110 protein-coding genes, 15 pseudogenes and 1 other annotated feature (1 of these 126 only partly in view) are annotated in these 112,200 nt (G+C 60.1%); of the genes and pseudogenes, 67 read left to right on the top strand and 58 right to left on the bottom strand.

The annotated features are described in order from the left end of the window. Positions 1–437 carry the 3' end of an L-fuconate dehydratase gene (locus tag AC0L7P_RS02415; RefSeq protein ID WP_473434326.1) on the top strand. 832 nt of this gene lie to the left of the window's left edge, so 437 of the gene's 1,269 nt are visible here — the last part of the coding sequence; its start codon lies off the left edge, out of view; the stop codon is at positions 435–437. Here the strand turns inward: AC0L7P_RS02415 and AC0L7P_RS02410 are convergent. After that, on the bottom strand, positions 434–1,807 hold the full coding sequence (locus tag AC0L7P_RS02410) for a FliI/YscN family ATPase (protein WP_473434325.1): 1,374 nt from the start codon (positions 1,805–1,807) through the stop codon (positions 434–436). The genes AC0L7P_RS02415 and AC0L7P_RS02410 overlap by 4 nt on opposite strands. 85 nt (positions 1,808–1,892) lie before the next feature. Between AC0L7P_RS02410 and AC0L7P_RS02405 the strand changes: the two genes are divergently transcribed. The 9 genes from AC0L7P_RS02405 to AC0L7P_RS02365 all read left to right on the top strand — a co-directional run bounded on the left by AC0L7P_RS02405 (position 1,893) and on the right by AC0L7P_RS02365 (position 6,489). After that, positions 1,893–2,285, top strand: a complete 393-nt coding sequence (locus AC0L7P_RS02405; protein WP_473434324.1) for a FlgB family protein — start codon at positions 1,893–1,895, stop codon at positions 2,283–2,285. Positions 2,286–2,295: 10 nt separating this feature from the next. Continuing rightward, positions 2,296–2,685, top strand: coding sequence for a flagellar basal body rod protein FlgC (flgC, locus tag AC0L7P_RS02400; RefSeq protein WP_473434323.1), 390 nt, complete (start codon positions 2,296–2,298; stop codon positions 2,683–2,685). Positions 2,686–2,724: 39 nt separating this feature from the next. Beyond that, positions 2,725–3,012, top strand: coding sequence for a flagellar hook-basal body complex protein FliE (fliE, locus tag AC0L7P_RS02395; RefSeq protein WP_473434322.1), 288 nt, complete (start codon positions 2,725–2,727; stop codon positions 3,010–3,012). 6 nt (positions 3,013–3,018) lie between these two features. Continuing rightward, positions 3,019–3,285, top strand: coding sequence for a flagellar biosynthetic protein FliQ (locus tag AC0L7P_RS02390; RefSeq protein ID WP_473434321.1), 267 nt, complete (start codon positions 3,019–3,021; stop codon positions 3,283–3,285). A 1-nt stretch (position 3,286) separates the two neighbouring features. Next, positions 3,287–4,003 (top strand): flagellar hook-basal body complex protein, encoded by a 717-nt coding sequence (locus AC0L7P_RS02385; RefSeq protein WP_473434320.1) that lies wholly within the window; start codon positions 3,287–3,289, stop codon positions 4,001–4,003. A 25-nt stretch (positions 4,004–4,028) separates the two neighbouring features. Next, positions 4,029–4,814, top strand: a complete 786-nt coding sequence (gene flgG / locus AC0L7P_RS02380) for a flagellar basal-body rod protein FlgG (RefSeq protein ID WP_473434319.1) — start codon at positions 4,029–4,031, stop codon at positions 4,812–4,814. After that, a complete protein-coding gene (gene flgA, locus AC0L7P_RS02375) occupies positions 4,811–5,239 on the top strand; it encodes a flagellar basal body P-ring formation chaperone FlgA (protein ID WP_473434318.1) in 429 nt (142 codons plus the stop codon). The genes flgG and flgA overlap by 4 nt, the downstream gene beginning before the upstream one ends. A 9-nt stretch (positions 5,240–5,248) precedes the next feature. After that, positions 5,249–5,968: a flagellar basal body L-ring protein FlgH gene (gene flgH, locus AC0L7P_RS02370; RefSeq protein ID WP_473434317.1), complete on the top strand. Its 720-nt coding sequence runs from the start codon at positions 5,249–5,251 to the stop codon at positions 5,966–5,968. A gap of 140 nt (positions 5,969–6,108) precedes the next feature. Next, positions 6,109–6,489, top strand: a complete 381-nt coding sequence (locus tag AC0L7P_RS02365) for a flagellar basal body-associated FliL family protein (RefSeq protein ID WP_473434316.1) — start codon at positions 6,109–6,111, stop codon at positions 6,487–6,489. Between the two features lie 41 nt (positions 6,490–6,530). Here AC0L7P_RS02365 and AC0L7P_RS02360 read toward each other — a convergent pair whose 3' ends face one another. The 9 genes from AC0L7P_RS02360 to AC0L7P_RS02320 all read right to left on the bottom strand — a co-directional run bounded on the left by AC0L7P_RS02360 (position 6,531) and on the right by AC0L7P_RS02320 (position 15,694). Next, positions 6,531–6,890 carry a hypothetical protein gene (locus tag AC0L7P_RS02360; protein ID WP_473434315.1) on the bottom strand — a complete coding sequence of 120 codons (360 nt, stop codon included), beginning with the start codon at positions 6,888–6,890 and terminating at the stop codon, positions 6,531–6,533. Further along, positions 6,887–7,972 (bottom strand): EscU/YscU/HrcU family type III secretion system export apparatus switch protein, encoded by a 1,086-nt coding sequence (locus tag AC0L7P_RS02355; protein ID WP_473434314.1) that lies wholly within the window; start codon positions 7,970–7,972, stop codon positions 6,887–6,889. Before AC0L7P_RS02355 ends, AC0L7P_RS02360 begins: the two co-directional genes overlap by 4 nt. After that, complete coding sequence (locus AC0L7P_RS02350; protein WP_473434313.1) at positions 7,969–8,745, bottom strand: flagellar biosynthetic protein FliR; 777 nt, start codon at positions 8,743–8,745, stop codon at positions 7,969–7,971. Before AC0L7P_RS02350 ends, AC0L7P_RS02355 begins: the two co-directional genes overlap by 4 nt. Next, positions 8,742–10,829: a flagellar biosynthesis protein FlhA gene (flhA, locus tag AC0L7P_RS02345; RefSeq protein WP_473434312.1), complete on the bottom strand. Its 2,088-nt coding sequence runs from the start codon at positions 10,827–10,829 to the stop codon at positions 8,742–8,744. Before flhA ends, AC0L7P_RS02350 begins: the two co-directional genes overlap by 4 nt. 294 nt (positions 10,830–11,123) lie before the next feature. Further along, a complete protein-coding gene (locus AC0L7P_RS02340; protein WP_473434311.1) occupies positions 11,124–13,298 on the bottom strand; it encodes a hypothetical protein in 2,175 nt (724 codons plus the stop codon). Beyond that, positions 13,295–14,158, bottom strand: coding sequence for a flagellar motor stator protein MotA (gene motA / locus AC0L7P_RS02335; RefSeq protein ID WP_473434310.1), 864 nt, complete (start codon positions 14,156–14,158; stop codon positions 13,295–13,297). The genes AC0L7P_RS02340 and motA overlap by 4 nt, the downstream gene beginning before the upstream one ends. A gap of 91 nt (positions 14,159–14,249) precedes the next feature. Next, positions 14,250–14,771, bottom strand: coding sequence for a MotE family protein (locus tag AC0L7P_RS02330; RefSeq protein ID WP_473434309.1), 522 nt, complete (start codon positions 14,769–14,771; stop codon positions 14,250–14,252). A 59-nt stretch (positions 14,772–14,830) separates the two neighbouring features. After that, on the bottom strand, positions 14,831–15,271 hold the full coding sequence (locus AC0L7P_RS02325) for a hypothetical protein (protein WP_473434308.1): 441 nt from the start codon (positions 15,269–15,271) through the stop codon (positions 14,831–14,833). 9 nt (positions 15,272–15,280) lie between these two features. Then, positions 15,281–15,694 (bottom strand): flagellar basal body-associated FliL family protein, encoded by a 414-nt coding sequence (locus AC0L7P_RS02320; RefSeq protein ID WP_473434307.1) that lies wholly within the window; start codon positions 15,692–15,694, stop codon positions 15,281–15,283. A gap of 194 nt (positions 15,695–15,888) precedes the next feature. Here AC0L7P_RS02320 and fliF point away from each other — a divergent pair, with 194 nt between their 5' ends. The 9 genes and pseudogenes from fliF to AC0L7P_RS02275 all read left to right on the top strand — a co-directional run bounded on the left by fliF (position 15,889) and on the right by AC0L7P_RS02275 (position 23,860). Next, positions 15,889–17,496, top strand: coding sequence for a flagellar basal-body MS-ring/collar protein FliF (gene fliF, locus AC0L7P_RS02315; RefSeq protein ID WP_473434306.1), 1,608 nt, complete (start codon positions 15,889–15,891; stop codon positions 17,494–17,496). A 603-nt stretch (positions 17,497–18,099) separates the two neighbouring features. Next, positions 18,100–18,393 (top strand): FliM/FliN family flagellar motor switch protein, encoded by a 294-nt coding sequence (locus AC0L7P_RS02310; protein WP_473435527.1) that lies wholly within the window; start codon positions 18,100–18,102, stop codon positions 18,391–18,393. Between the two features lie 2 nt (positions 18,394–18,395). Further along, positions 18,396–19,124 (top strand): flagellar type III secretion system pore protein FliP, encoded by a 729-nt coding sequence (gene fliP, locus AC0L7P_RS02305; RefSeq protein ID WP_473434305.1) that lies wholly within the window; start codon positions 18,396–18,398, stop codon positions 19,122–19,124. 190 nt (positions 19,125–19,314) lie between these two features. Then, positions 19,315–19,733, top strand: a pseudogene (gene tnpB, locus AC0L7P_RS02300) (IS66 family insertion sequence element accessory protein TnpB). 334 nt (positions 19,734–20,067) lie between these two features. Continuing rightward, positions 20,068–20,373: an IS66 family transposase zinc-finger binding domain-containing protein gene (locus AC0L7P_RS02295; protein ID WP_473434304.1), complete on the top strand. Its 306-nt coding sequence runs from the start codon at positions 20,068–20,070 to the stop codon at positions 20,371–20,373. Positions 20,374–20,737: 364 nt separating this feature from the next. Beyond that, positions 20,738–20,992: pseudogene (locus tag AC0L7P_RS02290) on the top strand (transposase domain-containing protein); the annotation flags it as partial. Between the two features lie 88 nt (positions 20,993–21,080). Beyond that, positions 21,081–21,247 (top strand): annotated as a pseudogene (locus AC0L7P_RS02285) (IS5/IS1182 family transposase); the annotation flags it as partial. A gap of 132 nt (positions 21,248–21,379) precedes the next feature. Next, positions 21,380–21,437, top strand: a sequence feature (sul1 is cis-regulatory element that is thought to sense ions involved in sulfur or methionine metabolism; They are found in Alphaproteobacteria). A gap of 63 nt (positions 21,438–21,500) precedes the next feature. Continuing rightward, positions 21,501–22,991: a SulP family inorganic anion transporter gene (locus AC0L7P_RS02280; protein ID WP_473434303.1), complete on the top strand. Its 1,491-nt coding sequence runs from the start codon at positions 21,501–21,503 to the stop codon at positions 22,989–22,991. Between the two features lie 11 nt (positions 22,992–23,002). Next, a complete protein-coding gene (locus tag AC0L7P_RS02275; protein WP_473434302.1) occupies positions 23,003–23,860 on the top strand; it encodes a universal stress protein in 858 nt (285 codons plus the stop codon). An 86-nt stretch (positions 23,861–23,946) separates the two neighbouring features. On the opposite strand, the gene AC0L7P_RS02270 is transcribed toward AC0L7P_RS02275, so the two are convergent. The 6 genes and pseudogenes from AC0L7P_RS02270 to AC0L7P_RS02245 all read right to left on the bottom strand — a co-directional run bounded on the left by AC0L7P_RS02270 (position 23,947) and on the right by AC0L7P_RS02245 (position 27,836). Beyond that, positions 23,947–24,747: a DUF1217 domain-containing protein gene (locus AC0L7P_RS02270; RefSeq protein WP_473434301.1), complete on the bottom strand. Its 801-nt coding sequence runs from the start codon at positions 24,745–24,747 to the stop codon at positions 23,947–23,949. Beyond that, positions 24,744–25,149 (bottom strand): annotated as a pseudogene (gene flbT, locus AC0L7P_RS02265) (flagellar biosynthesis repressor FlbT). Before flbT ends, AC0L7P_RS02270 begins: the two are co-directional and overlap by 4 nt. Next, positions 25,146–25,508 carry a flagellar biosynthesis regulator FlaF gene (flaF, locus tag AC0L7P_RS02260; RefSeq protein ID WP_473434300.1) on the bottom strand — a complete coding sequence of 121 codons (363 nt, stop codon included), beginning with the start codon at positions 25,506–25,508 and terminating at the stop codon, positions 25,146–25,148. Before flaF ends, flbT begins: the two are co-directional and overlap by 4 nt. A gap of 92 nt (positions 25,509–25,600) precedes the next feature. Next, positions 25,601–26,917 (bottom strand): flagellin N-terminal helical domain-containing protein, encoded by a 1,317-nt coding sequence (locus tag AC0L7P_RS02255; RefSeq protein WP_473434299.1) that lies wholly within the window; start codon positions 26,915–26,917, stop codon positions 25,601–25,603. A gap of 216 nt (positions 26,918–27,133) precedes the next feature. Then, the gene (locus AC0L7P_RS02250; RefSeq protein ID WP_473434298.1) at positions 27,134–27,475 is read right to left on the bottom strand and encodes a hypothetical protein; all 342 of its coding nucleotides are present in this window, start codon (positions 27,473–27,475) and stop codon (positions 27,134–27,136) included. Then, complete coding sequence (locus AC0L7P_RS02245) at positions 27,465–27,836, bottom strand: rod-binding protein (RefSeq protein ID WP_473434297.1); 372 nt, start codon at positions 27,834–27,836, stop codon at positions 27,465–27,467. The genes AC0L7P_RS02250 and AC0L7P_RS02245 overlap by 11 nt, the downstream gene beginning before the upstream one ends. A 15-nt stretch (positions 27,837–27,851) precedes the next feature. On the opposite strand from AC0L7P_RS02245, the gene AC0L7P_RS02240 reads away from it, so the two are divergent. The 3 genes from AC0L7P_RS02240 (at position 27,852) to AC0L7P_RS02230 (ending at position 31,715) form a co-directional block, all read left to right on the top strand. Further along, the gene (locus AC0L7P_RS02240; RefSeq protein ID WP_473434296.1) at positions 27,852–30,068 is read left to right on the top strand and encodes a flagellar hook-length control protein FliK; all 2,217 of its coding nucleotides are present in this window, start codon (positions 27,852–27,854) and stop codon (positions 30,066–30,068) included. A 10-nt stretch (positions 30,069–30,078) separates the two neighbouring features. Beyond that, positions 30,079–30,747: a flagellar hook capping FlgD N-terminal domain-containing protein gene (locus tag AC0L7P_RS02235; protein ID WP_473434295.1), complete on the top strand. Its 669-nt coding sequence runs from the start codon at positions 30,079–30,081 to the stop codon at positions 30,745–30,747. An 80-nt stretch (positions 30,748–30,827) separates the two neighbouring features. Continuing rightward, on the top strand, positions 30,828–31,715 hold the full coding sequence (locus AC0L7P_RS02230) for a phosphotransferase (protein WP_473434294.1): 888 nt from the start codon (positions 30,828–30,830) through the stop codon (positions 31,713–31,715). Here the strand turns inward: AC0L7P_RS02230 and ubiB are convergent. Together ubiB and ubiE are read right to left on the bottom strand one after the other, a co-directional pair. After that, positions 31,689–33,227 carry a 2-polyprenylphenol 6-hydroxylase gene (ubiB, locus tag AC0L7P_RS02225; RefSeq protein ID WP_473434293.1) on the bottom strand — a complete coding sequence of 513 codons (1,539 nt, stop codon included), beginning with the start codon at positions 33,225–33,227 and terminating at the stop codon, positions 31,689–31,691. The genes AC0L7P_RS02230 and ubiB overlap by 27 nt on opposite strands. A gap of 1 nt (position 33,228) precedes the next feature. Beyond that, on the bottom strand, positions 33,229–33,984 hold the full coding sequence (ubiE, locus tag AC0L7P_RS02220) for a bifunctional demethylmenaquinone methyltransferase/2-methoxy-6-polyprenyl-1,4-benzoquinol methylase UbiE (RefSeq protein WP_473434292.1): 756 nt from the start codon (positions 33,982–33,984) through the stop codon (positions 33,229–33,231). A 75-nt stretch (positions 33,985–34,059) separates the two neighbouring features. Here ubiE and mutM point away from each other — a divergent pair. From mutM to AC0L7P_RS02155, 13 genes and pseudogenes are all read left to right on the top strand, one after another. Next, a pseudogene (gene mutM / locus AC0L7P_RS02215) lies at positions 34,060–34,909 on the top strand (bifunctional DNA-formamidopyrimidine glycosylase/DNA-(apurinic or apyrimidinic site) lyase). A gap of 65 nt (positions 34,910–34,974) precedes the next feature. Continuing rightward, positions 34,975–35,751: an enoyl-CoA hydratase gene (locus tag AC0L7P_RS02210; protein ID WP_473434291.1), complete on the top strand. Its 777-nt coding sequence runs from the start codon at positions 34,975–34,977 to the stop codon at positions 35,749–35,751. A gap of 153 nt (positions 35,752–35,904) precedes the next feature. Beyond that, a complete protein-coding gene (rpsT, locus tag AC0L7P_RS02205) occupies positions 35,905–36,171 on the top strand; it encodes a 30S ribosomal protein S20 (RefSeq protein ID WP_473434290.1) in 267 nt (88 codons plus the stop codon). Positions 36,172–36,830: 659 nt separating this feature from the next. Then, positions 36,831–38,183, top strand: coding sequence for a chromosomal replication initiator protein DnaA (gene dnaA / locus AC0L7P_RS02200; RefSeq protein WP_473434289.1), 1,353 nt, complete (start codon positions 36,831–36,833; stop codon positions 38,181–38,183). Positions 38,184–38,344: 161 nt separating this feature from the next. After that, positions 38,345–39,463: pseudogene (dnaN, locus tag AC0L7P_RS02195) on the top strand (DNA polymerase III subunit beta). 57 nt (positions 39,464–39,520) lie between these two features. After that, positions 39,521–40,613, top strand: a pseudogene (gene recF, locus AC0L7P_RS02190) (DNA replication/repair protein RecF). Beyond that, positions 40,610–41,230, top strand: a complete 621-nt coding sequence (locus AC0L7P_RS02185) for a LysE family translocator (RefSeq protein WP_473434288.1) — start codon at positions 40,610–40,612, stop codon at positions 41,228–41,230. Before recF ends, AC0L7P_RS02185 begins: the two are co-directional and overlap by 4 nt. A 140-nt stretch (positions 41,231–41,370) precedes the next feature. Continuing rightward, positions 41,371–43,788: a DNA topoisomerase (ATP-hydrolyzing) subunit B gene (gene gyrB / locus AC0L7P_RS02180; protein ID WP_473434287.1), complete on the top strand. Its 2,418-nt coding sequence runs from the start codon at positions 41,371–41,373 to the stop codon at positions 43,786–43,788. 371 nt (positions 43,789–44,159) lie between these two features. Continuing rightward, entirely contained in the window at positions 44,160–45,053 is an 894-nt protein-coding gene (gene galU / locus AC0L7P_RS02175; protein ID WP_473434286.1) for a UTP--glucose-1-phosphate uridylyltransferase GalU, read from the top strand. A gap of 3 nt (positions 45,054–45,056) precedes the next feature. Then, positions 45,057–46,157: a glycosyltransferase family 2 protein gene (locus AC0L7P_RS02170; protein ID WP_473434285.1), complete on the top strand. Its 1,101-nt coding sequence runs from the start codon at positions 45,057–45,059 to the stop codon at positions 46,155–46,157. A 111-nt stretch (positions 46,158–46,268) separates the two neighbouring features. Further along, positions 46,269–47,237: a glycosyltransferase family 2 protein gene (locus tag AC0L7P_RS02165; RefSeq protein WP_473435526.1), complete on the top strand. Its 969-nt coding sequence runs from the start codon at positions 46,269–46,271 to the stop codon at positions 47,235–47,237. Continuing rightward, the gene (locus AC0L7P_RS02160; protein ID WP_473434284.1) at positions 47,234–48,931 is read left to right on the top strand and encodes a DUF5927 domain-containing protein; all 1,698 of its coding nucleotides are present in this window, start codon (positions 47,234–47,236) and stop codon (positions 48,929–48,931) included. Before AC0L7P_RS02165 ends, AC0L7P_RS02160 begins: the two co-directional genes overlap by 4 nt. Before the next feature lie 3 nt (positions 48,932–48,934). Further along, positions 48,935–50,335, top strand: coding sequence for a nodulation protein NodH (locus tag AC0L7P_RS02155; RefSeq protein WP_473434283.1), 1,401 nt, complete (start codon positions 48,935–48,937; stop codon positions 50,333–50,335). A gap of 9 nt (positions 50,336–50,344) precedes the next feature. Here the strand turns inward: AC0L7P_RS02155 and AC0L7P_RS02150 are convergent, their stop codons facing one another. The 6 genes from AC0L7P_RS02150 to AC0L7P_RS02125 all read right to left on the bottom strand — a co-directional run bounded on the left by AC0L7P_RS02150 (position 50,345) and on the right by AC0L7P_RS02125 (position 54,226). Next, positions 50,345–50,809, bottom strand: coding sequence for a PTS sugar transporter subunit IIA (locus AC0L7P_RS02150; protein ID WP_473434282.1), 465 nt, complete (start codon positions 50,807–50,809; stop codon positions 50,345–50,347). A 43-nt stretch (positions 50,810–50,852) separates the two neighbouring features. After that, on the bottom strand, positions 50,853–51,431 hold the full coding sequence (gene hpf / locus AC0L7P_RS02145; protein ID WP_473434281.1) for a ribosome hibernation-promoting factor, HPF/YfiA family: 579 nt from the start codon (positions 51,429–51,431) through the stop codon (positions 50,853–50,855). A 223-nt stretch (positions 51,432–51,654) separates the two neighbouring features. Further along, positions 51,655–52,425 (bottom strand): LPS export ABC transporter ATP-binding protein, encoded by a 771-nt coding sequence (gene lptB / locus AC0L7P_RS02140; RefSeq protein ID WP_473434280.1) that lies wholly within the window; start codon positions 52,423–52,425, stop codon positions 51,655–51,657. Next, the gene (locus AC0L7P_RS02135) at positions 52,425–52,913 is read right to left on the bottom strand and encodes an LptA/OstA family protein (protein WP_473434279.1); all 489 of its coding nucleotides are present in this window, start codon (positions 52,911–52,913) and stop codon (positions 52,425–52,427) included. Before AC0L7P_RS02135 ends, lptB begins: the two co-directional genes overlap by 1 nt. After that, positions 52,910–53,533, bottom strand: coding sequence for an LPS export ABC transporter periplasmic protein LptC (lptC, locus tag AC0L7P_RS02130; RefSeq protein ID WP_473434278.1), 624 nt, complete (start codon positions 53,531–53,533; stop codon positions 52,910–52,912). The genes AC0L7P_RS02135 and lptC overlap by 4 nt, the downstream gene beginning before the upstream one ends. Before the next feature lie 81 nt (positions 53,534–53,614). Then, on the bottom strand, positions 53,615–54,226 hold the full coding sequence (locus tag AC0L7P_RS02125; RefSeq protein ID WP_473434277.1) for a ribonuclease D: 612 nt from the start codon (positions 54,224–54,226) through the stop codon (positions 53,615–53,617). A 259-nt stretch (positions 54,227–54,485) separates the two neighbouring features. On the opposite strand from AC0L7P_RS02125, the gene AC0L7P_RS02120 reads away from it, so the two are divergent. Continuing rightward, positions 54,486–55,508 (top strand): aspartate-semialdehyde dehydrogenase, encoded by a 1,023-nt coding sequence (locus AC0L7P_RS02120; protein WP_473434276.1) that lies wholly within the window; start codon positions 54,486–54,488, stop codon positions 55,506–55,508. Positions 55,509–55,997: 489 nt separating this feature from the next. After that, positions 55,998–56,192: a hypothetical protein gene (locus AC0L7P_RS02115; RefSeq protein WP_473434275.1), complete on the top strand. Its 195-nt coding sequence runs from the start codon at positions 55,998–56,000 to the stop codon at positions 56,190–56,192. 3 nt (positions 56,193–56,195) lie between these two features. Here the strand turns inward: AC0L7P_RS02115 and AC0L7P_RS02110 are convergent, their stop codons facing one another. Then, entirely contained in the window at positions 56,196–56,843 is a 648-nt protein-coding gene (locus AC0L7P_RS02110) for a carbonic anhydrase (RefSeq protein WP_473434274.1), read from the bottom strand. 141 nt (positions 56,844–56,984) lie between these two features. Between AC0L7P_RS02110 and AC0L7P_RS02105 the strand changes: the two genes are divergently transcribed. The 3 genes from AC0L7P_RS02105 to AC0L7P_RS02095 all read left to right on the top strand — a co-directional run bounded on the left by AC0L7P_RS02105 (position 56,985) and on the right by AC0L7P_RS02095 (position 59,679). After that, positions 56,985–57,374 carry a hypothetical protein gene (locus AC0L7P_RS02105; protein WP_473434273.1) on the top strand — a complete coding sequence of 130 codons (390 nt, stop codon included), beginning with the start codon at positions 56,985–56,987 and terminating at the stop codon, positions 57,372–57,374. 80 nt (positions 57,375–57,454) lie between these two features. Then, positions 57,455–58,840 (top strand): leucyl aminopeptidase family protein, encoded by a 1,386-nt coding sequence (locus AC0L7P_RS02100; RefSeq protein ID WP_473434272.1) that lies wholly within the window; start codon positions 57,455–57,457, stop codon positions 58,838–58,840. Then, positions 58,837–59,679 (top strand): C40 family peptidase, encoded by an 843-nt coding sequence (locus AC0L7P_RS02095; protein WP_473434271.1) that lies wholly within the window; start codon positions 58,837–58,839, stop codon positions 59,677–59,679. The genes AC0L7P_RS02100 and AC0L7P_RS02095 overlap by 4 nt, the downstream gene beginning before the upstream one ends. A gap of 14 nt (positions 59,680–59,693) precedes the next feature. Here the strand turns inward: AC0L7P_RS02095 and AC0L7P_RS02090 are convergent, their stop codons facing one another. Then, on the bottom strand, positions 59,694–60,083 hold the full coding sequence (locus AC0L7P_RS02090) for a DUF2794 domain-containing protein (protein ID WP_473434270.1): 390 nt from the start codon (positions 60,081–60,083) through the stop codon (positions 59,694–59,696). 284 nt (positions 60,084–60,367) lie between these two features. Between AC0L7P_RS02090 and AC0L7P_RS02085 the strand changes: the two genes are divergently transcribed. From AC0L7P_RS02085 to AC0L7P_RS02075, 3 genes are all read left to right on the top strand, one after another. Next, positions 60,368–60,826: a c-type cytochrome gene (locus AC0L7P_RS02085; protein WP_473434269.1), complete on the top strand. Its 459-nt coding sequence runs from the start codon at positions 60,368–60,370 to the stop codon at positions 60,824–60,826. A 114-nt stretch (positions 60,827–60,940) separates the two neighbouring features. After that, the gene (locus AC0L7P_RS02080) at positions 60,941–62,053 is read left to right on the top strand and encodes an S-(hydroxymethyl)glutathione dehydrogenase/class III alcohol dehydrogenase (protein WP_473434268.1); all 1,113 of its coding nucleotides are present in this window, start codon (positions 60,941–60,943) and stop codon (positions 62,051–62,053) included. Between the two features lie 82 nt (positions 62,054–62,135). Then, complete coding sequence (locus tag AC0L7P_RS02075) at positions 62,136–62,855, top strand: NYN domain-containing protein (protein ID WP_473434267.1); 720 nt, start codon at positions 62,136–62,138, stop codon at positions 62,853–62,855. Positions 62,856–62,858: 3 nt separating this feature from the next. On the opposite strand, the gene AC0L7P_RS02070 is transcribed toward AC0L7P_RS02075, so the two are convergent. Both AC0L7P_RS02070 and AC0L7P_RS02065 read right to left on the bottom strand, forming a co-directional pair. Further along, entirely contained in the window at positions 62,859–63,479 is a 621-nt protein-coding gene (locus AC0L7P_RS02070) for a TetR/AcrR family transcriptional regulator (RefSeq protein WP_473434266.1), read from the bottom strand. A gap of 87 nt (positions 63,480–63,566) precedes the next feature. Beyond that, complete coding sequence (locus AC0L7P_RS02065) at positions 63,567–63,725, bottom strand: hypothetical protein (protein WP_473434265.1); 159 nt, start codon at positions 63,723–63,725, stop codon at positions 63,567–63,569. Between the two features lie 122 nt (positions 63,726–63,847). On the opposite strand from AC0L7P_RS02065, the gene mbfA reads away from it, so the two are divergent. Together mbfA and argC are read left to right on the top strand one after the other, a co-directional pair. Beyond that, on the top strand, positions 63,848–64,825 hold the full coding sequence (gene mbfA / locus AC0L7P_RS02060) for an iron exporter MbfA (protein ID WP_473434264.1): 978 nt from the start codon (positions 63,848–63,850) through the stop codon (positions 64,823–64,825). A gap of 69 nt (positions 64,826–64,894) precedes the next feature. After that, positions 64,895–65,815: an N-acetyl-gamma-glutamyl-phosphate reductase gene (argC, locus tag AC0L7P_RS02055; RefSeq protein ID WP_473434263.1), complete on the top strand. Its 921-nt coding sequence runs from the start codon at positions 64,895–64,897 to the stop codon at positions 65,813–65,815. A 5-nt stretch (positions 65,816–65,820) separates the two neighbouring features. On the opposite strand, the pseudogene pncA reads toward argC, so the two are convergent. Next, positions 65,821–66,421, bottom strand: a pseudogene (gene pncA / locus AC0L7P_RS02050) (bifunctional nicotinamidase/pyrazinamidase). A 73-nt stretch (positions 66,422–66,494) separates the two neighbouring features. Here pncA and trhO point away from each other — a divergent pair. Then, a complete protein-coding gene (gene trhO, locus AC0L7P_RS02045) occupies positions 66,495–67,403 on the top strand; it encodes an oxygen-dependent tRNA uridine(34) hydroxylase TrhO (protein WP_473434262.1) in 909 nt (302 codons plus the stop codon). Positions 67,404–67,407: 4 nt separating this feature from the next. Here trhO and AC0L7P_RS02040 read toward each other — a convergent pair whose 3' ends face one another. From AC0L7P_RS02040 to AC0L7P_RS02005, 8 genes and pseudogenes are all read right to left on the bottom strand, one after another. Next, positions 67,408–68,142 (bottom strand): metallophosphoesterase, encoded by a 735-nt coding sequence (locus AC0L7P_RS02040; RefSeq protein ID WP_473434261.1) that lies wholly within the window; start codon positions 68,140–68,142, stop codon positions 67,408–67,410. Continuing rightward, on the bottom strand, positions 68,139–69,059 hold the full coding sequence (locus AC0L7P_RS02035) for an alpha/beta fold hydrolase (protein WP_473434260.1): 921 nt from the start codon (positions 69,057–69,059) through the stop codon (positions 68,139–68,141). Before AC0L7P_RS02035 ends, AC0L7P_RS02040 begins: the two co-directional genes overlap by 4 nt. 2 nt (positions 69,060–69,061) lie before the next feature. Further along, positions 69,062–69,860: pseudogene (locus tag AC0L7P_RS02030) on the bottom strand (phytanoyl-CoA dioxygenase family protein). After that, a complete protein-coding gene (locus AC0L7P_RS02025) occupies positions 69,857–70,777 on the bottom strand; it encodes an ornithine cyclodeaminase family protein (RefSeq protein WP_473434259.1) in 921 nt (306 codons plus the stop codon). Before AC0L7P_RS02025 ends, AC0L7P_RS02030 begins: the two are co-directional and overlap by 4 nt. Beyond that, positions 70,774–71,397, bottom strand: a complete 624-nt coding sequence (locus AC0L7P_RS02020; protein ID WP_473434258.1) for an HAD family hydrolase — start codon at positions 71,395–71,397, stop codon at positions 70,774–70,776. The genes AC0L7P_RS02025 and AC0L7P_RS02020 overlap by 4 nt, the downstream gene beginning before the upstream one ends. Then, on the bottom strand, positions 71,394–71,846 hold the full coding sequence (locus tag AC0L7P_RS02015) for a YaiI/YqxD family protein (RefSeq protein ID WP_473434257.1): 453 nt from the start codon (positions 71,844–71,846) through the stop codon (positions 71,394–71,396). The genes AC0L7P_RS02020 and AC0L7P_RS02015 overlap by 4 nt, the downstream gene beginning before the upstream one ends. Next, positions 71,843–72,669 (bottom strand): annotated as a pseudogene (fghA, locus tag AC0L7P_RS02010) (S-formylglutathione hydrolase). The gene AC0L7P_RS02015 and the pseudogene fghA overlap by 4 nt, the downstream one beginning before the upstream one ends. Positions 72,670–72,700: 31 nt before the next feature. Then, the gene (locus AC0L7P_RS02005; RefSeq protein ID WP_473434256.1) at positions 72,701–73,660 is read right to left on the bottom strand and encodes an AEC family transporter; all 960 of its coding nucleotides are present in this window, start codon (positions 73,658–73,660) and stop codon (positions 72,701–72,703) included. Positions 73,661–73,793: 133 nt separating this feature from the next. Between AC0L7P_RS02005 and pncB the strand changes: the two genes are divergently transcribed. Next, positions 73,794–75,086, top strand: a complete 1,293-nt coding sequence (gene pncB, locus AC0L7P_RS02000; protein WP_473434255.1) for a nicotinate phosphoribosyltransferase — start codon at positions 73,794–73,796, stop codon at positions 75,084–75,086. Here the strand turns inward: pncB and AC0L7P_RS01995 are convergent. The 4 genes and pseudogenes from AC0L7P_RS01995 to arfB form a co-directional block, all read right to left on the bottom strand. Then, entirely contained in the window at positions 75,083–76,024 is a 942-nt protein-coding gene (locus AC0L7P_RS01995; RefSeq protein WP_473434254.1) for a phosphotransferase enzyme family protein, read from the bottom strand. The genes pncB and AC0L7P_RS01995 overlap by 4 nt on opposite strands. Further along, positions 76,021–76,578, bottom strand: coding sequence for an aminotransferase class III-fold pyridoxal phosphate-dependent enzyme (locus AC0L7P_RS01990; RefSeq protein ID WP_473434253.1), 558 nt, complete (start codon positions 76,576–76,578; stop codon positions 76,021–76,023). Before AC0L7P_RS01990 ends, AC0L7P_RS01995 begins: the two co-directional genes overlap by 4 nt. Continuing rightward, positions 76,575–77,246, bottom strand: a complete 672-nt coding sequence (locus AC0L7P_RS01985; RefSeq protein WP_473434252.1) for an aminotransferase class III-fold pyridoxal phosphate-dependent enzyme — start codon at positions 77,244–77,246, stop codon at positions 76,575–76,577. Before AC0L7P_RS01985 ends, AC0L7P_RS01990 begins: the two co-directional genes overlap by 4 nt. A 31-nt stretch (positions 77,247–77,277) precedes the next feature. Then, positions 77,278–77,698 (bottom strand): annotated as a pseudogene (gene arfB / locus AC0L7P_RS01980) (alternative ribosome rescue aminoacyl-tRNA hydrolase ArfB). 184 nt (positions 77,699–77,882) lie between these two features. Here arfB and AC0L7P_RS01975 point away from each other — a divergent pair. Next, positions 77,883–78,641, top strand: a complete 759-nt coding sequence (locus AC0L7P_RS01975; RefSeq protein WP_473434251.1) for a hydroxypyruvate isomerase family protein — start codon at positions 77,883–77,885, stop codon at positions 78,639–78,641. Here AC0L7P_RS01975 and dapA read toward each other — a convergent pair. After that, positions 78,633–79,508, bottom strand: a complete 876-nt coding sequence (gene dapA, locus AC0L7P_RS01970; RefSeq protein WP_473434250.1) for a 4-hydroxy-tetrahydrodipicolinate synthase — start codon at positions 79,506–79,508, stop codon at positions 78,633–78,635. The two genes, AC0L7P_RS01975 and dapA, sit on opposite strands and share 9 nt — an antisense overlap. 124 nt (positions 79,509–79,632) lie before the next feature. On the opposite strand from dapA, the gene AC0L7P_RS01965 reads away from it, so the two are divergent. Then, positions 79,633–81,612 (top strand): lytic transglycosylase domain-containing protein, encoded by a 1,980-nt coding sequence (locus tag AC0L7P_RS01965; protein WP_473434249.1) that lies wholly within the window; start codon positions 79,633–79,635, stop codon positions 81,610–81,612. A gap of 3 nt (positions 81,613–81,615) precedes the next feature. On the opposite strand, the pseudogene lpxK reads toward AC0L7P_RS01965, so the two are convergent. The 7 genes and pseudogenes from lpxK to AC0L7P_RS01930 all read right to left on the bottom strand — a co-directional run bounded on the left by lpxK (position 81,616) and on the right by AC0L7P_RS01930 (position 87,936). Next, positions 81,616–82,607 (bottom strand): annotated as a pseudogene (lpxK, locus tag AC0L7P_RS01960) (tetraacyldisaccharide 4'-kinase). Beyond that, entirely contained in the window at positions 82,607–83,389 is a 783-nt protein-coding gene (locus AC0L7P_RS01955; protein WP_473434248.1) for a 3-deoxy-D-manno-octulosonic acid transferase, read from the bottom strand. Before AC0L7P_RS01955 ends, lpxK begins: the two are co-directional and overlap by 1 nt. Then, positions 83,386–83,859, bottom strand: coding sequence for a glycosyltransferase N-terminal domain-containing protein (locus tag AC0L7P_RS01950; RefSeq protein ID WP_473434247.1), 474 nt, complete (start codon positions 83,857–83,859; stop codon positions 83,386–83,388). Before AC0L7P_RS01950 ends, AC0L7P_RS01955 begins: the two co-directional genes overlap by 4 nt. A gap of 3 nt (positions 83,860–83,862) precedes the next feature. After that, positions 83,863–84,108: a DUF4170 domain-containing protein gene (locus AC0L7P_RS01945; protein WP_473434246.1), complete on the bottom strand. Its 246-nt coding sequence runs from the start codon at positions 84,106–84,108 to the stop codon at positions 83,863–83,865. A gap of 93 nt (positions 84,109–84,201) precedes the next feature. Continuing rightward, positions 84,202–84,977: pseudogene (locus AC0L7P_RS01940) on the bottom strand (3'(2'),5'-bisphosphate nucleotidase CysQ). Next, the gene (locus AC0L7P_RS01935) at positions 84,970–86,316 is read right to left on the bottom strand and encodes a TldD/PmbA family protein (protein ID WP_473434245.1); all 1,347 of its coding nucleotides are present in this window, start codon (positions 86,314–86,316) and stop codon (positions 84,970–84,972) included. The pseudogene AC0L7P_RS01940 and the gene AC0L7P_RS01935 overlap by 8 nt, the downstream one beginning before the upstream one ends. 114 nt (positions 86,317–86,430) lie before the next feature. After that, positions 86,431–87,936, bottom strand: a complete 1,506-nt coding sequence (locus AC0L7P_RS01930) for a DUF2125 domain-containing protein (RefSeq protein WP_473434244.1) — start codon at positions 87,934–87,936, stop codon at positions 86,431–86,433. 163 nt (positions 87,937–88,099) lie between these two features. Here AC0L7P_RS01930 and AC0L7P_RS01925 point away from each other — a divergent pair, with 163 nt between their 5' ends. The 4 genes and pseudogenes from AC0L7P_RS01925 (at position 88,100) to serA (ending at position 92,388) form a co-directional block, all read left to right on the top strand. Beyond that, the gene (locus tag AC0L7P_RS01925) at positions 88,100–88,855 is read left to right on the top strand and encodes an SDR family oxidoreductase (protein ID WP_473435525.1); all 756 of its coding nucleotides are present in this window, start codon (positions 88,100–88,102) and stop codon (positions 88,853–88,855) included. Further along, positions 88,852–89,451: an enoyl-CoA hydratase/isomerase family protein gene (locus AC0L7P_RS01920; protein ID WP_473434243.1), complete on the top strand. Its 600-nt coding sequence runs from the start codon at positions 88,852–88,854 to the stop codon at positions 89,449–89,451. The genes AC0L7P_RS01925 and AC0L7P_RS01920 overlap by 4 nt, the downstream gene beginning before the upstream one ends. Before the next feature lie 164 nt (positions 89,452–89,615). Then, positions 89,616–90,754: pseudogene (locus tag AC0L7P_RS01915) on the top strand (phosphoserine transaminase). 41 nt (positions 90,755–90,795) lie between these two features. Beyond that, positions 90,796–92,388: a phosphoglycerate dehydrogenase gene (serA, locus tag AC0L7P_RS01910; protein WP_473434242.1), complete on the top strand. Its 1,593-nt coding sequence runs from the start codon at positions 90,796–90,798 to the stop codon at positions 92,386–92,388. A gap of 116 nt (positions 92,389–92,504) precedes the next feature. Here serA and AC0L7P_RS01905 read toward each other — a convergent pair. The 3 genes and pseudogenes from AC0L7P_RS01905 to leuS all read right to left on the bottom strand — a co-directional run bounded on the left by AC0L7P_RS01905 (position 92,505) and on the right by leuS (position 96,552). Then, positions 92,505–93,490: pseudogene (locus AC0L7P_RS01905) on the bottom strand (DNA polymerase III subunit delta). Then, positions 93,487–93,852 (bottom strand): LPS assembly lipoprotein LptE, encoded by a 366-nt coding sequence (gene lptE, locus AC0L7P_RS01900; RefSeq protein WP_473434241.1) that lies wholly within the window; start codon positions 93,850–93,852, stop codon positions 93,487–93,489. The pseudogene AC0L7P_RS01905 and the gene lptE overlap by 4 nt, the downstream one beginning before the upstream one ends. A 138-nt stretch (positions 93,853–93,990) precedes the next feature. Then, a complete protein-coding gene (gene leuS / locus AC0L7P_RS01895) occupies positions 93,991–96,552 on the bottom strand; it encodes a leucine--tRNA ligase (RefSeq protein ID WP_473434240.1) in 2,562 nt (853 codons plus the stop codon). A gap of 155 nt (positions 96,553–96,707) precedes the next feature. On the opposite strand from leuS, the gene AC0L7P_RS01890 reads away from it, so the two are divergent. Genes AC0L7P_RS01890 through AC0L7P_RS01880 form a run of 3 tightly spaced genes read left to right on the top strand, consistent with a single transcriptional unit; the run spans position 96,708 to position 97,942 of the window. Then, positions 96,708–97,268: a glycosyltransferase gene (locus AC0L7P_RS01890; RefSeq protein ID WP_473434239.1), complete on the top strand. Its 561-nt coding sequence runs from the start codon at positions 96,708–96,710 to the stop codon at positions 97,266–97,268. Then, entirely contained in the window at positions 97,261–97,827 is a 567-nt protein-coding gene (locus AC0L7P_RS01885) for a glycosyltransferase (protein ID WP_473434238.1), read from the top strand. Before AC0L7P_RS01890 ends, AC0L7P_RS01885 begins: the two co-directional genes overlap by 8 nt. After that, on the top strand, positions 97,790–97,942 hold the full coding sequence (locus AC0L7P_RS01880) for a hypothetical protein (protein WP_473435547.1): 153 nt from the start codon (positions 97,790–97,792) through the stop codon (positions 97,940–97,942). Before AC0L7P_RS01885 ends, AC0L7P_RS01880 begins: the two co-directional genes overlap by 38 nt. Here the strand turns inward: AC0L7P_RS01880 and AC0L7P_RS01875 are convergent. Then, entirely contained in the window at positions 97,939–98,445 is a 507-nt protein-coding gene (locus AC0L7P_RS01875) for a DUF3576 domain-containing protein (RefSeq protein ID WP_473435524.1), read from the bottom strand. The genes AC0L7P_RS01880 and AC0L7P_RS01875 overlap by 4 nt on opposite strands. Before the next feature lie 286 nt (positions 98,446–98,731). Between AC0L7P_RS01875 and AC0L7P_RS01870 the strand changes: the two genes are divergently transcribed. Together AC0L7P_RS01870 and AC0L7P_RS01865 are read left to right on the top strand one after the other, a co-directional pair. Continuing rightward, positions 98,732–99,619, top strand: a complete 888-nt coding sequence (locus AC0L7P_RS01870; protein WP_473434237.1) for a porin — start codon at positions 98,732–98,734, stop codon at positions 99,617–99,619. Between the two features lie 100 nt (positions 99,620–99,719). Further along, entirely contained in the window at positions 99,720–100,373 is a 654-nt protein-coding gene (locus AC0L7P_RS01865; protein WP_473434236.1) for a YggS family pyridoxal phosphate-dependent enzyme, read from the top strand. Here AC0L7P_RS01865 and AC0L7P_RS01860 read toward each other — a convergent pair. Next, positions 100,365–100,862, bottom strand: coding sequence for a L,D-transpeptidase family protein (locus tag AC0L7P_RS01860; protein WP_473434235.1), 498 nt, complete (start codon positions 100,860–100,862; stop codon positions 100,365–100,367). The genes AC0L7P_RS01865 and AC0L7P_RS01860 overlap by 9 nt on opposite strands. After that, positions 100,859–101,929, bottom strand: a complete 1,071-nt coding sequence (gene ribA, locus AC0L7P_RS01855) for a GTP cyclohydrolase II (protein ID WP_473434234.1) — start codon at positions 101,927–101,929, stop codon at positions 100,859–100,861. The genes AC0L7P_RS01860 and ribA overlap by 4 nt, the downstream gene beginning before the upstream one ends. 153 nt (positions 101,930–102,082) lie before the next feature. Here ribA and AC0L7P_RS01850 point away from each other — a divergent pair, with 153 nt between their 5' ends. The 6 genes from AC0L7P_RS01850 to AC0L7P_RS01825 all read left to right on the top strand — a co-directional run bounded on the left by AC0L7P_RS01850 (position 102,083) and on the right by AC0L7P_RS01825 (position 106,509). After that, complete coding sequence (locus tag AC0L7P_RS01850) at positions 102,083–102,769, top strand: response regulator transcription factor (protein ID WP_473434233.1); 687 nt, start codon at positions 102,083–102,085, stop codon at positions 102,767–102,769. Between the two features lie 184 nt (positions 102,770–102,953). After that, complete coding sequence (locus tag AC0L7P_RS01845) at positions 102,954–103,445, top strand: papain-like cysteine protease family protein (RefSeq protein WP_473434232.1); 492 nt, start codon at positions 102,954–102,956, stop codon at positions 103,443–103,445. Positions 103,446–103,487: 42 nt separating this feature from the next. Beyond that, positions 103,488–104,108, top strand: a complete 621-nt coding sequence (locus AC0L7P_RS01840) for a ribonuclease HII (RefSeq protein WP_473434231.1) — start codon at positions 103,488–103,490, stop codon at positions 104,106–104,108. 159 nt (positions 104,109–104,267) lie between these two features. Continuing rightward, on the top strand, positions 104,268–105,341 hold the full coding sequence (locus AC0L7P_RS01835; RefSeq protein ID WP_473435523.1) for a DNA methyltransferase: 1,074 nt from the start codon (positions 104,268–104,270) through the stop codon (positions 105,339–105,341). Positions 105,342–105,491: 150 nt separating this feature from the next. Continuing rightward, positions 105,492–105,935: a hypothetical protein gene (locus AC0L7P_RS01830; protein WP_473434230.1), complete on the top strand. Its 444-nt coding sequence runs from the start codon at positions 105,492–105,494 to the stop codon at positions 105,933–105,935. Beyond that, the gene (locus tag AC0L7P_RS01825) at positions 105,886–106,509 is read left to right on the top strand and encodes a zinc-binding dehydrogenase (RefSeq protein ID WP_473434229.1); all 624 of its coding nucleotides are present in this window, start codon (positions 105,886–105,888) and stop codon (positions 106,507–106,509) included. Before AC0L7P_RS01830 ends, AC0L7P_RS01825 begins: the two co-directional genes overlap by 50 nt. A 125-nt stretch (positions 106,510–106,634) precedes the next feature. Here the strand turns inward: AC0L7P_RS01825 and AC0L7P_RS01820 are convergent, their stop codons facing one another. Together AC0L7P_RS01820 and AC0L7P_RS01815 are read right to left on the bottom strand one after the other, a co-directional pair. Further along, positions 106,635–107,300 carry a DsbA family protein gene (locus tag AC0L7P_RS01820; protein WP_473434228.1) on the bottom strand — a complete coding sequence of 222 codons (666 nt, stop codon included), beginning with the start codon at positions 107,298–107,300 and terminating at the stop codon, positions 106,635–106,637. A 9-nt stretch (positions 107,301–107,309) separates the two neighbouring features. Further along, positions 107,310–107,834 (bottom strand): DUF721 domain-containing protein, encoded by a 525-nt coding sequence (locus AC0L7P_RS01815; RefSeq protein WP_473434227.1) that lies wholly within the window; start codon positions 107,832–107,834, stop codon positions 107,310–107,312. An 84-nt stretch (positions 107,835–107,918) separates the two neighbouring features. Here AC0L7P_RS01815 and mutY point away from each other — a divergent pair, with 84 nt between their 5' ends. The 3 genes from mutY (at position 107,919) to serB (ending at position 111,110) form a co-directional block, all read left to right on the top strand. Further along, entirely contained in the window at positions 107,919–108,974 is a 1,056-nt protein-coding gene (gene mutY, locus AC0L7P_RS01810) for an A/G-specific adenine glycosylase (protein ID WP_473434226.1), read from the top strand. A 60-nt stretch (positions 108,975–109,034) separates the two neighbouring features. Then, on the top strand, positions 109,035–110,159 hold the full coding sequence (locus AC0L7P_RS01805) for an alkane 1-monooxygenase (protein ID WP_473435522.1): 1,125 nt from the start codon (positions 109,035–109,037) through the stop codon (positions 110,157–110,159). Between the two features lie 63 nt (positions 110,160–110,222). After that, the gene (gene serB / locus AC0L7P_RS01800; RefSeq protein ID WP_473434225.1) at positions 110,223–111,110 is read left to right on the top strand and encodes a phosphoserine phosphatase SerB; all 888 of its coding nucleotides are present in this window, start codon (positions 110,223–110,225) and stop codon (positions 111,108–111,110) included. 20 nt (positions 111,111–111,130) lie between these two features. Here the strand turns inward: serB and AC0L7P_RS01795 are convergent, their stop codons facing one another. After that, entirely contained in the window at positions 111,131–112,141 is a 1,011-nt protein-coding gene (locus AC0L7P_RS01795; protein ID WP_473434224.1) for an asparaginase, read from the bottom strand. Positions 112,142–112,200: the final 59 nt, after the last annotated feature.

Genomic DNA, 112,200 nt, shown 5'->3' with positions numbered 1-112,200 from the left:
ACGATGTTCTGGGCCACGGCAAAATTCGTGATGCCGTCGCCCCGATCAAGGTTGCAACCGGCGAAATGTGCCAGAACCGGATCATGTTCAAACAATTCATCGCCCATGGGGCCATCGACATCGTGCAGATCGACAGTTGCCGTCTGGGCGGGCTGAACGAGGTGCTGGCGGTGCAGCTTATGGCGGCAAAGTTCGACCTTCCGGTTTGGCCCCATGCGGGGGGTGTGGGCCTGTGTGAATATGTGCAGCACCTGTCGATGATCGATTATGTTGCGATCACCGGCGAAAAAGACAGCAAACGGATCGAGTTTGTCGATCATCTGCATGAACATTTCCTGAATCCCTGCGTTGTGACCGACGGCGCCTATCAGGCCCCCGATGCGCCCGGGTTTTCAATCGAAATGCTGCCCGGCACGCTCAGAGATTTTCGCCATTAAGGTGGGGTGGGGGCGGGCATTTTTACCCCCTGAGCGGCCCCGGGATGCGGTTTGTTCCGCGTCCCGAAACACCCGGCCAGTTTGGTGAAACTGGCGCCGATGCTTTCGGTTTCCCGCAGTGATACGAATTTGTCCAACTCGGGCCAGGCCAGGATTGCCGCATCAATGGCCGGGTCCGAACCGCTGGCGTAAAGGCCCGACTGGATCATCAGTTCCGCCCGCTCATAAGCGCCCAACAGGCGACGCGCCTCGCCAATCAGCGCATTTTCATCCTCGTTGGCGGCCAGTGGCAGGGCGCGGGATACCGAGCGCAGCACATCAATCGCCGGAAAGCGCCCGCGTTCGGCGATGGCGCGATCCAGCACCACGTGGCCATCAAGAACACCGCGCAGGATGTCCGCGACGGGTTCATCCATATCCGACCCTGCCACCAGAACCGTAAAGATGGCGGTAATATCCCCCATGGCGCCCGCACCCGGCCCCGCCCTTTCGCACAGCGTGGTGATCATCGAGGCCGTTGTGGGCGGATAGCCACGCAAACTTGCCGCCTCACCGCCCGATACGGCGATTTCACGATGGGCGTCGGCCAGCCGGGTGATTGAATCGGCCAGCAACAGCACCTGTTTGCCCTGATCGCGAAAATGCTCGGCCACGGTCATTGCCGCCAGCGCGCAACGACGGCGAAGAGCGGCGGACCGGTCAGAGGTGGCGGCGACAATGACGGTGCGTGCCATTCCGCCCGGCCCCAGCACCCGTTCGACAAACTCACGAACCTCGCGCCCGCGTTCGCCGATCATGCCGATAACGATGACATCCGCCGTGATCCGTTGCGCCAGCATGGCAAGGACCGTGGATTTCCCCACGCCTGACCCGGCAAACAGCCCGATCCGCTGACCGCGAACAATGGGCAGGATCGTGTTGAACACACACAGCCCGGTTTCAAGCCGCGCGCCCAGCCCGCGCCGTTCCGTCGGGTTGATCGGGCGCCCGGTCAACCGCCGCGTGGTTACTCCGGGCAGCAGCGGGCGATTGTCCAGCGGCTCTCCATAAGGGTCGATCACCCGACCGATCCAGGTGTCGTCGGGTGCCAGAACCGCTGGCCCCAACAGCCCGACCCGCAGCCCGATGCCAAGCCCGTCTAGGGGCGAATCGGGCAGAACTGTCATGCGGTCGCCGTCGATGCGAACAACCTCGCCCCGGGCGATGCCTGCGGGTGTTTTCAACCGTACCAGATCGCCCATGGTGGCATGTTGCGACAACCCGCTAACGATGATTCGCCCGTCTTCCAACGCGGCGATGCGCCCGACGGGACGTGATATTGTGGCCGTTTCCACCACGCTCAGCAGATTTTCGAAACCGATCTGGGCCATTTTGGCGCCTCCTTTTACCGTGCGAACCCTTTGTAAAGGAATCAGGGTTAAACCTTCGTGTAGTTTGATCGAGGGAGAAGCCCCGATGTTCGACAACATCGAAATGATGCAGCGGGCGCAGGCCATGGCCCGCCACGCAAGCCAAAGACAGACGTTGGTGGCGCGCAATGTCGCCAATGCCGACACCCCCGGCTATCGCGCGCAGGATATGCCGGGTTTTGCCGAAACGCTGGCGTCGCCCACGCCGGGCGTTGCCCTGCGCGCCACACGCCCCGCCCACATCCACGAAGCTGACGATGCCGCCGCGCGTTTGGGGGCGAAGGACGCGGGTGGCGAACCCTCGCCCAACGGCAACACCGTGTCTTTGGAAAACGAAATGATCCGCGCCGCCGATATCCGCCAACAGCATGACATGGCCATGGCGATCTATGCCAAGGCCCGTGACATCCTGCGCGCCAGCCTTGGCCGTGGACGATAGGACAAATACCATGAACACACTTCTGCAATCACTCGGACTCTCGGCCAGCGGCATGAATGCCCAGGCCGCCCGCCTGCGCCACGCGTCCGAGAATATCGCCAACGCTGACACCCCCGGATATCACCGCAAAACCGTCAGTTTTGACACGGATATGCGGGATGACGTGACTGGCGCGGTCAAGGTCGGGCCGGTCCAATTGGACAAATCCGAACTGAGTGAAATCTACGATCCCGGTCATCCGCTCGCCGGGGCAGACGGCACTTATGAGGGGTCCAACGTCGATCTGATGATCGAAATCGCCGACGCCCGTGAGGCACAGCGCAGCTATGAGGCGAATCTCAAGGTTTTCGATCAGGCACGACAAATGTCGCAGGGCCTGATCGAGCTTCTCCGCCGCTAATTTCCGCCGGATCTCCGGCCCACCGAAAGGACATCCAGAATGGATATCAACGCAATCAGCGCCGCCCGGAATTACGCTGCGGCGCGCCCGCTTACCGCCCCCGATCCCGGCGCAGAAGGCGACGGTTCATTCGCCCGGCTGGCGCAGGATTTCCTGAGCACGATGCAAAGGGGTGAAACGACGGCAAACGCTGCCATGACCGGTGCCGCCGATCCTCATTCCCTGGTACAGGCCCTGGCGCAAACCGAACTCGCTATCGAAACGGCGGTGACCGTGCGCGACAAGGTTGTCGAGGCCTATCAGGAAATTCTGCGGATGCCGGTGTAATCCGCGATGAACGAGGCGCTGTTTTACGACATCCTGCGACAGGGCATGTGGATCGCTGTAATGATTTCCACGCCTATTCTTGCGGTTGCCTTGGTCGCCGGCCTGACGGTCGGGCTGTTTCAGGCGCTTACCTCGATTCAGGAAATGACCCTCACCTTCGTGCCAAAGCTGATCGCGATCATCGTCGTGTTCTGGGCCACCATGGGGTTCATGACCGAAACGCTGGTGTCGTTTTTCGACACCACCATCATCCCCACCATCGCCGGAGGCTGACATGGACAATACCGTTTACACCACCCTGAGCCGCCAATCGGGCCTGATGCGCGAAATGCAACTGGTCGCCAACAACATCGCGAATATTTCGACCACGGGTTTTCGCAAGGAAGGGATGGTGTTTTCCGAATTCATTGACAAACTTGAGGGCGACAATCCTTCGCTGTCGATGGCCGGTGCGCGGGGGCGAGTCACGGATCAGGCCCAGGGCGTGCTGACACAGACCGGCGGCACGTTCGATTTCGGAATCGAAGGTCAGGGTTATTTCCTGATAGAAACCCCTGATGGGCAGGCCCTGACCCGCGCCGGGAGCTTTACCCCCTCCGCAGAGGGCGAACTGGTCACACCCGATGGGTTCCGGTTGCTTGACGGCGGCGCGGCGCCGGTTTTTGTCCCCGCCAACGCCCGCTCTGTCACCCTGGCCGCCGATGGCACCCTGTCTGCCGACGGTCAACCACTGGCGCAGATCGGGCTGTGGCAGGCGACAGATCCCAGCGATACCAAGCGCCGCGATGGTGTCATGTTTGCCCTTTCCAATCCACCCGAACCCGTCCCCGATGGAAAAATTCTGCAAGGGTTTCTCGAAGGGTCCAACGTCAGCCCGGTGTCTGAAATCGCCCGGATGATTCAGGTGCAGCGGGCCTATGAAATGGGTCAGGGGTTTCTCGACAAGGAAGATCAACGCATCCGCAACGTCCTGAGCACGCTCGGACGTTAACCTTATAACAACAAAGGAGTTCGCCATGCGCGCCCTGCAAATTGCCGCCACCGGGATGAGTGCCCAACAGATGCGGGTCGAAGTGATTTCAAACAACCTCGCGAATATGAGCACGACGGGATACAATGCCCGCCGCGCCGAATTTGCGGACCTGCACTATCAGCAGCTTTCGCGGGCCGGCACGATCAACGCCGCCAACGGCGCGCAACTGCCCACCGGTGTACAATTGGGCCTTGGTGTGCGCCCCGCCGCGATCACCATGAATGTCGAACAGGGGTCTTTGTCACAAACGGGTGGCGATCTGGATATCGCCATCGAAGGCAGTGGATTTCTGGAGGTGACCTTGCCTTCGGGCACGTCCGGATTTACCCGCGATGGCGCCCTGAAACGGTCCGGCGACGGTCTGATCGTGACCTCCGATGGGCATCCGGTTGTGCCCGAAATCACCATTCCCAGCGATGCGCGCGCGATCTCGGTCAACGGCGAAGGTGAGGTCTATGCCTATTTCAACGATCAGGTTGCACCGCAGCTTCTGGGCCAATTTTCACTGGCCAGTTTCACCAATGTAAAAGGGTTGGAGGCGATGGGATCGAACGTATTTCTCGAAACACCGGCGTCCGGCCCGGCTCTTGTGGGGGCGCCGGGTCAGGACGGGCTTGGCACCTTGCGCCAAGGGTATCTTGAAAGCAGCTCGGTGGATGCAGTGCGCGAAGTGACGCAGTTGATCGAGGCGCAGCGCGGCTATGAATTGAATGCCAAGGTGATCACCGCCGCCGATCAGATGCTGGGCGCAACGACGCAGATCCGATGATCCGCCTGTTAACCTTCCTCGCGCTCGTCGCTCCGGCCATTGCTGCGGCGGATACGGTTGTTGCGGCACGCACGATCCGATCACAGGCGATCCTGACATCTGCCGATCTCGCGATGGTGGCCGCCGAAACGCCGGGGGCGTATTCCGATCCGGGCAGCCTGATCGGTCAGGAAACCCGCGTTGTTCTTTATGCCGGGCGCCCGATCCGACCCACCGATATCGGTGCGCCGGCCATTGTCGAACGCAACCAGATTGTCATGGTTTATTATCGCAGTGGCGCCCTCAGGATCGCAATGGAGGGACGGACACTTGCCCGGGCCGGCGTTGGTGACCGGCTGCGTGTCATGAACCTTGAATCCCGCAACACAGTGACCGGCACCGTTGCCAAGGATGGCTCGATCCTTGTTCTCAACGCCCTGCCCTGAGGAAACCCGATGCGCATACATCTTCTCGCCCTACTTGTTACCCTTGGTTGTGCCCGGTTGGGCGATGTCGGTCAGGTGCCCGAATTTACGCCAACGGAAACCAGCAATGAAATCAGCGCCATGGCCATTCCCGGTCTGCCTGAAACGCTGAATCCTGACCGCCCTGTCGATCAAGCTTCGCTTTGGAGCGGTGGGCGGCGGTCACTTTTGGGTGATCGGCGCGCCGACACGCGCGGCGATATTCTGACCGTCGTGATCGAAATTGATGACCGGGCCGAAATCTCGAACTCGTCGCAACGCTCGCGGAGTGGATCCGAAAGCATGGGTATCCCGTCGTTGTTCGGGCTGCCCCAGCGGGCAGATGAGCGCCTTCCGGCGGGGGCCACGCTTGCGGATGCTGTATCGACAAATTCAGCCAGCAGCAGCGCGGGCGATGGATCGGTAAAGCGCAACGAAAAGCTGACCTTGCGGGTTGCGGCAACCGTGGTGAACGAACTTTCGAATGGTGTGCTGCAAATTCAAGGCAGTCAGGAAGTGCGTGTCAACTTTGAAATTCGCGAGTTGGTCGTCACCGGCTTTGTCCGCCCGGAGGACATCTCGCGTCAAAATGAAATCACCTATGACAAAATCGCGGCGGCGCGCATTTCTTACGGCGGGCGCGGCCAGATCAGTGATGTTCAACAGCCCCGGTGGGGCCAACAAATCGCCGACATTCTTCTACCGTTCTGAGGAGCAGACATGATCCGAATACTTGTGCCGCTGTTAATCATTCTCATCGGATTGGGGGCTGGCGTCGGAGCGGGCATCGCTTTGCGCCCCGAGGCTATCCCTGAAACCCCACCGTTGGCCGAGGGAATCCGTGTGGTGATGTGGGGGCGATACCGGCCGCCGCGCCAAACCACCAAACCCTCGAAGACGAAAAGAACAGCGAATTCGTAAAACTTTCCAATCAGTTCGTCTTTCCGCTGGTCGAAGATGGCGCGGTCGCGGCGCTTGTTGTTCTGTCATTGTCCCTCGAAGTTGCGCCAGAGCAGGCGGATGCTGTTTATGCCCGAGAGCCGAAATTGCGCGATGGATTTCTTAGGGTCTTGCTAGATCACGCAAATGCCGGCGGTTTTGCTGGATCGGCATTCACGTCGAACCGAACAATGGATGATTTACGACGCGCCCTGTTGGAAAAGGGTCGTGAAGAATTGGGAAGTGCACTCTATGATGTTCTGATCCTGGATATAAATCGGCAAGATAACTGAGATTTGCGCACCCTGTCGGATGCGCAAACGGCCGCGCCGGATTATTTTTTCTGGCGCGGTCTTTCTGTTTGCTTTTGCAGCTTACCCAGAACGTCGGCCCGTCCGAACGATAGGCGGGCGCGCGTCAGGAACATCTCGCGTGCCAGGGCCAGTTCGGCCATTTGCGTCTGATGTCGCGTAATCGTCCCGTCTACCCATCGCCGCCATACGACATCGACGCCGGTCATCCGTGCAGGATCGAGGTTAACTGTGTCGTCTCGCGCCCGGATCTGGGCGCGAAGCTGGTTGATTTCGCGCTGAAGCACATTCATCCGGCTGGAAATGCGACTGAGATCTTGCAGATCAATGTCTCGTTTCATATCCGCCAATTGTGACAATCGGGTCAGCCCATCCTTGTTCATCGGCGTTTCGCCTTTTTGCGCATGGCTTCCGCAAATCGAATCGCAGCGGCAACAACGGCGTAATGATCGGGGTGTATTTCGTCGCCGATCTGAACAACGCCGTGAAGCAACCGTGCCGTGGGCGGATCGCGATGCAGGGGCACATTGTTCTCTTGTGCCCGCTCGCGAATTCTGGCGGCGATTTCATCAACGCCCTTGGCAACACAAACCGGCGCCCGCCCAGATTCACGATCCCATTTCAAGGCTACTGCATAGTGGGTCGGATTGACGATCACGACATCGGCGCCGGACACATCAGACAACATTTGATTCATCGCAATGTCATAACCCTTCTGGCGGCGCTGTTGTTTTACGTGTGGATCGCCTTCCGATTCCTTGGACTCGTCGCTCATATCCTTGTGCGACATCCGGTTTTTGCGCAGGTGCTCTGCCCGTTGCCATATGAAATCAATTGCTCCCAGGGCGAAAGAAACGACCAGAACCAACATGAAGAACGTCATGGACAGCCGCAACATCAGTTCCGCAACAAGGGGCGGGTTGAGTGCGACCGCACCCAGGATCTCGGGCATCTTCGTCCACAGGAATGCTCCGAGGATAAGTGAATATATCGACAATTTCACAAAGCTCTTCACAAATTCAAACAAGCCATTCCGGCCGAATTTGTTTTTGGCATTGGACAATAGCGAGATCCGGTTCAGTTTGGGCTGTACCTTCGTCACGGTGACCGTGAACGCCTGTTGAGCAAAAACCGACACGAGCGCAAAGGCCGCTGGAATCAGGGCCCAAGGCGCGAGATCACTTGCGATGTCGCGCCCAAAACCGGCGCTGAGTGCGGTCCCACTGGCATCAAACATCTGCTCGGCCAGCCGATCTGCCCGTGCCAAAAAACCGGCAAAAATTTGGCCAAGATCGGACAGGCCGGCCGCCCCCAGCGCTACCCCCGCCAACAAAAATCCGGCATACCCTGAGGCTGTTATCAAATCGTTAGAGCGGGGAACTTCCCCTTTTTTCCGGGCATCCTCCAGTTTCTTGGCAGAAGGTTCGTATTGCTTGTCGTCTTGTTCGTCATCTCCGCCGCTCATGGGCTGCTCCTGAACGGCGCCGAAAGAAACGCGTCAAACTGACCAGACCAGATAGACAGGATTGTCGGCAGTGCGAACCCAAGGAACAGCAGACCTCCAGCGGTAATGGCGGGAGCCCCGACCAAAACGACCATCAACTGTGGCATCGCCTTGTTGATCACCCCGAGCGCCAGATTATAGACGAGTGTCGCAATGATAAATGGTGCCGCCAATGTGAAGGCGAGTGAAAAAGCATGCGCGATCTGGGCAAGCCCCCAAGGCATGATATCAGCGGCGTCGGGAAGTTCGCCCAACGGAAGAATATCGTACGAGACCAGAAACAGCATTACGATCTTAACATGAAGGCCAAGCATCGCGCCGAGAGCAAGACCGGAAATAACCATTATGTGGCCTACCGCGGGCATTGGATCCGCAGCTTGACCACCGAAGAGCTGCGCCAGGGATGTCGCTTGTGCGGCCATCGATCCGCACATTTGCAAAACGAGGATGAACAAGCGCAGTGCCGCCCCTATGGAGAGCCCGACGACGGTTTCAGAAGCAAGAACAATGCCCCATGGTGGCATCTGTGAAAGCGCCGGAAATCGCGGAATGACCCCTGGCGCAACCAACAACGTGAGCCCTAGCGAAAGGATCAGACGCACCCTAAGCGGGACAACACGCTCTCCGAATGCGGGCATGATCGCGGCTGCCGCACCCACGCGAAGGAAAACAAGGAACCCCACGAAAAGCATTCCCTGAACTTGCGCGACAATGGCTGCCGCCAACTCAATCACGGAGCGATCATACCGACCAGGGCAGGGCGGGCGTCACTGCCGATTTCCTCGAATGAAAGGACGGGATTGGCGATGCCCTTTGCGGCCAGCACCATATGGAGAAACCGACGACGGCGGGTCGATGTGACCAGTGCGGCAAATACTCCGGTCCCGCCTATCACGCCCACCTTTTCGGCAATGGCCGTGGCCAGGCGATTGAAATCGTCCGGGGGCAGGGCGATGTCGGTTGCGCCGCTTTCACCTTCGATCTGATGGGCGGAAAATACGTCCTCCCATTCCGGTGCGAGTTGCAACAGTGGCAATGTGCCATCAGCGCGTCGCAGTTCGGCAATCAGTTGAAACCCTAGTCGCTGACGTACCTGTTCGCAGATTGTTTCAGGGGTGGCCCGGGCGTTCCGAGCCTCGGCGATGGATTCGAGGATCAGAGGCAGATTGCGGATCGACACCCGTTCGGCCAACAACAGCCGCAGAATCGACAGCAATAGATCGACAGGCACTTTATCAGGGATCAATTCATCCAGGAGCCGACGATTCGCGTCAGCCCTCGATTTATCGCTTAGTTGAGTAAATTCGTCCAACAAACGGCGCAACGCTTTCATCGTCATCAGGCGCGGGAAGTTTTGCTTCATCACCTCCAACATATGCGTCGCTAAAACTTCGGTTGGCGTGACTGTGGTAAGCCCGCCAATGGCCGCGCGATCCTGAGCTTCGCGTGATATCCAACGCGCCGGCGCGCCATAGACCGGCTCTTTTACATCATCGCCGCTGGGAATATCATTCACGCTATCAGATACTAACGCGAGTATTCTATCAGGCAAAATCCTGTCCCGAACCTGTTCGACGCCCTGGATCCTGATGACATACGTACCTGGCGGCAAAGAGGCGTCGTCGGTCAATCGGATCTCGGGGAGTATCAGCCCATAAACCATCGCTACATGTCGCCGCATATTGCCAATTCGCGCATCGAGTCCGTCCCCAGGATCCAGAACCATAGGTACCAGGTCGGGCGCGAATTCCAAATGGATGTCGTCCAGATCAAGGATGTCGCCCATACCTGCCTCCGCGATTTCCATTTCGTCAATCGTTGGTATCGCAGACGCCGCCTTTTGATTGCCCGCATGCCGATATCCTGCGAATGCGGCAGCCCCCAGCGCAAGGCCGCCCAGCATAAAAGGCAAAAATGGCAGCCCCGGGAGCAGCGCAAACAGCACCATCAGAACCGCGACAGTTGCCAGCGCGGCGGGATAGCGACCCAGTTGCGAGAAAATAGCGAGATCCGTGGATCCGGTCGCACCTCCGCGCGCCAGCAACAATGCTGATGCAATTGAAATGATCACTGCGGGAATTTGACTAACCAATCCGTCGCCAACCGTCAGGATGGCATAGGTTTCAAACGCCCGACTGACTGGCATATCATGAACCACGACGCCGATGATCAGCCCCATTACCAAATTCATTATGGTTATGAGAAGACCTGCAATAGCATCCCCTTTTACGAATTTCGACGCGCCATCAAGTGAACCAAAAAAAGTGGTTTCCTGTTGTTCACGTTCCCGTCGCGATTTTGCCTCGGCGTGATCGATCGCCCCAGCGGACATATCGCTATCAATTGCCAGTTGCTTGCCCGGCATTCCGTCAAGGGCAAATCGAGCCCCCACCTCTGCCATCCGGGCGGCGCCTTTTGTGATAACCATGAAATTTACGATAAGCAAAACGCAAAATACGACCAAGCCAAGAAAAAGGCTTCCACCCATTACGAACATTGCGAACCCTTCGATCACACCTCCAGCGGCCGAGGTTCCCGTGTGACCTTCGCCAATGATTAATTTTGTGGACGAAACGTTCAGGGACAACCGCAGCATCAACGACGCCAGCAATATCGTCGGAAAAGCCGAGAAATCCAGGGGGCGTTCAATGAACAGGGTGAGCGTAAACATTAAAATGGCCATCGCGAAAGAAATCGTCAAACCCACATCAAGTATCCAGGCTGGCATTGGGAGAATCATCATGACAATGACGCCCATCAACGCCAGCGCGAGCATGACCGTCGGCTGGAATAACAACCTAAGAGATATCGTTTTCATTATACGTCTCACATTCTTCCCAGCTCAGGCTTTGATGGCGAAATTGGAGAATTTGTATACATCCGAATATGTATGCGGTATTCGAAATTAGAGCATCAAGTTTTATTATACAATCAGGCCTACCATATGCAGAGGTAGCTGATGTTAAAAACTCTCTGGGGCATGATCGTATCAATATTTGGCAGTGGCTGACACATCTCTGACAATTCCAAAACTTATACGGGCTCTAACGAGTGTATCATCTTCTGTGAGGTCACCTCTTTAAGTTTGTAAAATCATTTTGTGCCTCGTTTATTATTGTTCATGCACATCTGGTGGAGCTTTTTTATAGATCTCCGCCATAATATTTTCACGCATCGCTTTGCTTTCATTCAAAATATTCTGATTTTGAGTTAGGATATCCTGATCGTATTTTCTTCTAACAGTGTCGGGGTTTTCATTCAGGTGAAATTCATCGGATTTAGAGTGTCTCGGTTTCGAACTGTCTCGTATTTGGCCCACTCGTATACGGAGTGCATTTGCCTGTGGAGTTTTAAGGCCAGACAGATAACTTTCAGCCACGTCGGCGTTGTTCTCCAAGACTGCGATTCCGGCACGAACGTAGCGTTCGGTGAGTCCGGGTGTCCCAGTACGTGTACCCAGCGCATTACGCGCCAACTGCGGCATCCCCAGTTTCACAAACCGTGAGGCCGCCGCGAGCCTTGCTGGACTGGACGCCGGTTCTGAGTTCAACTCGCGCATTGCGAGCGTGAGAAACTGTGCGTCACTTCCGTTATCAGAAAGACTTTCGACAGCCTCCGTGCGGTAAATATCTATATCGTGGCGACTCAACTGACCACGATGGGCCATAGATCGCAGAAGGTCGAATGCGTATTCATATTGTCGATTGTGCACGCGTGCCTCAAATATTGCGACCGCTAGATCACGACCCAGCTCGACCTGAGTAAGCTCGAACTCCATAGCGCTTGCCAGAGAGAGGAGGTCCTCGTCTACCAATGTCTCACTACGAGATATGCTTTTGATGAGTTGGATCAATGCTGCTGCAGCCTGGTCACTTCGTGAAGCGGCCACGATCAAGAATTTCTGATTGGCAGATTTCTGATGGCCGAGGTGCTGGTCAATCTCGGCATCTAACATGACAATCTCTTGCGGTTGGCTTATTATACCGCGACGTACGGCGTTGCGTACGTCAATCGCCGTGTCTTGATATCCGAAGTCTATAAGCTTTTTTGCAATGCGTGGGCCGAGTAGGAGCCGCAGGTGAATAGGTAGCGCGGAAGTGTTTCGGACGATAGCTTCCAAATTTATTTGACTTGAATCTGGCCTTTTGGTTGCAGCCAGTACCGCCCAAACTGCTGCTGTGGAGTCGCAATTCATCTGATTTTTAAGAATTCCGTCAGTTTCAAATTTTGATCCTTCTACCAGGGCGGCCAACTCGGTCAATATTTTTAGGTGTGGGATGTTATCTGGTCCCGTTTTCAACAGCGACAAAGCTTCTGTACCAAATGATAGATAGATTAACCGGCGAGCCAGGTCGGAGTATACTTCTGGGTTAGGGCGCCCTCTACTATCGAATAATTCGCTTCGTATTTTGCCCAAGTCGGCAAGAATGCTCGGGGAGGAATACCATCGCGCGATATCGACAATGGATGGGGTGACACATAAGATCGGCTCATCGCTGCCGTGACCCATTGCTCCATGAAGATTGTCGCGATCTATTTGCGTTTCGATGACGATATTGTTCAGTGGCGGTTTCCCATCTGTGGCACCTGATTCGAGATGTTTTTCCACTTCGTGTGAGATTGCTCTCGTTAGGCTCGACGATGCGTCAATCGAAATTAGTCCTTGAGAGGCGGCACGAGATACTTGCTTCAACAATGTCGAAAGAGGCTCATCCGCCCGGCCACTTTCCATAGGTGCCGTTTTTTCTTTAGTAGGGTATGCCAAGGGTTCAAACCAGCGCGGCTGATCACTTTCTGGAAAAAGCACTGGTAGCAATGGCCCTTGCGCGGGTGGGCGGGGATGCGATGCCATCTTCGGCAACTGCACGTCATTTAAATCAACCTCCCACGGACTGTGAACAGGCGCTAAGCCATCTTTGACATCGATCAGCAACCCTTGGTTTTGCAGAGGTTGAGCTGATAGAAAGCAGGTGCATCCAAGGGTCAGGGCGAGCCGTCCACTTCCTATATCTTTCATGTTTTTGATACGATCACCGCGGATACGGCGAAATGCATCGCTAAGATCAAACTGTACTTCTGGATCGCTAAGAATTAGCTCGTAGTGATCACCTTGCCGCCCTATCTTCCAATTTGGTCGCCGCCCGAAATCAATCACAATTCTGGTAAAGCCGTTATGTTCTCCGGTTCGCACCCGTATATCTTTTGCGGCCGCGGCACTGGCGGGAAAGTGAAAAACCAAAGAGCCAATTATAGCGATTACAGTTAATTGCGTCACATGCCAGATCATGAAATTTTTACGCCTTTCAACGCTTCCTCAAGTTCCGCGAATCCTGGGCGCATATGATGAGGGGAGTTCTGGCGGCCGACCTCGATGCAGATGTTGGCGGTATGGTTATACATATTGGCGACCAAAACCTCACGGATCAGTTGATAGAAATGGGCGTCTTCTTCAACGACTGCTTTCACCTTGGTTGCAAATGGCCCAACGAGACCGTAGGCGAGAAATACGCCCAGGAAAGTGCCAACGAGTGCGCCACCGATCATTTTTCCCAGGACCTCTGGAGGTTGGTCAATTGACCCCATGGTTTTTATGACACCCAGGACCGCAGCCACGATGCCAAGCGCGGGCAAGCCATCTGCCATCGCTTGTAATGCATGGCTGGAATGGAGCGCGTGTTGAAGATTTGCATCCATACGCTTTTCGAGCACCTCTTCAACCTGGTGTGGATCATCATAATTCATGGATGCAGCCCGAAGAGTATCGCAAATCAGCTCGACTGCTTCGTGGTCGCCGCAGATTCGAGGATATCGCGCAAATATTCCGCTGGTGTCGGGCGCTTCGATATGTTCCTCGAGCTGTACAGGGTTTTGCTTTGCGAGGCGAATTAGCTCGTACAAAAGGCACAATAAGTCGCGGTAATCCTCAGGTGCCCATTTTGGCCCTCGAAACACCAAACCCACGTCTTTGATAGAGCGTTTCACAGCGGCTGAGTCGTTCGATAAAAGGAATGCCCCAATTGCCGCTCCGCCGATCATTGCCAGTTCGAAAGGCAAGGTTTTCAGGATAATCCCGACTTTGCCACCAGCGGCCAAGTACCCCCCAAACACCATAACGAAAATGATAATAATTCCGGCGAAACCAAGCATGGATATTCGATCCCCCAAAGATCAGTGGTTTGTCATGTATATTGCAGGATTGCGTTAAAGAGCCGTAACTAAAGGTGGCTTTGTGTCGCTATTATTTCGGAATATCTGCGTTGCGTCCTGCAAGGATTACGCTGATAGAATAGGCGGCATCTGGTGAAAGACCTCCGATCACCTTGGCGGCTGCCTCTGGTCTCATACGCCCTAGAAAACCTGCGGCAAAAGCGGGCGACATTGTTTCAAAAAGGAGCGCAGCCTCTTTTGGCTTCATGTTTTCATAGACCGCAGTTAAGCGCGCAACATCATCTTCTGCTGCGGTGGCTGCAACATTCAGCGTTGCTTCCAGGCGCTCTTCTGCGTCCGCCAACGTTGCAAGTTGGTGCTCGATTTCGATCTTGGCTTGAGCGAGGCTTGCCGAGCGTTCGTTGACATAGATTTCGCGCTGTTCTACCCGGATCTCTCTTCGAGATAGCGCATCAAGTACGGCGGTAACATCCGGTGCAGGGGTGCATTGGTCTGCGTTATTTGCGCTTAGATCAACAACTTCCTTTGCAATTGCCGCGGCAGGCCCCCCGAAGAACCGTAAAACGCTGGAGACGATCAGCAGTATGGCCATGATTGAAAGGGGCCCTAGGCCGATCCTCAATTTGCGATGTGACATTACTTTCACTCCCATCAGCTGCGTCGATGACTTGCAAAGTATGATTGAATAGGCGGGCTACCTGCCATCGTTGGTTTTTCGGCAGTAGTGGGCGCAAGATTCGCATCTTTTCGCCTGAATGCCATCTTGTTGGTGGCATCTGTAGCGATGTCCGTTTCCAACGTTGTGCTTGCTTCGAAATCGTGAAGTGCCGCGACGTGCAACTCCAAACGCCGTGCAACATCCTCGGCGCGGGATGTCAATTCTTCCAGCGTTTGACCGGATGTGTTGGCCTGTGTCTGCGCGGCTTGCAACGTGCGCGTCATATCATCGACCTGGGCAGACAACACCGCAATTGCGCCGCCGACTCCCTTTTCGAGGTCGGTAAAACGAGACAGCCTTCGGGAGAGAACGACGCAATAGAAGGCCGCACCCAATGCGCCGGCAATCAACAGGATATCGGCAATCAACGTCATCTTGTGTCCTTAATTCAGTATGAATTCCATGATCAGCAGGTCGCGAATTCGTCCCTCGCCGGTCACGATCTGAACGCGACGCAACATTTGGGCGCGTATTCGGGTCAATGCACCGGGTTCTTCCAGTTCTGCGGGCTCAACGGCCCTTAAAAAGCTGTTCAGCACGTCGACGACCCGAGGCAGCAGTATTGTGACGTCGTCGACATGTGGCTTGTCGACCTCAAGCTGCGCTTGAAACCGCAAATGACGCGATTTGCTTCCTGGGCCAAGCGAAACGACAATTGCTGGCAGGGGAACGAAGGCGATGTCTGGCAGGCCGGGAACGACTGCGGTGTTCGTTGATTCGTGCTGTGGCGAATGGTTGAAAATCAAGCCGGACCAAACCGCATAAAACCCGCCGCCGCCCACAGCGGTCGCGATCAAAACACTTAATATCAAACCCTTGATGCCAGATCTGCGCGGCGCCTTTGGGGGAGTTGGTCAGTCTCTGCGTTTGCCATGGCATTTCCGATTTTTTATCTCGAATCCCTTTTAACCCCAATCTGACTAACCGAATGTTAAGGCCCGACAGGTCAGAGTGGCGGCAAGACGGGGCAAAAGCCCGTTTCATCAGGAGGATGGTCTTGCAACAAATACTCTCGGTTTGGTCCGGCCTGTCGGTTCAGCGCCAAGTGGTTGCCGCGCTCGCGGTTATTGCGATGGTGGTGGCTGCCATTGGTCTGGGCCGCATGGCGACGACGCCGTCGATGACGCTCTTGTATGCGGGGCTGGAAAATGGCGCGGCGGGTGAAGTCGTGCAGGCCCTCGAAGCGCAAGGTGCAGATTATGACATACGCGGCTCGTCCATCTTCGTGGACAGTACCAAACGGGATGAACTTCGCCTGACGTTGGCATCGGAAGGGCTCCCCAGGAACAACGCTCAAGGATATGAACTCCTTGATTCACTGTCCGGTTTCGGCACGACGTCACAGATGTTTGATGCGGCCTATTGGCGGGCGAAAGAGGGGGAACTGGCCCGCACCATCGTGACCAGCCCCACGATTCAGAACGCCCGCGTGCATATTGCAAATCAAAATAACAAACCGTTTCAGCGTGATGTTCCGCCGACTGCCTCGGTTACTGTGACGACCACAAGCGGCGGTTTGTCCACCAGTCATGCACGCGCCCTGCGGTTTCTGGTTGCGTCGGCAGTGGCCGGTCTGGCGCCCGACGATGTTTCCGTTATCGATGCCCGCGGTGGCGTTGTCTTGTCGCCAGACTCGGCAGGCGTCGCGCCTGGTCAGGCCAACGACAAAGCCGATGAGATCAAACACAATGTCGAGCGGCTTCTGGAAGCGCGGGTCGGATTTGGCAAAGCTGTCGTCGAAGTGAATGTGGATACGGTAACCGAGCGCGAGCAGATCACGGAACGGCGTTTCGACCCCGAGGGACGGGTCGCTATCAGTTCGGACACCGAGGAAAAATCTACCTCATCAACTGACAAGGGCAGCGCTGATGTGACTGTGGCCAGCAACCTGCCCGATGGTGATGCCGGTAGTGGTGGTGATTCGTCGAAATCGGAAGACTCCCAGACCAGAGAGCGCGTTAACTATGAGGTATCCGAAACTCAGCGGGAAATCCTGCGCGCGCCCGGCGCCATCAAGCGCCTGTCAGTTGCAGTACTGATCGATGGGTTGCGAACGATTGATGCGACAGGTGCCGAGGTCTGGTCGCCCCGCCCCGATACCGAAATGGCGGCTCTGCGCGAATTGGTCGCCTCTGCGGTCGGGTTCAATGCTGACCGGGGCGATAGTCTGACCCTGAAAACGATGCAGTTCGAATCACAGGCCGCCGAAGGTTCCCCGCCGGCGCCGGGCCTGTTTGGACCGATGGATTTCGACGCCATGCGCCTTGCGCAACTTGCGGTTCTCGGGGTCGTGACGCTTCTGCTCGGATTGTTTGTTGTGCGACCGATTCTTGCGCCGAAACGCCAGGAAGAGCCTTTTGCCCTTGTTCCCCCAGAGCCAAGTCGGTCGTCCCAAGGTGCCCAGGCCCTGACCGGCGAAATTGACGACGCCAACGCACCGGCGACGGGCGAAATGCAGGTCATATCAGAGCGTGATCCTGTCACTGGCGATCCAACGGCCGACCCCGTGAACCGCCTGCGCAAATTGATTGATGAACGCCAGGAAGAATCGCTTGAGATTCTGAAAAGCTGGATGGAAGAAACCGAGGAGCCCGCTTGATGCCATCACCACTGAGACTTGAGGACTTTGGCGCAGCGTCCTTGACGCCCCGTGTCACTTCGGCCTTGCCGGACCTTGCCAATCCCACCCCCCATCGAGGAACAGACCCTTGCCGCATATGACAAAGGGTATTCCGCCGGTTGGGAAGATGCAGCGCAGGCGGCAAGCCAAAGCCGGGCCGAATTGGACGACGCCATGGCGAGCAACCTTGAAGATCTGGGATTTACCTATCACGAGGCGCGCGCCCATGTGATGCGTTCACTCACGCCGCTTCTGAATGGTATCCTGTCAAAGCTGCTGCCCCGGATGATCCGCGACAGTCTGGGCGCCCGGATCATGGAAGAGATCGACGGGATGGCAGAAGGAGCCGCCGATACGCCGATCGAACTTATGATTTCGCCCGGTGACGCCGAACAATTGGGCCCCGTCGTCGAACGGATTACGACCCTGCCGCTGATGCTGGTCCCGGAAGCGACAGTGCCAAAAGGCCAGATTTTCATTCGTATCGGTATGATTGAGCGGGAAATCGACCTTGAGGGTGTCATCGCCTCGATCGGGGGGCCGTGGCCGCACTGGACGACCTCAACAAGGAGACTGCACAACATGGATGACACCATCGTCACCGCCCCAGCGCCCGAAACTCCTCCCCATCCGTTTACCCAGGTGCCTATCGAGATTACGATTTCGGTCGGCAAAGCGCGCCCCTTGCTGCGCGATCTGTTACGGTTGGCAAAGGATGCCATTCTGCCTCTCGATACCCGGGTTGATGACCCGGTGGATCTGTATGTCGGTGACCGGCTGATTGCGCGCGGCGAATTACATGAGCTTGACGGCGATCAGGCCGGACAATTGGCGGTCAGGCTGACCGAAGTGGCCGATCTGAAAACCGGGCTCTGACAATGGTGCGGATCTGGATCGCGGCCACCTTGATTCTTGCGGTGCTGACCGGGCCTGTCATGGCGCAGGACATTTCGCTCAACCTTGGTGGTGATACGTCACTCACGGCCCGTTCGGTGCAGCTTCTGGCGCTGATCACCCTGCTCAGTCTGGTGCCGGGTCTTGCGATCATGATCACGTGCTTTCCCTTCATTGTTACGGTTCTTTCAATCCTGCGACAGGGTATCGGATTGCAACAATCGCCGCCAAACATGCTCATCGTGACGCTGGCATTGTTTCTCACCTACTTCGTGATGGAGCCGGTATTCCTGGAGGCTTGGAATGCCGCCATCAACCCTCTGATCGAAGGTTCCCTGCCCGTTGAAGTGGCCGTTCCCCGGGCGCTTGCACCGTTCCGGGTTTTCATGGTCGGTCGGATTGATCCTGGCACTTTTGAAAGTCTGACAACCCTGCGCCCCGACGCGACAGGTGTGACCCTGCGGCCCGAAGCACCACTGTCGTTGATTGTGCCATCCTTTTTACTTTCTGAAATTGAGCGGGCGTTTCAGGTGGGGTTTCTGATTTTTCTTCCATTCCTGATTATTGACTTGGTTGTGGCTGCAATCCTTATGTCCATGGGCATGATGATGGTGCCGCCGGCCATCGTGTCACTGCCGTTCAAGTTGGCGTTCTTTGCCGTTGCGGACGGCTGGACCCTGATTTCCGGTGCATTGGTCCGAAGTTATTTTTGACGCCGGGGTATCGCGAATGACGGTATCTTCCTGCCGGTGGAAGTGTCGGGGCCGTCCATCGACCATGATGCCGACGACGCGAGCCTGATGACAGCCGGGTCGACATCACGCTTTCGGATGGGCGACGGGTCGTCATTGAAGGGCCGACGGCGCTGTCATCTGTTGTCGGGCTCGTGCAGGGTCTGATGGCATGATCCCGGTGCCGAGCAATACGCGGGTGTGGCTTGCGGCTGGCGTGACAGACATGCGGCGTGGCTTCAACACCTTGGCGGCGCAGGTTGAAAAGGTCTTGGCCGAGGACCCGTATTCCGGCCATTTGTTCGTGTTCCGGGGGGAGCCATCGCAGCGCCACCGGTTCGAGCGCGATGGCGAACGGGTGATCTTTGAAGATCATCTGGTGGGATGCCCAGGGGGCCTGCGTCGCCATTGTCGCTCGGACCAATGGCGCTCCAATGGCAACTTTCCAAGCGCCTCGAGCGTGGCCGGTTCGTCTGGCCCGCAGCGAAGGAGGGCAAGGTCAGCCTCAGTCCGTCGCAACTCTCGATGCTGCTGGAAAGGATCGACTGGCGCATGCCGCAAAGGACATGGCGGCCATTGCAGGCGGGATAGCTCAACAAAACAGGGGTTTAGGCGCATTCCTTGTTCCACTCTCGCCGCCGGTTCACTATATTCCTGCCATGCTGGAGACGCTGAAAACCCTGCCGGACGATGCCGAAGACCTGAAGGGTCTGGTCGCCCTGATGGGCGAGGAAATCAAGTCTCTGACCCTGAAGGTGGAAGATCTGCAAGGGCAACTGGCGGCCCATCAATTGCCCGGCAGGCGATTTGCAAGGCAAATCTGCCGAGAGGGGCAAGGCGCGGTTCGGGTCGAAATCCGAAAGCCTCGATCAGCTGGCCTTCGACTTGCAGGAGTGAGCCATGTCGCGCCATCGGTTCAAGCGAAATGGCGAACACCGAGATCGCGCAGGCGGCTCAGGCGCAGGATGACGAAACCGGTGCGGATGACGATGCGGTGCAATCCGAAATGCCCGCCAAACGGCAACACAGCCGCGCCCCGCTGCCCGATCATCTCGAGCGACAGACCGAGGTTCTGTCTCCGGGCGATGCCTGCGCCTCGTGTGGCGGCGCCCTGCGCCCACTCGGCGAGGATGTGACGCAGGAGCTGGAATACATCCCGGGGCGCTTTGTCGTCCGCCAGATCGTGCGTCCGCGCCCTCTCGGTGAATGCGTGCATTCACCTGCCGGGTAATACATGGCCTGCAACTGCTGCGAAACCTTCGCGCAAGCGCCGCTGCCGAGCCGGCCCCGGCCTGCTCGCCCATGTGTCCCCTCTCGGCGATGCAACGCATCTCCTGCCGGTCAACGGGTGGGCAAGTATTGCGATCACCTCCCGTTATATCGCCAGTCGGAGATCTACGCGCGAGAAACTCGACCTGCATCGATCGACATTGACCGACTGGGGTCGGGCGATCAACGGCGTTGCTGGAACCGCTGGCCGAGCATATCGGCAAGCAGGTGCGCGCCGAACCCGCCATGTTTGCCCCCTCCCGGCAGATTTGCGTTGCAAATCGCCTGCCGGGCAATGGACGACACCCCGGTCAAGATGCAGACCATACCTCCACGACGGACAGCTGGAGCTGGACAACAACATCTGCGAGCGGTCAATCAGACCCCTGACCCCTGGCAGGAAAAATTACCTGTTCATGGGCTCAAAAGGTGGCGGCAAGGCCGCGGCGATCACCTACACGCTCGTTGAGACCGCCCGCATGAACGGCGTCAATCCCGAAGCCTGGCTTACCTGGGTTCCCGAACGTATCGCCGATCACAAGATCAACCGCGTCGGCGAACTCGCGCCCTGGAACTGGACGCCGCCGCCAAACGGCAAGCGCGGTCGGCAACAGCAATTCAGTGACGCGGCTATTCAAACGTGTCTAACGTTGAAGGTCCTTTTGGGTATACCACCGCAGAAGCCGCGTCGAAACCAAGATGCATTGTATGAAACTGCTTGGCCAATCGTTGATGGCGCGGGATTTTGAAAGGCAGGTTGCCAGACCCAAATCCGCATCGCTGTCCTCAACCGCTATACGGCTCTTGGCATACCTATCACTCAGCCCGTAGGCTAAATCCGTCTGGGGCAAGGGGAAGAACGTCTTTAACCCGATTCGTGCAACAAAGCTGCAAAAGCCCGCAAAATATCCACCATTTTGCCGGCACTTGCGAAATCGGGCGTGAGCTGTATATTGCGCCGCAGCAAATATGGACCCGGGTGCGAACCTCGGGTGGCTCTTCCGGTCGCCGACCCACCGGATAACCCAAAACCGACAAGATTAACAAGACCGCGGGAACCGCTCGCGGCCTATGGATACAGAATTGTTCATGATTTCACTTTCCGAATACCGCCACCAATGGACACACAACATTCGCGGCGATCTTCTTTCTGGGCTGGTGGTCGCGCTTGCGCTGATCCCCGAGGCCATCGCATTTTCGATCATTGCGGGCGTTGACCCGAAGATTGGGCTTTATGCCTCGTTTTCCATTGCCGTGATCCTTGCCATTACTGGCGGGCGGCCTGGGATGATTTCGGCGGCCACCGCGGCCACGGCCGTGCTTATGGTGACGCTGGTAAAGGATCACGGGCTTCAATATCTGCTTGCCGCCACGGTCCTGGCCGGGCTGTTGCAGATCGCCGCCGGGTTTCTGAGGCTTGGTTATGTCATGCGCTTTGTGTCGCGGTCGGTGATGACGGGGTTCGTGAATGCGCTGGCCATCCTGATTTTCATCGCGCAACTGCCCGAGCTTGACCCGCGTGTCGTTCCGCCCCTGACTTATGTTCTTGTCGCGGGGGGGCTGGCGATCATCTATCTGTTTCCGAGAATTACAAAAGCGGTGCCATCGCCCCTTGTCACCATCGTCGTGCTGACGATTCTGACGGTGGTTTTGGGTCTTGATGTGCGTACGGTGGGGGATATGGGCGCGCTTCCCGATACATTGCCTGTGTTTCTGATACCCGACATTCCGCTGACGTTCGAAACCTTGCAGATCATCTTTCCCTATTCCGTGGCGGTTGCCGTCGTCGGCCTGTTGGAGAGCCTGATGACTCAGCAGATTGTCGACGACCTGACCGACACCACAAGTGATCGGAATCAGGAATGCGTGGGGCAGGGTATCGCCAATACGCTGACCGGATTTATCGGTGGCATGGCGGGCTGTGCGATGATTGGCCAATCGACGATCAACATCAAATCGGGCGGGCGCGGACGCCTTTCCACCTTTGTTGCCGGGGTTTTTCTTCTTATTCTGATTGTCGTGCTGGGCGATATCGTCGCCCGAATTCCCATGGCCGCCCTGGTCGCGATCATGATCATGGTGTCTATCGGCACCTTTTCATGGTCGTCGATCAAAAACCTGCGAGATCACCCCAGATCATCGTCTATCGTCATGTTGGCCACGGTGTTTTTCGTGGTTTACACCCACAACCTTGCCATTGGGGTTTTGGTCGGGGTGCTGTTGTCCGGCATCTTCTTTGCCTGGAAAATCGCGCAATTGTTTGGTGTACGGTCCGAGATTTCGCCCGATGGCACGCACCGCACCTATTTCGTGGAGGGGCAGCTGTTCTTTGCCTCTTCCGATGATTTCATGAAGGCGTTTGACTTCAAGGAAGCGCCTGAAAAAGTCACTATTGATGTGAGCCGCGCCCATATCTGGGACATTTCTTCTGTTGCGGCCCTCGACATGGCTGTGCTCAAGTTCCGCCGTGAAGGTGCCGAGGTAGAGATCGCGGGGCTGAACACTGCATCGGAAACCATCGTCGACAGGCTGGCCATCCACGACCGGCCGGGCGCGATAGATCAAGTGATGGGCCATTGAGGGAGACGAACATGACACCGAAAACACTTATCGTTCTTGTGGACGGGTCGGCCTATTCCGAAAGCGTCTGTCATCACGCCGCCTGGATCGCAAAGCGTACAGGATCAAAGGTCAAGATCTATCACGTTATGGGCCGACGCGATGCTCCCGGAAAACAGGATCTGAGCGGAACGATCCGGTTGGGGGCGCGTACCCGGTTGCTGGAACAATTGTCCGAACTTGACGCGCAGCGCGCAAAGCTTGCCCATGAGCATGGGCGCGCAATCCTCGAAGATGCGACGGCCATCGTCAAAGGCGACGGTGACATTGAGGTTGAAACCCGATTGCGGCAGGGTGATCTGATCGAAACGATCACCGCGAAGGAAGACAGCGGATCAATGATTGTGATCGGCAAACGTGGTGAGGGGGCGGGTCATGCCGCCGGACACCTTGGCTCGAACATTGAGCGCATCGTGCGCGCCAGCCACAAACCGGTTTATGTGGCCAACCGGGCTTTCATGCCGATCAATCGGGTTCTGATTGCCTTTGACGGCGGGCAAGCGGCATTGAAGGCCGTAGATTTCGTTGCCAACAGCGAAGTGTTCACCGGTTTGCCGGTGACACTGGTGTTTGCAGGTGCCGAAACCGGTGCAAGCCGCCGGGCGCTGGACGGTGCTGTCGCGATTTTAAAGACAGGCGGTTTTACCCCCGAGGCGGTGATACGCCCTGGCGAACCTGAAGCAATCCTGTCGGGGATGACCGCCAGCGAAGGTTTTGACCTGCTGATCATGGGCGCATCGCCCCGCTCTCGCGTTCGCGCCCTGTTCATTGGTTCGACAACAACCGAAATGATCCGATCCTGCAAAGTCCCCGTACTTCTCGTTCGGTAATTTTTATGTGCTTTGTGTACGTGATCTGATCGTTCTTCCACTTGCTCAAGTTTGAACAACACTGGGAAAAACACTCAGAAACGTCATTATCGCGCGCCTGCTTGCAAGATCGCCAAGGCGGCGCTTTGCGATGAAAATCCGGAGGTGACGTTTGATGCCTGGTCGCGAATCAGGAATTTTCTGGTCAGTTCTTCAAGCATTTCCGGCGAAGCGAAATCAGACACTTCGGAAACGCCGAACGTGCGTTCCGACCTGTCACGAAATTCAATCAGTTGCCGGTCGAGGTCCAGCGCGCCAATGCTGGTTGGCATACCTAGTGCGGTTTCAAACACCTTGCGCAAAGGTGTGTTTGCCATCACCGTGAACCACTTTGCATTGCCCGAGATATTGCGCGAGGTGATATCGCCCAAGTCCCTCTCCAATCCCAGGGCCAACCGCATGGATGGCGCTGAGTTGCCAACTGCTATCTCGAATTGACGATCCTGGTAGGATTGGACCATTTCTTTGTCAAAGTCGACGTATCCGGTGCGGCGCCCCAAAACGTCGCCAAAACCAAACGCTTCGGCCATGGCTACGTATCGTTTGTCAGACAGCCGGTTCGCAAGGGAACCGGTATCCGTAGTGCGCGATTCAAGTATTTTTTGAATAAAATACTTGTTGTTGATGTCTTCATCCAGGCCAAACGCACCCAACGCCACCTCAAGAAGCTGGCGATCATTTACCAGGTCTTCGGCAGTGGTGACATTGGCGATTTTCGCGCGGAAATGATCGACATTCCGCGTCAGGTTTGGTGAATTGTTGAACGTTTCTTGTTGGGCTGCGCGGGTGCGCTGCAAAAACGCCCAGCCGGCATTTCCCGCTAGCGGAACGACCGGCTGGAAGCTCATGTTTGCGCAACGGCAAATAACCGTTCTTCGCAGGGTAGCAGGGTGCGTAAGTGTTTTAGGGCGTAGTAATGCTGTGTGTTCTCGACTGCGTTTGCCGCGAGCCGCAAGCGTTGATTGGCTTTCGATGTCCTGCAAGACTTGGGACAATTGTTCAATGCCACGCAGAAGTTGCGGTTTGGCTGTATTTTTGTCGGCTTCGCCACACAGAACCAATTGTGCAATATAACATACACGTCGAACCGGAGTATTGACCTCGTCGGGATGCAGCGCATCCCTTAGGCGAAGAATGTTGGCACCGGGTGTAACGATATTCAATCGGCCACGGCGACTTCCGTTTTCAATGACGGCACCGTTGATAAGGACGCGTTCATTGGGCGCCAGTTTCAGGACGAGACCGCTCATCCCAGGTCACGCTGCTGGCGCAGGCCAGCCATGATTGCCGAATTCACGTCGATCAACGCGTCAACCGTCACGTCATGGTTCAACACTTTGCGACTGTGAGCCGTAGTGAATTCGGACAAATAGAATATCTGCGCGCGGAGTTGGGGCGGCAATCGATTTTCAGGGTCCGATACATCGGTGGCGAGGAGAGTCCAAAGAGTCCTGTTGTCCAGGACCGCTTTGGCGATGTCGGTTGGGGATTGTGCATCGCGCAGGCCACGGGTGACCATTGCGAAAGCGTCATACTCGTTACTTTGAGCGGTACGTAGTGGCGTTGCCACCGGTGAATAGGCGGTTTTTGCAAGTTGAAAGGCGTTCACGGCTTGTCCTTTTTTAGACGTGCGCGGTCAGGTCACCAAGATGTGGTGGCGGTGGAGTAGGGGCACCGTTGTGGTGCCCCCGATATGTGGTGTTACCGGAACAGCGACAAAATCGTCTGTGGCGCTTGATTCGCGATCGACATTGCCTGGACGCCCAACTGTTGCTGAACCTGGAGGGCCTGGAGGCGCGCCGACGCTTCCTCCATGTTGGCATCGACCAAAGAGCCGATGCCGGCTTTCAATGCGTCGGTCAGGCCCGAGACAAAGGTTGATTGGGTTTCGATCCGGCCCGCCACCGAACCGAAGGATGCGGCCGAGTCGATTGATGTCTGGATCAAACCTTCGATCCCGGCAAGAGCTGCCGAAGCGCCCTGTTCCGTTGACACATCAATTTCACCGAGCACCGCCAGACCGCCACCTACGGCACCGCCGGCGTCAAGGTCGACGTTCGCCGCTGCGGACGCAGCCATCGCCGTTGCGGTATTGTTTGTCACCGTCACGACGTTATCACTGACGGTTACCGAGAAATCGTTCTCCAACCCTTGCTCGGCGAGCCGGAAGTTCATCATTGCCGCCATGCCGTTTGCAACATCGGCCTTGGTATCACCGTCTTTGGCGGTATAGATCGCTTCCTGTTTGGCTGTGGCTGCTGATGCGAAAGGGGTGGCCCCCGTCACGGCCGCGTCAAACACTGTCATGTCGAATGCATAGCTATCGCCAGCCATAACTGCCTTTGTACGGCCGGTCGTCGTCGTTTCACCGTTGATCGTGTAGGTCGCGGAGGCTGCACCGTTGGCAGTTGCCGTACCTGCTGCGGTCATGGCAGCGGCTGCCAGAACCAAGGTGCCCTTCGCGGAGGCCGTTGCGCTCAAATCTTGTTTGTTGACGGTAATGTCGCTGCTCGCGACGCCGTTACCGGACCGATCCAGGGAGGACAGGACATTGATAAGCCCCGAGTCATCGTGGTTGCCGGCTGCGGTATAGGCCGTAGTCGTTTCACTGTTGGAAAGGAGGCTTAGCCCATTGAATTGAGCGGCCCCGACAACCGAACTGATCTGATCGCGAAGGGCACTGACGTCGGTTTGAAGCTTTTCACGATCAACGTTGGATTCCTGAGACGCGACGATTTTGTCTTTCATCTGTGTCAGAAGATCGGTCACGGTTTCCGCAGCCTGACGGCCAACAGCGACAGTCGATTCACCCAGAGCGAGACTGCTGGAGATAGCCTTGAAGCCCTGAACGTCAGACTCCATGACTTTTGAAATTGCCCAAATGGACGAATTGTCCTTGGCTGTTGAAACGGATTTCCCTGTAGAGATCTCATTCTGCGTAGCTTGCAGATTTGAGTTGATTGATTTCAGGCTTTGCAGTGCCACCATGGCGCCGGTGTTGGTCAGAATGCTGGACATGTGTATTCCTTGGATTGACGGTGCTTTTGCACCCGATAACAAGACCACCCCAAAAGCGAGGAGGTGAATGAACCGTCATTCTGACGTCGCAGTGGTTCGCCTTTCGGCGTGCTGCGTATTGTCCCACCGTCCTGGTGAGTAGATGCACCATCGCAGGATCAACCTAACAAGTTGCTAATTGTGATCGGTGACATATCGCTGATTTTAGGCGAATTTTCATGCGCGCCGTTGCAAGGTGCGAATCGGTTTGGATAATTCCGATTTTGCTCCACTTGCCGAATAGGTGTTTGTCGGCACCCCCCGTTGAATATCGTCCAGCCGTTTGCTGGCGGCTTTGAGTCCGTCTTGCGCCGCCGAAATGAGGCTTTGATTTCGCGCTGAAAGACCTGCAAACTTTTGCAGGATATCCTTGGCCAATGGAGCAAGGTTCAGCGCAGCCAGCAGGCTTTCCTTGCGCCGTGCGAGGGATGAAAGGCGCGCCAGATCGCCTTGCAGAAGATATCGGCGTTCATCTTCAAATGTTTGTTCGAGTTGACGAATTATTCCGTCATGTGTCACTTTGAATCTCCTTGTTGAGGGCGTTGAACAGGTGTTCCGTCAGCCCGATTCCTCCTGCGCTCACCATCTGTTCAGCCTGCGAGCGGCGAAGAAAAGAGGCGAATTGATCTTCGCCGGCGCCGCCGCCAAATGCTTTGCTGGTTTTCCCTAACCCAGCTGACTCGAGCATGGATGACAGGAAATTCACTTCCAGTTCCTGGGCGGCCTTTCGCAAGGCAATGTTGCGTGGCGATGGCCCCGGTGTCGCGGTGGGGATGGCAATGGGTAGTATCATCTGCGTTCCTTTCTCTTTGCACAGATAAAACAGGACTGCGGTAAAGATACGGTAACCAAATTGCGGGATGATCAGGAAATTGGTCACTTCGGGAAGGCGAACATGGAGAAGCAACCGATCCAGCGCGCAGTGGATTCATTTAACTTGGCATCCATCAGGAAACCGGTTGAAAATGCCGCGTGGCCCGACGGTGGCGCTGGATTTGCGGCAGTATTGCTGCAATCGCTTTCCGACGTCGCCGTGAACTCTGATAGTGCGCAGATTGCCGAGGCGGAAGATCCACCGCAGGCGGATACAGTTATCCGTTCCGATGGAGAATCGGACGTAATTCTTGCTGTGGATGAGCCTCGACAGGCTCTGATTGATATTCGAACAGCGGAGCCTCACAAAGTTCATCGTTCTGATATTCCGTCGCCCCCTGATGAGCAAATTCGCACGGATGCCGTGCGTCGGGGCGGCAGACCAATAAATACTTCCGAGTTTGAAAGTGAGGCGGCTGAGGTGATGGTAAACGCCGGATTGAGTAGGCCTGCGTTCGAGAAGTCCGAGGACCCTGTATCGCAACAAACCGGGTTTCCCACGACAACTCAACGGCCGATAGGTGGCGTAGAGCAGATTCCTTCAACCGATCCAGGTGACGCAATTTCGCATTTCGAGAACCCGCATTTGTCCGTGGACCGGCAGTTGAAAAGGCCGCAGGGCGAGCGATTCGTCACTCAAGGAGAAGCAGTCGGCATGGTCGGGGATGACCACCGTTCAATGGAATCAGTTGGCACCAACACTGGGGAAGACCAAACCGGAGGCTCCAACAGTCCGACATCACGCGGCTCTGACGTCCACGAACCTCGTCGGAAATTGATGAAACATGGTCCTGACCGGCGCAGTGATCAGGAGGGCGTTCTCAGCGGAAGAACTGTCGCGAAGAGCGTGCCGCACGTGAGCGAAGCGCCACTGGAGACAGCCACAGAACCGATGTCTCTACCCGTTTCGCGCCAGATTGTCGCTGGATCTCCTGCACGGGACCACGTTGAACGGGCGTCGCCGCGCGGTTCGTCGCGTGAGATGCTTGGCAGCCGGGCAGAACGATCTGGGGCGTATCAGCCAACGAAGCCGTTGCTGGAAAGCACTAGTAGGCGCCCAATTCCTGCCGTGATGCCGCCTGAACACCCCGAGATGACCGCCGGCCCCCCCGAGAATGCGGCTCTCTCGCGCGATCTTGCCCGGCTCCCCGAGGGCGCGGAGAAAAATAGCCCGCTCTCACCCTCTTTGGCGATGGCACGCGGAGACCGAATGGTTGGCTCGAATGTTCGTTCACGACCGGTTGGCACGTGGACAGAAGACCCGATCCGGCCACACGAACAGACAGTTGCCGTGGTGCCAAGGGGGGCGAATTCTGCGTCGAAACAAGAGCGTCCTGAACTGCATGACACACCGTTTCAGCGGGCGCCCGAACCTGCGTCAAAGGTGGCCAGCGGGGTTGCTTTTGCCCCATCTCCGACCACTGTTGATATGGAGGTTTCCAAGCTTCGAACCGAGCCAGTTCCGCCAGTGTTTGCGCCAAACGTGGCGTTGTTGCAAACGGGAAATTCAGAGAGTCCCGCCACCGATAAATTTACCCCGGCGGGACAAGTGTTTGTCGATAAAGCCGCGCCTGTGGATCGACTGATGTCGGTGAACGCCGCAGGCGTTGAAATTGTATCGGAGGCTCCTGAACTTTTCCGCGCGGCGACGACCAATGACGCCAGCGGGCAATCGGTCCGCCCCGCCGGGACGATTGCGAACCGCCCTGAAATTCAACCCCTGGATCTGGGGCAGGGGCACGGGGGGCATCACGGCATTGGCTCTGGGAGTGTTTCGCCCAATATGCCCGCGGGGCATATATCGGCCGTCCCGGTCGCCAACCATACGCCACCAGCGGCCATTCAACAGATCGCACAGGTTTCCGGACATCTCGCCCACGGCCCGGTCGAAATCGCCCTGGCCCCCGAAGAATTGGGCCGTGTGCGTATGACGTTGGTTCCGGGTGAGCATGGCGCGGTGCTGACGATCACGGCAGACCGCGCCGATACTCTGGCACTGTTGCGTCGTCACGTTGATATTCTAACCAGCGATTTACAGGATCTGGGCTTTAATAACCTGTCTTTTCAGTTCGGATCGGGCAATCCGGGAAGCACTCACACGGGCGAGAACCAATCGGGTAGCTTGCCGCAGTCCGCTGGCCAGATGGGCGATGAAACAACGGCCGATCAACCCTGCCGTCCTTCCGCCGCATCCGTACAGGGCGTGGTTAAAGGTAACAGGCTCGATCTGCGACTTTAAGGAGCAAACGATGGAACTTTCACCAGCAGGCAATGCAAATTTGACGTCGGGGGTGACCGCTGCGACGGGACAAACCGTCGGGCGCGATGCGTCGGGCGGTTCGGATTTTGATACCTTTCTGAAGATGTTGACGGCGCAAATATCGAATCAGGATCCACTTAAGCCGATGGATTCCGAAGAATTTGCTGTGCAACTGGCAACCTTTTCAGGGGTTGAGCAGCAGGTTCGCACCAATGAGCTGCTCGAAGCGTTGACAGGAAAGGTGGGCGAAAGCGGCCTGGGGCAGATGGCATCATGGGTCGGGATGGAGGCACGGGCACCGATGCCAGCGCAATATTCCGGCGGCTCTTTGACGGTCACACCTCCCGAGCCGATCGCCGGGTCGCGCCATGATCTTGTTGCGCTGAACGCTGCGGGGGATGAGGTGTGGCGTGAACAATATGCGTCCGGTACCGGGGCGTTCAACTGGGATGGGATCGGGACGGATGGGCGCCAAGTGCCTGTCGGCCCATATGCCTTTCAGTTGGAGAGTTTTGAAGAGGATCGCCTCGTGGCGACAACCGAGGCCCAAACCTATGGACGGGTGCAGGAGGTGCGCCTTGACCCCGGTGGGCCGGTTCTGGTGTTTGCGGGCGGGATTGAGCGATTGGCCGAGGATGTGTCGGCATTGCGACGGTAAGCCCCGAGAGTGGGCTGCCCTTGCTTCGGGAATTGCTTTGGCCCATCCATGGCGCGCGCTCTTCGGGCAATGGGATGGCGATGGAACGAACTGACGACACTGTATCACAGATCGCCACCCGGCTGCGCTGTGCCCTTGGCGTGCTGGGCGTTGTCGATCCGGTGTGGCAATGGCACCTGATGCCGGGCGGGCGAACGAATATGGTCTGGCGGGTTGAACCCGGCGCGGGGGCCGATCCTGTGATGTGCCGCCTGTCACGGCCGGGGCGTGCAACGCCGGTGTTTCCGAACCTTCCCAAGGTTGCGGGCCTGGCGCTTGGTGCGCTGAGCGGCGCCGGGGTTGCGCCAGAATATCTTTGGGCCGGGGAAACCCCGGAGGGGCCGTGCCTGCTCTATCGTGCCTGCCGGGGTGATACATGGCGCGCGGACGGCGGAGTGGTGGGAAAGGTGTTGTCGCACCTTCATCGGCAGTCGCCACCGGGTGGGCTGCGTCAGATTGCGGCCACCCCAAAAGCGTTGCTGGCGGAAGGTTCGGTGATGCTGGGGCAAGCGGCGGCGGACCACCGTGCGCGGCTGCTGGCGTGCCGCCCCGATGCGCCGGAAATTTCGCTGGGGGAAAGGGTGTTTCTTCATGGGGATCCGGTGCCGGGCAACATAATTGTATCAAATGAGAGGGCCGTTCTGATTGATTGGCAATGCCCGGCGATTGGCGACCCTATTTATGATCTGGCGATCTTCTTGTCACCGGCAATGCAGGTTCTGGATCGGGGGACGCCCCTGAAGCCTGTCGAGCGGGCACAGGTATGGGCGGGCTATGGCGATCCTGCCGTCGCGGCCCGATACAATGCCTGCGAAGCGGCATTCGTCTGGCGCATGGCGGCCTATTGTACCTGGCGGATGGCGCGGGGCCACGCGGATTATGGCCCGGCGATGGAGGCCGAATTAGAGAGATTGAGCGAGCTGCGCTAGCCCGAACCCCAGGACAACGGCCACAGCGCCAAGAGCAATCAGCCCCGCGGTTTCCCACCCGCTGCGTCGGTCACGGGGCGCGGGTGTTTGTGATTGGCGCAGCAGCGCCGCTTCGGCCATTTGCGGCAATTTAGGGCCAAACCGCCCCAAAACGCGTGCGGTGCGGGTCAGGTCGCGCAACAGGGCCTTTGGCCCGATATTGTCCTTGATGTAGTCCTCGACAATCGGTTGCGCGACTTCCCATATGTTGATCTGTGGGTAAAGTGAGCGTGATACCCCTTCAACCACCACCATGGTACGTTGCAGCAGAATCAGCTCGGTCCGGGTTTCCATGCCAAACCGTTCTGTTACTTCAAACAGATAGGTCAACAGCCGGGCCATGGAAATGCGGGTGGCATCCATGCCGAAAATCGGTTCACCGACCGACCGAAGGGCGCGGGCGAATTCGTCGATGTCCTTGTCGGCGGGCACATATCCCGCCTCGAAATGAACCTCGGCCACCCGGCGATAATCCTTGCGGATAAAACCAAACAGGATTTCGGCGTAAACTCGGCGGGTGTATTCATCCAGCCGCCCCATGATGCCGAAATCCAACGCGATGATATCGCCGTTTGGTGCCACCTTGAGATTGCCCTGGTGCATATCGGCGTGGAAAAATCCATCGCGCAGGGCGTGGTTCAGGAACAACCGTAACACGCCTTCGCCCAACGCCTTGCGATCATGGCCTGCGGCAATGATGGCGGGAATGTCGTTGGCCGGTATGCCCTCGGCCCAGTCCAGCGTCATCACCCGGCGCGAGGATAGAAACCACTCCACTTGTGGCACACGGAATGCAGGATCGTCGGCTGTGTTGGCGGCGAACTCGGCCGCGGATGACGTTTCCATACGCAGGTCAAGCTCGCCCAGAACGACGCCCTCGAAATGGCGGATGACCTCAAGCGGGTGAAGACGGCGGGCTGAGGGCGCCAGAAGTTCCACCATGTTGGCGGCCAGATAGAAGGCATCGACGTCTTTCTTGAAGGCCCGCTCGATCCCCGGGCGCAATACCTTGACGGCCACATCCCGCCCCGAATCGCGCAGGGTCGCCTTGTGGACCTGAGCGATGGAGGCGGCGGCGACCGGTTCGGAGAACGAGGAAAACAAGGCGTCGATGTCGATCTCAAGTTCGCTCTCGACCATTGCCCGCGCTTCGGCCAGCGGGAAAGGCGGCAGTTTGTCCTGCAACACGCGCAATTGTTGGGCCAGTTCATCGCCCACCACATCGGGGCGGGTCGAAAGAACCTGCCCGAATTTGATGTATGCCGGGCCAAGGGCGGTCAGCGCGCGGGGGGCCGGCGGCTGTGTCGGATCGCCCTTATAGCCAAGCCACATGAACGGCACGCCCAGAACCTTGGCCGCAATGCGCAGGGATGTGGGCGCGCGAAAGGCGTCAAGCACGACGTTCATCGCGCCGGTGCGTTCCAGCGTGGCGCCGGTGCGGATCAGCCGCCAGATGTTGTGAGGGCCGCGCAATTCAGATCTTCCAGCCGGAATGAAGCGCGGCAACGCCCATGGTCAGGTTGCGAAATTTAACCTGATCGAAACCCGCAGCGCGGATCATGCCTGCAAAGGTTTCCTGATCGGGGAATTTCCGGATCGATTCGACGAGGTACTGATACGAATCCCGATCCCCGGCAATCACCTGCCCCATGCGGGGAATGACATTGAAGGAGTAGAGATCATATGCCTTTTGCATCGCCGGATTGGGTAGTTGTGAAAATTCCAGAACCATTAGCCGCCCGCCGGGCTTTAGCACACGAAAGGCCTCTGAAAGGGCCTCGTTGATGCGGGTGACGTTACGGATGCCAAAACTGATGGTATAGACATCAAAGGTGCGGTCCTCGAACGGCAGGGCCATGGCATCGCCCACCACCCAATCGAGCGATCCGGCCAGCGCCTCGGCCTCGGCCCGTTTGCGCCCTTCGATCAGCATGGATTCGGTCATGTCGCACACCGTGGCACTGGCCGACCCGGCACGGTTGAGGAACCGGAATGCCACATCCCCGGTGCCGCCGGCCACATCCAACAGGCGCTGACCGCTGCGTGGCGCCAGCCAATCCATCATCGCGTCTTTCCAGATGCGGTGAACGCCGCCAGACATCACATCGTTCATGATGTCATATTTGCTGGCCACGTTGGTAAAGATGCCATGCACCTTGCCGGCCTTCTCGGCCTCGGGAATATCCTGAAAGCCAAAGTGGGTGGTGCGGTTTTCACTGTCGTCTGTCATCGGGGCTTGCGATCCTGTAATGCTCACCCTTCTTATAGGGTGCTTGGTGGGTGTTACAATCGAAGGGGTGTCGCAGTGCCGGAATTGCCAGAGGTTGAAACGGTACGGCGCGGCCTGGCGCCCGTGATGGAGGGGGCGGTGATCGCCCATGCGCAGGTGAATCGCCCCGATCTGCGCTGGCCGTTCCCCCTGACATGGCGGCGCGGTTGACGGGGCGGCGTGTTTTGCGGCTGGGGCGGCGATCAAAATACCTGCTGCTTGATCTGGAGTCGCAGGAAACCCTGATCGTACATCTCGGCATGTCGGGCCGGATGCAGGTTTCGGGTGTGGCGCTGGGCCTGTTTCAGCGCGAACATGGCGCGCCGGAAAAGCATGATCATGTGGTGTTCGAGATGGAGGGTGGTGCGCGGATCACCTTCAACGATCCGCGCAGGTTTGGCGCGATGGATCTGTGGCCGACCGCGCAGATTGAACAGCATTGGCTGATCGAAAAACTTGGCCCTGAACCGTTTTCCAACCGATTTGACGAATCCTATATGGCTGACGCGCTGAAAACCCGTCGCACGCCGATCAAAACCGCGCTTCTGGATCAGAGAATCGTCGCCGGTCTGGGCAATATCTATGTCTGCGAAACCCTGTTTCGTGCGGGAATTTCGCCCAAACGGCAGGCGGCGAATCTTTCGCGGCAGCGGGCCGGGGCGCTGGTTCCGATCATCCGCGACGTGCTGGACGAGGCGATAGAGGCGGGGGATCGTCCTTGCGCGATCATCGGCAGGCCGATGGAAAACTTGGGTATTTTCAACACCGCTTTCAGGTTTACGACCGGGCGGGCGCTGCGTGCCTGACCCCGGGTTGCAGCGGAACAATCGTGCGAATCGTTCAATCAGGGCGTTCGTCATTCTATTGTGCGCAATGCCAAAGATAGCTTGAAACGCAGCGAATCCTTGGTAAGGCTGCAAGGCTTACGTCCACTGCGAAAGCTCCTACGCCATGGCCTATAAGACGATCATCGTCGAAATTGCGGATCACGTCGCACAGATCCGGTTAAACCGCCCCGACGCCCTGAACGCCCTGAACAGCGAACTTTTGGGGGAATTGGCACAAGCCGTGACCGAGGCGGACAGCAACGACAAGGTGCGTTGCATTGTGATTTCCGGCTCGGACAAGGCATTCGCTGCCGGGGCGGATATCAAGGAAATGTCCGAAAAAACCTTTGTGGATGTCTTTGTCGGAGAAATATTCGCCGCCGAGATGGCCGCGCTGGAAAATTGTCGCAAGCCGATTATTGCCGCCGTTGCAGGCTATGCTTTGGGCGGCGGGTGCGAGTTGGCGATGGTCTGTGATTTCATCATCGCCGCCGACACCGCCAAATTCGGCCAGCCCGAAATCAATCTGGGTGTCATCGCGGGGATGGGCGGTTCGCAACGCCTGACGCGGTTGGTGGGAAAATCCAAAGCGATGGAAATGCATCTGACGGGCCGATTCATGGATGCCGACGAGGCCGAGCGTTCGGGCCTGGTCAGCCGTGTGGTGCCGGCCAAGAAGCTTATGGAAGAGGTTTCGGCGACTGCCCAGAAAATCACCGAAAAATCGGCGCTGGCCGTGATGGCCGCCAAAGAGGCCGTGAATCGCAGCTATGAAACCACCCTGCGCGAAGGGCTGTTGCACGAACGGCGGTTGTTCAACGGGTTGTTCGCCACAGAGGACCAGAAAGAAGGCATGAATGCCTTTATGGAAAAGCGCGAACCACAGTTCCGCGACCGCTGAGCCATTTGCCGCTATACAAGACCGCCGGGCCGCGCTATATGCCGCTCAACATGCGCGTGAGGCCCGCTCGGCCAGATTCGCCCGGTATTGAACCCGGGGTCGGGGTTTCCCGCGTATAACGCATTTTGAAAAACCGACGAAAGAGATCACACCATGGCAAATTCGCCCCAGTCCAAGAAACGCGCCCGCCAGAACGAAGCCCGCTTTCAGGTCAACAAAGCCCGTCGTTCGCGGATTCGCACCTATCTGCGCAAGGTCGAAGAGGCCATCGCCACCGGTGACAAAGAGGTGGCAACCGCCGCCCTGCGCGCCGCCCAGCCCGAGCTGATGCGCGGCGTGACCAAAGGCGTTTATCACAAGAACACGGTTGCGCGGAAAATGTCGCGCTTGTCCAGCCGGGTGAAATCCATCGGCGCCTGAAGCCTTTCAGACATCGTTGAACGAGATCGAAAAACGCGCCCCAGAGGCGCGTTTTTTGCTTTGTGGATTTTGTGGGTTTGTGGATTTCCTGCCACCGTACGCGGTGGTTTTCACAGCACTGTGAGATTCGCTCGGGCAATGTCAGAGTCAACATCATAGTTCTGTTGCAGAGCTGTGAAGCCCCTTGCTACGTTGATCCTGCGATTCACGTCGCTTGGGGGGACATGACAGGACGGAGCCGTCTGAAGGGGCGCAAGAGCAGGGTGAAACTCTGCCCGCTACCCCGGAAATCGGGCCGTCCACCTGTTGAAGATTTGGCGCCGCGTGGGGCGGATCCAAGTGTTCAGCGCCTGCTTTGGCGGGGGTTTCGGGGGCGTTTGCCACCGGACATGTCCATGGAACGATCGCCGCCAATGTGCGGAGTATTCTTGCCGGCTGTGGTCTGCGCCACATGCAGGTCGGCAGGTTATTTGTTGCCATTTGCCAGTTTGGCATCTGATCCCGAATCGAGCCTTTGGGCCGGGGTCTGGTGTGGTCTGGCGATCCCATTGCGGTGTTGTCGTGCAACGACGGGGGCCATCTGCGGGCGCCCGCAACGAGCAGTTCGGATCGGGCCAGTCTGGTTCGAAAACAGGCGTATTTGGGGATTTAAGGCAAAAATGACGAACGAAATCTGGGGGACGGTCCGGCAAGAGTTGCTCAAGTCGGTGGGACATAACAATTACAGGAACTGGATTGAGCCGTTGGAATTTGCCGACCTGCGTGATGGGGTCGTTCTGTTTCATGTGCCGACGGTGTTCATGGGCGACTGGGTATCGCGCAACTTTGGCGATCAGATTCTCAGCCAGATGGGCAAAAGCGGCGAGCCGGTAAAGCGGATCGAATTCCGCGTTCCGCCAAATGCCGCGCCGCGCCCCACGGCAACCGCGCCCCGGCCCGCAGCCCGCGCCGCAGCACCCGAGGCCGATCTGCCGGGCGCCTCTCTGGATGATCGGTTCACCTTTGATACCTTTGTTGTGGGCAAACCCAACGAATTGGCCCATGCCGCCGCGCGCCGCGTGGCCGAGGGCGGGCCGGTGACATTCAATCCGCTGTTTCTTTATGGTGGTGTCGGGCTGGGCAAGACTCACCTGATGCACGCCATCGCCCATGAACTTCAGACCCGCGATCCAGGAATCCGCGTGTTGTATCTGTCGGCGGAGCAATTCATGTACCGCTTTGTGCAGGCCCTGCGTGACAAGCAGATGATGGATTTCAAACAATTGTTCCGCTCGGTCGATGTGCTTATGGTGGATGATGTGCAATTCATCGCCGGAAAGGACAGTACCCAAGAGGAATTTTTCCACACGTTCAACGCCCTGGTGGATCAGCGCAAACAGATCATCATTTCTGCCGACCGCGCCCCGGGTGAAATCGAAGGTCTGGAAAGCCGGATCGTTTCGCGCCTGCAATCGGGCCTTGTGGTGGATTTGCACCCAACCAGCTATGAGCTGCGCCTTGGCATCCTGCAACAAAAGGTCGAACAATATCGCCCGCAGTTCAAAGGCGTGGTCCTGGCTGATGGTGTGCTTGAATTCCTGGCCCATCGCATCACCTCAAACGTCCGGGTTCTGGAAGGCGCACTCATGCGTTTGTTCGCCTTCGGGAGTCTGGTGGGGCGCGAGATTGATCTGCAACTGACCAAGGAATGTCTGGTCGATATTCTGCGCCAGTCCGATCGCAAGACGACGGTGGAAGAAATTCAGCGCAAGGTGTCGGATCACTATAACATCCGCCTGTCCGATCTGATTGGCCCAAAACGCGTGCGCACCTTTGCGCGGCCCCGTCAGGTGGCGATGTATCTGTGCAAACAACTCACCCAACGGTCCCTGCCCGAAATCGGTCGCCGCTTTGGCGGGCGCGACCACACGACGATCATGCACGGGATCAAGCGGATCGAGGAACTGAAGCAGAAGGACAGCCAAATCGCCGAAGATATCGATCTGCTGCGCCGTTCGCTGGAAGATCAGTAGAATAACTGCTGAAAATGATCATGGATCATGGGCGGGGCCTTGACGCCCCCGCCATTCCCTTTGACAGTCCAGTGAAATTGTTCCGCTCAGGGCGGGCCGAAAAATTGTTGCGTCGGGGGCTGAAACCGTTAGATTTCACCCCGGCATCAGGTGAGGTGGATATGAAGCTCAGCATCGAACGCGGCACATTGCTCAAGGCGGTCGCACACGCGCAATCGGTGGTCGAGCGGCGCAATACGATCCCGATTTTGGCCAACGTGTTGATCGAGGCCGAAGGAAATTCGGTAAGCTTTCGCGCCACAGATCTGGATGTCGAAGTGGTGGACAAGGCCAGTGCCCAGGTCGAACGCGCAGGCTCGACCACAGTTGGCGCTGTGACGCTTCATGAAATTGTGCGCAAGCTGCCCGATGGTGCGCTGGTGTCGTTGTCCGACGATGGCGCTTCGGGGCGGTTGGTGGTTGAGGCGGGGCGGTCGAACTTTCAGGCTCGCGACTCTGCCGCGCGAAGACTTTCCGGTGATGGCCACGTCCGAATATACCAGCAATTTTTCGGTTTCGGCCCCGGTGTTGCGCCGGTTGTTCGACAAAAGCAAATTCGCCATTTCAACCGAGGAAACCCGGTATTATCTGAACGGCGTCTATATGCATGTGTCAGATGACGGGGGGAAATGGCGCTGCGCTGTGTGGCGACCGACGGTCACCGGCTGGCGCGGATCGACGCGCCCCTGCCGATGGGGGCCGAAGGCATGCCCGGCGTGATTGTTCCGCGCAAGACCGTGGGCGAAATGCGCAAGCTTCTGGATGATGACGAGGCGTCGATTGCCGTTTCGGTGTCGGAAACCAAGGTGCGCTTTGCCACCCCGGCCATCACCCTGACATCCAAGGTGATCGATGGCACCTTCCCCGATTATTCGCGGGTCATTCCAAAGGGGAACACCAAGCGGATGGAAGTGGACGCCAAGGAATTCGCCAGCGCGGTCGATCGTGTGGCGACCGTCAGTTCCGAGCGGTCGCGCGCCGTGAAATTGCAGATCGACGAAGACCGCCTGATCCTGTCGGTGAACGCGCCGGACAGCGGCAATGCCGAAGAAGAGCTGGCCGTCGCCTATGGTGATGACAAGTTGGAAATCGGGTTCAACGCCAAATACCTGCTGGAAATTGCCAGTCAGGTTGATCGGGAAAACGCCGTATTCCTGTTCAACTCGTCGGGCGATCCGACGCTGATGCAGGAAGGCAACGACACATCGGCGGTCTATGTCGTCATGCCGATGCGCGTGTGACGGGCCGACCCTGCGGGGCGAGTATTTTCTGTCAGTAAAAAATAGGGTTTGGACGCGATGGGGCTGTCGGTTGATCGGCTGGAACTGTCGCATTTCCGGTCGCACCGGCGTGTGGCGCTGGATCTGTTGCCACACCCTGTGGCGATTTACGGGGCCAACGGTGCGGGCAAGACCAATCTGATCGAGGCGGTTTCGCTGTTGTCGCCGGGGCAGGGCCTGCGCCGGGCTGCGGCGGATGAGTTGGTGCGTCGTCCCGAGGCTTTGGGCTGGCGGATCGGGGCGGGGCTGGCCGGGCATGAGATAGATACCCGCGCCGAGGCCGGGCAATCACGGGTGACGCGGATTGACGGCAAGGTGGCGCCACAGGTGGCGCTGGGCCGGATTGTGCGGATGCTTTGGCTGGTGCCATCCATGGATCGGTTGTGGATTGAGGGTGCCGAAGGGCGGCGACGGTTCTGGGATCGTATGACCCTGAGTTTTGAGCCGGATCATGGCGAGGCGGTGCTTATCTATGAAAAGGCGATGCGCGAGCCGCAACCGTCTGTTGAAGGATCAGGTGCGCGAGCCGGGGTGGTATGGCGCGCTTGAGGTGCAGATGGCCGAGGCGGGCGCCCGGATTATCGCCAACCGGGCCGGCGCTTTGGCCCGTGTCATGGCCGCGCAACGCCGCGCCCCGACCGATTTTCCGATCAGCGATCTTGAGGCATTGAGCGCGGCGGATGAGGAGGCCCGCACGGTGGATGACCTGACCGTGGCATTTCGCGAGGGGCGGCGGCGCGATATGACAGCGGGACGTACCCTTGCCGGACCGCACCGGGCCGATTTGGGGGCGGTTTATGCGTCAAAGGCGGTGCCGGCGGCCCAATGTTCCACGGGCGAGCAGAAGGCGATGCTGATTTCCCTGATTTTGGCGAATGCGCGGGCCTTGGCGGATGAAACGGGCGCGGCGCCGATCCTGTTGCTGGATGAGGTGGCGGCCCATCTGGACCGTGATCGGCGCGCGGCGCTGTTTGATGAGATATGTGCCTTGGGGGCGCAGGCCTGGATGACGGGCACCGGGGCCGAGATGTTTGATGAGTTGAAGGATCGGGCGCAATATCTTGTGGTCCGCGAGGACGCGGGGCAATCGGTGGTGGAGCGGATTTCATGACAATTACAGCGGGGCAGTTGGCCCTTTATGCCGGGGCACTGGTGGTTTTGTTCCTGACGCCGGGGCCGGTTTGGGTGGCGCTGGTGGCGCGGGCCATGGCGGGTGGGTTTCAGGCGGCCTGGCCTTTGGCGTTGGGCGTGACAATTGGCGATGCGCTTTGGCCGCTGCTGGCTGTTCTCGGGGTCACTTGGGTGGTGTCGGCATTTTCCGGCTTTATGGTGGTTTTGAAATGGATCGCGGCCGTGGTGTTTCTGGCGATGGGTTTTGCCCTGTTGCGCAATGCCGGCCGCCAGATCGGCAAGGACAGTCGCCTGACCCGCCCGGGCAAGTGGGCCGGGTTTGCCGCTGGTGTTGCCGTGATTCTTGGCAACCCCAAGGCGATCCTGTTTTATATGGGCGTTCTGCCCGGGTTCTTTGATCTGACGACGGTGACAGTGGCGGATATTGCTGCGGTCGTGGTGATTTCGATGGTCGTGCCTCTGGTGGGCAATCTGTGCTTTGCGTTGTTCATCGACCGGGCGCGCCGGGTGCTGAGTTCGCCTGCGGCGCTGCGCCGGATCAACAGGATTTCGGGTGCTTTGCTGATCCTTGTGGGGCTGGTTATTCCGTTGATCTGATCCGCAGTTGACGGAGATATGTGCGGCACGACAAAGGCGCAGGATTCCCGGCGGCTCATGGCCGTGAAACTTGTGCCAATGGCGTGACAACCCCCGGCGAAACCCCTATAAATCGCGGACAAACACAACAGCAGGCCCTCATGTCAGATACCCCCACGACCCCCGAAGAATACGGCGCTGATTCTATCAAGGTTCTCAAAGGCCTGGATGCTGTTCGCAAGCGTCCGGGGATGTATATCGGCGATACCGACGATGGCTCGGGCCTGCACCATATGGTGTATGAGGTGGTCGACAACGGCATTGACGAGGCGCTGGCGGGCCACGCCGATGCGGTGAATGTGAAAATCCACGCTGATAACAGCGTGTCGGTGTCCGATAACGGGCGTGGCATTCCGGTGGGTATCCACGAGGAAGAGGGGGTTTCAGCCGCCGAGGTCATCATGACCCAACTGCACGCGGGCGGGAAATTCGACCAGAACTCCTATAAGGTGTCGGGGGGGCTGCACGGGGTTGGTGTTTCGGTGGTGAATGCGCTGTCCGACTGGCTGGAGCTGCGGATCTGGCGGGACGGCAAGGAACATTGCGCCCGGTTCGAGCGGGGCGAGACCGTCAAACATCTTGAGGTGGTCGGCGATGCTGGTGGCCGCAAAGGCACTGAGGTGCGGTTTCTGGGCAGCACCAGCACGTTTTCCAATCTCGACTATGTGTTCAAGACCCTTGAAAACCGCCTGCGAGAACTGGCGTTCCTGAATTCCGGCGTGCGGATCATTCTGGAAGATGAACGCCCTGCCGAACCCCTGCGCACCGAGCTGTTTTATGAAGGCGGCGTCAAGGAATTCGTCAAATATCTCGACCGTTCCAAAGGGTCGATCCTGGACGAGCCGATATATATGACCGGCGAGAAAGATGGCATCGGCGTGGAAATCGCCATGTGGTGGAACGACAGCTATAACGAAATGGTGCTGCCGTTTACCAATAACATTCCCCAGCGCGATGGCGGCACCCATCTGGCGGGCTTTCGCGGGGCGCTGACCCGGACGATGAACCTCTATGCCGGGTCTTCTGGCATCGCCAAAAAGGAAAAGGTGAACTTTACCGGTGACGATGCGCGCGAGGGGCTGACCTGTGTTCTGTCGGTCAAAGTGCCGGATCCGAAATTCAGTTCTCAGACCAAGGACAAACTGGTCAGTTCCGAGGTGCGCCCGGCGGTTGAGGGCATGGTGAACGAAAAGCTGGCCGAGTGGTTCGAGGAAAACCCGAATCTGGCCAAGCAGATCATCGGCAAGGTGGTCGAGGCCGCTCTGGCCCGCGAGGCGGCCCGCAAGGCGCGTGAGATGACCCGCAAGAAATCGACGCTGGATGTCGCCAACCTGCCCGGCAAGCTGGCCGATTGTCAGGTCAAGGATCCGGCCCTGCGCGAAGTATTCATCGTCGAGGGCGACAGCGCCGGCGGATCGGCCAAACAGGGGCGGTCGCGGTATAATCAGGCGGTTCTGCCCCTGCGCGGCAAGATCCTGAACGTCGAACGGGCACGGTTTGACCGGATGCTTGGGTCAGATATGATCGGGATGATGATCACTGCTTTTGGTGCAGGGATCGGGCGCGACGAATTCGACATCGAAAAGTTGCGCTATCACAAGATCATCATCATGACCGACGCCGATGTGGACGGCGCGCATATCCGCACGCTTTTGCTGACTTTCTTTTTCCGCCAAATGCCTGAGATCATTGAAAAAGGATACCTCTATATCGCCCAGCCGCCGCTTTACAAAGTGGCGCGCGGCAAATCCGAGGTGTACCTGAAAGATCAGGCGACCCTTGACGATTACCTGATTGATCAAGGGATCGAGGGCGCGATGCTCCGCCTCAAGACCGGCGAGGAAATCGTAGGTGCCGATCTGGCCCGCGTTGTCAGCGGGGCGCGAAATGTGCGCCGGATTCTCGAAGCGTTTCCAACCCATTACCCCCATTCGATTTTGGAACAGGCGGCGATTTCCGGCGCCTTCGTTCCGGGTGCGGCCGATGCCGACCCGCAGGGCACCGCCAATCGGGTGGCGGACCGGCTTGATCTGATTGCGGCGGAATATGAAAAGGGCTGGAACGGGCGGATCACTCAGGATCACGGCATTCGTCTGGCGCGGCTGCTGCGCGGTGTGGAAGAGGTGCGCACGCTGGATGGCGCGGTTTTGCGGTCGGGCGAAGCACGGCGTCTGGGCGCCTTTACCGAAGATCTGCAAGACACCTATCGCCATCCGGCCCATCTGGTGCGCAAGGATCGCGATACGCCGATCTATGGCCCGCTCGATTTGCTGAGCGCAATCCTGCGTGAGGGCGAAAAGGGGCTGTCTTTGCAACGCTATAAGGGCCTGGGCGAAATGAACCCCGACCAGCTATGGGAAACCACCCTGGACCCCGAAGCGCGCACGCTGTTGCAGGTGCGGGTCGATGATGTGGCCGAGGCCGACGACATCTTTACCAAACTCATGGGCGATGTGGTGGACCCCCGTCGCGAGTTCATCCGCTCAAACGCGCTGAACGTAGAGAACCTCGACTTCTGATGGCTTGTCGGTGGGCGGTATCTTTTCGTGCCGCTTGGGCCGCTATTGATGAATAATAGACATGGTATCAATCATTTGTGCCGCCAAGCGTTCGTTTGACACATTTGCAGTGTTCCGGCCCCAGACGGGCGACAGCATGAAAGTCGCAAGGCAACGTGGAAAGCCACCTTTCCCCGTGCCGCGCGAAAATAGCGGGGGATCGGGTTTTGGCGTGTGGCGTTGCGCGCTCTCTTGTACTGTGCGACACCGAGGCAGGAATTTACGTTGGCCTTTTACTTATCCCCAGAGATATACAGAGACTTGCGCACACCCTTTTCCCTCAGGTTGCGGGGCAATGAGTTAACAAAGGCGATTTATAACAAGGAGTCGATATGCGACGGAAAGTGACGAAAGCGGTATTCCCGGTCGCCGGGCTGGGAACGCGTTTTTTGCCGGCGACGAAATCTATTCCCAAGGAAATCATGACCTTGGTTGACAGGCCGCTGATTCAATATGCGATTGACGAGGCCCGCGCAGCCGGGATCAGAGAGTTCATTTTTGTTACCTCGCGCGGCAAGTCCGCGCTTGAGGATTACTTCGATCATGCGCCCGAACTGGAAACTGCCCTGCACAAGAAGGGCAAGACCGACATGCTCGACATGTTGCGCGATACCAACATGGACAGCGGTGCAATCGCCTATATCCGGCAGCACAAGGCGCTTGGCCTTGGCCATGCGGTTTGGTGCGCCCGCCGTTTGATCGGGAATGAACCTTTTGCGGTGATCCTGCCCGACGATGTGATCGCGGCTGAAAAGCCCTGTCTGCAACAGATGGCCGAAGCCTATGAGGAAACCGGGGGCAACATGGTTGCCGCCATGGAGGTGCCGCCTGAAAAGGCATCGGCCTATGGTGTTCTTGATGTGGCCGAGGACATGGGTTCCATGGTCAAGGTCAAAGGCATGGTTGAAAAACCCAGCGCAGAAGAAGCCCCCAGCAATCTGGCGGTGATCGGGCGCTATATCCTGACGCCCAGCGTGCTGAACACCTTGAACAAGATGAAATCGGGCGCTGGTGGTGAAATTCAGTTGACCGATGCCATCGCCAAGGAAATCGGCGGCGAAGACGGTGTTTATGGTCTGCGGTTCCGGGGGCAGCGGTTTGATTGCGGCTCCAAGGCCGGGTTCCTTCAGGCGACGGTGGCCTTTGGTCTGTCCCGCCCTGACCTGTCGTCGGAGTTTTCGGGCTATCTGAACGAGTTGGTATCCGGTCAGAAAGCCGCGCAGTAAGGCATGAGCGCGGCGTGGCGCGCATGGCGGGCATACCGGTTACGTTGGAAGCGCCGGTATCTTCTGTCGCGCGCCCTTCGCAAACGCCGCCAGCTCGCGCCTGTTCAGGATCGAACAGGCCAAATCCGGCCCGGCCAGATTTTACTGTTCTGCACCCTGCGCAACGAGGCCCTGCGCCTGCCGTATTTCCTCGATCATCATCGCGCCTTGGGGGTCGATCATTTCCTGTTTGTGGACAATGACGGCACCGATGGCACCGCCGATCTTTTGCGCACACAGGGCGATGTGTCACTTTGGCAGACCGCTGACAGTTATAAGAAGTCCCGCTTTGGAATGGATTGGATGGGCTGGTTGCAGATGCAGCACGGCCACGGGCATTGGTGCCTGACGCTGGATGCGGATGAACTGCTGATCTATCCGTTTCATGATCGTATCGGCCTGCATGGGCTGACGGGCTGGCTCGACTCGCGTGGCTGGAACAGCTTCCGCACCTTGATGATTGATCTCTATCCCAAGGGCCCCTTGGGTGATGCGCCCTGTCACGCGGGCCAGAATCCGGTTGAATCGCTCGCCTGGTTTGACGGCGACAACTTTACCGATCATCCCCGCCCGGAATTGCAAACCCTGCTAACCCGGGGCGGAGTGCGGGCGCGCCACTTTTTTGCCACCGCCCCGGAACGGGCGCCGACCATGAACAAGACGCCGCTGGTGAAATGGCATCGCCGGTACAGTTACCTTGATTCCACCCACTCTTTGTTGCCGCCCCGGTTGAACCGGTCGTTTCCCGAACCCGGTGTCGCCAGACCCACCGGCGCGCTGCTCCATACCAAGTTTCTGAACACCATCGTGGCCAAATCGGCAGAGGAAAAGCAACGCCAGGAGCATTTTTCCAACAGCGCGCTTTACGATGATTACTATGACGGGTTGATCGCCAATCCCGATCTTTGGGTGCCCACGGCGCAGCGGTTTGAAAACTGGCAACAGCTTGAATCTCTTGGCCTCATGTCACGCGGCGCATGGTCGGGGGTGCGGGAAATGTTGATTCATCGAGGGTGCTTCGCTAACATTCTTTGCAAAATCAGACAGGAAATCCTGTCTTGTTAACGGTTAATCGTGCATTCACAGGCTAGATGCCAGATGGGTGGACGACAGGCACGACAAGGATGATCCGTGGGCGCGATTGAGTCATTTCGGCTGAGACTGCGGCGGCGCAGGATGCTGTTGCGCGCGTTTCGCAAGCGGCGTGATCTGGCGCCGGTCCAGAACCGCACAGGTGCCATTGGGCGGGGCGATATTTTGCTGTTTTCCACCCTGCGCAACGAACGGGTGCGGCTACCGTATTTTCTGCAATATTATCGCGACATGGGGATCGGCCATTTTCTGATGGTGGACAATGACTCTGACGATGGCACCGGCGATTATCTGGCGCAGCAACCCGATGTTTCCCTCTGGCACAGCAGCCGCAGTTATAAATCCGCGCGTTACGGGGTCGATTGGATGAACCGGCTGTTGCGGGCCTATGGCCACGGTCATTGGACGCTGAGCGTGGATGTGGATGAATTTTTTGTCTATCCGTTCTGCGATACGCGGCCCATTGGTGCGCTGACAGATTGGCTCGACGCGAGCGAGGTGAAATCTTTTGGCGCGATGATGCTGGACATGTATCCAAAAGGCCCCCTGTCGGCCCATCATTATCACGAGGGGCAGAACCCGATCGAGATCGCCAATTGGTTCGATTCTGGAAACTATACGATCACCAAGAATCAAGCCTATGGGAACCTTTGGATTCAGGGCGGGCCGCGGGCGCGGGCGTTTCTGGCAGGCAAACCGGCGCGCGCACCGGCGCTGAACAAACTGCCGCTGGTGAAATGGGACCGACGCTTTGCCTATACCAGTTCGACGCACATGATCCTGCCACGGGGGCTGAACAAGGTTTATGACGAAGACGGCGGTGAAAAGACATCCGGCATCCTGCTGCACGCCAAATTCCTGGATACCCTGGGTGAAAAAGCCCGCGAAGAAATCAAGCGCCGCGAACACTTTGCCGACAGCACGGAATACAAGGCCTATCACGCGCGGCTGCAACAGGAAGACCCCGATCTTTGGTGCAAGTGGAGCGAGAAATATATCAACTGGCGTCAGCTTGAGATTCTCGGCCTGATGTCAAAGGGCAACTGGGCATGACCGTTGGCGTCGTGATGATGTGCCACGATGCACTGGACCGCGCGGCGCAGGTTGCGGGCCATTGGGCGCGGCACGGTTGTCCGGTGGTTATCCATGTTGATCGGCGGGTGTCGGCCGATGCCTTTGATACCCTGCGCCGCGATCTGGGCGCCTTTGAAAATATACGGTTTTGTGGCCGTCATGCCTGTGAATGGGGCACATGGTCACTGGTTGCGGCGGCGCAGAACGGGGCGGAAATGATGCTGCGGGATTTCCCCAGGGTACAGCACGTTTATCTCGCCTCTGGTTCGTGTCTGCCTCTGCGTCCGATTGGCGAACTGCGCGCCTATCTCGCGGCGCGCTCGGACACCGATTTCATCGAAAGCGTGACAACCCAGGATGTGCCCTGGACGGTGGGGGGCCTTGATCGCGAACGGTTCACCCTGCGGTTTCCGTTTTCATGGAAACGCCACCGCCGCCTGTTTGATTCCTATGTCCGCCTGCAACGGCGGCTGCGCCTGAAACGCCATATTCCCGACGGGGTTGAGCCGCACATGGGGTCGCAATGGTGGTGCCTGACCCGCCGCACCCTGAGCGCGATTCTCAACGATCCGCGTCGCGCCGAATATGACAGATATTTTCGCCGCGTCTGGATTCCCGATGAAAGCTATTTTCAGACCCTGGTGCGCCTTCACACCACCCGGATCGAAAGCCGGTCCCTGACCCTGTCCAAATTTGATTATCAGGGCAAGCCGCACATCTTTTACGACGATCATCTGCAACTTTTGCGCCGGTCCGATTGTTTTATGGCGCGCAAAATCTGGCCCCGGGCAGAGCGGCTTTATGCCAATTTCCTGTCCGATTCGCTTGCCACCGAAAGCCGGGCCGAGCCGAACCCCGGCAAGATTGACCGCATCTTTGCCAAGGCGATCGAACGGCGTACACGAGGGCGCGCCGGCCTGTATATGGGCAGCCGCTTTCCCAAACCTGGCTGGGAAAACGGCAAGACCTGCGCGCCTTATTCGGTATTTCAGGGGTTTGGTGATCTGTTTGACGGGTTTCAGCCATGGCTGCGCAAGGCGACAGGCGCGCGGGTTCACGGGCATCTCTATGGGCCGGATCGCGCCGAATTCACTGATGGGCATTCGATCTATGCCGGGGCTTTGCCCGACACCGCCGGGTTGCGCGATTACAATCCGGGGGCCTTTCTGACCAATCTGGTGTGGAACACCCGAGGCGAACGCCAGTGTTTCCTGTTCGGCCCGGGGGATCAGCAAAAGATCGTCCATTTTCTGGCCGACGATCCAAACGCCAATATCTCAATTATTTCCGGTGCTTGGGCGGTGCCACTGTTTCGCGCCAGTGGTGACTTTGCCGATCTGCGCCGCGTCGCTGCCCGGTTGCAACAGGTGGAATCCCGGCAGTTGGCCCGCCTGCGCCGGATCACCACAAAGGCCCGGGTGCGGATCTGGACCATGGCCGATTTTGTCGATGCCCCGATGGAACCGTTGCAGACGATCATTGATGAAATCGGCCTGCGCAGCCCCCGCCGCCTGACCGAAGCGCCACAGATGCATGATTTGACAGGTTTTGGACAGTTCCTTCAAAACCTGAAAAATCAGGGGATGCAGCCCTATCTGATGGGGGATTTCCCCAGCGGCGATGAAACCGACACTCTGCCGCCTGCGCGGCGCAAACCCTATCTTGTGGGATAATCCATGGCCCCGACCTTTGACTCTTTCATCTTGCTGGCAGAAATGCGCACCGGCTCGAATTTTCTTGAAGACACGCTGAACACCTTGCCGGGGCTGCGCTGCTGGGGCGAGGCGTTCAATCCCACATTCGTGGGCCATGCTGGCAAGACGGAACAGGCCGGCGTGACCCTGCCCATGCGCGAGGCTGATCCGCTGCAATTGCTGTCGGTCATGCAGGCGCGCACCGACGGGATCGCGGGGTTCCGGTTTTTTCATGATCATGATCCCCGGGTGCTGGCCCATTGTCTGGCCGATCCGCGCTGCGCCAAGGTGGTGCTGACGCGCAATCCGCTGGACAGTTACGTGTCGCGCGAAATCGCCCGTGAAACGGGGCAGTGGCGGCTGGGCGATATGAAGAACGCGAAAACCGCCCGCATCACCTTTGATCCCGATGGGTTTACCCGTCATCTGACGCGCATCCAATTGTTTCAGCAAGAGGTGTTGCGCACCCTTCAGGTGTCGGGGCAAACCGCGTTTTACATCCGCTATGACGATATAAACGATGTTGAAATCCTGAACGGCCTGGTGGCCTTTCTTGGGGTTGAGGCGCGGCTGGATCACGCCAGTGGCAAGACCAAGGTGCAAAACCCCGGCACCCTGCGCGACAAGGTCATCAATTACGATGCCATGACGGCGGCCCTGTCATCCCATGATCATTTCGATCTGGGCCGCACCCCGAATTTCGAACAGCGGCGCGGCCCCAATATCCCGGGTTTCGTTCTGGCCGCCGAAAGTCCGCTGGTGTTCATGCCTATCCGGGGCGGGGCCGAGGGGCGGGTGATTGAATGGCTCACCGCGCTGGATGGGGCCGCGCCCCATTGCCCCGAGATGACGCAGAAGGATCTGCGGAAATGGAAACGTCAGAACCCCGGGCATCGCAGTTTCACGGTGGTGCGCCACCCGGTTGCCCGCATCCACGAGGTGTTTCACACCCATATCCTGCCGCCGGATGACGAGGAGTTCGGTGATCTGCGCAACATTCTGCGCGACCGGTACAACGTACCCTTGCCCGATGATGGGCTGGCCGATACGGGCGTCCAAAAGGCGGCGTTTCTGGAGTTTATCAAATTCGTCAAAGGCAACCTTGGTGGTCAGACCAGCGTTCGCGTCGATCCCGCATGGGCGACCCAATCGGTGGTGATGCAGGGCATGGCACAGTTCATGTCGCCGGACATGATTCTGCGCGACACCCAGCTTGAACAGGGGTTGGGCGCGCTGGCGGATCAGATCGGTAAAACCGCGCCGCCCCTGCCTGCCGAAACCACGGCCCTGCTTGATCGCATCTATGACGATGACATCGAAGCGGCGGTGCGCGATGTTTATCAGCGGGACTACATGATGTTCGGCTATCGCGCGTGGCGCTGAATTGCTCGTTCAGGCGGCCTGACTGGTTGTCAGCTCGGTCAGGATGGTGTGCAGCACGGCGGGGTCATCGTTGGCGCGCAGTTTGCCGCACAGGGTTTGGTCACGCAATGTGCGCGATACCAGTGCCAATGCTTTGAGGTGTTCAACACCGGCACTTGACGGGGCGAACAGCGCAAACACCAGATCCACAGGTTTGCGATCCGCCGCCGAGAAATCCATCCCCCGCTCAATGCGCAGAAAGATGCCACTGACGTATTTTGCATCGTCCAGACGGGCATGGGGCAGGGCGATACCATGCCCCACAGCCGTCGGACCCAGACTTTCGCGTTCCATCAGCGCCTCAACCGCGCGGGTTGCGGGCAGGCCATGCACCGTGTGGGCCAGTTCACCAAGTTCCTGAAACAGACGCTTCTTGCTGGTCATTGATCCCACGACACGAATGGCCGAAGGGCTGAGGATCTTCGAAATTTGCATATAGTCCTGTCCGACCGGGTGTCAGCCACCTGGCCGCACCCTCCTATTTTGCCGTGCCTGGATCAATCCACCCGATGTTGCCGTCTTCACGACGATACACGATATTGACCCCGGCGTCCTGCTTTTCGTTTCGGAACACCAGCACTGGTGCGCCCGCCAATTCCATTTGCATCACCGCCTCGCCGACCGAGAGGCTGGGAATCTTGGTTTCCATCTCGGCGATGATCATCGGAGCAAGGGTTTCAGGCTCGTCCGCGTCATCACTGCCATTCGCGGCGAGGATATACGAGGACGCACCGGAAAGTTCAACAGGCACCGCGCGTGCCGTGTGATGATCCTTGAGCCGACGTTTGTAACGGCGCAGCTGCTTTTCCATTTTTTCGGTGGCGCTGTCGAATGAGGCGTAAATTTCGGTTGCCCGGCCCCGGGCCTGAACCGTCAGGCCAGTGGAAAGATGCACAACAGATTCGCAAACAAACTCATGAGCGTCCTTTGAAAACACGATCATCGTATCGGTGGGACGGCCGGGATATTTCCCGATCATTTCATCCACTTCGGTCTGCACATGGGTTTGCAGCGCCTCGCCGATGTCGATCTGTTTGCCACTGATTTGATATTGCATCATGCCCTCCTGGGTTGCCGAATATGGCGGATTACCGGTGCCAACGTGCTGGCACCCGTGCTTGCGAACGCTTGGCCGCATGAACGGGGAATATGCCGTGTTCCCGCGGTTTGCGCCGCGTTCCTGCTCCTGTGAACGATGGTGTCGCTTCTGTCATTACCACCATTTGGAGCGGTAAACCTGCGACCTGTCAATGGAAACTATCGCACAACCTGAGAGAGAATCACGAAATCCGAAATCCCTGCCCCAGGTAAACACGTTGCACATTTTCATCCTGAACCACCTCATCGCTGGTGCCGCTCATCAACACATGTCCATCATGTAAGATATAGGCGCGATCAACGATTCCAAGGGTTTCACGGACGTTGTGATCGGTGATCAGCACACCGATGCCACGGGTTTTAAGATCGGCGACCAATCCGCGGATTTCGGCCACAGCGATCGGATCGACCCCGGCAAAAGGTTCATCCAGCAACACATAGGACGGATTCGCGGCCAGACAGCGGGCGATCTCCACCCGCCGCCGCTCGCCACCTGAAAGGGCGGGCGCCGGGGTGCGGCGCAGGTGCGAGATCGAAAATTCGTTCAGCAGGTCTTCCAGGCGGTCGTGCTGTTTGCCGCGCCCTTTGGTGCTGATTTCGAGGATTGACAGGATGTTGTCCTCGACGCTCATCCCGCGAAAGATCGACATTTCCTGTGGCAGATATCCGATACCCAGCTTGGCACGGCGGTACATGGGCAGGCTGGTCACATCGCGCCCGTCGATGATCACTTGCCCGCCTTCGGGTTGAACCAACCCGGCGATGGCGTAAAAACAGGTGGTTTTGCCTGATCCGTTCGGCCCCAACAGTGCCACGATTTCCCCCCGACCAAGATCCAGCGATACGTCGCGGATCACCGGGCGCTTGCGATAGCTTTTGCGCAGGTTGCGAATTTGCAAACCGCCGGTTGTTGCCGTCGCAGCGATGGTTAGATGCGGGCCGTCTGCCGACATCAGTTGTTGCCGGATTGGAACACGGTGCGCACCCGACCTTCAAGGGTGCCGGTGCCGTTGTTCAGATCAATGACCAGCGAGTTTGACGACAATGCCGTCTGCCCTTGGGTCAGGACCACATCACCGGTCATCACCACGGTGCCCTTGTCGATGGAATAGACCGCCTCGCGCGCTTCGGCGGCCTCGGCGCCATTCACCAGAGTGACCCCGCCCGAGGCGTGCATTTCCGATATCCGTCCGGCGGCGCCAGTGGCATAGATCACCCGCACCTTGCCCGCGCTCAGACGCATTTCACCCTGAGTAATCAGCACGTTACCTGTAAACGTCGCGCTGCCATCCGACTGGTCGAGCTGGAGCTGATCCGACGCAACCTCAACCGGCTGTGTCGTGTCCTGTTTCAACCCGCCAAAGGTGATGTCGGTGCCTTGGGCCACCGCCTGCCCAAGTGTCAGCATCAGCACCATGGCCGATAGTATGATCCGCGTCATTGCCCGCCTCCCTGCGTTGGCTGGGGCTGGTATATCAGGTGAACACCGCCCTTGAAAACAAGAACATAGGCCGGGCCACCCCCGGCATCGCCCTGACGCAGCGCCATTTGCCCCGCGCTCAGATCGCCCAGCGGCCCCTTGGCGGTGATCGCGCCCCCGGTCTGCACATCGGTTGCATCCAGCGCCGAGGTCAGCCCTTCGGTGTCGATCACATATCCGGTTGAGGTTTCGATCCGCACGCCGCCGCTCATATCCGCCAACTGCGTGCCGGTGTCGATCACCCCGGTGCCCGCCGTCAGGTCGAGAATGCCGCCATCCGGGGTTTGCAGCCGCGCATGCAGGCGTGTTGCCGTCACCCGGTCGGCCGTGTCGGGGCGGGCGCTTTCGGCGGCCATGGTGATGGCGGTGCCGTCGCTGGTCATTCCTGAATAATCGGGGTTCTTGATGCGTTGTTCGCGCAAAATTGCTTCGACTTCGACTTCGGAATAGGGGATCGCGCGGTCCGGGTCGGCCTTGCGCGATACCAGAAACAGGGTCGAAAGGATGGCCAGCGCCACCAGCGGCAAAAGCACCTTGAGCCATGCCACCAACCGGGAATGGAAATTGTCATAACTGGCCAAAACGGCAATCCCATTCTGTCATGGCCACCAATCTATGTCCGGTGGGCCGCCGGAAAAAGGGGCGCTTGCAATAACCTGCCGTTAATGGGCGAAAATATCCATCTCGGGCCAACCGGCCAGATCCAGCGCGGCGCGGCTGGGCAGGAAATCGAAACAGGCCTGGGCGATCTCTGCGCGCCCCTCGCGCACCAGCCGTTTGTTCAGTGCCTTGCGCAGCGCATGCAGGTGCAGCACGTCCGAGGCGGCATAATCCAACTGCGCGGCACTTAACGTGGCGGCGCCCCAATCGCTTTGTTGTTGGTACTTCGAGATGTCGATACTCAGCAGTTCTTGCAGCAGATACTTCAGCCCGTGCCGGTCCGTATAGGTGCGCACCAGTTTACTTGCGATCTTGGTGCAATAAACGGGCGCCGTGACCGCGCCAAAGGCATTCAGCAGCGCGGCAATATCGAAGCGGCCAAAGTGAAACAGCTTCAGAACCGCCGGATCGGTCAGCATTTTACACAGGTTGGGCGCCTCGGTCTGGCCCGGTGCGACCTGCACCAGATGCGCGTTGCCGTCACCGCCCGACATCTGGATCAGGCACAGCCGGTCGCGATGCGGATTCAACCCCATGGTTTCACAGTCGATGGCCACGACCGGGCCAAGGGACAGCCCGTCAGGCAGATCGTTCTGATACAAATGGTTGGTCATGATTGTCCCTTGTGGTTGGGCCCTGTCATAGGGGCAGATCCGGCGCCGCGCAATTGCCCTGGCGGCGCAGGGTAAACATGATCACTGCGCCCATGATCAGCGCAGTCACGATTTTCTCCGGTGCGCCGATATCTGCTGTCATGCTGACTCCGATACGGAACATGAATGGTTTGCCCCACAAAAGCACATTCGCCAACCCTTTCCCTTGGGGGCTTCATGGGCTATCAGGCGCCGTCATACGACATTAAGGAGTCCCCAGATGGGTTACAGAATCGTCGTCGCAGGCGCCACGGGCAATGTGGGCCGCGAAATGCTGAGCATCCTGGCCGAACGCGGCTTTCCGGTTGATGAGATTGTCGCGCTCGCGTCGCGCAAATCTTTGGGAACCGAGGTCAGCTTTGGCGACAGAACCCTGAAGACCAAGGATCTCGACACCTTTGATTTCACCGGTTGGGATATGGCGCTGTTTGCCGTCGGCTCGGATGCCACGAAAATCTATGCGCCCAAAGCGGCCAAGGCGGGGTGTGTGGTGATCGACAATTCGTCGCTTTACCGTTACGATCCGCAGATCCCGTTGATTGTTCCCGAGGTGAACCCCGATGCAATTTCGGGCTATTCCAACAAGAATATCATCGCCAATCCGAATTGTTCGACCGCGCAGATGGTTGTCGCGCTCAAACCGCTGCATGATCGCGCGCGGATCAAACGGGTGGTGGTCAGCACCTATCAATCGGTGTCCGGTGCGGGCAAAGAGGGCATTGACGAACTGTGGGATCAGACCAAAAGCATCTATAACCCCACCGACGACAAGCCGGCGAACAAGTTCACCAAACAGATCGCTTTCAACGTGATCCCGCATATCGATGTTTTCCTTGATTCCGGGGATACCAAGGAAGAATGGAAAATGGTCGCCGAGACGAAAAAGATCGTCGACCCCAAGATCAAGGTCACGGCGACCTGCGTGCGCGTGCCGGTTTTTGTCGGCCACGCCGAATCGATCAACATCGAGTTTGAGGATTTCCTCGATGAGGACGAAGCCCGCGATATTCTGCGCGAGGCGCCGGGCATCATGGTCGTCGATAAGCGTGAAGATGGCGGATATATCACCCCTGTTGAGTGTGTGGGCGATTTCGCCACCTACATTTCCCGTATCCGGCAGGACAGCACCATCGAAAACGGGCTGAACCTGTGGTGCGTTTCCGACAACCTGCGCAAGGGCGCCGCCCTGAACGCGGTGCAGATTGCCGAGCTTCTGGGCAATCGGGTGCTGAAAAAGGGCTGATCGCCCACCGCCCGCCTTGGCGTTTCGTCGGGCGGGCGGCTTTTAATTGCCCGTCCGAATTTATTTTCCGCACTTACCCCTTTGTTTTTCAATGAAAACAACGAGATACATGATGGTTACCATGACCATGCTGATTGAAACTTGTTCGGTAAAGAATCGTAAATAATCTCTGCGATATAAGAAAACCATCGACTCGGACGATGTTCGGGAGAGGGAAGAAGCGGAAAACGTGATCGGTGTCTGGTGTGCAGGGGTGCGCGCCTGATCAAATGCCGGTCAATATTTTCCGCATGCGATGACCCAGACGCCCGGATCTTGTGGCGCCGTCATCCATCGGGGCATTCGAATGATGCCCCCGCCACGGGCGCGCCCCGGACGGCACCATTATGGAATATCATGAAACCAAGGCCCCTGCGGCGGTATGGTTGCGTCGCAGGGGCGCAAGCAAAAGTGTTGCCGGTCATCCGGCCTAAGTGCAGGATTGCGACGATGTATCTGAAACTCTCTGAAAAGGCCCGCATGGGCCGCCGGGCAGCGTTGATTGCGACACGGATGCCGCAGATCAACATTTTCTGGGACGGCACGATATGCGACACGTCCGACCACACGGTGATGGCACATCTGGCGGACCTGCGCATTCGGATGGGGCAGTATCGGCTGGCGCTGGCGCCCCGGATCACCTGACCCCTACAGGGCGGTGAACCTGCTGATTGCGGGATCATAACCCAAAAGATCGCCCTCGCCGATATCTGTCCACAATCCGTGCAGGCTCAGCCGGTCGTTGCGCACGGCGTCGGCCACAAAGGGAAATGTCATCAGGTTATCCAACGAAATCTGCACCGCCAAATGCCCCAAAGCAACCACCCGGTCTTCATCCTCGCCACTGGGGAGATCGTCAAAACTGGGGCGCAGAATATCCATCCAGCGCCCAATAAAGCTGGAGTCTTTCTCAAGATCAGGGGCGTGGCCGGAACACATGTCGTAACATCCCTGCACGCCGCCACAGTTGGAATGGCCCAGCACGATGATATGGGCGATTTTCAGCACGCTTACCGCATATTCGATGGTGGCCGAGGTGCCGTGATGGTCACCATTGTCGGTAAAGGTCGGCACCAGATTGGCGATGTTGCGGTGGATAAAGAACTCGCCCTGCTCAGCGCCGAAAATCGAGGTGACATGCACGCGGCTGTCACAACATGAAATCACCATGGCGCGGGGCCGCTGCCCCTCTTCGGCCAAACGGCGATACCATATCTTGTTTTCGCTGTAAGTGGTTGCCTTCCAGCCATGATACCGCTGAATCAGATAGCTGGGAAGCGGGCTGACGAATTCCATCTTAAAATCCCTTTGCCTGTGTCTTGTGGCCAACGTGTAGTGCGTATTTTCAGGAAATTCGAGGGGTTTCTTTTGATGCGTGACAACGAATTGTTGAGCGTTCCGTGCGAAACTGCCGCGGGGGCAGAGAGGTGGACGGTTATGAGAAATGGGGAACGCGTTACTGCGTTGCGGCCTGTCGAGGATGTGTCGATCGATGCGGATTGCCTGTCGCGCCTGCGCGACGCGGGGCGTGGCGGGCAGGCGGATCGGGTGATTGGTGAATCGCTTGAGGATCTTGCCTTGGGCCTGTCGCGGATCGCCGGGGCCTATCGGCAGGATCGGTTTGACGACATGACCGGTGAAGGCGTGGCCATCGGACGTATCGCCGGGCGGATCGGCCTTGATCGTATGGCGCGTGTTGCATTGACGGTGGCCGCCCTTGCGCGGGGAAACGACGGTGTTGCGCTGGCGGCGAATTTGGCGCGGCTTACCCGAATGGGCAACGATGCTCTGGGTGCGATCTGGGATCTTCAGGATCAGATTGTCTGATGGTGTGAAACGGGGCTTGCGGGGGGATGTTGGCCGGTTAGGGTGGGGCAAGAAATGCCGCAGCAAGAGGTTTAGCCCACATGTCCCTTGATTTTGCCCCGTCCGATAACGCGGCGCTTCCGCTGTATGCCCTGACGTCTGAACGTTTTGAATCCTGGTTGAGCGATCAGGATCAGGCGGTTCAGACATGGGCCCGGGCCAATACTTTCACGGCCTCGGCGGGTGCTGTTCTGGTGTTGCCCGATGACGCCGGCGCGCCCCGGGCCGCGATTGCAGGGCTGGGCAAGGCGTCGGATGCCGCACGGCGCCGGTTTACCCTGGCGGCGGCGCGGGAAAAGCTGCCCGCTGGCCCTTGGGTTTTGCAGTCGGACCTGACCGATGCACAGCGGGACGAGGCGGCGCTGGGCTGGCTTTTGGCCGGATACCGCTTTGATCGCTATGCCAAATCACCGGCGCCCAAGGCCATGTTGGTTGCCCCCGAAGGCTGCGATGCCCCCCGGCTGGAAGCGATTGCCAAGGGTGAGGCGCTGACCCGCGATCTGATCAACACGCCGGCGTCGGACATGGGGCCGACCGCTTTGGAACAGGCCGCGCGTGATCTGGCGGCGGGTTTTGGCGCCGATATTCAGGTGACAACCGGCGATGCGTTGCTGGATGCAAACTTTCCGATGATCCACGCCGTCGGGCGTGCGGCCACTGACGCCCCCCGCCTGATCGAGATGACATGGGGCAATACCGGCCCGCGCCTGACGCTGGTGGGCAAGGGCGTGTGTTTTGACACGGGCGGGCTGAACCTGAAACCCGGGGCCTCTATGGGGCTGATGAAAAAGGATATGGGCGGCGCGGCAACGGTGCTGGGCCTGGCGCGAATGATCATGGCCTTGGGTCTGCCCCTGCGCTTGCAGGTTCTTGTTCCGGCAGTGGAAAACGCGGTGGCGGGCAACAGTTTTCGCCCCGGCGACATCCTGACATCGCGCAAGGGGCTGACGGTCGAGATCAACAACACCGATGCCGAAGGGCGGCTGGTGCTGGCCGATGCCTTGGCGCTGGCGGGTGAGGGCGACTCTGATCTTACCATTTCCATGGCCACCCTGACGGGGGCGGCGCGGGTGGCGGTTGGCCCTGATCTGGCGCCGTTTTATTGCGATGACGATAAAATCGCAGCGGCCCTCGGGGTTGCGGGGCAGATCGTGTGTGATCCGCTGTGGCGGATGCCATTCTGGGCGCCTTATGAAACAATGATCGAACCGGGGATTGCCGATCTGGACAACGCCCCCGGTGGCGGTTTTGCCGGGTCGATCACAGCCGCGCTGTTCCTGCGCCGCTTTGCGGGCGACACCGCGCCCTATGTTCATTTCGACATCTACGGCTGGAACCCGACAGCGGCGCCAGCCCGGCCCAAGGGCGGGGTGGGGCAGGGCGCGCGTGCCATTCTGGCGGCGCTGCCCGGATTGTTGAACCTATGAGCGACCGGCGGCAAACCCCTGCCAATGGCCGTGTTGCCGCCGCGCATCTGGATGGCAAGGTCACAGCCGAACGGTTCGTAACGGGTGAACCCGCGCAGGTTTGCACCTTTGCCGCCGGATTGTTTGCCGCACCTGACGGGGGATTGGACCGGCAGGTGTTGTTCGGTGATTTGGTCGATGTTTACGAACGGCACGATGGTTGGGCCTATGTTCAGGCGCAAAAAGATGGCTATTGCGGGTATCTGCGCGAAACCGCGCTGGCGGGTGTTTGCGCGCCAACCCATGCCGTCCGTGTGCGCCACACCCATATTTATTCTGACGCGGGGTTCAAGGCCCCCACCCTGGCGCGCCTGCCTTTTGGCGCCCGGATCACGGTAACCGGCGAAACCGATGTCTGGTGCATCGTGGCATGGTCGGGCGGCGTGGGCCGGGTGCATCGCGATCACCTGCGCCCCCTGTCCGAACCGATGCCCGACCCGGCCACCACGGCGGCGTTGTTTCTGGGCACACCGTATCTTTGGGCGGGAAATACCGGGGACGGAATAGATTGCTCGGGGGTGGTGCAGGCGGCCTGTCTGGCGGCGGATATTGCCTGCCCGGGCGACAGTGATCTGCAATCACAGACCCTTGGCACCCCCTTTGGTGACAATGAACCGTTTCGCCGGAACGATGTGATTTTCTGGAAAGGTCACGTGGCGCTGGCCGAGGATGAACACATGATGATTCACGCGACGGCCAATGGCATGACCACCCGGCGCGAACCGATCCAACCGGCGATCGAGCGTATTATTTCACAGGGCGACGGCCCCGTGACCGCGCGTCGCCGGTTGTTTCCCTGACCGGATCACCTTGTTCAATCAACCGCGCGGATCAATTTACGTTCCAGCACCCGCAAAACGACACGCAGATCAGCGCCCCGTTTCAGGATCTGACCATCCATGGCGATAACGGCATATTGCCCCTGCCGACCGCGCAGACGGGGCCGTTTTTCGATGCGATAGATCGGATTTTCGGCGGTGCGCCGAAACACGGAAAACACGGCAACATCGCGCAGGAATGACATGCCGTAGTCGCGCCATTCGCCCGCCGCCACCATCCGCCCATAAAGGGTCAGGATCACGCCCAATTCGCGCCGGTCAAACGCGACGCGATCATTCGGGTCGCGGCGCTGGGGAAGGGGGTGGGCGGTTGCGCATTCATTTCCCTGACTTTGCCGACAAGACGCGGCATTGGCAAGCGGCACGGTGGTTTCATCGTCGGGGCGGGGGCTATGCCCCGATTTTGCCCGAAAATGACCGCGCTATCACCGCGCCCCGGCCCTTTGCCCGCCTGTTTCTTTCGTAATAACGATACCCGAGCGAAAGAGCGCTTCAGCCCGGTGCCGTGTTTGCATTGCCCCCACCAGTGCACGGCACCGGGTTATCTTCCCCAACAGCGCCTGTTTTCCGCCATCACGAATAATTTGGTGGACGCGTGGATTCCCATCCCTAGTCTTGAGTCATTGGTTGAAAAAAGGATTCCTGCACCATGAACAGACTAACGACTGCCCTCATCGCCCTCGGATTTGCCGGCACGGCGGCCGTAGCCTTTGCTGAATCCCACGCTGATCCGGTCGCAGCCCGGATGGAGCTGATGAAAACCATCGGTGGCCAGGTCAAGATTTTGGCTGCCAACGCCAAGGGCACCTTTGATGCCGATGCCGTAAAAGCGGCGGCGACCACCCTGCACGAGGCATCGCTGAAGATTCCCGTCGTGTTCGAGGCAAACGAAACCAACGATAAATCCGAAGCGCTGCCCAAGATCTGGGAAGATTTCGATGGCTTTACGGCCAAGGCCGAGGGGCTGCAAAAGGTCTCGGCTCGCGGCGATGGACATCACCGATGCTGCCGGGCTGGGCGCGGCCATGGGGGATATCGGCGGGGCCTGCAAGGCCTGCCATTCCGAATACCGCGCCAAGAAATAATCAGGCGCAGTAACCTCGTTTGATGGTATCGACCCGGCCCGCCCAGATGTTCAATCGGGCGGGCCGGGTGTCTTTGGTTGCATTTCGCCTGCATTCTGGCACAGGGTCGGGCCAGAACACCACTTTGGAGAACAGCCATGAGAACCCGCGCCGCCGTTGCCCTTGCCGCCGGAAAGCCACTTGAGGTGATGGAGGTGAACCTTGATGGCCCCCGCGCCGGTGAAGTGTTGGTTGAAATCAAGGCGACAGGCCTGTGCCACACCGATGAATTCACCCGTTCGGGCGCCGACCCCGAAGGCGCGTTCCCGGCGATTCTGGGCCACGAGGGCGCGGGCGTCGTGCTGGAGGTGGGCGAAGGTGTGACCAGCCTGCAACCCGGCGATCATGTGATCCCGCTCTATACCCCCGAATGCCGGACCTGCGAATATTGCCTGAACCCGAAAACCAATCTGTGTCAGGCGGTTCGCGCCACCCAGGGGCAGGGCGTGATGCCTGACGGCACGTCGCGGTTTTCCATGCTGGATGGCACGCCGATCCTGCATTACATGGGCTGTTCGACGTTCTCCAATCACACGGTTTTGCCCGAAATCGCGCTGGCCAAGGTGCGCAAAGACGCGCCGTTTGATAAAATCTGTTACATCGGTTGTGGCGTGACCACGGGCATTGGCGCGGTGATCAACACGGCCAAGGTTGAAATCGGCAGCCGGGCGATCGTGTTCGGTCTGGGCGGGATTGGCCTGAACGTGATTCAGGGTTTGCGTCTGGCGGGGGCCGATCAGATCATCGGTGTCGATCTGAACCCGGGCAAGGTTGAAATGGCCACGCGCTTTGGCATGACCGATTTCGTCAATCCTGCTGATGTGAAAGGCGATCTGGTTGGCCATCTGGTGGACCTTACCGGTGGCGGCGCCGATTACACCTTTGATGCCACGGGCAACGTGGGCGTGATGCGCACCGCCCTTGAATCGGCGCACAAGGGTTGGGGCGAAAGCATCATCATCGGCGTGGCCCCGGCAGGAGCCGAAATTTCAACCCGGCCGTTCCAACTGGTCACCGGGCGCAGTTGGCGCGGCACCGCATTCGGCGGCGCGCGTGGCCGCACGGATGTGCCGAAAATCGTCGATTGGTACATGGACGGCAAAATCGAGATCGACCCGATGATCACCCACACCATGGGGCTGGATGACATCAACAAAGGGTTCGATCTGATGCACGAAGGCAAGAGCATTCGCGGCGTGGTGGTTTACTAACGGGCCTTGGCCCAATCGAGCCGGGTCAGTTTTGATCTTTTTGATCGCTGTCAAATGCCCTGCAATCTGATATGGGTCGGTCATGAAACAGAATGACCGACCCCTCTATGCCGTCCTGATCGACGCCGATAATATTCCGGCCAAGTTTGCCGGCGCGATCCTCAAGGAAATCACCTCGTTCGGGGAACCGGCGTTGCGCCGGGTTTATGGCGATTGGTCGTCGGGGCAATTGGCGAACTGGTCGGGCACCGTGCGGGCGCTGGGGCTTGTGGCGCATCAGGAAACCGCGAACACCAAAGGCAAGAACGCCAGTGATATCGGCCTTGTGATCGACGCCATGGATATTTTGCACACGGGCCGGTTTGACGGTTTCGTTCTGGTGAGTTCCGACAGCGATTTCACCGCGCTGGCCAACCGTATTCGCGAACAGGGGCTGGATGTGATCGGGATCGGTGAAGGCAAGGCGCCTGAATCCCTGCGCAATGTGTGCAACCGGTTCATCCTGATTGAAAATATCATTGATGAGGAACCCGTCGTGGCCACGCGGGGCGAAACGCCGGCCCCCACGGGAAAACAACCACCGATCAACGCGGTGCCGCTTATCCTCAGGGCGATGGACAAGATCGATCAGGATGACGAATGGTATGCCCTCGGGCCGCTGGGCCAATATATCATGGCCGATAATCCCGATTTCGATACCCGCACCTATGGCAAACGCAAGCTGAGCGATCTGGTGCAGGAGCTGAAGCGGTTCGAGACGAAAAAGGTGGGCAGCCAGTTCCACCTGCGCCGCGTGGATTGACGATTACGCCGTCCCATACCGCGCGACGAACATTTCAACCGCGCCGTCAATCACCCGCCTGACCTCGGCATCGGTGAACCGGGATTGTATGCCAAACACAAGGCGCGGGAAAAGCTGCGCCTTGCAGAGTTCGGCAAACTGGTGGGCGGCCAGCACCCGATCATCAATCGCCAATTCGCCCCGGGCGATGGCAAGGTCGAAATACTGGCACAGGGCGGTTTCAACAACGCCCGGCCCGCTTTCATAGAACTGACAGCCCAGTTCGGGGAACCGCTCGGTTTCGGCAACGCAGATGCGAAACACGTTCTGCCCGAAATCCGAGAGCATAAACCGGATCAGATGGGTGCCGGCCTCGCGCAATACCACGGCGGGCGCGGCTGACATGTCCATTCGCGCGGTGGCTGTTTCGGCCTGACGGCGGCATTCAGCCCCGGCAACCGCCATGAACAACAGGCGCTTGTCGGGAAAATAGCTGTAAAGCGTCGCCTTGGACACGCCTGCGGTCTTGGCGATGGTGTCGACGCTGGCCCCCTCAAACCCGTCTTTCAGAAAAACGGTCCGGGCGCCGTCCAGCACCTGTTCGAACTTGCGCCCTTTTTTGACTCCGTCATCCATCGCGCTCATGTGGCCCCCGATTTTTCGTCACAATAGACTGAAACGTTCAGTTTCAGCAAGGAAGCCCGGGGCCGTGCGACGAAAACCGGCCAGGTGTTACTTGCCCGGAACGCAAACCGCCTGTTCGCAGGTTTTGGTGGAAATGGTGCCGTCCGCAGGCGGAAAGGTCAGGTCCGGTGGCAGAATCTGCATGGCGTTGGCAGCGAAAGAACCAAGGAAAAGTGCGGTCGCGGTGGCAAGGGTGAGGCGGGTCATGGTGTTTCCGATTCTAAAGTGAACTGATCTGTTCACATAAATAAACCGATCAGTTCAGATTGCAAGCCTTGCGTTTCAGGTTCATTGCCTTAGGTTAGAATGATTCTAAACTGGAGCCTGCCATGATCCCCGGAGTATCAAACCGCCGCCGTTTCCGTGATCTTTCGGATCAGGAGGTTCTGGCGCTGGCCATATCGTCCGAGGAGGACGATGCGCGCATTTATCGCTCTTATGGCGCACGTCTGCGCAGTGATTTTCCCGGTTCGGCGGCTGTGTTTGATGGCATGGCGACCGAGGAAGATGAACACCGCCGCCGCCTGATCGAATTGTACCGCAGCCGTTTTGGCGAGGTGATTCCCCTGATCCGACGCGAACATGTGTCCGGGTTCTATGCCCGCCGCCCCGTCTGGCTGATCGAAAATCTCAAGATCGAACGCATCCGCGATGAGGCCGAGGCGATGGAGCGGGACGCCCAGACCTTTTACGAAAAGGCCGCCGCACGCACGCAGGATGCAGCCACGCGCAAACTGTTGGGTGATCTGGCCGCGGCAGAGGCGGGGCATTCGGATCTCGCCAATGCCCTGATCGCCGAACACCTGGGCGACGATACCCGCAGCGCCGAGGAACGCACCGCCCACCGGCAATTCATCCTGACATGGGTACAGCCCGGGTTGGCCGGTTTGATGGACGGGTCCGTTTCAACCCTTGCGCCGATTTTTGCCGCCGCCTTTGCCACCGGCGACACCTGGCAGGCGTTTCTGGTGGGCATGGCGGCCTCGGTCGGGGCGGGCATTTCCATGGGCTTCACCGAAGCGGCCAGCGACGACGGCGAGATTTCAGGCCGGGGCAGCCCGTTCAAACGCGGCATCGCGGCGGGCGTGATGACAACGCTCGGTGGTTTGGGCCATGCGCTCCCTTATCTCATCCCCGATTTCTGGACCGCGACCACCGTGGCCGGCATCGTGGTGTTTATCGAATTGTGGGCCATCGCCTGGATCCAGAACCGGTTCATGCAGACGCCGTTTTTCAGGGCGACAATGCAGGTGGTTCTGGGGGGCGGATTGGTGCTGGCGGCGGGTATCCTGATCGGATCGGGGTGACGTTTGGCGTGTCTTGGCAACTCCGGTGCAACAGGCTATCCCCCATGGTGACAATCAAAGGGGAAGATCATGACGGCGAAGGTGTTCATTGATGGCGAAGTTGGCACAACCGGGTTGCAGATCCGCGACCGCCTGACCGCCCGCGATGACATCACCCTGATTTCGCTGTCTGATGACCGGCGCAAGGATGCCACCGCCCGGGCCGAGGCCTTGGCCGAGGCTGACGTTGCCATCCTGTGCCTGCCCGATGATGCCGCACGCGAGGCGGTCGCCCTGTGTGCCGACACCGACACCCGGTTGATTGATGCCAGCACCGCCCACCGGGTTGATCCCGCATGGGCGTTCGGTTTTCCCGAGTTGACCGCCGGTCAGGGTGCCACGGTGGCCAATGCGGCGCGGGTCAGCAACCCGGGCTGCTATTCCACCTGCGCCATCGCCCTGTTGCGCCCCCTGCGTGATGCGGGCCTGCTGGGCGCTGATGTGCCGCTCTCGATCTTCGGGATTTCGGGTTATAGCGGCGGCGGCAAGGGGTTGATCGCGGAGTACGAAAGTGGCGCCACAACCGGCAGCTTTGTCTATGCCACGGGTCAGACGCACAAACACCTGCCCGAAATCGTCACCCACGCCGGGCTTGGCGCCACGCCGATGTTTGTGCCCTCGGTTGCCAATTTCGCGCAGGGGATGATGGTGCAAATCATGCTGCATCCCGGCATGATCACCGCGCCCATGGGGGATCTGCACGCGGCCCTTGCCGATCACTATGGCGCGGGGTTTGTTCAGGTGCGCCCGCTGGAGGCCCTGCAAGCGCGCGAAAATCCACAGGCGCAGAACGGCACCAACAATCTTGAACTTTCGGTGCTGGGTGATGGTGCCGGGGGGCGGATCGTGCTGTCGGCGGTCCTTGATAATCTGGGCAAGGGTGCGTCCGGGGCGGCGGTGCAAAACCTGAACCTGATGCTGGGCCTTGATCCCGCCACCGGGCTGACCTGAGCCGGTCAGGTCAGGGTTACGCCTGCCTTTTCCATCGCTGTTGTCGCCGCCGCGAGCGGAGCCGTCAAAATCAATGGCACGGCACAGATCGGTGCGCACGCTTACCTCAAGGCCAAGCTGCGCACCGTCCACCGCCGAATAATTGACGCAAAAATCCAGCGCCAGCCCAACCAGCGTGATTGCTCCAATCCCCCGGTTGCGCAGATACCCCTCAAGGCCGGTAGGCGTTTTATGGTCATTCTCGAAGAACGCGGAATAGCTGTCGATCGCGGGGTTAAACCCCTTGCGGATGATCATGTCGCCATCGGTGCGCAGATCGGGGTGAAAGGCCGCGCCGGGGCTGCCCTGAATGCAGTGGTCAGGCCACAGAACCTGTGGGCCATAGGGCATGTCGATCAGGCTCATCGGGGTTGCGCCGGGGTGTGAACTGGCGAACGATGAATGGCCCGCCGGGTGCCAATCCTGCGACAGGATCACCGCATCGAAATCATCCATCAAAGCGTTGATTCCCGGCACGATGTCATTGCCCCCGTTCACGGCCAAGGCGCCGCCGGGGCAGAAATCATTTTGCACATCTATGACCAAAAGGGCGGATTTCGTCGTCATGGGGCCTCACATCTGTTGTCTTGGTTCACCCTACACCTTGCCGCGCGCGGGCCAAGGGCGTAATTGGCGCGCCATGATAACCATCGCCGCCCTTTACCAATTCACCCGCTTTGACGATCCCGCCGCCCTGCGCGCGCCGCTGGCCGCCCTGTGTCATGACGAGGGCGTGAAGGGCATCCTGCTGTTGGCCCCCGAAGGGATCAACGGCACCATCGCAGGCAGCCGCGCCGCGATTGATGCCGTGCTGGCCCATATCCGCGCCCTGCCCGGATGCGACGGGTTGGAATGGAAGGAAAGTCAGGCCGAAAGCCAGCCGTTCCTGCGCATGAAGGTGCGCCTGAAACGCGAAATTGTCACGATGGGCCAGCCGGGGGTCAATCCGGTGGCGGGCACCGGGCATTATGTCGATCCGCAGGATTGGAACGCGCTGATCAGCGCGCCCGATGTGGCGGTGATTGATACGCGCAACGATTACGAGGTGGGCATCGGCACCTTTCAGGGCGCGGTCGATCCGCAAACCCCGACGTTTCGGGATTTTCCCGCGTGGTGGGCGGCGAACCGCGACCAATACAAAGGCAAGCGGATCGCGATGTTCTGCACCGGGGGTATCCGCTGTGAAAAATCCACCAATTACCTGATGTCGCAGGGGGTTGAGGATGTGTTTCACCTGAAAGGCGGTATCCTGAAATATCTGGAACAGGTGCCAGAAGCGGATTCGCTTTGGCAGGGCGAATGTTTCGTCTTTGATCAACGGGTGTCGGTGGGCCACGGCCTGACCCCGGGGCAGCACGATCTGTGCCATGCCTGCCGCCGGCCGATTTCAGCGGCGGACAAGGCCCATGCCACCTATGAGGCGGGCGTGTCCTGCCCCCATTGCATTGATACGATTGCCGAATCTGATCGGGCGCGGTTTCGTGAACGCCAGCGCCAGATCGAACTGGCCCGCCGACGGGGCCAGCAGCATCTGGGCGGGGGCGAATAACGGCTCAGGGGCGCAAGGGTACGCGCCCGCTTTCCCCCAGAACGAAACATTCTGCCCCCTCGAACACAGCCGCCGTCAGCGGTTTGCCATAACCCGCGCCGGTATCCAGCGCGATCCGGTTGCCCGCATGGGTTGGCTGTTCGACCACCGTATGGCCATGGACCACAAGAAATCCGTGATCGCGGGTATCCTCGAGAAAATCCTTGCGAATCCAGACCAGGTCATCCTCGGCCTGTTGATCCAGCGGCACGCCGGGGCGAATGCCCGCATGAACAAACAGCAGATTGTCGGTGGCATAGGTCAGGGGCAGGTCGGCCAGCAAGGCGCGGTGGGGCTCTGGCACGGCCGCGCGCGCCTCGGCGTAGACCTGCGCCGGGTCGCGCGCCGGATCGGCATCGACCCCGTATGAGGCCAGCGTTTTATCCCCGCCAAGGCGCGGGTCAAGCCATGTCAGACCGCTGTGCAAGCGCGGGTCATGATAGTTCGGATCATCAAGATAACCTTTGAACATCCGGTCGTGATTGCCCTTCAGCACGATCCATGGGGCACCGGCGGCACGTCCGGCAATCAGGTGATCCAGAACCCCCCGGCTGTCGGGGCCACGGTCGGTCAGGTCGCCAAGGTGGATGATTGGCGCATCGTCGGTGCCGTGCTTTGCCTGATCCGCCGCGATGCGGGCGTGGGCCGCGCGCAGCATGTCGATCTGGCCGTGAATATCGCCGATGGCATAAATGGTCATGAATGTTGGCCTGTCTTGGTATCGTTCAGAAACTGGATGATCTCGCCCGCCACTTGCGGGGCGTGGGAATAGGGCAGGGCGTGGGTGGCGTCGGGAATGGTCGCCTGATGGGCGTCGCGGTTTACCTCGGCCAGACGCCCGACGTTCGAGACAGGAATGACCGTATCCTCGATGCCCCAGATGGCCAGCGTTTTTACCCCCGCTGCCTGGATGGCGCGGTGGTGCGGGCGCATGTCCTCGCTCAGGATATGGCGTTGCGATGACAGGATGGCGGGCAGAAACCCCCGGCGCCGGGTTTGTGCGATCTGAATATCGCGCAGGCCGGAGGGTGAATTTGCGGCCAGATCGGCGCGCATGGCCACACCGCCAAAGCCCAGCATCAGCCAATCACCAATCAGTGGCGTGCGGCGGGTGAAATTGGCCAGCGCCCCCGCATTATGGAGCAACCCCGCCGGGGCCAGCAGCACCAGCCGCCCCACCCGTTTTGGCGCTTTGGCGGCAAAGGGGGCAACGATGCACCCGCCCATGGAATAGCCCAGCAGCAGGTCAATCTGGCCGACCCCCTGATCGTCAAGCAGGGTTTCAAGCTGGCGGATGAAAAACCGGCTGTCCTGCTGCCCCGGCGCCCTGTCAGACAGCCCGCGCCCGGGCAGATCATAGGCCAGTGTGCGGAACCCCGCCTTGGTAAGATGGTCGATCAGCGGGGCGTAAACCTGTGATGGCGTGGTCAGACCATGAACACAGACCGCCACCGGCCCGCCCTCGGGGCCGTGCCAGCGAAAATATGTCTGGCCCATGGGCAGATCGGCAAGGTCAGTTTTGGCGCGGTCGCTGGTGCCCAGCGTTCGGCGCGTCCGCTCCGACATCCAGGGCGCGGCTGCAAGCGTTGCAACAAGAACAAGCAGCAGCCACCCCATTGTCAGTCACCCCAGATCACGGGAAACCAATCATCGCGCAGGGGGTGGCCCGGCTGCATCCCATGGCCGGGAAAGGGCGGCGAGGTGCGCCCCGGGCGCTCCACATAGCGCGCATCGTCGCCCACAAACCGCAGGGACAGGGCGCGGCGGCGGCTGTCGGTCAGGTTGCCGCGCGCGCCATGGGCGGTGCGGAAATCGAACAGTACCGCGTCGCCCGGCTCCATCGGCCATTCCAGAACCTGCATGTCGCCGGGGTTGGCGTCGGGGTCGGGCACCGGCATCCATGCATCGTCGCCCTTGTAAAAATCGCTGTCATCGGCCCAACTGACCGGACGTACCATCTTTGGCCACAGGTGCGACCCGGCGATCAGCCGCAACGACGCCTCGCGCACCGGATCAAGGGGAATCCACATGCTGACGGTTTGCGTGCCTTCGACAAAGTAATAGGGCAGAATCCTGATGCCATGGGGTGGGTTTTGGGGTTCCGGGTTCTTTCACCAGCACATGATCGTGGAAAATCCGGGTGGTGTCTGATTGCATCGCCTCGGCGGCCACCTGTGCGGCGGGGCTGTTGCGGATCACGTTCTCAAATTCGGGAATACGCTGCCAGTTGCAGTAATCGTCAAAGAACCGCCCCTGGGTGACGCTGTTTTCGCTGGCATAGGGGCCGGGGGATCGGATGTTGCGGTCGATGCCCTGCGCCATGGTTTCAACCCATTCGGTGAACAGGCCGCGCACGACAATCGCGCCGTCCCGGGCAAACGCCTGAACGTCGGTTTGCGACAAAAGTTTGCTCATCACGTGCCTTTCAATGTGGTCAGGATATGGTGCGCCGTCATCAGATCAAGATGCGCGCCGCCGCCGTTTTTGAACAGGGTGATCTGTTCGGGCGTGTCGCGTTTGAATGTGCCCGTGGGCAGATCATAGAAATCGGCGCGAATGTCATTGCGGGCGATGGTGCCATCGGCCAGCGGGATTTTCAGCTCGCCGATATGATCCAGTGTTGTATCGCGGCTGTCCACGAACAGGGTGGCGCGGGTGATCGCGGTATCGTTGGCCTCGCGCATGTCGGGGCGGTAGGCACCGATCAGGTCGACATGCTGACCGGGGCGCAGCCATTCCCCGCGCAGGATCGGGTCGGTTGACATGGTGGTGCCGATCACGATGTCCGCGCCCTGTACCGCCGTTTGCAGATCGGGCGCGGCGGTGGTGGCCGGATATTCACCGGCCAGTTTCGCGGCGTTTTCCGGGGTGCGGTTCCAGACGGTGAACCGGGCCTTTGGGAACAAGGCGCCATAGGCCTGCCGGGTGGCGCGTGCCTGATTGCCCGCCCCGAGGATCAGAATGTTTTCGCTGTCCGGTCGGGCCAGATGGCGGGCGCCCAGCAGGCTGTCGCCCGCCGTTTTCCATTTGGTGACCAGATGGAAATCGACCAGGGCGGTCAGGCTGCCGTCCGCGTCCGAATAAAGATTGACCGCGCCGTTGACCATCGGTTTGCCCGCCGCCGGATTGCCCGGAAAGATCGTGGCGGTTTTCACCGCCATCCCCAACCCGTCAATCCATGCGGCGCGTGACAGTACCGTGTCCTTGTCGCGGTAAAGAAAGCTGTCCTTGATCTCGGCCCGGGGCAGGGCGTGGCCCGCGGCCAAGGCATCGGTGAGGGCGATCCAATCCAGCGTGGTGTCGCCCTTTTCGTAACTGATGATCGGAAATGTCATGCTGCTGCCTCTTCGTTGCTCAAAAGCCCCTCGGCCACCAATCTGTCGGCCCAGCCTTGGGGGTGGGTGAACAGATGCCCCTGCCAGCCGCGTGCCCTGGCGGCAGCGATGTTATCGGCCCGGTCATCCGCGAACAGCAGGGTTTCGGGGGGTAACCCGCAATCCTGTTCGACCGCTGCGTAAATTTTTGGGTCGGGTTTGGCCATCTTCATGTGCCCGGAAATATAGGGGCGGTCGAATTCGGTGAAGAATTCATAAAACGTGGCCGCGTGATCGAAACTCCCCACTCCGAAATTGGTAAGGGCAAACACCGGCACGCCCTTGGTTCTGAGGGCGCGCAGCAGTTTCACCGAATGGGGGATGGCCGGTTTGGCCAGTTCGATCCAGTTGTCATGCCAGTCGCGGATTTCGCTGCGCCATTTCGGGTGCTGTTCGGCCATGTCATAGATGGTGTCACGGAAATCAGCGCCCATATCCACCCGTTCGTTCATGGCGTGCAGATCGACCTCGGCGAACATCTGTTTGCGCCGTTCAGCTCCGATGGCGCGGTCATAATACCGTTCGGGGTGCCATTCGATCAGAACGTTGCCGATGTCGAAAATCACTGCGTTGACGGTCATGACACATCCTTTTCCGCCGCCCGCGCGGCCCTGTCCAATGCATCGAGGAAACGGGAGCGGTCGGCCTTTGTAAAGCCCCGCCCGCCCCCTTGGCGAAACGGATCGGCGGCGCGCAGGTCGCTCATCAGATCGCGGGTGGCAAGGACCGTTCCGATATTGGCCTGCGTCAGGGGTTCGCCGTTGTGTTTTACCACCCGCGCGCCGTTTTCGATCACCCGCGCCGCCAGCGGGATGTCACCGGTTATGACCACATCGCCTGTTTTGGCACGATCCGCGATCCACATATCGGCCACGTCGGGACCGTCGGGCACGATCACCAGTTCCACAAACGGGTTGCGCGAGGGGCGCAAGCCGCCGTTGCACACCAGATACATCTTTATGTTCAGGCGGGTTGCCACCGTTTCGGCCTCGGATTTGACCGGGCAGGCATCGGCATCGACATAGATCACCGGTTCAGGGCCGCTGCGTGAAAGGCCACATGATCGCCCATAAAGGTGGAAACAAAGAAATAGCTGTGGTCATAGCCGGGCTGCATCCGCATCACCCCCTGTTGGCGCCGTTCGGTCATGGCATGGGCCAGGGTTTCGGGGCGCAGCAGATCAAGGAATTGATCACTGGTGCCGGTGTCAATCAGGACCGGGCCGTCAAACCCCACCTTCGACATCAGCGCGCTGGCGTCGTGATCGGCCCATGTGGTTTCATCCGCGCCCAGATACGCCGTAAGCTGCTTGCGACCCCAATCGCTGTTGCAGGGGTTGCAGATCGGGGAAAACGCGGAAACCGAGGCAAAGCGTCCGGGCAGGCCCATGGCAAGGGTCAGCGCGCCATGCCCGCCCATGGAATGACCGGTGATTGCCTGACGTTCCCAATCCAGCGGTTGCGCAGAAAGGGCGGCGGGCAGATCCGAGGCGATATAATCCCACATGCGGAAATGATCGGCCCATGGTTGTTCGGTCGCGTTCACATAAAACCCGGCACCCTGCCCCAGATCAAAGGCTTCGTCATTGGCCACGCCTTCGCCCCGGGGCGAGGTGTCGGGGAAAACAAGGGCAATGCCATGGGCGGCGGCATGGGCCTGTGCGCCCGCCTTGACCATGGCGTTTTCATGGGTGCAGGTCAGCCCTGACAGATACCACAGCACCGGAACCGGCCCGGCCTTGGCCTGAGGGGGAGGAACAGCCCGAATGTCATGTCACATTTGCAGGCATCCGAGGCATGGGAATACACCCCCTGTACCCCGCCAAAACACGCATTTTCCGAGATCGTTTTCATCGTCAGGCCCCTTTGTCGGTTTGCCCTATGGCTATCCCGCCGCTGCGCCGCTGACAACCGCGCCGCCGCCAAGGATCCAGGCGATGACCAGCGATACGGTGATCACCGAAAACAAGGTTGAAATCAGGATCGAGGCTGAAACGCGCTGGGGCGCCACGCCATAATGTTGCGCGATGATATAGACGTTGCCCGCCACCGGCAGCGCCGCCGCCGCGATCATCACGCCGGCGGAATAGGGATCGGCGGGAATGACGACAAGCACCGCCATGGCCACGGCCGCCGGATGCAGTATCAGTTTGCAAAAGGACAGCCACCCGGCAACGGTGACCCGCTCGGCCGATTTGCTGGCCAGCGAGGCACCGATGGCAAACAGCGCGCCGGGTGTGGCCGCACCGCCAAGGATCGCCAGAAATTCATTCATCGGCCCGGGGATGGGCCATTCCAGCGCGGCCCAGCCAAACCCCAGCGCAACCGACACGATCATCGGGTTGCGCAACAGCCCCATGCCCACGGTCCGCAGAAGACCAAAGGCCAGCCGCCCGTCCCGCGCCCCGGTGATCAGGATCACGACAAGCGAGCCAAAGACGATCAGATCCACGGCAAGGATCATCATCACCGGCCCGATGGCCGCGTCGCCCAACAGCAGCACCAGCATCGGAACACCCAGAAACCCGACATTGCCGATCACGGCGCATTGCGCCTCGATGGCCGTTTGTTCCAGCCCGATACCCCGGATCATTCCCACCGCAGTGGCCAGCAGATAAACCGCCATGGTCGCACCCAGATAGGCCAGCATGAGATCAGGGTCCAACACCTCCCAGAACGACAGATTGGCGGCGAACCGGAACAGCATGGCCGACAGCGCGAAATAGAACACGAATTTCGTGAGATACGCCGTTGCCTCGGCGGTAAAGAACCGGGTGCGTCCGGCCCAGTACCCAAGGGCAATCAGCGCAAAGAAGGGCAGGGTTTTCAGGAATATGGCAACCATCCTGTGTGGCTATCGTCTTGGCATGGGAAAAACAATCTGCGAACGAACTCTGCATGGAATATGCGCACCCCAGAGGTACTTGCCCACCTCTTGCGAGTGGGTCACAAAGGGGGTGATGCCAAAGGAAAAGCTTATGGTCGATATCGCTACCCGTGTCTGGAACCACAAATGGAAGATCGATCCGATTGTCCGGTCGCTGATTGATACCGATTTTTACAAGTTGTTGATGTGTCAATCCGTGTTTCGCAACAAACCCGACACGCAGGTCCGGTTCAGCCTGATCAACCGAACGACATCAATCCGCCTCGCCGATCTGATCGACGAGGGCGAATTGCGCGAACAGCTTGACCATATCCGCTCGCTTTCGCTGTCGCGGGGCGAAAGCACGTGGATGCGGGGCAACACGTTTTACGGCAAGCGACAGATGTTCACCCCCGAATTCATGGATTGGTTCGAGGCTTTGCGCCTGCCGCCCTATCATCTGGAAAAACGCGACGGACAGTATGAACTGACGTTCGAGGGCAAATGGCCCGAAGTCATGCTGTGGGAAATCCCGGCCCTGGCAGTGTTGATGGAACTGCGCGGGCGCGCCGTATTGCATGATATGGGGCGGTTTGAACTTCAGGTGCTGTATGCCCGGGCGATGACGAAACTGTGGGAAAAGGCCGAGGCCCTGCGCGATGTGCCCGATCTGGGGCTGGCCGATTTTGGCACCCGGCGGCGGCATTCGTTCCTGTGGCAGGATTGGTGCGTGCAGGCGATGCAGGAAGGGCTGGGCGACAAATTTGTCGGCACCAGCAATTGCCTGATTGCCAAGGAACGCGAACTTGCCGCCATCGGCACCAATGCCCACGAATTGCCCATGGTCTATGCGGCATTGGCCGATGATGACGCCGCGTTGCGCCAGGCCCCATACGACGTTCTGGCCGACTGGCACGAGGAACACGACGGCAACCTGCGGATCATCCTGCCCGATACCTATGGCACCCCTGGTTTTCTTGAACATGCGCCTGACTGGCTGGCGGGGTGGACAGGCATCCGCATTGATTCAGGTGATCCGGCCACGGGGGCGGAAACCGCGATCAACTGGTGGAAATCCCGCGGCGAAGACCCGCGCGAAAAGCTGGTGATTTTCTCAGACGGGCTGGACGTGGACAAGATCATTCAGTTGCAGAGCCAGTTTCACGGGCGGGTGCGGGTGTCGTTCGGGTGGGGCACCTTGCTGACCAATGATTTTCGCGGGCTTGTGCCGGGCGATGCGCTGGCGCCATTTTCACTGGTGTGCAAGGCGGTCAGCGCCAATGGGCGCCCGACGGTGAAATTGTCCGACAACCCCAACAAGGCGATGGGCCCGGAATCGGAAATCGCCCGGTACAAGCGGGTGTTCGGCGTTGGCGCACAAAAGGCCGAGGCGGTGGTCGTCTAGGCCGCCCGGGCCACCCACCCCCGCGCGAGTTGCAGGGCACGCTGCGCATAGATGCGCTGTTGCGGCGCGTCGGGCGGCAGGCGCGGAATGACCCAGCCAGCCGAGGCAAGGGCGCGCAACAGGGTGAACAACGCCATATCGTCGTGGCCCCTGCCATAGCCATCGCACAATGCGGCAGACAGATCGTTGAAATGCGGACAGTCGATATGCTGCACAAGGGCCGTGCCGAGATCATAAAGGTAAAAGCCAAAGCCGCCATCATCGAAATCAATGATGCTGAGGGCGTCGGCGGTGCCGAGGATATTTTCCTGTAACAGGTCGGCGTGGATCAGGCCGGTGCTGTATTGCCCGTCGCACAGGGCGGTATGGGCGGTTTTGCGCGCCCTTTGCAAAAGATCGCTTTCGGCGCTGCTCAGCGACGGGTTGTTCCAGAATGGTCCCCAGTGGGGCGTGTCCCCCAGCAGGGCTTCGGTGTTCCAGTCAGGACGCTCAAAACCGGCAGGCCGTTTGATGGCATCCGACAGGCGGTGCATCTGTGCAATGCGTTGACCAAGAGCGTGATAGAGGAGGCAGTGCTGTTCCGGCGTGCCATCAAAAGGTTGCCCCATGGCGCCGATGGCCAGGGCGTCGATCCAACTGACCAAAGATGCACGGGGGCCAAAGGCGGGCTGTGCCATCAAGGCACCCTCGGCGGTGCGGATCGGCGCGGGGCAGGGAAACTCCTGCGCGGCAATTTGTTCGGTCCATACCAGTTCGGATTCTATGGCGGCATCCGTCTGATACCCGGCCCGGTGCAGGCGCAGGGCGGCGCGGGTGCCGTCACCCAACGTCACCTCGAACACAGCATTTTCGCGGTTGGAAATCAGGCGCGTGACACTGCCATCACCCCAAAGGCGCAGGGCGGATTTGGCCAGCGCGATGGCGTCGTCATCTGTCATGGGTGGTTAGAACCTCGGCAAGGGTAGCGACAGCAAGGTCGATCTGTTCGGCGGTGATCGGCAGGGGGGCGCATTTTCAGAATGTTCATGTGCCGCCCGATCCGCCCGATCAACACGCCCCGGTCCTTCATGTCCTCGACAATCCGTGCCGCCAGATCGCTGGCCGGTTTGCCGTTTTCCTCAAGCACCGCGCCAAAGAACAACCCGTTGCCGCGAATTTCGGTGATGGCGGGGTGGGTCAGGGTTTCCATGTGGCTGCGGGCATGGCGGCCCATGGCGGCGGCATGGGCGACAAGGCCGTCCTGTTCGATCACATCCAGCGTGGCGTTGACGGCGGCGGCGGAAACCGGGTTGCCGCCAAAGGTGTTGAAATAGCCAAAAGCGGTGCGAAACGCCTTCATCACCGGTTCGCTGGCCACGGTGGCGGCCACCGGATGCCCGTTGCCCATGGGTTTGCCCAATGTCACCACATCGGGCGCAATGCCCAGCCAGTCATGCCCCCACCATTGCCCGCAACGGCCAAACCCCGGCTGCACCTCGTCACACAGGATCAACCCCCTGCCTCGCGGATCGCGGCGACGGTGGGGTCAAGAAACCCGGGGGCGATGTTGGGCAGCCCTTCGTTGGCAAACACCGGACACAGCATCATGCCGGAAAACCCGAACCCGGCGGTTTGCAGTTCGGCAATCGCGCTGCGCACATGGGCGGCGAATTCTTCGGGGGTGGTGGCGGATTCGGGGGCTGGCACCAGCCGCACATGGGGCGGATAGCCACCAATGGGCGGGCGGCGGGTGGAAAGCTGCGCCGTGGCGGTGGTGTTGCCGTGATAGGTGTTGTCAGTGGCGATCACGCCCGTTGCCCCGGTCGCCGCCTGTGCCATGCGCAGGGCAATATCATTCGCCTCGGACCCGGTGCAAACCATGATGCCCTGACTCAGGCCATGGGACAGGGTGGCAGTGATCCGGTCAAGCGCGTCAAGAAGGCCGGTGTGCAGATACCGGGTGTGGGTGTTCAGGGTGCCCGCCTGCCGTGCGATCGCCGCAACCACATGGGGGTGGCAATGGCCCACATGCGGGACGTTGTTATAGCAATCGAGATAGCGTTTGCCATCTGCATCCCACAGCCAGACACCTTCGCCCCGCACCAGATGCACGGGGCGGTCATAAAAGGTGGGCACATTGGGGCCAAGGCGCGCCGCGCGGCGGCTAAGAAGATCGGTCATGGGGCTGTGATTACTCCAACATGCGGTAAGGTCAATCGTCGGGTGAAACGCTGCCGCGCATGGCCTTGATATCGCCGCGCAGCTTCTTGGCCTTCAATCGGCGTTTTTTGACCCAAGGGTCGGGCGCGTGGCGATGCGGCGTTTCGGGGCCTTGGTGGCGGCATTTATCAGCTCGGTCAGCCGGTCGCGGGCGATGTCGCGGTTGCGCGCCTGACTGCGAGTCTCATCGACGAAAAGAACGACTGCGCCATCCTTGGTCCAGCGGCGGCCGGCAAGACGGCGCAGGCGGGTTTTCACCGGCGCGGGCAGGTTGGGCGAACGTTCGGCCTCGAACCGCAGTTCAACGGCGGTTGATACCTTGTTGACGTTCTGCCCCCCGGCCCCGAGGCGCGGGTGAACTGCTCGCTCAGCTCCCATTCCTCGATCGATATGGTGTCGGTGATCCGCAACATCGGCCTAGCGGAACCTGTGGTTTGCGGTGGGATCGGGCAGTGCCACGGTGGATGGTCCTTTGGCTGTGGGCGTGGCGCGATCATGGGGTGGACCGGGGGTGAGGTGCAAGGTAGTTCTGGGCGATCATCGGTGAATGCCCATGTGCGGCAACCCGAGGGGGAACCGACAGAAAGACCGCCACCCATGCCACGCTTTTCCGCCAATCTGGGGTTTCTCTGGGCCGATCTTGCGCTGCCCGATGCAATTCGCGCGGCCCACCGCGCCGGGTTTGATGCGGTGGAATGTCATTGGCCCTATGCCACCCCCGCCGCCGAGGTGAACGCCGCACTGGCCGAAACCGGTCTGCCAATGCTGGGCCTGAACACGCGGCCCGGTGCGCCGGGCGAAAACGGCCTGTGCGCCCTGCCGGGGCGTGTGGATGAGGCGCGCGATGCCATTGATCAGGCGGTGGAATATGCCGTTGCCATCAAGGCGGGCAATGTTCACGTGCAGGCCGGGTTTGCCCAAGGTGCCACGGCCCACGCGGTGTTCGTGAAAAACCTGCGCTATGCCTGCGCCCGTGCCGCGCCCCATGGGATCACGATCCTGATTGAGCCGCTGAATGCCTGTGATGCGCCGGGATATTTCCTGAACCACACCGATCAGGCGGTTGCGGTTATCGACGAGGTGGGCGCCGACAACCTGCGCCTGATGTTCGATTGTTATCATGTGCAGTTAAGCGAGGGCGATCTGTCGCGCCGGATCGAGCGGTTGTTGCCGCTGATTGGCCATGTTCAGTTTGCGGCAGTCCCGGATCGTGGCCCGCCCGATCAGGGTGAGGTGGCCTATGGCCACCTCTTTGCGCTGCTTGACCGGCTGGGATGGGATGCGCCGCTGGGGGCCGAATACCGGCCCGGCGACGACACCGATGCGACGCTGGGCTGGCTGAGACGCCTAGGTTAGCAATCCGGCATGTTTCATGGCATCGCGGATTGCCGTCTTGCTGGCATCGCTCAGCCCGACAAGGGGCAGGCGCACCTCATCGGAACACAGATCCAGCAGCGACATGGCATATTTCACGCTGACCAGGCCCGGTTCAAGAAACAGGGCGATGTGCAGGGGCATAAGCCGATCCTGATATTCCAGCGCCTTGGCATAATCCCCGGCCAGGGTGGCCAGTTGGAATTCGGAACACAGCCGGGGCGCCACGTTTGCCGTCACGCTGATACAGCCAACACCGCCATGGGCGTTATACCCCAGCGCCGAGCCATCCTCGCCCGACATTTGCACGAAATCATGCCCGCAGGTGATCCGTTGGGCCGATACGCGGGTGATGTCGCCGGTGGCGTCCTTGACCCCGACAATGCGCGGCAGTTTTGCCAGTTCGCCCATGGTGGCGGGCGACATATCGACCACCGAACGGGGCGGAATGTTGTAGATCACGATGGGAATATCCGCCGAATCGTGCAGGGCGGTGAAATGGGCGATCATGCCGCCCTGGGTCGGCTTGTTGTAATAGGGCGTGACCACCAGCGCGGCATCCGCCCCGACCGAAGCGGCATGACGCACCAGACGTATGCCCTCAACCGTGTTGTTCGATCCGGCCCCGGCGATCACCGGCACCCGCCCGGCCGTATGGGCGACGACGACTTCCACCACCTGTTCGTGTTCCCGGTGGCTCAGGGTGGGGCTTTCGCCCGTGGTGCCGACGGGGACCAGCCCGTGCGTGCCTTCGGCGATATGCCAGTCGACCAGCTTTTTCAGCGTGTCCATATCCACTTGGCCGTCCTTGAACGGCGTGACCAGGGCGACATAGGATCCCTTGAACATGACACGCTTCCTTTGTTGTTTGGGCCAAACTGCCCCGATGATTGCGCGGCGGACCCTAGCGGCCCTTCGCGCGATTGCCAAGTTTGTGTATTGATGTGACAGGGCATAAGGCTAGGGTATAGGCATGAATTTTTTCAGATTTATTGCGCTTTGTGTTTGCCTTGCCGCCTGCGCCACCGGCGCGCTGGCCGAATCCACATCACCGCCGCCCCGCCGCCCCTTTGTTTCGCCGGTCAGTTACGGCATGTCACAGGCGCTGGCCGCGATCGAGATCGGCAGTTGGACCGACGCCGTTGCCGCCGCCGGGCGCGCGGGGCCAATTGCGCTGGACGTTGTGGAATGGCACCGGCTGCGCGCGGGGCGTGGCGATTTTGACGATGCGCTGGCGTTTCTGGCGCGCCATCCCGATTGGCCGGGGCTGCCCTATCTGAAACGCCAGACCGAAAAATCCCTGCCTCTCAGCGGGCGGGCGCCTGATGTGATTGCGTTTTTCGCCGATACACCGCCGGTGACCGGCAACGGTGTGGTGGCCCTTGTGGGGGCGTTTCGTGAAATCGGGGCCGATGGCGATGCCATGGCGCAGGCGGCACTGGCGTGGCTGGACAGGTCGATGACCGAAGAGGCCGAGGCGACCCTGCTTGCCCTTTACCCCGACGCGCTGAAACCCCTGCATCTGGCCCGGCTTGACCGGATGCTGTGGGAGGACGCCGAATCTGCCGCGCGCCGGGCGATGGTTCTGGTGGATGATCCCGGGCAGAGCGCGCTGGCCGAGGCGCGCCTGATGTTGCGCAATGGCCGCCCCGGCGCGGAAGAGGCGCTCAAGTTGGTGCCAGAGGCTTTGCAGGATGACCCCGGTCTGGCGTTCGAGCGGTTTCGCGTGGCCCATATCGCCAACCGCGACGATGAGGCAACGGACATCATCCTGCGTTACAGTGCCACGGCGGCGCAACTGGGCCAGCCGCAGGTCTGGGCGAAACGACGCCGCGCGCTGGCCCGCACCCTGATGCGGGCCGGGGATTACGAAAACGCCTATGCGGTGGCGTCCGCCCACCATCTGGAATCCGGGGCGGATTACGCGGATCTGGAATGGTTGTCGGGGTTCCTGTCTTTGCGGTTTCTGGATGATCCTGCCCGCGCCCTGACCCATTTTCAGAAATTTCGTCAGGCGGTGGATACGCCGATCAGCCTGGGTCGGGCCGGATATTGGGAAGGGCGCGCCCATGAGGCCTTGGGCGATGCCGAACCCGCCGCCAATGCCTATGCGTTCGGGGCCGAATATCAGACCAGCTTTTACGGATTATTGGCGGCCGAGCGGGGCGGTTTGCCCATGGATCCGGCCCTGACGGGCAGCGAGATATACCCCGATCTGGCCAGTTCCGGCTTTGCCCGTTCTAACGTTCTTGAGGCGGCGTTGCTGTTACAGGCGGCGGGGGCGCGCGATCTGGCGGAACGGTTCCTTGTGCATCTGGCCGAAACCCTGAGCGGGCCGGAAATCGGCACCCTTGGCGATCTGGCGCTGGGGTTGGGCGAACCGCATCTGGCGCTGATGCTGGGCAAAGAGGCGGCACAGCATGGCGTGACCCTGCCGCGCCCCTATTACCCGGTGGTCGAACTGGGGTTGGAAAATATCCCGGTGCCGGTCGAACTGGCGCTGGCCATCGCCCGGCGGGAAAGTGAATTCAACGCCGGTGTGGCCAGCGGTGTTGGCGCGCGCGGATTGATGCAGCTTATGCCCGGCACCGCACAGGATATGGCGCGCAAGTTGGATATTCCCTATTCCCGCGACCGTTTGTTCACCGACCCGACCTATAACGCCACCCTTGGCACCGCTTATCTGGCGGAACTGGTTGAACGATTCGGCGCCAATGTGGTTCTGGTCTCGGCGGGGTATAATGCCGGGCCGGGGCGTCCCTTGCGCTGGATGGAAGACCGGGGCGATCCCCGCAGTGCTGACGTGGATGTCATTGATTGGATCGAACTGATCCCGTTTGACGAAACCCGCAATTATGTGATGCGGGTGGCTGAATCCCTGCCGGTCTATCGGGCGCGGATCACCGGCAAGGTGGCGCCAATCCACCTGAGCGATGAATTGAAGGCGCGCTGAGAATTACAGACCGACCCGGTTCAGGGCGGCGCGCAGGGGGTGGGATCATCCAGCGCAAGGCGCACCGGCAGGGTCAGCACCTTTGGCCGGAACGCAGCGGGCAGGCGCACGGCGTCTTTTTCCGTGGTGACCAGTTGCGCGCCGTGGCTCCGGGCCTCGCGTTCCAGCCGCAGCAGCAGGGTGGTGGACAGGGGTTGATGATCGTCCAGCGCCTGTTGGCCGATCACCTCGGCCCCCTCGGCGGCGAGCGTGGCAAAGAATTTTGCAGGCCGCCCGATGCCGGCAAAGGCCCAGACGCGCAGGCCCGCCCAATCCATCCCCATGCGCAGGGGGGCCAGATGGCCGGTGATCTGCGGCACCGTGATCTGCGTGCTCCAGATTTGGTTGAACCGCTCCTGCGCGCTGGCGTTACCGATCCGCAGCACCAGATCGGCCCGGCACAGACCGGTTGCAACGGGTTCGCGCAGCGGCCCCGCGGGGATGACCCGGCCATTGCCAAACCCCACGGCGGCATCGACGACGATCAGTGACAGATCCTTGAACACTCCGGGATTCTGAAACCCGTCGTCCAGCAAGATGACACTGGCCCCTGCATCCTGTGCGGTGCGGACACCGGCGGCGCGGTCACGCGCCACCCAGGTGGGCGCAAAGGCCGACAACAGCAGGGGTTCATCCCCCACGTCACGGGCGCGGTGACGTTGTTCATCCACCCGGGCCGGCCCCGCCAATGTGCCGCCATACCCGCGCGACACCACATGGGGGCTGTGGCCAGCGGCTGTCAGCAAATCAAGCAGGGCAATGACGGTGGGGGTCTTGCCGGTGCCGCCTGCGTTCAGGTTGCCGACACAGATCACCGGAACCCCGGCGCGCCATGGCTGACCTGTACGCAACCGGCGCGCTGTTGCCGCGCCATAGAGCGCCGCCAAGGGGGCCAGCGCGCGGGCCTGCCAGCCCGGCCTGTCGGGGCGGTTATGCCAGAACAGCGGCGGGCGCATCAAATGGGGTCTCCGTTCAGGGCGGCGTTCAGCAGGGCCATTGTGCGGTCCGAGGCTTCGGCGCCTGTGGTGACTTCGGTCCAGGCGGCGCTGGCCAGTTCGGCGGCCTGATCGGGGGCCAGAAGCCGTTCAACCATGTGCCCAAGGGCCGTGGGCGTTGCAACCTCGCATTGGGCGGCGGCGCGGCGCAGACGGGCATATGCCGCGCCGTGGCCATCGGTCCGGGGGCCATGCACCACGACCGAACCCAGCGCCGCCGCCTCGCCTGGGGCGCGTCCGGGGGCGGTGCCAAACAGGGTCTGACCCATGAAGGTGATCGGGGCAAGACGATACCAAAGTCCCAGCTCTCCAGTGGTATCAGCAAGATAGATTTGTGTTTCCTCGACAGGTTCTTCATCGGCGGACCGCAGGGCTGTGCGCCACCCTTCGGCCTCCAGCCGGGCACGCAGGGCGGGGCCGGTGTCGGGATCGGCGGGGACAAGGATCAGCAACAGGCGGTGGGCCAGACGGCTGGCGCGGCGGTGGGCCTCGGCGATGGCGGTGAATTCCGCCTCGGGGACATCAACGGCAAGCCACAGAGGCCGCGCCTCGAATGTCTCGTTCAGGTGGGCCCACTCATTGTCGTTGCACGACAGGGCCCCGGTCGACGCCTCAAGCCAGCCGCAGGATTCAACCTGATCCGTGCGGGCACCCAGAGAGACAAGCCGCGCCGCATCCCGTTGGCTTCCCGTGAGAATTTTCTGAAACCCGCTCAGCCCGGCGCGGGTCAGGGCGGCTTTCATACGCCGCGGGGGGATTCGACCAGGCGGGCGTCAATGCAAAACGCGGGGATTTTCCGGGTGCCGGTTTGGGACAAAAGATGGGGCAACCAGTCGGTGCCGGCCCAAAGGCAGGCGTCGGGACGCCAGTGATCGAGAAAGCGGTTCACCGCCTCGGCGGTATCGGTGGGAAGCGCCTGTTGAATCATGTCGGGGGCGGTGACGGGGGCCGGGGGCGTGGCGCTGGTGATCAGCACGTTCAGGGGGCCGCGTTCCTCGCGCAGACGCGACAACAGCAGCGTGACCGCGCTGGGATCAGAGCCCGCCGCGTGATGCACCCACAGCAGCTCACCCTCGGGGCGGGCGACAGCGGGTTGACCCAGACGCTGCATTGCATCGTCGATCTGCGCCGGATTTTCCGATTTTTCGTTATGGCGCAGTAGCTTACGCGCAGAGGCGCGGGCCTGAAAGCGGTGGCGCCACAGGCTGAACATGGATCAGTCGCCCAGTTCCTCGGTCGCCGAGGCGGCGATTTCTTCGTCGCGCAACCGGTGCAGATGGGCAATGAAATAGCGCATATGGGCATTGTCCACGGTACGTTGTGCGGCGGATTTCCACGCGTCGAACGCGGATTGATAGTCGGGAAAAATTCCGATGATGTCGAGGTTTGCGACATCCTTGAACACGTTTTTGGACGGATCGATCAGCTCGCCTCCGAACACCAGATGCAGACGTTGTGACATGGCATGGCCCTTGTGGTTGGTCGCGTTCCCCTTCGTATAGGGGCCGGAAAGGCCGTGCACAACACATGCACAGCCTGTGGAATGCTTTGGCAATCAGGCCAGACGGTGCAACAGTGGGGCGTGCAGGGCGCTGGCGGCGGCAAGGCATCCGTCGGTGCGCGCGCCGGGTGTGTTGAACAGCAGGGGCGCGCCGCTGCGGTCGGTGGCGATGCCGCCGGATTCGGCCAGAATCAGGGTGGCGGCGGCGATGTCCCATTCCCATGTCGGGCGCAAAACCACCATGGCGTCAAACCGGCCCTGCGCCACAAGGCAAAGCCGATAGGCAAGGGACGGGCGATAATGCCGGTTGGCGGGCGGGGGCCGCGCCAATGGGCCGGGTCCAGCACGGGTTTGGCCGCCAGCACCGTGGCGCTGTCGGGATCAGCGGCCGCCGAGGCGGTGATCGGCGCGCCGTTCAAGGTGGCGCCCTGCCCGGCGGTGGCGGCATAGAGCAGGTCCATGGCCGGCAGGAACACGGCGGCGGCGGTGATCTGACCGGCGGTGGCGATGGCGACGGACACGGCCCATGCAGATTGCCCCTCGATAAAGGCGCGGGTGCCGTCGATGGGATCAATGATGAAACAGCGCCGCGCCGACAGGCGGGTCGGATCATCTGGGGATTCCTCGGACAACCAGCCGTGATCGGGGCGGGCGGGGCGCAGCATGTCGTGCAGGTGGGTGTTGGCGGCAAGGTCGGCCTCGGTCACCGGGCCGGCCCCGCCGCCCTTGTCCCACGTCTGGGGATCATCACGCCAATGGGTCAGCGCGATGGCCCCCGCCCCGCGCGCGGCAGTGCAGAGAAGGGCCAGATCGTCGGAAATGTCAGGCACCGGCGAGGGTCAGGCCTTCGACCCGCAGGGAGGGCACGGCGCGCGACAGATGGCTGCGCGCGTCATTGGCGGCGGTCAGCGACAGCAGCATATCGCGCAAATTGCCCGCGATGGTGCATTCGTTCACCGGATAGGTGGGCACGCCGTTTTCGACCCACAGCCCCGAGGCGCCGCGTGAATAATCCCCGGTGTTGGGGTTGATCGTGCTGCCCATGAGCGAGGTCACCAACAGGCCGGTGCCCATTTCGGCCAACAGATCGGCGCGGCTTTGGTCGCCCTGAGTGAGGGTGAAGTTGCTGACCCCGGGCGACGGCGGCGCGCCGGTGCCACGGGTGGCGTTGGCGGTGCTGGCAAGGCCCAGTTTGCGCCCGGTGGCCAGATCGAGGGTCCAGCCCGTAAGGGTGCCGTCCTGCACGATGGCGCGCCGCGCCGTGGGCAGGCCTTCGCCGTCAAACGGGCGCGACCCCGAGGCGCGAGCGCGCAGGGGATCTTCGATCACGGACATGCCGGCGGGCAAAACCTGTGCGCCCATGGCATCGCGCAACCAAGAGGCGCCGCGCGCAATGGCGCTGCCGTTGATGGCGGCGATCAGATGGCCGATCAGTGATACCGCGATGCGTTCATCAAACAGCACCGGATAAGCGCCGGTTTTCGGCTGGCGTGGATTGGCGCGGGCCACGGTGCGTTCTGCCGCCAGCCGCCCGATGGTTTCGGGGCTGTCCATATCGGCGGCGTGAATGCGGAAATCGCCATAATAATCCCGCTCCATCCCCGCGCCGGTGCCGGTGATCGCAACGCAGGACAGGGCGTTTTCACTGCGTCCGTACCCGCCGGAAAATCCGTTGGAGGTGGCAAGGTGTATCTGGCGGCGGCCATATCCGGCGCTGGCTGATTGCACCTGCGCCACGCCACTGACGGCAAGGGCGGCTGCCTCGGCCCGGCGCGCGGCGTCTTCCAGCGCGGCAGGGTCGGGTTCGGGGGCGGGATCGGCCAGATCGAGCGCGGCCAGATCCCATGTTCGGGCCAGTTGATCGGGGTCGGCCAGGCCGATGGTGGGATCAACCGGCGCCTCGCGGGCCATGGCGACGGCGCGCTGGGCCATCTGTTCGAGGGTTTCGGGTTTGATGTCGCTGGCCGACACGCAGGATTGCCGCTGACCGATCATCACCCGCAACCCGATGTCGATGCCTTCGGAGCGTTCGGCATGTTCCAGCGCCCCGGCGCGCACGTCGATGCTGAGCGAGGTGCCGTCAACCGCAAGGGCATCGGCGCTGTCGGCCCCCGCCTTTTTGGCGGCGTGCAGCAGATCGGCGGTGAGGGTGGCAAGGCGATCGGACATGGGCGCGCGGCTCCTGTTTGGTGCCCCATGCAATTATGCCCCGCGCGGGCAAACTGCAACATGCAAGGGGGAAAGGCCGCCGCCCGGCTGGGGCGGCGGCGGTTGGCAAGGGGGTTATTTCAGGCGCTGACCGTTGGCCGAAATGCTGCCGTCGGGTTTGACTTCGATTTTGGAATCAAGCGTGTCGTCGCCCGAGGGGACGGCAAACAGGCCCATCATCATCTTGGCGCCCGAGGCCTGATCCTGCGGAATCAGACCCATTTTGACCAATTTATCGAGCAGGCCATTGCCCCCCACCAGTTTCAGATCAATCGCCCCATCGGGGGCGGGAAGGCCACCAAAGGTTTCGGTATCGGTGTTGTCAAAGGTGAACCCGCCCTTGCCGGTCAGTTCGGCCCCGGCAACCGCAACGCGCAGCCCGTTCAGGTTGAGGGTGTGCAATTCGCCCGGCGCGTCGGCCGATTCCAGCATCCCGGGATCGGTGAAATTGACCAGCATTTTGGCGGTGCCGGTCAGGTCAAGCATCACCGTGGCCGGATCGCGGGGCAAAACGCCCGCAGGATCGACCAGCGACCACAAGGCATCGCTGACCGTCAGGTTGGCCATGTTGAGCAGCAGGCCGAAATCCTTTGGATCATCGGTTGGGGTCAGGGGGCCGCTGAGGCCGAAGGCGAATTCATCCATGGCGGCGGTCAGTTCGGGAAAGGGAATCTGACTGCCCGACACCGTTATGTTCAACCCCTTGGAGCCACCAAGATATTCAACTGCCCCATCGGTGATCGATGCCTTGAGGTTGCCCGAATCGGTGGTTGATTTCAGGTTGAATGTGCCGGATTCCGGGTCTTTGCCGCTGATCGTGAACATTCCGCCGCCGTGGGTATAGGTGCTGTCATACCGTGCGCCGTCGGCAAGCATCCCGGCCGGATCGGCCATGGCAGACAGGCTGGAGGTGGTGCCGCTGGAGCTGAGCGCAAGATCGGAATATTCGGCACTGACCGTAAAGCTGTTGTCGGGCGTTTCATTGTCTTTCCCGGCGACATCAAGCGTAAGTGCCGCAGCATTGAACGTGCCGTCAAAGGTGGGGGTGTCGCCGGTGGTGAGCGCGTAATCGCCGCTCAGATTACTGAGGGCGAGCTTGATATCCATATCGACGGGTTCATCGTCGATCATCATTCCGTTGATGGTGGCGCTGATGCTGGGCCCTTCAAAGGCATAGCGCACGGTCGTTTCGTCACCCGAAGCGACGGTTTTCATTTCGGGCATGGACATCAGCATCGTCAGATCGACGCTTTCGCCCATTTCCGGGTCCATCTTGACGTGAAGGGGATATTCCGGCGAGGTGGTGATCAGCACCGTGCCGTCGCCCTGTTCCGCCAGCGTGATCTGGGCGAGGGTGCCGTTGACCGTTCCTTCGGGGGTTTTCATCTCGATCGCCACGTCGCTCAGCGAGAGCGTTCCGCCGTTCTGCGTTTGAGACCCGACGGTCATGGTCTGCCCTGCGGATTGCGCCGCTGCCTTCCAATTGTCCCACACCTGCGTTGCAGTAACATCGGCGGCGGCGGGAAGGGCAAGGCAAAGGGAAAAAGCTGTGGTGCCCAAAAGGCGGGAAATATGTTTCATCAGATATATCTTTCCTGTTCGAGATCGTTGGTAACGTGGTTCGGCGCGGCGCCGAGGTCAAGGTGGCATGACATTGGGTCGCGGCGGGTTGGCGCCGATTTCCTTTGGCTTTGACATCGGGGCGCTGCCGGGTTTCCCTGTCCGCGATAACAGGAGCGATACAATGGATATGACAGGCAAAACCGTTCTGATCACGGGTGCCAGCCGGGGGATTGGTGCCGCGGCCGCGCGGGAGTTCGCAAAGGCAGGTGCCAAAGTTGCCCTTGCCGCCCGCAGTGCCGAGGCGGTGGCGGATCTGGCGGGTGAACTGGGCCCCGACCGGGCGCTGGCCATCCCTTGCGATGTGTCGCGGTACTGGGAAGTGGCGGCGGCGGTCGATGCCTGTGTGCGCACTTTTGGCGGCCTGGACGTGATGATCAATAACGCCGGTGTGATTGACCCGATTTCCCATCTGGCCAATGCCGACCCCGAATCCTGGGGGCAGGCGATCGACATCAACCTCAAGGGGGTATTCCACGGCATGCGGGCCGCAATGCCGGTGATGATGAAGGCGGGGGGCGGCACCATTCTGACCATCAGTTCCGGCGCGGCCCATAACCCGACCGAGGCATGGTCGGCCTATAACGCCTCAAAGGCGGGGGCGGCGATGCTGACCCGTTGTGCGGACCTCGAGGCGCGCAACAAGGGCATTCGCGCCATCGGGCTGTCGCCCGGCACCGTGGCCACGCAGATGCAGCGCGAGATAAAGACAAGCGGTATCAACCCGGTAAGCCAGTTGGATTGGTCCGTTCACATCCCGGCGGATTGGCCCGCGAAATGCCTGTTGTGGATGTGCGGGCCGGGCGGTGACGATTATCTGGGCGGCGAAATTTCCCTGCGCGATGAGGATATCCGCCGTGCCGTGGGGTTGATCGATTGATCGACTGCCACCGTGATGGCGGCGTGGTGACCCTGACCCTGAACCGCCCGGACAAGGCAAATGCCCTGACCCCGGCGATGCTGGAAACCCTGATCGCGCAGGTGACGGAGCATGCCGACGCCCATGTGTTGGTTTTGACCGGTGCCGGAAAGGTGTTTTCCGCCGGGGCTGATCTTGCGGCGGCACGGGCCGGGCTGGCCACCTCACCCTTGTGGGAGCGATTGTCAGGCGCCATTGCCGGATTTCAGGGCCTGAGTATCGCGGCCCTGAACGGCACCATGGCGGGGGGCGCGTTTGGCATGGCGCTGGCCTGTGATCTGCGGCTGGCGGTGCCGGGGGCGCGGTTTTTCTATCCGGTGATGAAACTGGGGTTTTTACCGCAACCCTCTGACCCTGTGCGCCTGAAGGCACTGATCGGGCCTGCGCGCACCCGGCTTTTGCTGATGGGCGGGGTCCGGTTTTCGGCGGATCAGGCGTTGATGTTTGGGCTGATCGACGAGATTTGTGACGATCCGCTGACCCGGGCGTTGGAGCTGGCCAAAGATGCGGCAGGGGCCGACCCGGCCCATATTTCCGCGATCAAGGCGATGATCTGAGCGTGTTTCCCGAATTGGTGCCGTGTTTCCGATAGGCGCACTGCGAAATCGGGGTGGGCCGGATTGGTGCGATTTTGCGCTTGCCGGATCATTGGGTTGGGCGTATCTGCGGCGGTGGGACACGCCGCCCCAACGCGGCGCATTTATCTGTGAGGATACCATCAATGGCTTTTGATGCTCCGGCCACGCGGCCGGTCAATCCGCGTTTTTCGTCCGGCCCCTGTGCCAAACCCCCGTCTTTTCGCTGGAACGCCTGGCCGACGCCCCCTTGGGCCGGTCGCACCGCGCCGCTGTTGGCAAGGCCAAACTGCTGGCCGCCATCGAGGAAACCCGCGACATTCTGGGCGTGCCTGCCGATTACCGCATCGCGATTGTCCCCGCCTCGGACACTGGCGCGTTTGAAATGGCCATGTGGAACCTGCTGGGCGAACGGCCCGCGCAAATGGTCGCTTGGGAAAGTTTCGGATCGGGATGGGTGACGGATGTTGTCAAACAGCTAAAGATCGACGCGACGGTGCATGAGGCCGACTATGGCCAGATCGTGGATATGGCCACGCTGAATTATGACAATGATGTGTGTTTCACCTGGAACGGCACCACATCTGGTGTGCGCATGGCCAATGGCGATGCGATTGCACCAGATCGCAAGGGGCTGACCCTGTGTGATGCAACGTCCGCCGCCTTTGCCATGGATCTGCCTTGGGACAAGCTGGATGTGACGACGTTCTCCTGGCAAAAGGTGCTGGGCGGTGAGGCCGCCCATGGGATGCTGATCCTGTCACCGCGCGCCGTTGAACGGCTGGAAAATTACAGCCCCGCCTGGCCCTTGCCCAAGATTTTCCGCCTGACCAAGGGTGGCAAGCTGATTGAAGGTGTTTTCAAGGGCGAAACCATCAACACGCCGTCGATGCTCTGTGTCGAGGATTATCTTCAGGCGCTGGATTGGGCACGGTCGGTCGGCGGGCTTTCGGGGCTGATCGCCCGGGCCGATGCCAATGCCAAGGCGGTGGCCGATTTCGTTGCGGCGCAGGATTGGATTGATTTTCTGGCGGTTGATCCGGCGACGCGGTCAAACACATCGGTGTGCCTGAAATTCACCAATTCCGACATCGCCGATGGCGCCGCCTTTGCCAAGGCCGTGGCAAAGCGGTTGGAGGCCGAAGGCGTGGCGCTGGACATTGGCGGGTATCGAGATGCACCTCCGGGGTTGCGCATCTGGTGCGGCGGAACGGTGGAAACATCGGATGTTGCCGCCCTGATGCCATGGGTCGAATGGGCCTATCACGCCGAATTGGCCGCCTGATCCCTCTGATTAACCGAATTTTTACGTAAGGAGTGCCATAGATGGCCCCCAAGGTACTTGTGTCTGACAAACTGTCGGAAACCGCCGTGCAGATCTTTCGTGATCGCGGCATTGATGTGACGTTCGACCCGACAATCGGGAAGGATAAGGAAAAACTGCTGTCGGTGATCGGCGATTACGATGGGCTGGCCATCCGGTCGGCCACCAAGGTGACGGCGAAGATTCTGGACGCGGCGACCAACCTCAAGGTGATCGGGCGCGCCGGGATCGGTGTGGACAATGTTGAAATTCCGGCGGCGTCGAAAAAGGGCGTGATCGTGATGAACACGCCGTTCGGCAATTCGATCACCACCGCCGAACATGCGATTTCGCTGATGATGGCGGTGGCGCGCCAGATCCCCGAGGCGAATGCCAGCACCCATGCCGGAAAGTGGGAAAAATCGCGGTTCATGGGGGTCGAACTGACCGCCAAGACCCTGGGCGTGGTGGGCGCCGGGAATATCGGCTCCATCGTGATTGACCGGGCGCTGGGCCTGAAAATGAAGGTGATCGCCTATGATCCCTTCCTGTCGGAAGAACGCGCGGTGGAACTGGGCGTGCGCAAGGTTGAGCTGGATGAACTGCTGGCGAAATCCGATTTCATCACGTTCCATGTGCCGCTGACCGACAAGACCCGCAATATCCTGAGCGCCGAAGCGATTGCCAAGCTGAAACCCGGCGTGCGGATCGTGAACTGTGCGCGCGGCGGGTTGGTGGACGAGGCGGCACTGGCCGAAGCGTTGAAAGATGGCCGGGTGGCCGGGGCGGCGTTTGATGTATTCGCCGAAGAACCCGCAACGAATTCACCACTCTTTAACCTGCCCAATGTAGTTGTAACCCCGCACCTTGGCGCGGCCACCACGGAGGCACAGGAAAATGTGGCGTTGCAGGTGGCAGAACAGATGTCGGATTACCTGCTGAGTGGGGCCGTTACCAATGCGTTGAACATGCCATCGGTCACGGCGGAAGAAGCGGCCGTGATGGGGCCGTGGTTGAAACTGGCCGGGCATCTGGGCGCATTCGTGGGCCAGATGACGGACGAACCGATCAAGGCGGTGAATGTTCTGTACAACGGCAAGGCGGCCGAAATGAACACCGCCGCGCTGAACGCCACGGTCATGGCCGGGATCATGCAGGCGACGAACCCGGACGTGAACATGGTGTCGGCACCCGTGATCGCCAAGGAACGTGGCGTGGATATGACCACGACAACCCAGGACAAGACCGGCACATTTGACGGCTATATCAAGCTGACCGTGGTAACCGACACCCGCGAACGCAGCATTGCAGGCACGGTGTTTTCGGATGGCAAACCCCGGTTCATCCAGATCAAGGGCATCACCATCGACGCCGAAATCGGGGCGCATATGTTGTACACCACCAACGAGGATGTCCCGGGCATCATTGGCGCGCTGGGCCAGACTCTGGGCGAAAACGGCGTGAACATCGCCAACTTTACCCTGGGCCGGTCCGACAAGGGGAATGATGCCATCGCATTGCTCTATCTCGACGATCAGCCGCCCCAGCCGGTGCTGGACAAATTGCAGGCCACGGGCAAGTTTCGCGCGATCCGGCCCTTGCGGTTCGCGGTATAAAAAGACAGGTGCCGCACTGCCTTTGGGGGTGCGGCGGCCTCTTGATCTGGGTTGTTTTGCGAAAGCTGCGTGATCGCGCCTTTGCCCGGAAAACGTGCGGTTTCTGACGCTTCCGATCAGCGCTTTCCCATCATGGCAAGGCGAATCAATGTGCGTTCAATCACCGCCATTTGCGGCGCCTTGGCGGATGAGCGCAGGGCAAGATCGGTGTCGGTAAGCAGTTTCAGCGCCTGTTCCAGCCGGTTCACCCCCCAGGTGCGCGCCTGCCCCTGAAGGGCCTGACTGCGCGGGTGAAAGACGCGCGCCCCAACGGACAGGCTGTGCAGGGTGCGAAAGTGGCGCAGGGTGCCGATGCACAGGGTGACGGCGTTCACGCCCTGACTTTGCAGGCGCGACATCATCGGACCAATGCGCCCGGATTGGCCGGTGGCGACGATATCCATCATGTCGTCAAGCTGTGCCTCGGTTGACACCGGGGCACAGGCGGCGACATCGGCGGCGATGAGGGGCGTGGCATCGCCCCGTTTATAAAGCGCGATCTTTTGCAGGGTCTGGCGAAAATCGCCGGGGCCGATGGATTGGGCAAGGGTGGCAAGCGCGGTTTTCGCCCCCGGCTCGATCTGGTTCAATCCGGCATTGGCGAGTTCGCTGTCGATTTCCTGCGCCGTGGGCGGATTGTCATAGATCGCAATGGTCACGGCGCTGGGGTGTTTTTCGAACAATTTGCGCAGGGGGCTGGTTTTTTCAGATCGCCGGCAGTGACGATGATTGCCGCGTCACCATCGCGCCAGTCCTTGAGGGCCATGGTCAGCGGGTCGGCGGTGAAATGGTTGGCGTCTTCCACAAGGGCGACGCGGGGACCGGGGAAAAACCCCTGCGCCTTGATGGCGTCGATCAGCAGGGCGGGTTCGCCGCGAATGTCGCCTGCGGGCAGCCGGGTGAGGCGCATTTCGCTGTCACCCTTGGGGCCGATCAGGGCGGCAACTGCCTGTTGCCGCTTCAGAGCCACGCGCATGGCGTCGCCGCCATAAATCAACAGGCCGGGGCGGGCAGGATCGGGTTTGGCCAGATAGCTTTGGGCCTTGGGGCCGGTGAGGATCATTGGCGCCAGTCGGGGGCAGTGGCGATCAGGCGGCTGACCAATTGGTCAGCGAGAATCACCATCAGCCGTTCACGCGCATCCCGTTCTGCGGTGATGACGGACACGGTGTTGCCCGCGACAGAGCCACGGGTGTTGTCGAACACCGGCGCGGAATACCCGGTGAAATTGCGGGTCAGGCCATCGGCGACGATTTTGTCGCTGGCGATATGGCGCAGGGACCAGGTGAGTTCGCCGCGCACGCGGTAGCGGGTGGTTTCCTGATCCGGTGTGATGCCAAGGCCATCCTGCCCGATGGCGAGGCTGGCCGAGAGGCGGTAATCGGGGGCCGCGCCGGTGCCGAGGCGTTCTTCAAGGCGGCGCACGAGATAGTAGCCTTCTTCATCGCTTGGTTCGTCGATGGCGATGGCACCGCGCAGGCCCGCCGCAGCGCCCCCGGCCCATAGGCGGGGGCGAACCCGCAGGCGGGCAGGGCGGCGAGAGCCGCGAGAAGAAGGCTGCGTCTAGAGTACGACATTAACGATCCGGCCCGGGACAACGATGAGTTTCCTGACCACGGCACCATCGGCCGTGGCCCGTTTCACAGCATCGCTTGCCAGCGCCAGTTTTTCAATCTCATCCTTGGGCATGTCGCGGGGCACGGTGATTTCGGCCCGGCGTTTGCCGTTGATCTGGATCGGCAGGGTGATTTCATCATCGATCAACATTTTCTCATCGGCGGTGGGCCAGGGGGCGTTGGCGATCAGGCCGGTGCCGCCCAGATGATCCCAGAGTTCTTCGGCCAGATGGGGGGTCATGGGGGACATGAGTTGGGCGAGAGTTTTTGCGGCCTGGGTTTTGGCGGCGCGTCCTGCGGTGGATTTTTGCAGGGCGCTGGTAAAGCCATAGAGGCGGGCGACGGAGGTGTTGAAGCCAAAGGATTCGATGCCCATGGTCACGTCATGGATTGCCTTGTGCATTTCGCGCAGCAGCGCCTCATCGGTCCCTTTCGGTCCCTCTTCGGGGGCTTGGGCGGCCTCGGTCACGATGCGCCAGACCCGGGCGAGGTGTTTTGAAGCGGCTTCGGCGCCCGAGGCTGTCCATTCCACATCCCGTTCGGGGGGCGAATCGGACAAAACGAACCAGCGGGCGGTGTCGGCACCGTATTGCTGGATGATCGTCACCGGGTCGACGACGTTCTTCTTGGATTTGCTCATCTTGGCCGAGGGGATGATTTCCACCGCTGTGCCGTCGGCCAGCGTGCCGTCTTTAACGTCTTGCGGCAGATGATAGACGGGCCGGCCGTTTTCGTCGCGAGTCAGGTAGATTTCGTGGGTGACCATGCCCTGGGTAAACAGCGCGTTGAACGGTTCGATCGCGGATTCGGGCAGGTGGCCGCAGGCGTGCATGGCGCGGGCGAAAAAGCGGGAATAGAGCAGGTGGAGAATCGCGTGTTCCACCCCGCCGATATATTGATCGACGTTCATCCAATAGGCGGCGTCGGCGGCATTGGTCGGGGTTGCGGCACCAGGCGAGGTGAAGCGGGCGTAATACCAGCTCGAATCCACGAAGGTATCCATCGTGTCGGTTTCCCGCTGGGCCGGTTTGCCGCATTTCGGGCAGGGCACATCGCGCCATGTGGGGTGCCAATCAAGCGGGTTACCGGGGCGATCAAAGGTGACATCCTCGGGGAGCTTGATTGGCAGGTTTTCCTTTTTCTCGGGCACCACGCCGCAGGTGTCACAATGGATCACCGGAATCGGCGCGCCCCAATAGCGTTGCCGCGACAGGCCCCAGTCGCGCAGGCGGTATTTGGTGACGCCATGACCGACGCCGTTGGATTCGCAAAAGGCGATGGCGGCGTCGATGGCCGCCTCGCCGGTTTGCTCGGTTTCTCCGGCAAAACCGCGCACATAGATCACCGGCTCGGTTTTGGGAGGGACAAAGGCCGCGCCGCCGTCTTCGGGCAGGGAGGTGCCGTCATCCGTTGCAGGGGCATATGTGGAGACCACGGGCAGGTCGTATTTACGGGCAAATTCAAGGTCGCGCGCATCGTGGGCGGGGCAGCCGAAAATCGCGCCGGTGCCGTAATCCATCAGGATGAAGTTGGCGACATAGACCGGCAATTCCCATGCGGTATCAAAGGGATGGCGCACGCGCAGGCCGGTATCAAAGCCCTTTTTCTCGGCCTTTTCCATCTCTTCTTCGGCGGTGCCCATTTTGCGGCATTCGGCGTTGAAGGCGGCCAGATCGGCGTTGTCCTTTTCCAACTGGTGGGCCAGCGGGTGATCGGGAGAAATGCCGACAAATGACGCGCCCAGCATGGTGTCGGGGCGGGTGGTGTAAACCTCGACCCGGTCATGGCCGACCGGGCCGTCGATGAGGGAGAAGGCGAATTGCAGCCCCCGCGATTTGCCGATCCAGTTGCGCTGCATCAACTTGACCTTGTCAGGCCAGTTTTCGAGGGTGTCGAGCGCGCTGAGCAATTCTTCGGAATAGTCGGAAATCTTGAAGAACCATTGGGTGAGTTCGCGCCGTTCGACCACAGCACCCGAACGCCAGCCCTTGCCGTCTTCGACCTGTTCGTTGGCCAGCACGGTCATATCCACCGGATCCCAGTTGACCACTGCGTTCTTGCGATAGACCAGATTCTTTTCCATGAAGTCGATGAACATCGCCTGTTGCTGGCCGTAATATTCAGGGTCGCAGGTGGCGAATTCGCGGGACCAGTCGAGTGACAGGCCAAGGCGCGCGAACTGCGATTTCATGTTTTCGATGTTCTGATACGTCCATTCACCGGGGTGAATCTTTTTCTCCATCGCGGCGTTTTCTGCGGGCAGGCCGAAAGCATCCCAGCCCATGGGGTGCAAAACGGCGTGGCCGGTGCTGAGCTTGTAGCGCGCCACCACATCGCCCATGGTGTAATTGCGCACATGGCCGATGTGCAGGTTGCCCGACGGGTAGGGGAACATCTCAAGCACGTAATACTTTGGCTTGGCGTCATCCCTTTGGGCGGTGAATGTCCCCGCCGTTTCCCAGGCCTGTTGCCATTTCGGTTCGATATCAGCGGCGGAGTAGCGGGACATGGATCGGGCCTTTGTTCACGGGACAGCAACTTTCGCTTGATATGGCGGGATGTGCGATTGGTCCAGTGGGCAATGGGGCGTGGATTTGGGTCGTGACGCACGGGTGCATTGTCGTATAGCCTTGGCGCGGTTGTTGAATGCGTGGCGGAGGGCCGATGAAGATCCTGTTTTTGCACCAGAACTTTCCGGGGCAGTTCAAACATCTGGCGCCGGCCCTGGCGGCGGCCGGGCATGATGTTGTCGCCCTGACCAGCCGGGTGGAAAAGCCGCAGATCTGGCAAGGCGTGCGGTTGATTGCCTATCGGTGGAACGATCCGAGCGGGCAGGCGCATCATCCCTGGCTGACCAACCTGAACGGGGCGATGCACCGGGGGGCCACCGTTTACCGGGTGGCGGCGCAACTGGCCGAACAGGGATACAGCCCCGATTTGGTGATCGGGCATTCCGGCTGGGGGGAAACATTGTTCGTACCCGATGTCTGGCCCAGGGCGAAACTGGGGGTGTTCAGCGAATTTCATTATCAGGCAACAGGGGCCGACATCGGCTTTGACCCCGAATTCGCCTTGACGGGTGCCTTTGGTGAAGGGGCGCGGATGCGAATGCGCAACCTTTCCATGCGCCTGCAACTGGAACAGGCGGACGCGGCCCTTTGCCCGACCATTTGGCAGGCCGACACACACCCCCGCCCTGCGCAAAAAGATCACGGTGGTGCATGACGGGATCGACACCGATCAGGCGCGCCTCGATCCGGGCGCAAAGGTGACGCTGGATGGTGTAACCCTGAGCCGCGAGGACGAGGTGATTACCTTCGTCAATCGCAACCTTGAGCCGTACCGTGGGTTTCATATTTTCATGCGCGGTTTGGGTGATCTTTTGCGCGCCCGCCCCAATGCCCGGGTGATCGTGGTGGGCGGTGATGGCGTCAGCTATGGCACCGCGCCGAAAGAGGGCGGCACATGGCGCGAAAAGATGACAGCCGAGGTGCGCGGCGCGATTCCCGATGCCGATTGGGCGCGGGTGCATTTCGTGGGCAAGCTGCCTTACAGTGACTTTCTGTCACTTCTGCGGGTGTCCACCGTCCATCTTTACCTGACTTATCCGTTTGTGCTGAGCTGGAGCCTGATGGAGGCGATGGCCTGTGAGGCGGCGATCGTGGCCAGCGCGACTCAGCCGGTGCAAGAGGTGATCGAAGACGGCGAAACCGGCGTGCTGTTCGATTTCTTCGATCTCGCGCGCCATGGTGGATCAGATCGACCGGCTGTGCCGCGACCCTGAACTGCGCGCCCGATTGGGCCGTAACGCGCGGGCGCGGGTGCTGGAACGGTACGATCTGAAAACCATCTGCCTGCCCCGCCAGTTTCAGTGGGTGGCAGATTTGGCGAAGGCCTAAAGTTTGCTGTCGCGGATGCGCAACTGGCGGGCGCGGGTCAGGATCGCGTCTTCGATGGCGCGCACCGTATCCACGCTGGCCGGGCCGCCGCGGGTTTGCAGCGCCACATTCAGCGACCGCGCGTCAAGGGCAGGATCCTGTACATATACAGTGGCGCGATAGGCGCGTCCGCCGCCCGGCGGGGTGCCATAGCCATAAACCAGAACGCCCGAGAACGGATCAGCGGCCTGCACCGGCATAAAGTTCAACACTTCCTGCGCGGCGTTCCAGATGTATTTGTTCACCTCTATGGTGGTGTTGGGATCGTCGGCATTGGTGAACAGATCGAGGAACGTCGATCTCGTTCGGCTTTTGCTGCAACTCGCGTTCGCGGTATTCACGGGTGATCTTGTCGGCTTCGCTTTCCTTGCTGGGATCGTTGCGGAAGAACCCAGTTCCGCCACAAGCCGTAAGGCTGAGTATAAGAGCCGCCGAAAAGCCCATCTTTGTGATCGCGCGCATATGCATAAGGTGCCCTCACCCCTTGTTTTTCCCGTGTGTAGCCGAGCGGTTGTGGTGTCACAAGGATTTTTGAGGAAAAGCGCGGTTGTCAGTGACACTATACACAGGTGGGGCGTGGCCGCAGGGCGGTGAAAACACTGTGGCAAAGCTGCACCATCTGAAACCGGTTTGCGGGGTGGCGAAAGGGGCCGCTTGCAATCAAGGCCGGTGCGCGCGAATTAGGCTCATGTCTCACTTCGGATTTCCTGGATTGAGATGAACCTTTTGAGAATTACGAGGGAAATCGAAATGAAAAAAGTTCTCCTGGCATCCACCGCGCTGATCCTGTCGGCCGGTATCGCCTCTGCAGAAGTAACCGTTGGTGGCGACGCCCGCATGGGTATCATCGACAACTTCGATGACGATCTGGCCTTCACCAGCCGTATCCGCATCTCGTTCGCCGCTTCGGGTGAAACCGATGGTGGCCTGTCGTTCGGTGGTAGCATCCGCGCCGACAACGCCGGTTCGGGCAATGGCAACGAAGCCATGACCGCTGGTACGGTTTTCATCTCCGGCGCTTTCGGCAAACTGTCGATGGGTGACGTTGATGGTGGTGCTGAATCCGCTCTGGGTAACGTTTCCGGCGTTGGCCTCACCGGCCTGGGCGACCTGAACGAAACCAACTATGCACAAGACAGCGCACAAGACACCTCGGCTCTGTACGAGTACACCACCGGTGGTCTGTCGTTCTACGTGTCGGCTTCGCAGCCCGACGACAACGCCAACAGCGCTGGCGATGCGCCTGCTTCGGCCAACACCTATGGTCTGGGTGTGAAGTACGCCTGGGGTGATTACACCGTTGGTCTGGGTTACGAAGATGTGGACGGTGGCGCCAGCCAGATCCTTCTCGGTGGTACCGCTGCATTCGGCGACGCGACCGTTAAAGGTATCTACGGCCGCATCGATTACGCTGGTGGTGGCAATGGCGACCAGTACGCTCTGTCGCTGGACTATGTCTTCGGTGCAACCACCGCGACCGTGTTCTATGCAGACCAGGAAGACTACGGCGGAGCGAAAGCCTACGGTCTGGGCGCGTCCTATGACCTGGGTGGCGGTGCTGCTCTCAAAGGCGGCTATGTCAAGAACGACACCGCTGACGTTGACGGCTTTGACTTCGGTGTGTCGATGTCCTTCTAATTCCTTACGGAATTGGACGACGGAAAGAGCGGGCTTTGGCCCGCTCTTTTCTTTTGTGCCGCTCTGTGGCCTATCTGGGGCAAAACCAAGGAGCCGCATCATGAGCCTGTCAGACATCACCGCCCGCATCCGCGCCGCCGAAACAGCCGCCGGACGCGCCCCCGGATCAACCGATCTGATTGCCGTGAGCAAGGTTCAGCCGCTGGACCGGGTCGAGGCGGTTCTGGAAGAAGGCCACCGGGTGTTCGGGGAAAACCGGGTGCAGGAGGCAGCAGGCAAATGGCCCGATTTGCAGGCGCGCTTCGGTGACTGCACCTTGCACCTTCTGGGACCATTGCAATCCAACAAGGCCCGCCAGGCGATGGAGCTGTTTCAGGTGATCCATTCGCTGGACCGGCCCAAACTGGCCAAGGCCCTTGCGCGGTTGGCACAGGAAACCGGCGACTGTCCCGATCTGTTCATTCAGGTAAATACCGGGGAAGAGCCGCAAAAGGCAGGGGTTCTGCCCGCCGACGTGGATGGGTTCGTGGCTGAATGCCGGGCGCTTGACCTGCCGTTGCTGGGCCTGATGTGCATTCCCCCAGCCGAGGAAGAACCGAGCCTGCATTTTGCGCTGTTGGCCAAGATGGCGGCGCGCAACGGGCTGCACGGGCTGTCCATGGGAATGTCGGGCGATTACGAAAAGGCGGTATCGTTCGGCGCCACCCATGTGCGGGTGGGATCGGCGATTTTCGGCGCGCGTGTGTCACCCTGAGATGAACAGCCCGGTGCCGGGCGGGCAGTGTTGCGCCAGCCAAAGCAGGTGGCGCGGTGCCATGGCGATGCAGCCCTCGGTCGGGTGGCCCGGTTTGCGCCAGCGATGCAGGAAAATGGCCGAGCCTTTGTGTGCCGTCGCCCTTGGCCAGTTCCAATCGGTCAGCAGCACCAGATCATAAAGAGGATCGGCGCGGCGCAATTTTTCATGGCTGTGGCCATAGGGCGCGCGCACCATCTGGTTGTAATCGGGGGCGTTGGGCGCATCGGACCACAGATCACCGGGGCGGATGGGCCATGCCCAAGGGGCCGGGCGGGGGATCCGGTCGGGACGATAAAGCAGGCCGGTGATGCGATGCACGCCCGTGGGGGTGGCGCCGTCGCCTTCGCTTTTGTCATCGGTCAACCCGCCGCGCCCGATGGCACAGGGAATCAGCCGCCCCCTGCACCGCAGCCCTCGCCGGGTCAGCACCAGATCGCCGGGCGTCACAGAAGATGGCCCGATTTGGCGGCTTTGGTGCGCAGATAGGCCTCGTTCAGGGGGTTTTGTCCGGCGCGCAGGGGCACCCGTTCAACCACATCCAGCCCGCATTCAACCAGCATATTTACCTTGCGGGGGTTGTTGGTCAGCAGGCGCACGCGAGCGACCCCGAGGGCCGACAGCATCCGCGCACCGATGCGAAAATCACGTTCGTCATCCTCAAACCCCAAGCGGTGGTTGGCCTCGACCGTGTCAAACCCCTGATCCTGAAGCGAATAGGCGCGCATTTTATTGGTCAGCCCAATGCCGCGCCCCTCTTGGTTGAGATACAGCAGGATGCCGCCGCCTGCCTCGGCCATCTGCGCCAGTGCGCCGTTCAATTGTGGCCCGCAATCGCATTTGAGCGAGCCGAGAACGTCACCGGTGAAACAGGCCGAATGCAGCCGGGTCAGAACCGGCGCGCTGCGGTCGGGTTTGCCGATCTCGACGGCGTAATGTTCATCGCCGCCATCCTCGGGGCGAAAGATGTGCAACCGCCCGGCCCCTGCGGCCATGGGCAGGCGCGCGGCAATCACCGGTGCAATCCGGGAATCCCCCATCAGATCCAGCGCGGGATCGCGCAGGTCGATCCCGGTCAGATCGCTGGCATCCCCGGTAAGGGGCACAAGCAGGGCGCCGGGCAAAAGCCGCGCGGATTTCAACAGGGCAATGGCGGCGCGGGCATGGGCGGTGTCGCCACCGCGCACCGGTTGAAACGGCCCCTTCAACGGGCTGCGCAGATCGTCGGCGGGGTCAATAATCGCGCGCAGGCGGGGCAGGTCCATGGACCCAGGCACCGCGATCCGGGTGAGATCACCGTCATAGGTGGGGGTTTTCAGGGTCTGCGCCCGGCGATGGGTGATGGCCAGAACGGCGCCCCCCATGGCCAGCAGGGTGGCAAAACGGGCCGGGCTCAGAACCTCGGGCGCGGCCATCAGCATGGCCGCGTCACCTGTGCGCAGCACGATGGGCAGACCGGTGCGCAGGTCAGACCGTGCACGGGCCAGACGTTCGGCGGTGGTGGGGGCAAGGGACATATGTGGCGCCTTTCTTACCGGATGTTTAGGCATGACGCGCAGGAAAGTGAAACATTTCCCACCCACAGCACACGAACGTGTGAGCATGATGCAGCAATTCTTGTCCTTTGCGTGACTTGGATACATCTGCGTGGGGTAACGGAGGATGACACCATGAGCAGTCTCAAGAAAATTCTTCTCGTCGACGATGACGACGATCTGCGCGAAGCTTTGTCCGAACAGTTGATGATGACCGAGGATTTCGACGTATTCGAAGCCGCCAACGGCCAAGAGGCGTTGGACCAGATCAAGGCCGGGCTGTTCGATCTGTTGATTCTCGATGTGGGTTTGCCTGATACGGACGGGCGCGAATTGTGCCGCCTGATGCGCAAGCAGGGGATGAAATGCCCGACGATCATGCTGACCGGCCATGACAGTGATGCAGACGCAATTCTGGGGCTGGATGCGGGGGCCAATGATTATGTGACCAAACCGTTCCGCTTTCCGGTGCTGTTGGCGCGTATCCGCGCCCAGTTGCGCCAGCATGAACAAAGCGAGGACGCCGTGTTCCAGCTTGGGCCGTATTCGTTCCGCCCGGCGCAAAAGATGCTGATTGACGAGGTCGATAAAAAGATCCGGCTGACCGAGAAGGAAACGAATATTCTCAAGTTTCTGTACCGTGCCACGGATGGCGTGGTGGCGCGTGATGTGCTGCTGCATGAGGTCTGGGGATACAACGCCGGGGTGACGACGCACACGCTGGAAACCCATATCTATCGGCTGCGTCAAAAAATTGAACCAGATCCCTCTAACGCGCGTTTGCTTGTAACCGAGAGCGGTGGTTATCGCCTCGTTGCGTAAGAATCCCGCCTGTGCATCCGGGTCATGATGCACATCCCTCCCTGTTGGACTTGCCCGGGCCTTGTGCCCGGGCTTTTTTCGTTTCGGGTCGGGGAAACCTGACTAGGGCGGGGCAAGGGCCAGTGCTAGGATCATGGCGCCTGCTTTTTGCGTCCCGACGATTCCCTGATCAACGAGGTTGAAGATGGCGATTTCCTATGACGTTCCCCTTGTGCCGCAAACAACAAACATGTCGTGCTGGGCGGCCAGCATCGCGATGATCCTTGGTTGGAAGCACCAGCAATGCATTGCCGATATTACCATCGCCGCCAATCATGGCGGCACCAGTTACCTGCCGAACATGCAGTCGGGGCTGGACCCGAATGACCGCTATATCCTTGAACGCAACGGTTTCATGTTGGATGAACCCATGTGTTACACGCAGGGCGCGATCATGGACCGGCTCAGCGCCCATGGCCCTCTGTGGGTGGCCTCTGCCGTTCCGTCGCCCCATATCCGGGTGGTGTGTGGTATGGATGGCGGCCAGCTGCGGATCAACGATCCGGCACCGGTGAATGTGGGCGCCAGGTATAATCGCTCATTCGAGACCTTCTTTGGCCGGATGGAAACCTTGGGCAGTCAGGAAATGGGGCAGAGCGCACCGATCTATGTCGCGTATCTGCGCGCCGCTGCCTAAGCGGTCTTGCCTCTGGGGGCGGGTTCGCTAGGGTCCGCCCCCATGATAATTCCTGATTATTCCCTTGAAGAGGCCGCGTTGGCGCGGGGCCACCACCGCATTGCGGGTGTCGATGAGGTGGGGCGTGGCCCCTGGGCCGGGCCGGTGATGGCCGCGGCGGTGGTGCTGAACCCGGCGCATATTCCGCCGGGCTTGAACGATTCCAAAAAGCTGAGCGCAAAGGCCCGGGCGCGGCTGGAGGCGCTGATCGTGGCGCAGGCCGAGGTGGGCATCGGCGTGGCCAGTGTGGAAGAGATCGACGAGATCAATATCCTGCGCGCGAGCCACCTTGCCATGGTGCGCGCCCTCCACGCCCTGCCGGTGCCGGCCGATTTTGCACTGATCGACGGGAATATGATTCCGCGTGACATGCCCTGCCCGGCACAACCTGTGGTCAAGGGGGACGGGCGGTCTGTCAGCATTGCGGCGGCCTCAATTGTGGCCAAAATCAGGCGAGATTTAGGCATGGTGGCGCTGGCGCAACAGCACCCGGGATATGGTTGGGAAACCAACGCCGGTTATGGGACCGCTGCGCATATATCCGCGCTGAGAAATCTTGGTGTGACCCCACACCATAGGCGTTCGTTCAAACCTATCCACAATATCTTGTATCAAGACAATTAACTAACCGACTGATTCAAAAAGAAATTGACGGTGATTCGCGTTTGAATCACATTAGCCTCAACAACACGGAACGCCGCAAAGGCGCCGGATAAAGAGGCAGACATGACAATAAAATCCAAGAGCGGCACCGCGGTGCGGCCACAGAAGACCTGCGCAAAAATGGCAGAGCTGCCGCTGAATCAGATCCTTGCAGGGGATTGCATTGATCTGATGAATGCCCTGCCGGAAAATTCCGTCGACCTGATCTTTGCCGATCCCCCCTACAACCTTCAATTGAAGGGCGATCTGTACCGTCCCGACAATTCCCATGTGGATGCGGTGGATGATGCCTGGGATCATTTCGCATCATTTTCATCCTATGATCAGTTCACCGAGGCGTGGTTGAAAGCGGCGCGGCGGCTGCTGAAACCCAATGGTGCGATCTGGGTGATCGGCAGTTATCACAATATTTTCCGGGTTGGCGCAGCGATGCAGAACGCCGGATACTGGATTTTGAACGATGTGGTCTGGCGCAAATCCAACCCGATGCCGAATTTTCGGGGCAAGCGTCTGACCAATGCCCATGAAACGCTGATCTGGGCAAGCAAGGAAGAGGCGAGCAAATACACCTTCAACTATGAGGCGCTCAAGCAGTTGAACGAGGGTGTGCAGATGCGCAGCGATTGGGTGCTGCCGATCTGCACCGGCCATGAACGCCTGAAGAATGATAACGGCGACAAGGCCCATCCGACGCAAAAACCCGAAAGCCTGCTGCATCGGGTGATTCTGGGCACGACAAACCCGGGCGACGTGGTGCTTGACCCGTTCTTTGGCACTGGAACGACCGGCGCCGTGGCCAAGATGCTGGGCCGTGAATTCATCGGGTTGGAGCGGGAAGAGGCGTATCGCAAGGTTGCCGAAGAACGCCTGAGCCGGGTGCGCAAGTTCGACAAGGAAGCGCTGAGCGTGACCGGGTCGAAACGTGCCGAACCGCGGGTGCCGTTCGGTCAGTTGGTCGAGCGGGGCATGTTGCGCCCGGGTGAAATGTTGACCAACAACCGTGGCCAGATGGCCAAGGTGCGCGCCGATGGTACGCTGATTGCCGACGATGTGCGGGGATCAATCCATCAGGTGGGTGCGGCGCTGGAAGGCGCGCCATCCTGCAACGGCTGGACTTACTGGAACTTCAAACGCGACGGCAAGACGGTGCCGATCGATCTGCTGCGCCAGCAGATCCGCGCTGAAATGACCTGAGACGCGCCCATACCAGAACAACAGTTACCGCCAGTGCCTGTGGCCATGCCACGGCGCACTCACCTTGCCCCGCCTTTCCTTTGGATCGGCGGGGTTTTTTTGTTGCCGGAGCGGCCTTAGGTGGAGGGTAAACATAGAGAAGGATAAATCATGACCGATACCGTCAAGGCGATCACGCTGGCCGCGCGCCCCAAGGGCACGCCCGAGCTGTCGGATTTTGGAACCACGACCGTTGCGATGGATGCACCGGGCAAGGGCCAGGTGGCTGTGCGAGTGCTGTGGCTTTCGCTTGACCCGTACATGCGCGGGCGGATGGATGACGCCAAATCCTATGCTGCACCTGTGCCGTTGGGCGGGGTGATGGAAGGGCAGGCCGTGGGCGAGGTGACGGTTTCAAACGCCGAAGGATCTCGCGCCAGGCGACATCGTGATCGGGCCTTTCGGGTGGAGCGAAGGCGCAGTGGTGGATGCCACGCATCTGCGCCAGATCGATCCGAAACGCGCGCCGATCCAGACCGCATTGGGCGTGTTGGGGATGCCCGGATTGACCGCCTGGGTTGGGCTGAACGACATTGCCGAGGCAAAGGCGGGTGAAACCATCGTCGTGTCGGCCGCCACCGGGGCTGTCGGATCGGTTGTGGGGCAATTGGCCAAAGCCAAGGGGCTGCGCGTGATCGGTGTCGCTGGCGGGGCAGAAAAATGCGCCTATGCAGTGAATGAGCTGGGATATGACGCCTGTATCGACCACCGCGCCCCCGATTTGGCCGCGCAGTTAAAAGACGTGGCGCCAGAGGTAGATATCTATTTCGAGAATGTCGGGGGCGCCACCCTGTCGGCGGTGCTGCCGCTGATGGTTGTGGGCGGGCGGATCGCGCTGATCGGGATGATCGCCTGGTACAACGGCAAGAATCTGGATCAGGCGATGCCGCTGCCCGCCATGTGGCGCGCAATTCTGACCAAGCGTCTGCGGGTGCAGGGGATGATCGTGGCGGATCATGCCGACCGGAGCGCTGCGTTTTTCGATGAAGTCGCGCCGATGGTTGCGGATGGCCGGGTAAAGTACCGCGAAACCGTGGCCGAAGGGTTGGACGCTGCGCCCAAAGCGTTTCTTGCGATGCTGGAGGGTGGCAATTTCGGCAAGCAGTTGGTCAAAGTGGCCGAAGCCTGATCCAAAGGAGCGGGCTGGCGCCCGCACGACATTATATGCGGGCGCGCCTCTGGTCCACTTGCGCGAAACCGGCGGGGCGGGGCAGGGGCGCGTGATTTGCGCCGCCTGCCCTGCTTCGGGCCGGATTATTCGGCCAATTTTTCGTCGAGCAGTTTCGAGAAGTCGGCATAGCTCATGTTGCTGTATTTCGTGCCGTTGATGATGAACGACGGGGTTGAGTTGATTTCGTCGTCCTTGGCGTTCTTTTCCCATGTGGCGACCATGGCCTGTGCCTTGTCCGCGTCGGCCATGCAGGCATCAAGCTGGGCATCGCTCAGGCCTGCTGTTTTGCCGATGCGGCGCAGGTTGTCGGCCACCTGTGCGGGTTCGCCCTGGGTCCATTCGCGTTGCTGGGCATAGATCAGATCGTTGATCCCGAAATAACGCAGCGGCCCGCCACAGCGCGCCACCATCCCGGCCCACAAGCCGTAACGATCAAAATACACTTCGCGATAGATAAAGTTGATCTTGTCGGTGTTGATATAATTGGTCTTGATCTGTTGCAGTGGCCCATCGTGAAAATCCCGGCAATGGGGGCAGGTGAACGAGGCATATTCGATCACGGTCACCTTGGCATCGGGGTTGCCCATCGACATGTCCTTGACCAGGGAAAGATCGGCCTCGCCCGTCGCTTCCTGGGCGTCCAGCGCAAACGAGGTTATGGCGGTCGTGTCGGTTTTGGTGGTCGAATAATACCATGCGCCACCGGCGATCAGGGCGAAGGCAAGGAGTGAGGGAAGAAAACGGTTCATGAAGGTGCCTTATCTGCGGGTTTTCTGGGTCAGCACGTTGCGCCCGAGGGATTCGAGCGCGGCGCGCAGGCTGTCGTCGGCGATTGGTGCAACGGCCGCCTGGGCGGTTGCGGTGATTTCGGGGTCGGGTTCGGCGGGTTTCGGTTTTGGCCGGTGGTCAAAGCTGGCCTGCCCGTCGGCAAATCCGGTGGGTGCCGTCTGGGTGATGCGCACCCGGGAAATGGCGGCATAGCCATAACAGGCATTCACCTTTTCGCGAATTTTTTCCTTTTGCATTTCCAGCATCGGCGCCTGCGCCCCGGTGGTCAGCAAAACAAGGGTTGCCCCGAAATTGCCTCGCCCATAACTGACATTTACCGGGCGGCAGACCGTTGAAACATCAGGCCCGGCGATTTCGGCCCAATGGGTCAGCAGCCGGGTGACCGCAAAGCCGCGCTTTTCGCCCACCGCCCGGATCTGGCGCTGCAACAAGGAGGATGTCATCTGAAACCCCTTGCTGAACTTGCGTTTCGCGGGGCGGGGTGGCTGGCTCATGTCGGTTCCGGTTGCAGGGTCACTCTGGTTTTAGGGCCTGTGGCGGTGCATACCAAGAGTAACAGTGAAATGGGACCATAAAGATTGCGTGAAACGGACCTGAGCAGCGCGCTTTTGGCGTGGTATGATAGCCATGCGCGCGAAATGCCATGGCGGGTGTCGCCTGCGGATCGCGCGGCGGGCCTGCGCCCCGACCCTTACCGGGTGTGGCTGTCCGAGGTGATGCTGCAACAAACCACGGTGGCCGCTGTGCGCGGCTATTTCCACCGCTTTACCGCCCGTTGGCCCCGGGTCGGGGATTTGGCAGCGGCGCAAGATGGCGATGTCATGGGGGAATGGGCCGGCCTTGGATATTACGCACGGGCGCGCAATCTGTTGAAATGCGCGCGCGCTGTGGTCGCGCTGGGCGGGGCGTTTCCTGATAATCGTGACGAGTTGCTTAAACTGCCGGGGATCGGCCCCTATACCGCCGCTGCGATTTCGGCGATTGCGTTTGATCGCTGTGAAACCGTGGTCGATGGCAATGTCGAGCGGGTGATGGCGCGGTTGTTTGCCGTTGAAACACCCCTGCCCACCGCCAAACCTGAACTGACCGCCCTCGCCGCCCGCCTGACCCCGGCGCACCGCCCGGGCGATTATGCACAGGCGGTGATGGATCTGGGCGCCACGATCTGCACGCCCAAATCCCCGGCCTGCGGGATCTGCCCCTTGATGGCCTGCTGTGCCGCGCGGGCCAGCGGAATCGCGGCACAATTGCCCCGCAAGCTGCCCAAACAGGCCAAGCCGGTGCGCCGGGGTATTGCCTATGTGGCGCGCCGGGCCGATGGCGCGTTCCTGTTGGAACGGCGACCGGACCGGGGGCTGTTGGGCGGGATGCTGGGCTGGCCCGGCGCACCCTGGGGCGAACAAGAGGTGGAGCAGCCACCGATCACCGCCGATTGGCGTGATCCCGGGGTCGAGGTGCGCCACACCTTCACCCATTTTCACCTGATCCTGTCAGTCCGCACCGCCGCTGTCAGCCAAAGTGCCGAACCCGATGTCGGCACGTTCATACCGCCCGAAGATTTCAGCCCCGCCGCCCTGCCCACAGTGATGCGCAAGGTTCACGACGCGGCGTCTGGCCGCATTCCCGGTGATTGAGCGGTAATACTTCTGCGTTATACTGCCGCAAACCCAACGCCAAAGGCCCCCGCGATGACCATGAAACCCCTTTCCGGCCTGACCCGCGCCTTGCCGTTCTGGCTGTCGCTTGCGCTGATTCCGCTTTTGGCTGTGGGGGCGTCGCAAGGGGGCTGGACTCTTGGTCTGGTGCCGGTCTGCACCTGGTATCTGTTTTCCATCGTCGATGTCTTTGCCGGGCTTGATGAACGCAACCCCGACCCGCAAACACCGGATACGCAATTGTTCTGGTATCGTTTGATCACCATGATCTGGTTTCCGGTGCAATTCGCGATGACCTTTGGCCTGATCTGGTATGTCGCCCACACCGGCCACCTTGCCACATGGGAAAAGATCGTGCTGTTTTTCGGTGTCGGGGTGATCAATGGCACCATCGGCATCACCTATGCCCATGAATTGATGCACCAGAAACCAAAACTTGAACGCTGGATGGGCGATCTGTTGCTGGCCATGGTGTTTTATTCGCATTTCCGCAGTGAACACCTGTTGGTGCATCACCGCTATGTTGGCACCCCGCGCGATCCGGTGACGGCGCGCTATAACGAAGGGTTCCACCGGTTCTTTCTCCGGGTGCTGCACCAATGTCTGCGCTCGTCCTTCAGGGCCGAAGCGGCGATGCTGGCGCGCAAGGGCCTGTCGCGCTGGCATCGTTCAAACCCGTTCTGGCGCTATTGGGCGTTGCAGGCCGGTTGTGTCGCACTGGCGCTGGTACTGGGCGGTTGGGCGGGGCTGGCCCTGTTGCTCTGGTCAAGCTGGATTGCGGTGTGGCAGTTGGAACTGGTGAATTACGTCGAACACTACGGGTTGACGCGCAAACATCTGGGCGGGGGGCGTTATGAGCACGTCAAACCGCATCATTCCTGGAATGCCTCTCATACCGGGTCAAACTGGCTGTTGATCAATCTGCAACGCCATTCCGATCACCATTATAAACCCGACCGCCGGTTCCCCCTGTTGCAAACCTATGACGAAACCGAAGCGCCGCAATTGCCCGTCGGCTATCCGTTGATGACGATGCTGGCCATGGCGCCGCCCCTGTGGCGCCGCCGGATGAACCCCAAAGTACGGCAATGGCGGCGCGCCCATTACCCCGAGATCACGGATTGGAAACCCTATGCCAAGGCCACCAATCCCCTGCCGCGATAAGGGCTTTGCATCCGGGGGGCGCCGTGGTTTTAACGCGCCATAGACCACGCCAAGGAACCTGCCATGTATGTCGTTACCCTGCTGACCAATCCCGCGCACCCGGGGCTTGACCCGGCTTTGACAGATGCCCTGCGCAACGCATGGGGCGGCGGGGATGTGCAATGGCTGGCGGCGGACGAGGCGGCGGAATTCGCGCTGGCGCAGCGGCCTGAAAACCTGCCCGAGGTCTGGGCGACGTTGCAGGCACAGGGTGTGGATCTTGCGTTTCAACCGCTTGAAAACCGGCGCAAAAAGCTGCTGATCGCGGATATGGACAGCACGATGATCGGGCAGGAATGTATCGACGAACTGGCCGATTGCGCCGGGGTGGGCGCCCATGTGGCGGGTATCACCGCCCGCGCCATGAACGGTGAGTTGGATTTTGAAGCGGCCCTGCACGAACGGGTTGCCTTGCTTGCCGATCTGCCGGTGACCGTGATCGACGAGGTGCTGACCACCCGTATCACCCTTACCCCCGGCGGGCCGGAATTGTTGGCCACAATGAAAGCCAACGGCGCCTACGCCGCCCTTGTGTCAGGCGGGTTTACCCAGTTCACCACCCGCATCGCCGCGCGGCTTGGCTTTGACGAACACCGCGCCAATACCCTGATTTCCAGTGGCGACAGGCTGACCGGCGAGGTGGGCCAGCCGATCCTGGGCCAGCAGGCCAAGCTTGACGCGCTGCACGGCATTTGCGGCAAACGGGGCATCACCCCCGCCGATGCCATGGCGGTGGGCGACGGCGCCAACGATCTGGCGATGATCCGCGCCGCCGGGGCCGGGGTCGCCCTGCACGCCAAACCCGCCGTCGCCGCCAAGGCCAGCCTCAGGATCAACCACGGCGACCTCAGCGCACTGCTGTTTCTTCAGGGCTACAGCAGGGATGAATTCATCACCCCCGCTTTTTACTGATAAAAATACTCAAAAAACGCCTACCCAATGCGCCCCTCGCAAAAGCCGCGCGCCTTTTCCACCGATCCAACCTGCACCCCGGCCCGGTTCAACAGCGGCGCGCCCAATCGCCTGACCGTGGCCGGATGGGCCGGGTCAAGCACCCCAAGCGCCACAAGAATCGCCGCGATGGCACATTCCGACGCCCGGGTTGCGCCATCGACGATCTTGATTGCCACGCCCAGCCCTTGATCGGGCAACATGGCGACAAACACCGCCTCGGCGCCTGTCTTTATCGCAATCCCACCGCCCATGGCGCGCATCAGTTCGGTGCAGGCGCGCCCTTCACCAGCCACCAGTTCGGGGTGGGCGGCCATCGCCTCGCGCAGCTGCGCCATGGCGGCTTGTCGTGTCCCCTGGCCATCACGGGCACTGGCAAAGCGGGCCATGGCATGGGCCAGCCCCTGCACTGTCGTGGCGAAATTGGGCGCAGAACAGCCGTCAATCCCGTATCCGGGGCTGTCCACGCCTGTCACCTCTTCAAACGCGGCGCGCGCTGCCTTTTGCACCGGATGGGCGATATCCACATAGTCCGGCCCGGCCTTGAGGTGCCGGGTCAGGGTCAGAAAACCGGCGTGCTTGCCGGAACAATTGTTATGAACCTGACAGGGTTCTTCATGGGCGCGGATCATGGCCAGCTTCAGCTCGGTATCGCGCGACGGTTCGGGACCACAGCGCAGATTGTCATCCCCCATTCCCATATCGCGCAGCCAGGCGTTGACGGCCTCAACATGGATCGGTGCGCCCTGATGTGACGCACAAGACAGGGCAAGCTGTCGCTGAGACAGGCCGGCCGCCCGGGCGGCGCCGCTTTCCACCAAAGGCAGGGCCTGAAGCATCTTGCACGACGAGCGCGGAAAGATCACCGTGTCCGGATCCCCCCAGGCCTGCACAATCTGGCCCGTGCCATCGCAGATCACACCATGCCCGGTATGGGCAGATTCCAGCAATCCGCCGCGCCAGACCTCGACCATCGTTTCAGCAGTTGTCATGGGGTTCGTCTTCCTTTCACGGTTAAGCGATTTTCCGCCGCAGGGGGTTTTATTGGCTG

It is taken from the genome of Oceaniglobus sp. K40-3, from assembly GCF_055808395.1.
The sequence above is the reverse complement of the archived record's forward strand: the minus strand, read 5'-3'. Positions and strand labels throughout refer to the sequence as shown.

Coding starts and splice junctions, on each gene's coding strand:
- AC0L7P_RS01835 (WP_473435523.1), top strand. CDS start 104,268: ATGGCAGAGCTGCCGCTGAATCAGATCCTTGCAGGGGATTGCATTGAT.
- AC0L7P_RS02330 (WP_473434309.1), bottom strand. CDS start 14,771: ATGGCCATACTGCTGATCGTCTCCAGCGTTTTACGGTTCTTCGGGGGG.
- AC0L7P_RS02100 (WP_473434272.1), top strand. CDS start 57,455: ATGTCCCTTGATTTTGCCCCGTCCGATAACGCGGCGCTTCCGCTGTAT.
- rpsT (WP_473434290.1), top strand. CDS start 35,905: ATGGCAAATTCGCCCCAGTCCAAGAAACGCGCCCGCCAGAACGAAGCC.
- AC0L7P_RS01935 (WP_473434245.1), bottom strand. CDS start 86,316: ATGTCCGATCGCCTTGCCACCCTCACCGCCGATCTGCTGCACGCCGCC.
- AC0L7P_RS02360 (WP_473434315.1), bottom strand. CDS start 6,890: ATGAACAAGGATGGGCTGACCCGATTGTCACAATTGGCGGATATGAAA.
- argC (WP_473434263.1), top strand. CDS start 64,895: ATGACGGCGAAGGTGTTCATTGATGGCGAAGTTGGCACAACCGGGTTG.
- AC0L7P_RS02235 (WP_473434295.1), top strand. CDS start 30,079: ATGGAACTTTCACCAGCAGGCAATGCAAATTTGACGTCGGGGGTGACC.
- fliP (WP_473434305.1), top strand. CDS start 18,396: ATGGTGCGGATCTGGATCGCGGCCACCTTGATTCTTGCGGTGCTGACC.
- gyrB (WP_473434287.1), top strand. CDS start 41,371: ATGTCAGATACCCCCACGACCCCCGAAGAATACGGCGCTGATTCTATC.
- AC0L7P_RS02170 (WP_473434285.1), top strand. CDS start 45,057: ATGAGCGCGGCGTGGCGCGCATGGCGGGCATACCGGTTACGTTGGAAG.
- AC0L7P_RS01965 (WP_473434249.1), top strand. CDS start 79,633: ATGAATTTTTTCAGATTTATTGCGCTTTGTGTTTGCCTTGCCGCCTGC.
- galU (WP_473434286.1), top strand. CDS start 44,160: ATGCGACGGAAAGTGACGAAAGCGGTATTCCCGGTCGCCGGGCTGGGA.
- AC0L7P_RS02125 (WP_473434277.1), bottom strand. CDS start 54,226: ATGACCAACCATTTGTATCAGAACGATCTGCCTGACGGGCTGTCCCTT.
- AC0L7P_RS02085 (WP_473434269.1), top strand. CDS start 60,368: ATGAACAGACTAACGACTGCCCTCATCGCCCTCGGATTTGCCGGCACG.
- fliF (WP_473434306.1), top strand. CDS start 15,889: ATGGTCTTGCAACAAATACTCTCGGTTTGGTCCGGCCTGTCGGTTCAG.
- flgC (WP_473434323.1), top strand. CDS start 2,296: ATGAACACACTTCTGCAATCACTCGGACTCTCGGCCAGCGGCATGAAT.
- lptB (WP_473434280.1), bottom strand. CDS start 52,425: ATGTCGGCAGACGGCCCGCATCTAACCATCGCTGCGACGGCAACAACC.
- AC0L7P_RS02325 (WP_473434308.1), bottom strand. CDS start 15,271: ATGACGTTGATTGCCGATATCCTGTTGATTGCCGGCGCATTGGGTGCG.
- serB (WP_473434225.1), top strand. CDS start 110,223: ATGTATGTCGTTACCCTGCTGACCAATCCCGCGCACCCGGGGCTTGAC.
- AC0L7P_RS02075 (WP_473434267.1), top strand. CDS start 62,136: ATGAAACAGAATGACCGACCCCTCTATGCCGTCCTGATCGACGCCGAT.
- AC0L7P_RS02210 (WP_473434291.1), top strand. CDS start 34,975: ATGGCCTATAAGACGATCATCGTCGAAATTGCGGATCACGTCGCACAG.
- AC0L7P_RS02165 (WP_473435526.1), top strand. CDS start 46,269: ATGCTGTTGCGCGCGTTTCGCAAGCGGCGTGATCTGGCGCCGGTCCAG.
- AC0L7P_RS02295 (WP_473434304.1), top strand. CDS start 20,068: ATGGCGAACACCGAGATCGCGCAGGCGGCTCAGGCGCAGGATGACGAA.
- AC0L7P_RS01995 (WP_473434254.1), bottom strand. CDS start 76,024: ATGACAGATGACGACGCCATCGCGCTGGCCAAATCCGCCCTGCGCCTT.
- motA (WP_473434310.1), bottom strand. CDS start 14,158: ATGCTTGGTTTCGCCGGAATTATTATCATTTTCGTTATGGTGTTTGGG.
- AC0L7P_RS01850 (WP_473434233.1), top strand. CDS start 102,083: ATGAGCAGTCTCAAGAAAATTCTTCTCGTCGACGATGACGACGATCTG.
- hpf (WP_473434281.1), bottom strand. CDS start 51,431: ATGCAATATCAAATCAGTGGCAAACAGATCGACATCGGCGAGGCGCTG.
- flgG (WP_473434319.1), top strand. CDS start 4,029: ATGCGCGCCCTGCAAATTGCCGCCACCGGGATGAGTGCCCAACAGATG.
- AC0L7P_RS02230 (WP_473434294.1), top strand. CDS start 30,828: ATGGAACGAACTGACGACACTGTATCACAGATCGCCACCCGGCTGCGC.
- AC0L7P_RS02390 (WP_473434321.1), top strand. CDS start 3,019: ATGAACGAGGCGCTGTTTTACGACATCCTGCGACAGGGCATGTGGATC.
- AC0L7P_RS01865 (WP_473434236.1), top strand. CDS start 99,720: ATGAGCCTGTCAGACATCACCGCCCGCATCCGCGCCGCCGAAACAGCC.
- AC0L7P_RS02070 (WP_473434266.1), bottom strand. CDS start 63,479: ATGAGCGCGATGGATGACGGAGTCAAAAAAGGGCGCAAGTTCGAACAG.
- AC0L7P_RS02105 (WP_473434273.1), top strand. CDS start 56,985: ATGAGAAATGGGGAACGCGTTACTGCGTTGCGGCCTGTCGAGGATGTG.
- ribA (WP_473434234.1), bottom strand. CDS start 101,929: ATGTCCCTTGCCCCCACCACCGCCGAACGTCTGGCCCGTGCACGGTCT.
- AC0L7P_RS02405 (WP_473434324.1), top strand. CDS start 1,893: ATGTTCGACAACATCGAAATGATGCAGCGGGCGCAGGCCATGGCCCGC.
- AC0L7P_RS02120 (WP_473434276.1), top strand. CDS start 54,486: ATGGGTTACAGAATCGTCGTCGCAGGCGCCACGGGCAATGTGGGCCGC.
- AC0L7P_RS02355 (WP_473434314.1), bottom strand. CDS start 7,972: ATGAGCGGCGGAGATGACGAACAAGACGACAAGCAATACGAACCTTCT.
- AC0L7P_RS02020 (WP_473434258.1), bottom strand. CDS start 71,397: ATGACCGTCAACGCAGTGATTTTCGACATCGGCAACGTTCTGATCGAA.
- AC0L7P_RS01930 (WP_473434244.1), bottom strand. CDS start 87,936: ATGAAACATATTTCCCGCCTTTTGGGCACCACAGCTTTTTCCCTTTGC.
- AC0L7P_RS02040 (WP_473434261.1), bottom strand. CDS start 68,142: ATGACCATTTATGCCATCGGCGATATTCACGGCCAGATCGACATGCTG.
- AC0L7P_RS01945 (WP_473434246.1), bottom strand. CDS start 84,108: ATGTCACAACGTCTGCATCTGGTGTTCGGAGGCGAGCTGATCGATCCG.
- AC0L7P_RS01840 (WP_473434231.1), top strand. CDS start 103,488: ATGATAATTCCTGATTATTCCCTTGAAGAGGCCGCGTTGGCGCGGGGC.
- AC0L7P_RS02185 (WP_473434288.1), top strand. CDS start 40,610: ATGACAATTACAGCGGGGCAGTTGGCCCTTTATGCCGGGGCACTGGTG.
- AC0L7P_RS02385 (WP_473434320.1), top strand. CDS start 3,287: ATGGACAATACCGTTTACACCACCCTGAGCCGCCAATCGGGCCTGATG.
- AC0L7P_RS01950 (WP_473434247.1), bottom strand. CDS start 83,859: ATGTTCAGCCTGTGGCGCCACCGCTTTCAGGCCCGCGCCTCTGCGCGT.
- AC0L7P_RS02080 (WP_473434268.1), top strand. CDS start 60,941: ATGAGAACCCGCGCCGCCGTTGCCCTTGCCGCCGGAAAGCCACTTGAG.
- AC0L7P_RS01795 (WP_473434224.1), bottom strand. CDS start 112,141: ATGACAACTGCTGAAACGATGGTCGAGGTCTGGCGCGGCGGATTGCTG.
- AC0L7P_RS01880 (WP_473435547.1), top strand. CDS start 97,790: ATGGTGGATCAGATCGACCGGCTGTGCCGCGACCCTGAACTGCGCGCC.
- AC0L7P_RS02135 (WP_473434279.1), bottom strand. CDS start 52,913: ATGACGCGGATCATACTATCGGCCATGGTGCTGATGCTGACACTTGGG.
- pncB (WP_473434255.1), top strand. CDS start 73,794: ATGGTCGATATCGCTACCCGTGTCTGGAACCACAAATGGAAGATCGAT.
- AC0L7P_RS02065 (WP_473434265.1), bottom strand. CDS start 63,725: ATGACCCGCCTCACCCTTGCCACCGCGACCGCACTTTTCCTTGGTTCT.
- AC0L7P_RS01985 (WP_473434252.1), bottom strand. CDS start 77,246: ATGACCGATCTTCTTAGCCGCCGCGCGGCGCGCCTTGGCCCCAATGTG.
- AC0L7P_RS02270 (WP_473434301.1), bottom strand. CDS start 24,747: ATGAGCTTCCAGCCGGTCGTTCCGCTAGCGGGAAATGCCGGCTGGGCG.
- AC0L7P_RS01870 (WP_473434237.1), top strand. CDS start 98,732: ATGAAAAAAGTTCTCCTGGCATCCACCGCGCTGATCCTGTCGGCCGGT.
- AC0L7P_RS01830 (WP_473434230.1), top strand. CDS start 105,492: ATGACCGATACCGTCAAGGCGATCACGCTGGCCGCGCGCCCCAAGGGC.
- AC0L7P_RS01820 (WP_473434228.1), bottom strand. CDS start 107,300: ATGAACCGTTTTCTTCCCTCACTCCTTGCCTTCGCCCTGATCGCCGGT.
- AC0L7P_RS02110 (WP_473434274.1), bottom strand. CDS start 56,843: ATGGAATTCGTCAGCCCGCTTCCCAGCTATCTGATTCAGCGGTATCAT.
- AC0L7P_RS02310 (WP_473435527.1), top strand. CDS start 18,100: ATGGATGACACCATCGTCACCGCCCCAGCGCCCGAAACTCCTCCCCAT.
- AC0L7P_RS01955 (WP_473434248.1), bottom strand. CDS start 83,389: ATGAAAGCCGCCCTGACCCGCGCCGGGCTGAGCGGGTTTCAGAAAATT.
- AC0L7P_RS02095 (WP_473434271.1), top strand. CDS start 58,837: ATGAGCGACCGGCGGCAAACCCCTGCCAATGGCCGTGTTGCCGCCGCG.
- AC0L7P_RS01925 (WP_473435525.1), top strand. CDS start 88,100: ATGGATATGACAGGCAAAACCGTTCTGATCACGGGTGCCAGCCGGGGG.
- mbfA (WP_473434264.1), top strand. CDS start 63,848: ATGATCCCCGGAGTATCAAACCGCCGCCGTTTCCGTGATCTTTCGGAT.
- dnaA (WP_473434289.1), top strand. CDS start 36,831: ATGACGAACGAAATCTGGGGGACGGTCCGGCAAGAGTTGCTCAAGTCG.
- AC0L7P_RS01975 (WP_473434251.1), top strand. CDS start 77,883: ATGCCACGCTTTTCCGCCAATCTGGGGTTTCTCTGGGCCGATCTTGCG.
- dapA (WP_473434250.1), bottom strand. CDS start 79,508: ATGTTCAAGGGATCCTATGTCGCCCTGGTCACGCCGTTCAAGGACGGC.
- AC0L7P_RS02340 (WP_473434311.1), bottom strand. CDS start 13,298: ATGATCTGGCATGTGACGCAATTAACTGTAATCGCTATAATTGGCTCT.
- AC0L7P_RS02280 (WP_473434303.1), top strand. CDS start 21,501: ATGATTTCACTTTCCGAATACCGCCACCAATGGACACACAACATTCGC.
- AC0L7P_RS02255 (WP_473434299.1), bottom strand. CDS start 26,917: ATGTCCAGCATTCTGACCAACACCGGCGCCATGGTGGCACTGCAAAGC.
- AC0L7P_RS01890 (WP_473434239.1), top strand. CDS start 96,708: ATGAAGATCCTGTTTTTGCACCAGAACTTTCCGGGGCAGTTCAAACAT.
- trhO (WP_473434262.1), top strand. CDS start 66,495: ATGATAACCATCGCCGCCCTTTACCAATTCACCCGCTTTGACGATCCC.
- AC0L7P_RS02410 (WP_473434325.1), bottom strand. CDS start 1,807: ATGGCCCAGATCGGTTTCGAAAATCTGCTGAGCGTGGTGGAAACGGCC.
- AC0L7P_RS01845 (WP_473434232.1), top strand. CDS start 102,954: ATGGCGATTTCCTATGACGTTCCCCTTGTGCCGCAAACAACAAACATG.
- flgH (WP_473434317.1), top strand. CDS start 5,249: ATGCGCATACATCTTCTCGCCCTACTTGTTACCCTTGGTTGTGCCCGG.
- leuS (WP_473434240.1), bottom strand. CDS start 96,552: ATGTCCCGCTACTCCGCCGCTGATATCGAACCGAAATGGCAACAGGCC.
- flhA (WP_473434312.1), bottom strand. CDS start 10,829: ATGAAAACGATATCTCTTAGGTTGTTATTCCAGCCGACGGTCATGCTC.
- AC0L7P_RS02005 (WP_473434256.1), bottom strand. CDS start 73,660: ATGGTTGCCATATTCCTGAAAACCCTGCCCTTCTTTGCGCTGATTGCC.
- AC0L7P_RS02160 (WP_473434284.1), top strand. CDS start 47,234: ATGACCGTTGGCGTCGTGATGATGTGCCACGATGCACTGGACCGCGCG.
- AC0L7P_RS02025 (WP_473434259.1), bottom strand. CDS start 70,777: ATGACATTTCCGATCATCAGTTACGAAAAGGGCGACACCACGCTGGAT.
- fliE (WP_473434322.1), top strand. CDS start 2,725: ATGGATATCAACGCAATCAGCGCCGCCCGGAATTACGCTGCGGCGCGC.
- AC0L7P_RS02155 (WP_473434283.1), top strand. CDS start 48,935: ATGGCCCCGACCTTTGACTCTTTCATCTTGCTGGCAGAAATGCGCACC.
- AC0L7P_RS02035 (WP_473434260.1), bottom strand. CDS start 69,059: ATGGGGTGGCTGCTGCTTGTTCTTGTTGCAACGCTTGCAGCCGCGCCC.
- AC0L7P_RS01805 (WP_473435522.1), top strand. CDS start 109,035: ATGAAACCCCTTTCCGGCCTGACCCGCGCCTTGCCGTTCTGGCTGTCG.
- AC0L7P_RS02115 (WP_473434275.1), top strand. CDS start 55,998: ATGTATCTGAAACTCTCTGAAAAGGCCCGCATGGGCCGCCGGGCAGCG.
- flgA (WP_473434318.1), top strand. CDS start 4,811: ATGATCCGCCTGTTAACCTTCCTCGCGCTCGTCGCTCCGGCCATTGCT.
- serA (WP_473434242.1), top strand. CDS start 90,796: ATGGCCCCCAAGGTACTTGTGTCTGACAAACTGTCGGAAACCGCCGTG.
- AC0L7P_RS01815 (WP_473434227.1), bottom strand. CDS start 107,834: ATGAGCCAGCCACCCCGCCCCGCGAAACGCAAGTTCAGCAAGGGGTTT.
- AC0L7P_RS02150 (WP_473434282.1), bottom strand. CDS start 50,809: ATGCAAATTTCGAAGATCCTCAGCCCTTCGGCCATTCGTGTCGTGGGA.
- AC0L7P_RS02275 (WP_473434302.1), top strand. CDS start 23,003: ATGACACCGAAAACACTTATCGTTCTTGTGGACGGGTCGGCCTATTCC.
- ubiE (WP_473434292.1), bottom strand. CDS start 33,984: ATGACAGACGACAGTGAAAACCGCACCACCCACTTTGGCTTTCAGGAT.
- AC0L7P_RS02240 (WP_473434296.1), top strand. CDS start 27,852: ATGGAGAAGCAACCGATCCAGCGCGCAGTGGATTCATTTAACTTGGCA.